Origin of the sequence: Hathewaya massiliensis, assembly GCF_902143515.1 — a bacterium.
GTDB lineage: Bacteria > Bacillota > Clostridia > Clostridiales > Clostridiaceae > Hathewaya > Hathewaya massiliensis.
The window spans coordinates 1-115,343 of record NZ_CABFVD010000006.1; the positions used below are offsets into that span (position 1 = coordinate 1).

The 115,343-nt window shown below is 29.9% G+C and carries 100 protein-coding genes, 2 tRNA genes, 3 rRNA genes, 2 pseudogenes, 3 riboswitches and 2 other annotated features (1 of these 112 running past the window's edge); of the genes and pseudogenes, 8 read left to right on the forward strand and 99 right to left on the reverse strand.

The features are described 5' to 3' along the window. Positions 1–567 precede the first annotated feature (567 nt). The 17 genes from hemL to FNZ64_RS11220 all read right to left on the reverse strand — a co-directional run bounded on the left by hemL (position 568) and on the right by FNZ64_RS11220 (position 18,568). Positions 568–1,872, reverse strand: coding sequence for a glutamate-1-semialdehyde 2,1-aminomutase (gene hemL / locus FNZ64_RS11145; RefSeq protein WP_142414910.1), 1,305 nt, complete (start codon positions 1,870–1,872; stop codon positions 568–570). Between the two features lie 12 nt (positions 1,873–1,884). Then, the gene (hemB, locus tag FNZ64_RS11150) at positions 1,885–2,850 is read right to left on the reverse strand and encodes a porphobilinogen synthase (RefSeq protein WP_142414912.1); all 966 of its coding nucleotides are present in this window, start codon (positions 2,848–2,850) and stop codon (positions 1,885–1,887) included. 205 nt (positions 2,851–3,055) lie between these two features. Then, on the reverse strand, positions 3,056–4,552 hold the full coding sequence (gene cobA / locus FNZ64_RS11155; protein WP_142414913.1) for a uroporphyrinogen-III C-methyltransferase: 1,497 nt from the start codon (positions 4,550–4,552) through the stop codon (positions 3,056–3,058). 1 nt (position 4,553) lies between these two features. Beyond that, the gene (gene hemC, locus FNZ64_RS11160; RefSeq protein WP_142414914.1) at positions 4,554–5,456 is read right to left on the reverse strand and encodes a hydroxymethylbilane synthase; all 903 of its coding nucleotides are present in this window, start codon (positions 5,454–5,456) and stop codon (positions 4,554–4,556) included. A gap of 18 nt (positions 5,457–5,474) precedes the next feature. Beyond that, entirely contained in the window at positions 5,475–6,077 is a 603-nt protein-coding gene (locus tag FNZ64_RS11165; protein ID WP_142414916.1) for a precorrin-2 dehydrogenase/sirohydrochlorin ferrochelatase family protein, read from the reverse strand. Between the two features lie 31 nt (positions 6,078–6,108). Next, a complete protein-coding gene (gene hemA / locus FNZ64_RS11170) occupies positions 6,109–7,353 on the reverse strand; it encodes a glutamyl-tRNA reductase (protein WP_142414918.1) in 1,245 nt (414 codons plus the stop codon). Beyond that, on the reverse strand, positions 7,322–8,152 hold the full coding sequence (locus tag FNZ64_RS11175) for an energy-coupling factor ABC transporter ATP-binding protein (protein WP_142414920.1): 831 nt from the start codon (positions 8,150–8,152) through the stop codon (positions 7,322–7,324). The genes hemA and FNZ64_RS11175 overlap by 32 nt, the downstream gene beginning before the upstream one ends. Before the next feature lie 32 nt (positions 8,153–8,184). Further along, a complete protein-coding gene (gene cbiQ / locus FNZ64_RS11180) occupies positions 8,185–8,868 on the reverse strand; it encodes a cobalt ECF transporter T component CbiQ (protein ID WP_185903754.1) in 684 nt (227 codons plus the stop codon). A 154-nt stretch (positions 8,869–9,022) separates the two neighbouring features. Continuing rightward, positions 9,023–9,206, reverse strand: a riboswitch (cobalamin riboswitch). A 154-nt stretch (positions 9,207–9,360) separates the two neighbouring features. Further along, positions 9,361–9,436 (reverse strand) — tRNA-Gly (locus tag FNZ64_RS11185). A gap of 12 nt (positions 9,437–9,448) precedes the next feature. Further along, positions 9,449–9,565, reverse strand: a 5S ribosomal RNA gene (gene rrf / locus FNZ64_RS11190). A 178-nt stretch (positions 9,566–9,743) separates the two neighbouring features. Beyond that, positions 9,744–12,650, reverse strand: a 23S ribosomal RNA gene (locus FNZ64_RS11195). 242 nt (positions 12,651–12,892) lie between these two features. After that, a 16S ribosomal RNA gene (locus FNZ64_RS11200) occupies positions 12,893–14,407 on the reverse strand. Together the 16S, 23S and 5S rRNA genes with 1 tRNA gene alongside form the textbook arrangement of a ribosomal RNA operon. 33 nt (positions 14,408–14,440) lie before the next feature. After that, positions 14,441–14,599 (reverse strand): hypothetical protein, encoded by a 159-nt coding sequence (locus FNZ64_RS14720; RefSeq protein WP_185903666.1) that lies wholly within the window; start codon positions 14,597–14,599, stop codon positions 14,441–14,443. 727 nt (positions 14,600–15,326) lie between these two features. Beyond that, positions 15,327–15,923 (reverse strand): type II toxin-antitoxin system PemK/MazF family toxin, encoded by a 597-nt coding sequence (locus FNZ64_RS11205; RefSeq protein WP_142414924.1) that lies wholly within the window; start codon positions 15,921–15,923, stop codon positions 15,327–15,329. A gap of 407 nt (positions 15,924–16,330) precedes the next feature. Next, positions 16,331–17,005, reverse strand: a complete 675-nt coding sequence (gene sdaAB, locus FNZ64_RS11210; RefSeq protein WP_142414926.1) for an L-serine ammonia-lyase, iron-sulfur-dependent subunit beta — start codon at positions 17,003–17,005, stop codon at positions 16,331–16,333. A gap of 34 nt (positions 17,006–17,039) precedes the next feature. Further along, a complete protein-coding gene (locus tag FNZ64_RS11215; protein ID WP_142414928.1) occupies positions 17,040–17,612 on the reverse strand; it encodes a rhomboid family intramembrane serine protease in 573 nt (190 codons plus the stop codon). Positions 17,613–17,926: 314 nt separating this feature from the next. Continuing rightward, positions 17,927–18,568, reverse strand: coding sequence for a hypothetical protein (locus FNZ64_RS11220; protein ID WP_142414930.1), 642 nt, complete (start codon positions 18,566–18,568; stop codon positions 17,927–17,929). Positions 18,569–18,908: 340 nt separating this feature from the next. Between FNZ64_RS11220 and FNZ64_RS11225 the strand changes: the two genes are divergently transcribed. After that, positions 18,909–18,995: transfer RNA gene (locus FNZ64_RS11225), tRNA-Leu, on the forward strand. A gap of 142 nt (positions 18,996–19,137) precedes the next feature. On the opposite strand, the gene FNZ64_RS11230 is transcribed toward FNZ64_RS11225, so the two are convergent. Then, entirely contained in the window at positions 19,138–20,328 is a 1,191-nt protein-coding gene (locus FNZ64_RS11230; protein ID WP_142414932.1) for an amidase domain-containing protein, read from the reverse strand. 136 nt (positions 20,329–20,464) lie between these two features. Further along, the gene (gene mgtA / locus FNZ64_RS11235; protein WP_142414934.1) at positions 20,465–22,972 is read right to left on the reverse strand and encodes a magnesium-translocating P-type ATPase; all 2,508 of its coding nucleotides are present in this window, start codon (positions 22,970–22,972) and stop codon (positions 20,465–20,467) included. A 541-nt stretch (positions 22,973–23,513) separates the two neighbouring features. Here mgtA and FNZ64_RS11240 point away from each other — a divergent pair. Next, positions 23,514–23,972, forward strand: a complete 459-nt coding sequence (locus FNZ64_RS11240) for a VOC family protein (protein WP_142414936.1) — start codon at positions 23,514–23,516, stop codon at positions 23,970–23,972. A 73-nt stretch (positions 23,973–24,045) separates the two neighbouring features. Here the strand turns inward: FNZ64_RS11240 and deoD are convergent, their stop codons facing one another. From deoD to FNZ64_RS11330, 19 genes are all read right to left on the reverse strand, one after another. Continuing rightward, positions 24,046–24,747, reverse strand: coding sequence for a purine-nucleoside phosphorylase (gene deoD, locus FNZ64_RS11245; protein ID WP_142414938.1), 702 nt, complete (start codon positions 24,745–24,747; stop codon positions 24,046–24,048). Between the two features lie 115 nt (positions 24,748–24,862). Further along, complete coding sequence (locus tag FNZ64_RS11250) at positions 24,863–26,800, reverse strand: sensor histidine kinase (RefSeq protein WP_142414940.1); 1,938 nt, start codon at positions 26,798–26,800, stop codon at positions 24,863–24,865. A 175-nt stretch (positions 26,801–26,975) separates the two neighbouring features. Then, positions 26,976–28,154 carry a 30S ribosomal protein S1 gene (gene rpsA, locus FNZ64_RS11255; RefSeq protein WP_142414941.1) on the reverse strand — a complete coding sequence of 393 codons (1,179 nt, stop codon included), beginning with the start codon at positions 28,152–28,154 and terminating at the stop codon, positions 26,976–26,978. Positions 28,155–28,543: 389 nt separating this feature from the next. After that, positions 28,544–29,179 carry a thiamine phosphate synthase gene (gene thiE, locus FNZ64_RS11260; protein WP_142414943.1) on the reverse strand — a complete coding sequence of 212 codons (636 nt, stop codon included), beginning with the start codon at positions 29,177–29,179 and terminating at the stop codon, positions 28,544–28,546. A 107-nt stretch (positions 29,180–29,286) separates the two neighbouring features. Then, positions 29,287–30,105, reverse strand: coding sequence for a hydroxyethylthiazole kinase (gene thiM / locus FNZ64_RS11265; protein ID WP_423244951.1), 819 nt, complete (start codon positions 30,103–30,105; stop codon positions 29,287–29,289). Beyond that, complete coding sequence (cytX, locus tag FNZ64_RS11270; RefSeq protein ID WP_142414947.1) at positions 30,087–31,304, reverse strand: putative hydroxymethylpyrimidine transporter CytX; 1,218 nt, start codon at positions 31,302–31,304, stop codon at positions 30,087–30,089. Before cytX ends, thiM begins: the two co-directional genes overlap by 19 nt. Positions 31,305–31,334: 30 nt before the next feature. Then, positions 31,335–32,141, reverse strand: coding sequence for a bifunctional hydroxymethylpyrimidine kinase/phosphomethylpyrimidine kinase (thiD, locus tag FNZ64_RS11275; protein WP_142414949.1), 807 nt, complete (start codon positions 32,139–32,141; stop codon positions 31,335–31,337). 188 nt (positions 32,142–32,329) lie between these two features. Continuing rightward, a riboswitch (TPP riboswitch) is annotated at positions 32,330–32,443 on the reverse strand. Between the two features lie 120 nt (positions 32,444–32,563). Beyond that, the gene (locus FNZ64_RS11280; protein ID WP_142414951.1) at positions 32,564–33,049 is read right to left on the reverse strand and encodes a hypothetical protein; all 486 of its coding nucleotides are present in this window, start codon (positions 33,047–33,049) and stop codon (positions 32,564–32,566) included. A 177-nt stretch (positions 33,050–33,226) separates the two neighbouring features. Next, positions 33,227–33,667, reverse strand: a complete 441-nt coding sequence (gene aroQ / locus FNZ64_RS11285) for a type II 3-dehydroquinate dehydratase (RefSeq protein WP_207705524.1) — start codon at positions 33,665–33,667, stop codon at positions 33,227–33,229. A 14-nt stretch (positions 33,668–33,681) separates the two neighbouring features. Beyond that, positions 33,682–34,188, reverse strand: a complete 507-nt coding sequence (locus FNZ64_RS11290; RefSeq protein ID WP_142414955.1) for a shikimate kinase — start codon at positions 34,186–34,188, stop codon at positions 33,682–33,684. After that, entirely contained in the window at positions 34,188–35,003 is an 816-nt protein-coding gene (aroE, locus tag FNZ64_RS11295) for a shikimate dehydrogenase (protein ID WP_142414957.1), read from the reverse strand. Before aroE ends, FNZ64_RS11290 begins: the two co-directional genes overlap by 1 nt. A gap of 11 nt (positions 35,004–35,014) precedes the next feature. Next, on the reverse strand, positions 35,015–35,290 hold the full coding sequence (locus tag FNZ64_RS11300; protein ID WP_142414959.1) for a chorismate mutase: 276 nt from the start codon (positions 35,288–35,290) through the stop codon (positions 35,015–35,017). Beyond that, positions 35,278–36,378 (reverse strand): chorismate synthase, encoded by a 1,101-nt coding sequence (aroC, locus tag FNZ64_RS11305; RefSeq protein ID WP_142414961.1) that lies wholly within the window; start codon positions 36,376–36,378, stop codon positions 35,278–35,280. Before aroC ends, FNZ64_RS11300 begins: the two co-directional genes overlap by 13 nt. A 140-nt stretch (positions 36,379–36,518) precedes the next feature. Beyond that, positions 36,519–37,760, reverse strand: coding sequence for a 3-phosphoshikimate 1-carboxyvinyltransferase (gene aroA / locus FNZ64_RS11310; protein ID WP_142414963.1), 1,242 nt, complete (start codon positions 37,758–37,760; stop codon positions 36,519–36,521). Positions 37,761–37,787: 27 nt separating this feature from the next. Further along, a complete protein-coding gene (gene aroB, locus FNZ64_RS11315; RefSeq protein ID WP_142414965.1) occupies positions 37,788–38,867 on the reverse strand; it encodes a 3-dehydroquinate synthase in 1,080 nt (359 codons plus the stop codon). Positions 38,868–38,871: 4 nt separating this feature from the next. Continuing rightward, positions 38,872–39,729: a prephenate dehydrogenase gene (locus tag FNZ64_RS11320; RefSeq protein ID WP_142414967.1), complete on the reverse strand. Its 858-nt coding sequence runs from the start codon at positions 39,727–39,729 to the stop codon at positions 38,872–38,874. A gap of 12 nt (positions 39,730–39,741) precedes the next feature. After that, positions 39,742–40,548 carry a 3-deoxy-7-phosphoheptulonate synthase gene (gene aroF / locus FNZ64_RS11325; protein ID WP_142414969.1) on the reverse strand — a complete coding sequence of 269 codons (807 nt, stop codon included), beginning with the start codon at positions 40,546–40,548 and terminating at the stop codon, positions 39,742–39,744. Positions 40,549–40,661: 113 nt separating this feature from the next. Further along, positions 40,662–40,838, reverse strand: coding sequence for a hypothetical protein (locus tag FNZ64_RS14725; protein WP_185903755.1), 177 nt, complete (start codon positions 40,836–40,838; stop codon positions 40,662–40,664). Positions 40,839–40,989: 151 nt separating this feature from the next. Beyond that, entirely contained in the window at positions 40,990–42,246 is a 1,257-nt protein-coding gene (locus FNZ64_RS11330) for a hypothetical protein (RefSeq protein WP_142414971.1), read from the reverse strand. A 227-nt stretch (positions 42,247–42,473) separates the two neighbouring features. Here FNZ64_RS11330 and FNZ64_RS11335 point away from each other — a divergent pair, with 227 nt between their 5' ends. Then, positions 42,474–43,418, forward strand: coding sequence for a phosphoglycerate dehydrogenase (locus FNZ64_RS11335; protein ID WP_142414973.1), 945 nt, complete (start codon positions 42,474–42,476; stop codon positions 43,416–43,418). Positions 43,419–43,852: 434 nt separating this feature from the next. Here the strand turns inward: FNZ64_RS11335 and FNZ64_RS11340 are convergent, their stop codons facing one another. The 21 genes from FNZ64_RS11340 to FNZ64_RS11440 all read right to left on the reverse strand — a co-directional run bounded on the left by FNZ64_RS11340 (position 43,853) and on the right by FNZ64_RS11440 (position 58,985). Beyond that, positions 43,853–44,095 carry a hypothetical protein gene (locus FNZ64_RS11340; RefSeq protein ID WP_142414975.1) on the reverse strand — a complete coding sequence of 81 codons (243 nt, stop codon included), beginning with the start codon at positions 44,093–44,095 and terminating at the stop codon, positions 43,853–43,855. Between the two features lie 2 nt (positions 44,096–44,097). After that, on the reverse strand, positions 44,098–44,577 hold the full coding sequence (locus FNZ64_RS11345) for a DUF3990 domain-containing protein (RefSeq protein ID WP_142414978.1): 480 nt from the start codon (positions 44,575–44,577) through the stop codon (positions 44,098–44,100). Continuing rightward, on the reverse strand, positions 44,574–44,792 hold the full coding sequence (locus FNZ64_RS11350; protein ID WP_142414980.1) for a DUF3791 domain-containing protein: 219 nt from the start codon (positions 44,790–44,792) through the stop codon (positions 44,574–44,576). Before FNZ64_RS11350 ends, FNZ64_RS11345 begins: the two co-directional genes overlap by 4 nt. A gap of 253 nt (positions 44,793–45,045) precedes the next feature. After that, complete coding sequence (locus tag FNZ64_RS11355) at positions 45,046–45,201, reverse strand: hypothetical protein (RefSeq protein ID WP_142414982.1); 156 nt, start codon at positions 45,199–45,201, stop codon at positions 45,046–45,048. Positions 45,202–45,322: 121 nt separating this feature from the next. Continuing rightward, positions 45,323–45,652 (reverse strand): HEPN domain-containing protein, encoded by a 330-nt coding sequence (locus tag FNZ64_RS11360; protein ID WP_142414984.1) that lies wholly within the window; start codon positions 45,650–45,652, stop codon positions 45,323–45,325. 46 nt (positions 45,653–45,698) lie between these two features. After that, positions 45,699–46,274, reverse strand: coding sequence for a thiamine phosphate synthase (locus tag FNZ64_RS11365; RefSeq protein WP_243129259.1), 576 nt, complete (start codon positions 46,272–46,274; stop codon positions 45,699–45,701). Further along, positions 46,271–47,374, reverse strand: a complete 1,104-nt coding sequence (gene thiH / locus FNZ64_RS11370) for a 2-iminoacetate synthase ThiH (RefSeq protein WP_142414986.1) — start codon at positions 47,372–47,374, stop codon at positions 46,271–46,273. The genes FNZ64_RS11365 and thiH overlap by 4 nt, the downstream gene beginning before the upstream one ends. Before the next feature lie 52 nt (positions 47,375–47,426). Then, positions 47,427–48,197, reverse strand: coding sequence for a thiazole synthase (locus FNZ64_RS11375; RefSeq protein ID WP_142414988.1), 771 nt, complete (start codon positions 48,195–48,197; stop codon positions 47,427–47,429). A 1-nt stretch (position 48,198) separates the two neighbouring features. Further along, a complete protein-coding gene (thiF, locus tag FNZ64_RS11380) occupies positions 48,199–49,005 on the reverse strand; it encodes a sulfur carrier protein ThiS adenylyltransferase ThiF (RefSeq protein WP_142415215.1) in 807 nt (268 codons plus the stop codon). 207 nt (positions 49,006–49,212) lie between these two features. Further along, positions 49,213–49,425, reverse strand: a complete 213-nt coding sequence (thiS, locus tag FNZ64_RS11385; protein WP_243129260.1) for a sulfur carrier protein ThiS — start codon at positions 49,423–49,425, stop codon at positions 49,213–49,215. Between the two features lie 176 nt (positions 49,426–49,601). Next, positions 49,602–49,713: riboswitch (TPP riboswitch) on the reverse strand. 100 nt (positions 49,714–49,813) lie between these two features. After that, positions 49,814–50,074 (reverse strand): hypothetical protein, encoded by a 261-nt coding sequence (locus FNZ64_RS11390; protein ID WP_142414990.1) that lies wholly within the window; start codon positions 50,072–50,074, stop codon positions 49,814–49,816. Positions 50,075–50,540: 466 nt separating this feature from the next. Next, complete coding sequence (locus FNZ64_RS11395; RefSeq protein WP_185903624.1) at positions 50,541–51,758, reverse strand: IS701 family transposase; 1,218 nt, start codon at positions 51,756–51,758, stop codon at positions 50,541–50,543. A gap of 568 nt (positions 51,759–52,326) precedes the next feature. Then, a complete protein-coding gene (locus tag FNZ64_RS11400; protein ID WP_142414992.1) occupies positions 52,327–52,989 on the reverse strand; it encodes a DUF6518 family protein in 663 nt (220 codons plus the stop codon). A gap of 217 nt (positions 52,990–53,206) precedes the next feature. After that, positions 53,207–53,458, reverse strand: a complete 252-nt coding sequence (locus FNZ64_RS11405) for a hypothetical protein (protein ID WP_142414995.1) — start codon at positions 53,456–53,458, stop codon at positions 53,207–53,209. Positions 53,459–53,574: 116 nt separating this feature from the next. Continuing rightward, positions 53,575–53,811 (reverse strand): hypothetical protein, encoded by a 237-nt coding sequence (locus FNZ64_RS11410; protein WP_142414996.1) that lies wholly within the window; start codon positions 53,809–53,811, stop codon positions 53,575–53,577. A gap of 128 nt (positions 53,812–53,939) precedes the next feature. Next, positions 53,940–54,371: a recombinase zinc ribbon domain-containing protein gene (locus FNZ64_RS11415; RefSeq protein WP_243129261.1), complete on the reverse strand. Its 432-nt coding sequence runs from the start codon at positions 54,369–54,371 to the stop codon at positions 53,940–53,942. A 61-nt stretch (positions 54,372–54,432) separates the two neighbouring features. Further along, positions 54,433–55,515: a hypothetical protein gene (locus FNZ64_RS11420; protein WP_142414998.1), complete on the reverse strand. Its 1,083-nt coding sequence runs from the start codon at positions 55,513–55,515 to the stop codon at positions 54,433–54,435. A 13-nt stretch (positions 55,516–55,528) separates the two neighbouring features. Then, positions 55,529–55,963: a MarR family winged helix-turn-helix transcriptional regulator gene (locus FNZ64_RS11425; protein WP_142415000.1), complete on the reverse strand. Its 435-nt coding sequence runs from the start codon at positions 55,961–55,963 to the stop codon at positions 55,529–55,531. Positions 55,964–56,436: 473 nt separating this feature from the next. Next, entirely contained in the window at positions 56,437–56,916 is a 480-nt protein-coding gene (locus FNZ64_RS11430) for an NUDIX hydrolase (protein ID WP_142415002.1), read from the reverse strand. A gap of 66 nt (positions 56,917–56,982) precedes the next feature. Then, positions 56,983–58,029, reverse strand: coding sequence for a GHKL domain-containing protein (locus tag FNZ64_RS11435; RefSeq protein ID WP_185903756.1), 1,047 nt, complete (start codon positions 58,027–58,029; stop codon positions 56,983–56,985). A gap of 215 nt (positions 58,030–58,244) precedes the next feature. Continuing rightward, complete coding sequence (locus FNZ64_RS11440; protein WP_243129265.1) at positions 58,245–58,985, reverse strand: LytR/AlgR family response regulator transcription factor; 741 nt, start codon at positions 58,983–58,985, stop codon at positions 58,245–58,247. A gap of 203 nt (positions 58,986–59,188) precedes the next feature. Between FNZ64_RS11440 and FNZ64_RS11445 the strand changes: the two genes are divergently transcribed. Continuing rightward, positions 59,189–60,310: an IS4 family transposase gene (locus tag FNZ64_RS11445; protein ID WP_142412845.1), complete on the forward strand. Its 1,122-nt coding sequence runs from the start codon at positions 59,189–59,191 to the stop codon at positions 60,308–60,310. A gap of 291 nt (positions 60,311–60,601) precedes the next feature. Here FNZ64_RS11445 and FNZ64_RS11450 read toward each other — a convergent pair whose 3' ends face one another. From FNZ64_RS11450 to FNZ64_RS11465, 4 genes are all read right to left on the reverse strand, one after another. After that, positions 60,602–61,981: a M20 family metallopeptidase gene (locus FNZ64_RS11450; protein WP_142415008.1), complete on the reverse strand. Its 1,380-nt coding sequence runs from the start codon at positions 61,979–61,981 to the stop codon at positions 60,602–60,604. 159 nt (positions 61,982–62,140) lie between these two features. Beyond that, positions 62,141–63,301 (reverse strand): amidohydrolase, encoded by a 1,161-nt coding sequence (locus FNZ64_RS11455; RefSeq protein ID WP_243129262.1) that lies wholly within the window; start codon positions 63,299–63,301, stop codon positions 62,141–62,143. A gap of 20 nt (positions 63,302–63,321) precedes the next feature. Beyond that, positions 63,322–64,611 (reverse strand): MFS transporter, encoded by a 1,290-nt coding sequence (locus FNZ64_RS11460; protein WP_142415009.1) that lies wholly within the window; start codon positions 64,609–64,611, stop codon positions 63,322–63,324. Positions 64,612–64,949: 338 nt separating this feature from the next. Further along, complete coding sequence (locus tag FNZ64_RS11465; RefSeq protein ID WP_142415011.1) at positions 64,950–66,194, reverse strand: RNA-guided endonuclease InsQ/TnpB family protein; 1,245 nt, start codon at positions 66,192–66,194, stop codon at positions 64,950–64,952. 102 nt (positions 66,195–66,296) lie between these two features. Between FNZ64_RS11465 and FNZ64_RS14730 the strand changes: the two genes are divergently transcribed. Then, complete coding sequence (locus FNZ64_RS14730; protein WP_185903690.1) at positions 66,297–66,455, forward strand: hypothetical protein; 159 nt, start codon at positions 66,297–66,299, stop codon at positions 66,453–66,455. After that, positions 66,412–66,645, forward strand: a pseudogene (locus FNZ64_RS11470) (transposase). Before FNZ64_RS14730 ends, FNZ64_RS11470 begins: the two are co-directional and overlap by 44 nt. Positions 66,646–66,668: 23 nt before the next feature. On the opposite strand, the gene FNZ64_RS15125 reads toward FNZ64_RS11470, so the two are convergent. The 6 genes from FNZ64_RS15125 to FNZ64_RS11495 all read right to left on the reverse strand — a co-directional run bounded on the left by FNZ64_RS15125 (position 66,669) and on the right by FNZ64_RS11495 (position 69,912). Continuing rightward, a complete protein-coding gene (locus tag FNZ64_RS15125; protein WP_423244952.1) occupies positions 66,669–66,848 on the reverse strand; it encodes a DUF2087 domain-containing protein in 180 nt (59 codons plus the stop codon). After that, a complete protein-coding gene (locus tag FNZ64_RS15130; protein ID WP_423244950.1) occupies positions 66,797–67,009 on the reverse strand; it encodes a LuxR C-terminal-related transcriptional regulator in 213 nt (70 codons plus the stop codon). Before FNZ64_RS15130 ends, FNZ64_RS15125 begins: the two co-directional genes overlap by 52 nt. 179 nt (positions 67,010–67,188) lie before the next feature. Beyond that, a complete protein-coding gene (locus tag FNZ64_RS11480; RefSeq protein ID WP_142415013.1) occupies positions 67,189–67,509 on the reverse strand; it encodes a hypothetical protein in 321 nt (106 codons plus the stop codon). Between the two features lie 90 nt (positions 67,510–67,599). Continuing rightward, a complete protein-coding gene (locus FNZ64_RS11485) occupies positions 67,600–68,454 on the reverse strand; it encodes an alkaline phosphatase family protein (protein ID WP_142415015.1) in 855 nt (284 codons plus the stop codon). A 54-nt stretch (positions 68,455–68,508) separates the two neighbouring features. Beyond that, the gene (locus FNZ64_RS11490) at positions 68,509–69,276 is read right to left on the reverse strand and encodes a pseudouridine synthase (RefSeq protein WP_142415017.1); all 768 of its coding nucleotides are present in this window, start codon (positions 69,274–69,276) and stop codon (positions 68,509–68,511) included. Between the two features lie 144 nt (positions 69,277–69,420). After that, a complete protein-coding gene (locus FNZ64_RS11495) occupies positions 69,421–69,912 on the reverse strand; it encodes an NUDIX hydrolase (protein ID WP_142415019.1) in 492 nt (163 codons plus the stop codon). A gap of 176 nt (positions 69,913–70,088) precedes the next feature. On the opposite strand from FNZ64_RS11495, the gene FNZ64_RS11500 reads away from it, so the two are divergent. After that, positions 70,089–70,718, forward strand: coding sequence for a DUF3267 domain-containing protein (locus FNZ64_RS11500; protein ID WP_142415021.1), 630 nt, complete (start codon positions 70,089–70,091; stop codon positions 70,716–70,718). 54 nt (positions 70,719–70,772) lie between these two features. Here the strand turns inward: FNZ64_RS11500 and FNZ64_RS11505 are convergent, their stop codons facing one another. From FNZ64_RS11505 to lepB (FNZ64_RS11650), 30 genes and pseudogenes are all read right to left on the reverse strand, one after another. Continuing rightward, positions 70,773–71,402 (reverse strand): C39 family peptidase, encoded by a 630-nt coding sequence (locus FNZ64_RS11505; RefSeq protein ID WP_142415023.1) that lies wholly within the window; start codon positions 71,400–71,402, stop codon positions 70,773–70,775. A 238-nt stretch (positions 71,403–71,640) separates the two neighbouring features. Continuing rightward, the gene (locus FNZ64_RS11510; protein WP_142415025.1) at positions 71,641–74,346 is read right to left on the reverse strand and encodes an ABC transporter permease; all 2,706 of its coding nucleotides are present in this window, start codon (positions 74,344–74,346) and stop codon (positions 71,641–71,643) included. Positions 74,347–74,348: 2 nt separating this feature from the next. Continuing rightward, positions 74,349–75,053, reverse strand: a complete 705-nt coding sequence (locus FNZ64_RS11515; protein WP_142415027.1) for an ABC transporter ATP-binding protein — start codon at positions 75,051–75,053, stop codon at positions 74,349–74,351. A gap of 185 nt (positions 75,054–75,238) precedes the next feature. Further along, complete coding sequence (locus FNZ64_RS11520; RefSeq protein ID WP_142415030.1) at positions 75,239–75,835, reverse strand: TetR/AcrR family transcriptional regulator; 597 nt, start codon at positions 75,833–75,835, stop codon at positions 75,239–75,241. Between the two features lie 242 nt (positions 75,836–76,077). After that, entirely contained in the window at positions 76,078–76,641 is a 564-nt protein-coding gene (locus tag FNZ64_RS11525) for a nitroreductase family protein (RefSeq protein WP_142415032.1), read from the reverse strand. A 755-nt stretch (positions 76,642–77,396) separates the two neighbouring features. Beyond that, on the reverse strand, positions 77,397–78,125 hold the full coding sequence (locus FNZ64_RS11530) for a DUF2812 domain-containing protein (protein ID WP_142415034.1): 729 nt from the start codon (positions 78,123–78,125) through the stop codon (positions 77,397–77,399). A gap of 16 nt (positions 78,126–78,141) precedes the next feature. Further along, positions 78,142–78,462, reverse strand: coding sequence for a PadR family transcriptional regulator (locus tag FNZ64_RS11535; protein WP_142415036.1), 321 nt, complete (start codon positions 78,460–78,462; stop codon positions 78,142–78,144). A gap of 122 nt (positions 78,463–78,584) precedes the next feature. Beyond that, positions 78,585–78,683, reverse strand: coding sequence for an IS3 family transposase (locus FNZ64_RS15135; RefSeq protein WP_142415038.1), 99 nt, complete (start codon positions 78,681–78,683; stop codon positions 78,585–78,587). A gap of 95 nt (positions 78,684–78,778) precedes the next feature. Continuing rightward, positions 78,779–79,036: an IS3 family transposase gene (locus FNZ64_RS15140; protein WP_142415219.1), complete on the reverse strand. Its 258-nt coding sequence runs from the start codon at positions 79,034–79,036 to the stop codon at positions 78,779–78,781. Between the two features lie 85 nt (positions 79,037–79,121). After that, positions 79,122–79,310, reverse strand: coding sequence for a hypothetical protein (locus tag FNZ64_RS11550; RefSeq protein WP_142415040.1), 189 nt, complete (start codon positions 79,308–79,310; stop codon positions 79,122–79,124). Between the two features lie 702 nt (positions 79,311–80,012). Continuing rightward, positions 80,013–81,449 (reverse strand): beta-barrel domain-containing protein, encoded by a 1,437-nt coding sequence (locus tag FNZ64_RS11555; RefSeq protein WP_142415042.1) that lies wholly within the window; start codon positions 81,447–81,449, stop codon positions 80,013–80,015. Continuing rightward, positions 81,439–83,661: a peptidase domain-containing ABC transporter gene (locus tag FNZ64_RS11560; RefSeq protein WP_142415044.1), complete on the reverse strand. Its 2,223-nt coding sequence runs from the start codon at positions 83,659–83,661 to the stop codon at positions 81,439–81,441. Before FNZ64_RS11560 ends, FNZ64_RS11555 begins: the two co-directional genes overlap by 11 nt. A gap of 237 nt (positions 83,662–83,898) precedes the next feature. Further along, on the reverse strand, positions 83,899–84,618 hold the full coding sequence (locus tag FNZ64_RS11565) for a flavodoxin family protein (RefSeq protein ID WP_185903757.1): 720 nt from the start codon (positions 84,616–84,618) through the stop codon (positions 83,899–83,901). A gap of 48 nt (positions 84,619–84,666) precedes the next feature. Further along, positions 84,667–87,768, reverse strand: a complete 3,102-nt coding sequence (locus FNZ64_RS11570; RefSeq protein ID WP_185903758.1) for a type 2 lanthipeptide synthetase LanM family protein — start codon at positions 87,766–87,768, stop codon at positions 84,667–84,669. Between the two features lie 138 nt (positions 87,769–87,906). Next, positions 87,907–88,352, reverse strand: a pseudogene (locus FNZ64_RS11575) (RNA-guided endonuclease TnpB family protein); the annotation flags it as partial. Positions 88,353–88,499: 147 nt separating this feature from the next. Beyond that, on the reverse strand, positions 88,500–88,751 hold the full coding sequence (locus tag FNZ64_RS11580) for a plantaricin C family lantibiotic (RefSeq protein ID WP_142415049.1): 252 nt from the start codon (positions 88,749–88,751) through the stop codon (positions 88,500–88,502). Positions 88,752–88,981: 230 nt separating this feature from the next. Beyond that, on the reverse strand, positions 88,982–89,272 hold the full coding sequence (locus tag FNZ64_RS11585; protein ID WP_142415051.1) for a plantaricin C family lantibiotic: 291 nt from the start codon (positions 89,270–89,272) through the stop codon (positions 88,982–88,984). Between the two features lie 677 nt (positions 89,273–89,949). After that, positions 89,950–90,924, reverse strand: a complete 975-nt coding sequence (locus tag FNZ64_RS11590; RefSeq protein ID WP_142415053.1) for a transposase — start codon at positions 90,922–90,924, stop codon at positions 89,950–89,952. A gap of 160 nt (positions 90,925–91,084) precedes the next feature. Continuing rightward, entirely contained in the window at positions 91,085–92,287 is a 1,203-nt protein-coding gene (tyrS, locus tag FNZ64_RS11595; RefSeq protein ID WP_142415054.1) for a tyrosine--tRNA ligase, read from the reverse strand. 701 nt (positions 92,288–92,988) lie between these two features. Next, complete coding sequence (locus tag FNZ64_RS11600; RefSeq protein WP_142415056.1) at positions 92,989–94,809, reverse strand: ABC transporter ATP-binding protein; 1,821 nt, start codon at positions 94,807–94,809, stop codon at positions 92,989–92,991. Further along, positions 94,809–96,605, reverse strand: a complete 1,797-nt coding sequence (locus FNZ64_RS11605) for an ABC transporter ATP-binding protein (RefSeq protein ID WP_142415058.1) — start codon at positions 96,603–96,605, stop codon at positions 94,809–94,811. The genes FNZ64_RS11600 and FNZ64_RS11605 overlap by 1 nt, the downstream gene beginning before the upstream one ends. Before the next feature lie 262 nt (positions 96,606–96,867). Continuing rightward, a complete protein-coding gene (proS, locus tag FNZ64_RS11610; RefSeq protein WP_142415060.1) occupies positions 96,868–98,304 on the reverse strand; it encodes a proline--tRNA ligase in 1,437 nt (478 codons plus the stop codon). A gap of 118 nt (positions 98,305–98,422) precedes the next feature. Then, positions 98,423–98,645, reverse strand: a binding site (T-box leader). Between the two features lie 164 nt (positions 98,646–98,809). Further along, positions 98,810–103,378, reverse strand: a complete 4,569-nt coding sequence (locus FNZ64_RS15040) for a S8 family serine peptidase (protein WP_142415062.1) — start codon at positions 103,376–103,378, stop codon at positions 98,810–98,812. 225 nt (positions 103,379–103,603) lie between these two features. Next, positions 103,604–104,944, reverse strand: coding sequence for a sodium-dependent transporter (locus FNZ64_RS11620; protein WP_142415064.1), 1,341 nt, complete (start codon positions 104,942–104,944; stop codon positions 103,604–103,606). A 196-nt stretch (positions 104,945–105,140) separates the two neighbouring features. Beyond that, positions 105,141–105,406, reverse strand: a binding site (T-box leader). Positions 105,407–105,561: 155 nt separating this feature from the next. Then, positions 105,562–106,434, reverse strand: a complete 873-nt coding sequence (locus FNZ64_RS11625; protein ID WP_142415066.1) for an SDR family oxidoreductase — start codon at positions 106,432–106,434, stop codon at positions 105,562–105,564. Between the two features lie 59 nt (positions 106,435–106,493). Continuing rightward, entirely contained in the window at positions 106,494–109,532 is a 3,039-nt protein-coding gene (locus tag FNZ64_RS11630; RefSeq protein WP_185903760.1) for an insulinase family protein, read from the reverse strand. A gap of 286 nt (positions 109,533–109,818) precedes the next feature. Continuing rightward, positions 109,819–110,370 (reverse strand): signal peptidase I, encoded by a 552-nt coding sequence (gene lepB / locus FNZ64_RS11635; RefSeq protein ID WP_142415069.1) that lies wholly within the window; start codon positions 110,368–110,370, stop codon positions 109,819–109,821. An 18-nt stretch (positions 110,371–110,388) separates the two neighbouring features. Further along, positions 110,389–111,765, reverse strand: a complete 1,377-nt coding sequence (locus FNZ64_RS11640) for an aldehyde dehydrogenase (protein WP_142415221.1) — start codon at positions 111,763–111,765, stop codon at positions 110,389–110,391. Between the two features lie 43 nt (positions 111,766–111,808). Further along, positions 111,809–112,582: a YcdB/YcdC domain-containing protein gene (locus FNZ64_RS11645; RefSeq protein ID WP_142415071.1), complete on the reverse strand. Its 774-nt coding sequence runs from the start codon at positions 112,580–112,582 to the stop codon at positions 111,809–111,811. A gap of 246 nt (positions 112,583–112,828) precedes the next feature. Then, complete coding sequence (gene lepB / locus FNZ64_RS11650) at positions 112,829–113,371, reverse strand: signal peptidase I (RefSeq protein WP_142415073.1); 543 nt, start codon at positions 113,369–113,371, stop codon at positions 112,829–112,831. Between the two features lie 495 nt (positions 113,372–113,866). Between lepB (FNZ64_RS11650) and FNZ64_RS11655 the strand changes: the two genes are divergently transcribed. Continuing rightward, positions 113,867–115,343: the 5' portion of a methyl-accepting chemotaxis protein gene (locus FNZ64_RS11655; protein ID WP_142415075.1), read on the forward strand. 221 nt of this gene lie beyond the right edge of the window; 1,477 of the gene's 1,698 nt are visible here — the first part of the coding sequence; it begins with the start codon at positions 113,867–113,869; the stop codon falls past the right edge of the window.

A 115,343-nucleotide genomic window follows, 5' to 3' on the forward strand; every position in this document is an offset into this window, starting at 1 on the left:
GAATGCGAGTTCTTTTATCTTACTCTGTTTAATTTTCAAAGACCAATTTCTTTAATTTTTGTCACTCTCTTCAAGCGACTTAATCAGTATATCAAACTGATTTTTATTTGTCAACAACTTTTTTTAAATTTTTTTCTTAGTTGTTATACTGCATTACCGCAGCGACAATTAATATAATATCACATATAAATCTGTATAGAAACTGAACATATCTCATTATACTAAATTAACTCCACATTTCTAATTTTTTTATGCTTTTTTAGGCATTTTTCTTTTATTGATACACTTGGTAAAGTTTAAGTCTAAAAATGGGATTATTAAAGTAATTTAACTTTCGCAGTTATAAAATTATAATTTAAAATAAGATATAATAAGTAAGAAATATTAAGTAAGAGGTAAGAGAAAATAAGTAAGAAGTAAGAATTAAGAGTTAGTAGTTTAAGTAAGAGTTAATAGTTCAAGATAAAAACTCCTTTGGAGTTTTTATAAAATATATTTTCTTTATAAAAAGAATAATAACACCGTCAATTCATTTATCCGATAAATTGACGGTGTTATACTTAGTTTTTATTTATTAAAAGCTACTTTTAAAGCCTTTTTAAATACTTCTAAAGTTTTATTTATATCTTCTTCTTTATGAGCTGCTGAAAGGAATAACCCCTCAAATTGAGCTGGTGGGAATAACACACCATTTTTTAACATCTCTCTAAAGAAAATCGCATATTTTTCAGTATCACATTTTGTTACATCATTATAGTTTTTAAATTCACCCTTAGCAAAGAATGTACATAACATAGCTTTAAATCTTATTACAGTAACATCTACACCTAATTCATCTATAATTTTATTCATGCCCTCTTCAAATTTAATAGCCATGTTCTCTAGATTTTCATATATTTCAGGTCTTTCTTTTAATATGTTTAAGTTTCTATATCCCATAAACATAGCAAGTGGATTTCCTGAAAGTGTACCTGCTTGATAAACTGGTCCTACTGGTGATACCATCTCCATTATTTCCTTCTTACCACCATAAGCTCCAACTGGAAGTCCTGCTCCTATGATTTTTCCAAAACAAGTCATATCTGGTTCTATTCCATAAACCTCTTGTGCTCCACCAAAAGCTACTCTAAAGCCTGTAATAACTTCATCAAAAATTAATACAGAACCGTATTTCTTAGTTATATCTCTTAAATATTGTAAGAATTCTTTAGTAGCTGGTACAACTCCCATGTTTCCACCTACAGGTTCAACTATAACAGCTGCTATATCTTCACCTTGCTCTTTAAATATCTTCTCTACAGATTCAATATCATTGTATGTACATACTAATGTATCTTTCACTGTATCTGCTGGAACACCTGGACTTGTAGGCACTCCAAAAGTTATAGTTCCAGAACCCGATTTTACAAGTAGTGCATCTGAATGTCCATGATAGCATCCTTCAAATTTAACTATTTTATTTCTCTTTGTATATCCTCTAGCTACTCTTAATGCACTCATAGTAGCTTCAGTTCCTGAGTTAACCATTCTAACCATATCTATAGATGAATATGCTTCTACTATAAACTTAGCCATTTTAACTTCTATTTCTGTTGGAACTCCATAACTTGTTCCTCTACTAACTATATCTTCAAAACCTTTTATTAACTCTTCATTGCTATGTCCTAGTATTAGTGGTCCCCATGAACATATGTAGTCTATATATTCATTACCATCTACATCATAAATTCTAGCTCCTTTAGCTCTATCTACAAAAATAGGATTTAATCCTACAGATTTGAATGCTCTAACAGGGCTATTTACTCCACCTGGAATATATTTTTTAGCCTCTTCAAATAATTCTTCCGATCTTTTAGTTTCTAAACCTTTCACTTAACATACCCCCTATTTTAGCTTTTTAGCTACTTCTTTTGCAAAGTAAGTTATTATAATATCTGCACCAGCTCTTTTTATGGATAAAAGTGATTCCATTATAGCAGATTCATTTAATAATCCTTTTTCTACTGCTAATTTTAGCATAGAATATTCTCCGCTTACATTATAAGCAGCTACTGGCATATTAAAATTATTTTTAACTTCTCTTATAACATCTAAATAAGATAGTGCAGGCTTAACCATTACTATGTCTGCCCCTTCTTCTATGTCTATTTCTACTTCTCTTAGACCCTCCATAATATTAGCAGGATCCATTTGGTATGATTTTCTATCTCCAAAAGAAGGTGCTGAATCTGCAGCATCCCTAAATGGTCCATAGAAGGCTGAAGCATATTTTGCACTATATGCCATAATAGGAAGATTAACAAATCCAGCCTCATCTAATGCATTTCTTATATAAGCTACTCTTCCATCCATCATATCAGAAGGAGCCACCATATCTGCACCTGCTTCTGCATGGCTTACAGCTATTTTACCTAAGTATTTTAAGGTTTCATCGTTATTTACATATCCTTCTTTTGTTAAGATACCACAGTGACCATGGGATGTATATTCGCACATACATATGTCAGTTATAACATACATTTCAGGATATTTTTCTTTTATTTCTTTTACAGCCTTTTGAACTATACCACAGGAACAATATGCATCACTACCATAAGGATCTTTTTCCTTTGGTATTCCAAATAATATAACATATTTTATTCCTAAATCTAATAATTCTTTTATCTCTTCATTTATTCTATCTACTGAAAAACGATAAACACCTTTCATTGAAGATATTTCTTCCTTTATATTTTCACCTTCTTCTATAAATAAAGGATAGATTAAATCCTCCACATGAAGTTTTGTCTCTCGTACCATATTTCTTATATTTTCATTTACTCTAAGTCTTCTAGTTCTCTTTATTGTCATTTCTATTCCCCTCCCTTAAGAATTACAACCTCTGCTCTTATTATAGTCCTTATTACTTTATCTTATCAATTTCTATTTTTATAATATATGACCTTCATGCAATCATATTATAAGCAGAGTTCTTAGCTTCATAGAGAGTTTTTTCTACACATAAAGCTTAGAACTCCTTATCCAGAGACATAGTACTCTTTTTTCACACTTTCATCTATTCTTGGATTATAGCCTCTACCACACCATCTATAGTATATTCTTTTGCTTCTTTATATACTGTTAATCCAAAACCTTCTATGGTTTTTGAAGTTACTGGTCCTATTGAAACTAATTTTGCTTTACCTTTTAATAAGGCTAAGTTTTCTTTTCCTATGATCTCTACAAAGTTTTTAACTGTAGAAGAACTAGTGAAGGTTATGAATAGTTCATTGTCTTTTTTTAATATATCAAAAATATCTTCTTTATTACTATCTTCTTTTAAAGTTTCGTAGATTTTAACTTCATCTACAAAGCATATTTCTTTTAATCCATCTACTAAAAGTTCCCTAGCTTCCTTAGCTCTTGGTATTAAAACCTTATCTTCCTTTGTAAGATTTTCTTTCAATAATTCTAATAAACTTTCAGCTACAAACTTTTCAGGTACAAAATCTGCAATAATTCCTTTTTCTTTTACAGCCTTTGCAGTTGCATTGCCTATACAAGCTATTTTTAAATTTGAAAGGCTTCTTATATCTTTATTTAAGCTAAATAGTTTATTAAAGAATATATCTACTGCATTTTCACTAGTAAAAACTAAAGTGGTATAATCCTTTATATTTTCTATAGCTTTATCTAATCCATTATTTTCAACTTCTTTTATTTTAATTGCAGGTACCTCTATTGCATTTCCTCCAAGATCATTTATAATATCTAAAAGCCTGCTACTTTGAGTTCTTGCCCTAGTTACTATAATGTTTTTCCCAAAAAGAGGTTTTTGCTCATAGAAGTTTAACTTATCTCTTAAGCTTACTACCCCTCCAACTACGATTAAGCTAGGTGGCTGAATATTAGCTTCCATAGCTATATCATATATATCCTCTAAAGTTCCTGAAACCACCTTTTGGTAAGGCCTTGCTGCCCAATTTACAATAGCAACAGGAGTTTTACTATCTTTACCTTCTTTTATAAGATTACTGCATATGCTTTGTAAGTTAGCTATGCCCATCAAGAATACTAAAGTTCCCTCTAACTTAGCTAATGCATTCCAGTTTAATTCCTTTTCTTCTTCCTTTAAATGTCCAGTTATGACATGAAATGAAGATGCAAAATCCCTGTGAGTTATTGGGATACCAGCATAACATAGCCCACCTATAGCTGAAGTTATTCCTGGAACTACCTCAAAATCTACTCCTTTTTGAAGTAAAAACTCTCCTTCTTCTCCACCTCTTCCAAAGACATAAGGATCTCCCCCTTTTAGTCTTGTTACAACTTTTCCACTTAAAGCTTCTTCTGCTATAATTTCATTTATCTCATCTTGAGTTTTTGTATGATATTTTGACTTCTTACCAACATAAATAAACTCACAATCTTCCCTTGCCCATTTTAAAATTTTATCATTAGCTAATCTATCGTAAACAATGACATCTGCATTTTTTACACATTCTAATCCTTTAAGTGTAAGTAATTTATAATCTCCAGGTCCTGCTCCAACTAAAAAAACTTTACCTTTCATCTTATGCCATCTCCTTTAGAACAATTTTAGCAAGTTCATAACCTAATTCTCTAGGGTTATCTAAAGTTCCTTTTACAGTCTTTTTAACTATTTTATTTCCTTCTTCATCGCCTAATAGACCTATAAGTTCTAATTCATCGCCTTGAATCGTTCCTATAGCTCCAACTGGAATATGGCAACTTCCATCTATGCCATGTAAAAATGCTCTTTCTGCTGCTACTGTAATTTCTGTTTCCCTATGTGATAAGCACTTTAATACTTCTTCAATATCATTTCTATCTTTTCTAATCTCTATAGCAAGAGCTCCTTGTGCTGGTGCTGGTAATATGATATCTGTAGAAATAGGAACAACCTTATATTTTAATTCTTTTTCTATATCTAATCTATTTATACCCGCTGCTGCTAAAATTACTCCATGAAGATTCTCTGTTTCAATTTTTTTAATTCTAGTATCCACATTTCCTCTGATTGGAACTATATCTAGGTCTTCCCTATATTTTAAAAGTTGATATTTTCTTCTCTTACTTCCAGAACCTATTTTTGCTCCTGATGGTAATTCCTCTAAAGAATTATAACCTTCCTTTAAGACTACTACATCTCTATAATCTTCTCTCTTTGGAATATAAGAAAATTTAAGTCCCTCAGGTAGTATAGATGGCATATCTTTCATACTGTGGATTGCCATATGTATATCTTCATTTAATAGTTCTTCCTCTATTTCCTTAACAAATAATCCTTTATCTCCTATTTTGTCCAAGGATATATTTTGTATCTTATCACCTTTAGTTTTTATAATTTTAAGTTCAAAATCTATTTCTGGATGATTCTCTTTTAATCTACTTATTACCCACTTTGTTTGAGTTAATGCAAGCTTACTGCCTCTTGAACCAACTATAATTTTCATATAAAATTCACCTCAATATTAAAGTTTTAAAGATTTTATATAGTCCTGTAGCTCTTCTTTTCCCATGTGAACCATAGAATTTAAAATCTCTTTTTTCTCTTTTTCATCTGTATATTTTTCTAATACTATTTTCCTGCCATATCCTAATAATTCTACATACTCCTCAAAGGACTTATCAAACTTTTCTTCTAGTTCTTTTCTTATCTTAGCACAAAGAGATGGACTATTTCCTAAAGTTGAAATAGCAATTTCTAAATCACCCCTCTTTATGGTAGAAGGAACTATAAAATCTGATAATTCTATGTTATCTACAATGTTGCAAATAATATTGTTCTCTTTGCAGTCTAGAGCAATTTTTTTATTTACTTCCTCTAAATTTGTAGCACCTATTACTAAAAAAGCATCTTTAATATGTTCTTTTTTATACTGTTCCCTTATTAAAATAAGGTTTTTATGCCACAATTCTTTAAGCTCATAAAATTCTTCTATGAATTGCTCACTTATTACAGTAACCTTAGCCTCATATTCAAGAAATTTTTTAGCCTTTCTTATAGCCACCTTTCCTCCACCTACAATATAAACTTCCTTTTGTTTCATATCTATCATTAATGGATAATACACTGGAGATCCTCCTATGCCACATAACTTCTGTCTAATTAAAATTAAACAATTGATTTATAACTTCTATATATTCATTTACTCTTTCTTCTTTATTTAGTTCTTTTAAGTTATTTATTGGTTCTCTTATTAACCTTTTTAAAGAAGACTTAATCATTTTCTCTATAATTTTCTTTTCCCTACAATCCAAGTCTAATTTTCTATCTATATATTCTAAGGTGTCATCTTCTATTTCTCTACACCTATCATTTAAAGATTTTATTACAGGATCAAACTTTATTCCATCCATCCATTTGTAAAACTCTTCTATACTTTCTTCTATTATAACCTTTCCTTTGTTACAAAGTTCTTCCCTTTTCTTTAAATTCTCATCAGATAGTCTTTTTAAATCATCTATATCATATATTGTGACAAATTCCAAGTCATTTACTTCTTTTTCTACATCCCTTGGTAAAGCTAGATCTATTATATATAATTCCTTATTTAGTTTTGGGATAAATTCTTTCTTAATTATAGTATGACTTGCCGAAGTTGCTGTAAATATAATATCAACCTTATCCATAACTTTATATCTATCTTTAAAATCTAAGGTTTTCATTTTTAATTCTTTGCAATCTTTGCATATATCTTGAAGTTTTATAACAGTCCTATTAGTCATATAAACTGTCTCTACTTTTTCTTCTTCAAAATATTTTAAAGCAAGGAGAGTCATTTTCCCTGCACCAATTAAAAGCACTTTTTTATCTTTTAATGTACCTAATTTTTCTTTTAGATTTTTTATAGCTATATAACTTGTAGATAGTGGTATATCTGAAATTCCTAAACTACTTTTTATTTCCTTTGAGGCAGTTATTGCCTCTCTAAATAATTTATTTAAGATTTTTTTACTACTCCCTATTTCCATAGAAGATTGTAGTGCATCTTTAACTTGCCCTAAAATTTGATCTTCTCCTAAAACTATAGAATCAAGCCCTGAAGCTACATTATATATGTGCCTTACTGCCTCTTTGTCTCTTTTTACAAAAAAATAGTCCTTAATTAAATTTATTTTAAAATACTCACAATAAAACTGCTTTACATTCTCTATACTTGTATTAATATCTTTAGATACAATATATATTTCACTTCTATTACAAGTTGATAATATGATAACCTCTTCCATTTCCATATCAAGAAGACAATTTATAGCCTCTATTTTTTTAGTTTCTGAAAAAGCTACCTTTTCTCTTATCTCAATAGGAGTATTATTATGATTGACTCCTATTACTGCTATCCTCATAATTATTCCTCCAATATTCATAAAGTTTATCCTCGCTTTGGAATAGAGGTAGATTCATATGTTTGTGAACTTTTAAAAGCCAAGGTTCATCTAGATTGGCCTTCTTTAAAAGTTCTCCTCTTTTAAATACATCTAGTACTTCCCCTTCTCCAATAACTTCTCCCTTGTTTAAAACATATATGTAATCACAACATTCATAAATCAAATCCATGTTATGACTAGTTATTACAATTTTCTTACCCTTTTTACTAAGAGAAGAAATAAGTTCTTTTACGGATTTGGTCATTTCGGGATCTAGCCCTGCAGTAGGCTCATCAAATAAAATAACCTTGCAATCCATAGCTAAAATTCCAGCCATAGCCACTCTCTTTTTTTGCCCATGACTTAAAAAATGAACAGGTTTATCCTTAAATTCCATAGCTCCTGCTTCCTTTAATGCTACTTCCACTTTTTCTTTTACAACCTCTTCATTCATACCTAAATTTCTTAGGGCAAAAGCTACATCATCGTAAACAGAAGAATAAAATATTTGTTTATCAGGGTCTTGAAATACAACACCAACCTCTTTTCTAAACTCATATAAAAAAGACTTCTTATATTTAATCTTCTCACCTTTAAAATACACTGTACCTTCCTTAGGCTTTAAGATTCCTACCATATTTAAAAATAATGTTGATTTTCCAGCACCATTAGAGCCTATTATGCCTATTATATTACCATTTTCTAAGTCCATGGATACATCTTTTAGAGCTACTGTATTATCTTCATACACATATCTCACTTTATCTAATCTTATCATAATATCACCTACACATTTGAATTGAACATCTACTATATATAAAATTCTCCATTATAAAGTTTGGTCTCTAGGGATATATTTAATTCCTCATACCTATTCATAACTCTAAAAAATAATAACTTTATAATTAAAGCTGTAGAATTATAGGATGTTTTGAGATTTATATATCCAAATCTTAAATCCTGAGCAACATACATCTCCTTACACTCTTCTAAAAATATAAATATAAATCGATAAATTAATATAGTCATTTCTATAAAAGTTTTAGGCAACCTTAAACATTTAAATACAGCTATTAATTGATTCATTGGTATGGTAAGTGCTAATAAATATGTAGCTGATATACTACATATGGCCCTAAAAAATAAAAGTACACCATTATTTATCCCTACTCTGGTAAGTCCAATATAGTAAGAATTACTAATTTTTATAGAAGCAATAAATAAGTCTTTGTTTGTGCCTGCCGAAAAGATAAGAGTAATTATACTAACTATAAGAAATGCTAATGGAACAGTTAAAAACCTTAAATACTGTGCTAAAGATATTCTAACCACATACATAGTAAATAAACCTAATAATAATATAAGTGCCCCAAATAAATATAAGTTCTTATTAATTAAACCGAAAATTAATATAAAAATACAACATGTGAACTTTATCATTGGATTAAAATCTTTTAACCTGTTTGTATAGGAATACTTATCTATTAAAAGCAATCTTATCCTTCTCCTTCCAAATATTTAGAAATAAAAAATCCTCAAACCTTCAAAATGGTTGAGGATAAAAGTCCAAATTTGTTAAAGTAAGAATAGTATTTCTATAAAATAAAGAAATAAATACTTACATTAAGTATTACACTTCCCTCCGAAGGTTACTTATAAAATCTAGGTAGGTCTCCTGACTTAAGAATCAACTTACTCCTCGGCCTTCCCATAACTTTAACGTTACAGTGGCATATTCGAGTTTCATCCTCTATTACAGTAGCGGGGGCTGTAGTGGTTTCTCACCACTTTTCCTATTAATCCACATTAGAACCTAAATCTATAAATATATTAAATTTATCATATCTTAATTTACAACTACCTAATATATTATCATAATAAAAATATTTCTGCAATAATAAATATATTAATCTGAATTTATATTTAAGCTTTGAATTTTGAAGATATGGCAAAAAATAAAAAAACACCTATAGGTGTTTTTACTTATGGAGCGGGAAACGGGGCTCAAACCCGCGACCTCCACCTTGGCAAGGTGGCGCTCTATCAGCTGAGCTATTCCCGCATCATATATATTACCTGGCGACGTCTTACTCTCCCACAGGGCTTCCCCTGCAGTACCATCAGCGCTATAAAGCTTAACTTGCCTGTTCGGTATGGGAAGGAGTGTTACCTTTATGCTATCGTCACCAGATTATAGTTGTTACTTTTAAATTTTATGAAACTTCTTAAGAGAATGATACTTAGGCAACCGGGGTAATTCTTAACGTAAATCACAGATTTACTAAATTACCCGTTAAATGTCATTTAGACATTTAACCCTTAACGCCATTGCCACCAGATGTTCTCTCAAAATTGCACAATGAATTTATTTGGTCAAGTCCTCGACTTATTAGTATGAGTCAGCTACACATGTTACCATGCTTCCACCTCTCACCTATCAACCTTGTGTTCTTCAAGGAGTCTTACTGACTTAAAGTCATGGGAAATCTTATCTTGAGGTAGGCTTCACACTTAGATGCTTTCAGTGTTTATCCTGTCCCGACATAGCTACCCAGCTGTGCCACTGGCGTGACAACTGGTGCACCAGAGGTCAGTCCATCCCGGTCCTCTCGTACTAAGGACAGCTCCTCTCAAATTTCCTGCGCCCGCAGCGGATAGGGACCGAACTGTCTCACGACGTTCTGAACCCAGCTCGCGTGCCGCTTTAATGGGCGAACAGCCCAACCCTTGGAACCGACTTCAGCTCCAGGATGCGACGAGCCGACATCGAGGTGCCAAACCTCCCCGTCGATGTGGACTCTTGGGGGAGATCAGCCTGTTATCCCCGAGGTAGCTTTTATCCGTTAAGCGATGGCCCTCCCACGAGGTACCACCGGATCACTAAGCCCGACTTTCGTCCCTGCTCCACCTGTATGTGTTGCAGTCAGGCTCCCTTCTGCCTTTGCACTCTTCGCGCGATTTCCGACCGCGCTGAGGGAACCTTTGGGCGCCTCCGTTACACTTTCGGAGGCGACCGCCCCAGTCAAACTGCCCACCTAACAATGTCCGACGACCAGTTTCATGGCCCTTCGTTAGAACTCCAGTACTGTCAGGGTGGTATCCCAAGGACGACTCCTTACCCCCTGACGAGGGTATCTCCAAGTCTCCCACCTATCCTGTACAGACAATACCGAAGTTCAATGTTAAGTTGCAGTAAAGCTCTACGGGGTCTTTCCGTCCAACTGCGGGTAGCAAGCATCTTCACTTGCACTACAATTTCACCGGATTTGTTGTTGAGACAGTGCCCAGATCATTACGCCATTCGTGCGGGTCGGAACTTACCCGACAAGGAATTTCGCTACCTTAGGACCGTTATAGTTACGGCCGCCGTTTACTGGGGCTTAAGTTCACTGCTTCGCTTGCGCTAACAGATCCCCTTAACCTTCCAGCACCGGGCAGGCGTCAGCCCCTATACATCAGCTTACGCTTTAGCAGAGACCTGTGTTTTTGTTAAACAGTTGCCTGGGCCTATTCACTGCGGCCTAGCTTTCGCTAGGCACCCCTTCTCCCGAAGTTACGGGGTCAATTTGCCGAGTTCCTTAACAACAATTCTTCCGTCGGCCTTAGGATTCTCTCCTCACCTACCTGTGTCGGTTTGCGGTACGGGCACCAAACTTCTCCATAGAGGCTTTTCTTGGCAGCGTGGAATCAGATACTTCGCGAATAAATTCGCTCCCCATCACACCTCAGCATTAACTAGACGGATTTGCCTATCTAGTCTGCCTAAATGCTTAGACATACAATCCAATAGTATGCACATCTTATCCTTCTGCGTCACCCCATTTGTCAAACGAAGTTTGGCGGTATCGGAATATCAACCGATTGTCCATCGCCTACGCTCTTCAGCCTGGGCTTAGGTCCCGACTAACCCTGAGAGGACGAGCCTTCCTCAGGAAACCTTAGGTATTCGGCCAATAGGATTCTCACCTATTTCTCGCTACTCATGCCAACATTCTCACTTCTGCACTGTCCACCGCTCCTTACGGTACAGCTTCAACCTGTGCAGAAAGCTCCTCTACCATGTACTACGTACATCCATAGCTTCGGTGGTAAGTTTTAGCCCCGAACATTTTCGGCGCGGGATCTCTTGACTAGTGAGCTATTACGCACTCTTTAAATGAGTGGCTGCTTCTAAGCCAACATCCTAGTTGTCTTAGAAATCCCACATCCTTTACCACTTAACTTACACTTTGGGACCTTAGCTGATGGTCTGGGCTCTTTCCCTTTTGACTACGGATCTTATCATTCGCAGTCTGACTGCCAGGATAAAAGTATATGGCATTCGGAGTTTGATAGAGTTCGGTAAGCGGTGAAGCCCCCTAGCTCATTCAGTGCTCTACCTCCATTACTCAATTACCTGACGCTAGCCCTAAAGCTATTTCGAGGAGAACCAGCTATCTCCGAGTTCGATTGGAATTTCTCCGCTATCCACAGCTCATCCCATGGTTTTTCAACACCAACGTGGTTCGGACCTCCACGGAATTTTACTTCCGCTTCATCCTGGCCATGGATAGGTCACCCGGTTTCGGGTCTACGACATGCAACTAAAGCGCCCTATTCAGACTTGGTTTCCCTTCGGCTCCACACCTTAAGTGCTTAACCTTGCTACATATCGTAACTCGTTGGCCCGTTCTACAAAAAGTACGCCGTCACACATATAAAGTGCTCCGACCGATTGTAGGCACACGGTTTCAGGTTCTATTTCACTCCCCTCCCGGGGTTCTTTTCACCTTTCCCTCACGGTACTTCTTCACTATCGGTCACCAGGTAGTATTTAGCCTTGGGAGGTGGTCCTCCCTGCTTCCCACAAGGTTTCACGTGTCTCGTGGTACTCTGGATCAGATCTGTGGTCTTCTTGTTTTGTCTACAGGACTATTACCTTCTGCGGTGAAGCTTTCCAGCTTACTTTGACTACAATAGCCTCCACGTTATGATCTGTCCGCAACCCCAGAAACAAGTTTCTGGTTTGGGCTCTTTCCCGTTCGCTCGCCGCTACTTAGGAAATCGATTTTTCTTTCTCTTCCTCCGGGTACTTAGATGTTTCAGTTCCCCGGGTTTACCTTTCTGAACCTATGTATTCAGTTCAGAATATACACTGTTTAGTGTATGAGTTTCCTCATTCGGAAATCTGTGGATCACAGCCTATGTGCGGCTACCCACAGCTTATCGCAGCTTATCACGTCCTTCATCGGCTCCTGGTGCCAAGGCATTCGCCATGCGCCCTTTCTAACTTGACCTATCATGAGTAACTAAAGTTTACATTTTTCAGTAAAATATAGTTATTATAATTATTATTCATTGTGCAATTTTCAAAGAACAAAGTAGTTAACTTAACATCCTTAGATTATTTTAATCTTTTAGACGTTAGTCTTTTCTCCCTTTGGAGATTCTACTTATTTGAAGGAATTTTGGTCCTTCAAAATTAAACAGAGTAAGTGCTCGCTACGAAAAGATCGTAATCTTTTCGAATTCTCCTTAGAAAGGAGGTGATCCAGCCGCAGGTTCTCCTACGGCTACCTTGTTACGACTTCACCCCAATCATCGATCCCACCTTCGGCCGCTGGCTCCAAAAGGTTACCTCACGGACTTCGGGTGTTACCAACTCTCATGGTGTGACGGGCGGTGTGTACAAGGCCCGGGAACGCATTCACCGCGACATTCTGATTCGCGATTACTAGTAACTCCAGCTTCATGTAGGCGAGTTGCAGCCTACAATCCGAACTGAGATCGGCTTTGTGAGATTTGCTCCACCTCACGATCTTGCATCTCTCTGTACCGACCATTGTAGCACGTGTGTAGCCCTGGACATAAGGGGCATGATGATTTGACGTCATCCCCACCTTCCTCCTGGTTACCCAGGCAGTCTTGCTAGAGTGCTCAACTTAATGGTAGCAACTAACAATAAGGGTTGCGCTCGTTGCGGGACTTAACCCAACATCTCACGACACGAGCTGACGACAACCATGCACCACCTGTCTCCAAGTTCCCCGAAGGGCACTCCCATGTTTCCACGGGATTCTTGGGATGTCAAGCCCAGGTAAGGTTCTTCGCGTTGCTTCGAATTAAACCACATGCTCCGCTACTTGTGCGGGCCCCCGTCAATTCCTTTGAGTTTTAATCTTGCGATCGTACTCCCCAGGCGGGGTACTTAATGTGTTAACTGCGGCACCGAGGTAACGAAACCCCGACACCTAGTACCCATCGTTTACGGCGTGGACTACCAGGGTATCTAATCCTGTTTGCTACCCACGCTTTCATGCCTCAGCGTCAGTTACAGTCCAGAAAGCCGCCTTCGCCACTGGTGTTCTTCCTAATCTCTACGCATTTCACCGCTACACTAGGAATTCCGCTTTCCTCTCCTGCACTCTAGATACCCAGTTTGGAATGCAGCACCGGGGTTAAGCCCCGGGATTTCACATCCCACTTAAGTATCCGCCTACGCATGCTTTACGCCCAGTAAATCCGGACAACGCTTGCCACCTACGTATTACCGCGGCTGCTGGCACGTAGTTAGCCGTGGCTTCCTCCTTAGGTACCGTCATTATCGTCCCTAAAGACAGAGCTTTACAATCCGAAGACCTTCATCACTCACGCGGCGTTGCTGCGTCAGAGTTTCCTCCATTGCGCAATATTCCCCACTGCTGCCTCCCGTAGGAGTCTGGGCCGTGTCTCAGTCCCAATGTGGCCGATCACCCTCTCAGGTCGGCTACGCATCGTCGCCTTGGTGAGCCGTTACCTCACCAACTAGCTAATGCGCCGCGGGTCCATCTCAAAGCGGATTGCTCCTTTAATCTTTCTATCATGCAATAAAAAGATATTATGCGGTATTAATCTTCCTTTCGGAAGGCTATCCCCCTCTTTGAGGCAGGTTACCCACGTGTTACTCACCCGTCCGCCGCTAATCCATTCCCCGAAGGGAATTTCATCGCTCGACTTGCATGTGTTAAGCACGCCGCCAGCGTTCGTCCTGAGCCAGGATCAAACTCTCAATTTAAGATGATACTAGAAACTTGTTTCGTGTAGCATCTTACTCATCAGCGCTAGCTGAGGAGTTTCCTTTTAGCTTATTTACATAAACTATAAAGGTTTTAGCTATACAAACCAGTTTTCTTAATTTGAGTTTATCCACTTGCTCAAGCATTTTACTGACTTGAACTTGTTTCTTTATTTCTTTTCTTTTTCTCAAAAGAATGCGAGTTCTTTTATCTTACTCTGTTTAATTTTCAAAGACCAATTTCTTTAATTTTTGTCACTCTCTTCAAGCGACTTAATCAGTATATCAAACTGATTTTTATTTGTCAACAACTTTTTTTAAGTTGTTATTTTGCTTTGCATTTGTTCTCTGTGGAACGTTTTTTATTATATCATCACTACACTATGAATTTAGACCATAAACTGCCGTTATGTGAAATTAAATTTAGTATAGTTTGACTTTCATGTTTTTTCATTGTTTTTCATAAACAGACACACTTGGTCTAGTTGAGTTCTAATTGATTATATTTCTTACCTTACCCTTAAGTCTTCTGTATAATCTATTATATTAACAATTACTCTTTTCATAGCTTTTAGAATATTATTTCTAGCTACAATTCTTTCGAGTACGTTATTAGTATCATCTATTACATTGTTTTATCTCTTTACTAACGCCTATATCACCTTCGACACTCGGCCCTTCCCCCCCTATAGATTGCACCCATGCTGGGCGCACAAAAAGAAAGAGACTGGTAATTAACCCAGTCTCTTTCATGTAAAATATGATATATTATCTCCTAGCCTATGCCAGGTATGCTAACTTTATTATTTTTAAGGTAAACTATGGAATAGAACCTCCTAGTCTTAACTAGGTATGTACGTAACACACAAATTCATTTTACCACCCCATTAGTAAAAAATCAAGGCTTTTTATGATATTTTTATAAATCTAAAGAATTTTTTAGTTTATTATCTAATAAGTTTATAAAATTTGAATCTAAGGTTGCAATATGTCTTCCTAATCTAGCTTTGGAAACAATTTTGATTTGTTCACACAAAACAGTACCAGTAACCTTTTGAGCTTCTCCTTGAACTAATTTATAATCAGTTTCTCTTAATTGGATATGTACTTTAATCTTTTTAGGTCTATTCGATATAGGAACTATTATAGTGGTAGGTCCTTTCTCATTTCCTGTATTGTTTTGAATTATTATTACTGGTCTTACCTTGTTTTCTTCTGATCCTATATTTTGACCTAACTCACAAGTCCAAATTTCCCCTCTTTTAGGCACTGTAGAAATTCTTTCTGATACAGATTCATTCATTTCAATTTTTCTATTAACCCATTCAGCATATTTATAAATATCCCTTATGTTAAAAGCTGTATCTCTTAGCTCCTTTAATGTATATGCATCTTCTATCTTTTTATTATTAATATCTGAATACTTTTCTACTAAATTATATATCTTTTCTTTTGTTTCTTTTATGTATATATTTAATTCCTTTTCGTCCATACTTCTAATATTTGACGTACCCATTAATCTTCCCCCTCACTTAAGGATATTTAAGAGAACCTATGTAAAATTATAATAAATTCTAAATTATAATTAATTATACCATTTTTTACTCCTAAATAATATAAAAATAATATACATTTTTTATATTTAAAAATTATTAATATATGATTTTAATTATTTTTAATCTTACATATATTTTAAACTTATTATATTTTATATTGCCCAAATTTAATATTTTATATTATATCTAAATTATAATCTCATTGGAATATTTTTATAAGACTTTAGTTAGGAATTTTGTCTCTTTTAAATTAAATCATTACATTATATTTAAAATTAATTTTATATTTAAAATTAATTTTCTATATTAATATAGAGGGTAATTTCCTCACCCTCTATATTAATAATATTGATTAAATTATTAATACCTAATCTAAAACTGGATTAATAATCTTTACTGAAATTACATTTTCAAGTTTTTCTATTTTCTCAGTTATTTTTGTTGGAACAATTCCATCACATTCTATTATGGTGAAAGCTTCCTTTCCCTTATTCCCTCTATTTACAGTCATAGTTGCTATATTTATATTATCCTCTGCAAGTGCCTTACTTATACCACTAATAACGCCTTTTCTATCATATTGTTTTACTATAATAGCTGGGTATTCTCCTGTTAAATCTACAGCATACCCATCTATACCATTTATCTTAATACTTCCTCCCCCTATAGAAGAACCTATAACTTCTACTATGCTTCCATTATTTTTATGGAATACAATTTTAGCTGTATTAGGATGTGCATTTTCTAGTTCTATAGGTAGAAATTCTATTTTCAATCCCTTTTCCTCTGCTATTTCCATAGCATTTCTTAAATCATCATCGTGTGGTTGCATGCCTAAAACACCAGCCACTAACGCCTTATCTGTTCCGTGCCCCCTATATGTATGAGCAAATGAACCATGAAGATAAAAAGTTACTGAATTGAACTCTTCTCCTGCTATGCTTCTTGCAACTCTACCTAGTCTTGCAGCACCTGCTGTATGTGAGCTAGAAGGTCCAATCATTATAGGTCCTATTATATCAAATGCCCCATATCTTTTCATTGAAATCATCCTTTCTTATATAGTATAAATTTGCTTACTTTTTATTAAATAAATACCCAAAATAACTCCCTGTAATACCCCCTATTATATGAGCAAATTGAGATATGTTGTCTTTTGCTGCAAAAGCATTTACAACTTCTCTGCCTATAAAAACTACCAGTATTATTATAAAAGTTAATGGGATTTTTCCATTTTCTACATTTGAAAAAGAACCTAACAGTATAAACATGAAAGCTATACCACTAGCCCCTAAAAGTGCCGTAGGAAAAATCAAGGTATTTAAAATTCCTGTTACAAAAGCCGTAATTAATATGATCTTTGTTAAATTTGCAGAACCATATTTCTCTTCAACCATAGGTCCAACTAATAAGATAATGCTAAAGTTCCCTGCAAAGTGTTGCCAATTAGCATGACCTAGTATGTGAGAAAATAGTCTAAAATATTGTAATGGATCTAATAAAGAGGTCCTATAGTTAGTAAATAAAAAATATGTAGTAAATCCTTTACTAATCCATCCTACAATATATACTAAAATGGCCAAAAGAGTAAAGGTTAATACTACAGGAGAATTATATTGTATCTTATCCCTAATATCTTTTATACTCATTTTAAACATCCTTTTCTTTTAATATTTTGATTTTATAAAGTGGAGTAATAGTATCCTAATAAAATATAAGCATCTTATTACTATTAAAATCAATTTTTAAAGTCTATCTATATTATAATAACATTATGCTAGTTTTATCAACAAATAAGTTGTAATATCTCAAAACATAATTGAATGTCTTGTCTATATTTCACATATAAATGTTCTATGTACCATAGGTGGAAATTATAATGTAAAAGTAAATTAACTTACCATAACTATATTACTTAATAGGGTTTCTTAGAATTCAGGTGGAATAAATATTCCACCTGAAACTAAGAATCCTGCCTATCTTCAATAGTGCATAACTTATCTAGTTTTTCTAATACTTTTCTAAATCCGTCCTTTATATATGCATTATTATATATTTGTTCATAAGATACTTTATCTACATCTATAGTTAAGATTTTTTTATAATTTGTTCCATATATACTTTTTAAAATATCTTCATATATTGGTATGAGCTTTTCTTTTGACTCTGTTGTTAAGAAGTTTGAATTTAAAATATCATAATTTAGTTTTTCAATAAATCCATATAATTGATATACATAGCTTATTTCCTTTAAGGCGTAGTGGCCACTTAAAATGGAAACTGAACAAGAATAGTCTTTGTTTATAGGAATAGGATATGGTCTATCTAGACTTCCTTCTCTAAATTCTTTTAAAGTCCTTATACTCTGAAAAATAGCAGTACAAATATCTAATCTAACACTGTTAGCATCTTTGCAAAGTTCCTTTCTCTTCCATCTCTCTTCATAGGCCCTATTCCTCTCTAAGATCTTATATTGTTCTTCTATGCTCTTTGATGTGTTTTTTTTAGATATAATCCAACTAAACCAAGCTCCAATCAAAGTTCCAATTATAATGGCAGAAGCGGAAATAACCGTCGTTATCAAATGTTCTGGTATACAAAACACGATTTTTTCCTCCTAAATTTATTTTAAATAAATTTTTAAAAACCATACATAGTTTTTATCTGTAATATTTGTTTTAAATAAGTTTATAAAACTACAAATAACTTCTTCTGTAAAATCACTGTATTTAATTATAGATAAGTTTTGCTAATTTTATATCCAAGATGTTTATTCCGTTTTATATGATCTCTTAACTATAGATGAGCTTATTTAATTTAACTTAACTAAACTATCGGACAAGAATATATTTTGCATTTTAAAGTTAAATATACTTGTATATAAAATTATTCTTGAATTTATATAGATTATATGTTAAAATTTTTGAGTAAGTTAAAATATACTTGCCGAAGTGGTGGAACTGGCAGACGCTCTGGACTCAAAATCCAGTGGTAGCGATACCGTGCGGGTTCGATTCCCGCCTCCGGCACCATTGAAATATAAGACTTAAAGGACTTTGGAATATAAAACCAAAGTCCTTTTTCTATTCAGAAAGTCAGGAAAATGTCAGTAGAATACAAATTACTTACAGATTCTTATTAATATTAGACTTTTAAAAATAGTGTTTAGATTTTTTAGTAACTATATGCCCCTTTAATCTTAATTCCAGTTTTACTGTAACTACTATTGGGCCATTCTAAAAGTAATCTTTCATTTAATCTGTCACTAGTATGACAAGCTATAAGAAAATCTACTAAGTTTCCATTCCTATAAACATTCTCGAGTATTACAGTGCCATGAAAGTCTTCTATTTGAATAATATCTCCTGGCAATAAAGTCTTTAAATCTGCCCCAACTTCAGCTCTAAGTCCAGAACCTTTAATGTTATTTTTAGCATAATTCCTAAAATATATCACCGCTGTCCATGAAGAAGATCTTCCAACTCTACTAGAAGATTCATTCCATTGACTTCCATAGTATTTCCATACATGAGGTCTTTCTATATCCATAGGAATTCCTCCTGCATGAACACATTGGGATACAAAATTAGTACAATCTCCTCCTAGATCTTCAAAGTCAAGATAGGCTGGATTTCTTCCTAATGCCCATTTCCTAGCATAATTAACAGCATTATCTCTATTGTAATTTAAGAAGTATAAATCTCTCATATCTCTATAGATAGGACTAATACTGTTTTTATATTGACTATAATTAATATTTTCTAAGTCTCTTGTTCGCTCTCTATGGTTTACCATAAATTCATTACTTTGTACATCACTATTAAAATCGACTAAGTTATCAATTATAATATCCCTCTCCATCTTGCATTTATATAAAAGTACCTCTCTAACTTCTTCTATATTATAAGGTTTATTTAATGCATAATAATAAGTATTTTGTATTTTACGAATAAAAGGGTCTCTGCTACTATGACTTAAAATCTTAAAATCTCCATTAAAGTTTATAAGTTTAATATAATGCTCAATGATACCTTTTGTATCCACTGAAAGGGAATTATATCTGTATCTAAACTCTTCCCTTACTACAAGTTTATAAATTTTATCTCTTTTTTCTATTCTTCTTATGGTAAGTTTAAAGTCATAATCCTTTAGAAAAGTTTCTAGTGGAAAATCCCTTCTATATTGAACTAAAGTATCTAAAACTAATTCGTTAACTTTACAAGAACTAAGGGAGTTTATGTCTCTATAAAAAAATTCATCATAGGTTTCACTTTTAAGGTTGCTTAAAGCTTCGTATCTTTTTTTTAAATATTTTTCTAGCATAAAAACTATGCTTTCCTTCTCCTCATTAATAACTTTATCCATAACATCATTCTCCCATAGAAATAAAATAATATTTATAAAAATCCAAGGCAGTTTATACTAAGCTACCTTGGATATAAGTTAATACATATTCTATGGTTTAAGTTTATATAATGTGAAATACTTTTAAATGCTTTTCTTATTCTATTTCATATTTTTTAACATAATATCTCTTAGCTATTTGAGTAAGGACAATATATCCCATAAGTATTAAAGCTAATATTGGATAATACATAAATGGAAGTTTTACAAATCCAAAGGCACTTCCTAAAGGTGAATTTACTAATATTATTCCTACAACTGCAACTAATAGAGTAGTTATGGTAAGGGGTCTACTAGCTCTACTTTGTATAAATGGTATTTTATTTGTTCTTATTACATGAATTATTAAGGTTTGAGTTAATAAAGATTCTAAAAACCACCCTGTTTGGAATAGAGCTGGGTTATTATGAGCTCTAAACACAAACCATAACACAAAATATGTGATATAATCAAAAATTGAACTTATAGGCCCTATATACATAATATACTTTTTAATATTGTCAACTTCCCATTTTCTAGGTTTTTTTATCCATTGTTGATCCACTGTATCAGTAGGGATTACACTTTGTGATATATCATAAAGTAAATTATTGGTTAATATTTGTATTGGAAGCATAGGTAAAAACGGAAGTAATATACTAGCTCCAAGTACACTAAACATATTTCCAAAATTAGAGCTTGCAGTCATTTTTATATATTTAGTAATATTACCAAAAATTCTTCGTCCTTCTAAAACTCCTTGTTCTAAGACCAACAAATTATTTTCAAGAAGTATTATATCTGAAGATTCTTTTGCAATATCTACAGCACCATCTACTGAGATACCTACATCAGCTGCCTTTAGAGCTGGTGCATCATTTATTCCATCTCCCATAAATCCAACTACATTGCCTTTTGACTTTAATGCTTTAATTATTCTTTCTTTGTCTAGTGGTGATAGTTTTGCAAATACTGTAGTTTTTTCAGCTTCTATTGCCAATTCTTCATCATTCATTTTTTCTATATCTCTACCTAGCAAAATTTTATCCACAGATAGATTTACTTCTTTGCATATTTTCTTAGTTACTATTTCATTATCACCAGTTAGAACTTTTACATCTACATTATATTCTTTAAATTTTTTAATAGCTTCTCCAGAAGTCTCCTTAGGTGGATCTAAAAATGCCATAAATCCAAGTAATGTTAGATTATTTTCATCTTCCACAGTATATTCATGTTTTATATTGCTATGTCTTTTATAGGCAACTGCAACAACTCTAAAACCTTCTTCATTTAATTTCTTAGACATATCGGAAATTATTTTTGTATTTTCTTCTGTAAACTCTTCTGTTCCTTCTTTTATTTCATAATTATCACACAGAGAAATTACCTCTTCTACAGCACCTTTACATATTAGTATATCTTCTTCTTCAAGTCTTCTTACTACAACCGACATTCTTTTTCTTTGAAAATCAAAAGGAAGTTCATCTATTTTCATATATTTTTTAGGCACATCGAATTCCTCTTGACCATTATCCTTATATTCTAAAATAGCATCATCCATAACATTTTTTAACCCTGTTTGATAATAACTATTTATATATGCATATTTTAATACCCTGTCACTTTCTTCTCCATATATATTAAGATGTTTTTCTAGAATTACTTTTCCACAGGTTATGGTTCCTGTTTTATCTGTACATAATATATTCATAGCTCCAAAGTTTTGTATAGCATTAAGTTTTTTTACTATTACTTTTTTCTTACTCATGGATATAGCACCCTTAGATAAGTTTGCTGTAACTATCATTGGAAGCATCTCAGGAGTTAGCCCCACAGCAATAGCTATAGCAAATAAAAATGCTGAACCCCAATCTCCTTTAGATAAACCGTTAGCAAAAAATACAATAGGTGCCATAACAAATATGAATTTTATCATTAATAAAGTAAATTTATTTATTCCTATATCAAAACTAGTAAGTTCTTTTTTTTCTAATAACTTATCACTTATCTTTCCAATATAAGTTCTACGGCCTGTATTTAAAACTTTTGCAAGAGCACTTCCACTCTCTACGTTAGTTCCCATAAAGCAAAGATTAGGATTTTGTAATGGTTCCTTAAATTCCTCTTCTACTACATTTTTTTCCACAGGAATAGATTCACCTGTTAAAGCAGATTGATTTACAAATAGGTCTTTTCCATCTATAAGTTTAAGATCTGCAGGAATCATATCTCCTGAAGATAAATGTACTATATCTCCTGGAACTAATTTTTCAAAAGGTATTTCCTTTTTCCTTCCTCCACGTATAACTGTGCAATTTGTAGTTACCATGGATTTTAATTTTTCTGCTGATTCATCTGCTTTGCTTTCTTGAGTAAACTTTAAAAATACACCTAAAGCAACCATAGCAAGCATTACAACTGTTGCCTTCTTATCTCCTGTTAAATAAGAAACCAAAGCAAGAATACTTAATAAAATAACTAAAGGATTTTTTATATTGTCTATAAACCTTTTAAATTTGGTTTGTTTTTTTTCTCCTACAATGCTATTAGATCCAAATTTATTTAATCTAGAACTAGCTTCTTGTTCTGTTAGACCTAAAAGCTTTGATTTTTTTATTGTCATAACAATGCCTCCTTTAATTGCATTGCTATTTACGGCTTTGCATGAAAGAAACTTCCATGAAATAGCCACAATTAGCAAACCTATTATTAAATTGTAAAAATATCAAGTTACTCGGAAGACCATCTTCCATGCAAAATTCACCTCCTAAAAAATAAAAACCTAAGTGAAAACTATTTAATTTCTACATTATATGTCAGTATTTTAAAATAGTAAATACATTTAATGAAACTTTAACCTAAACTTTAACTAGTAATTTAATTATGAGGCTGTTGCACTAAGGAATTTACATACAATATATGGATTTTCAAATTTAAAGTTAGCACAGTATATTGTTGTATTTATTCTTAATGCAACAGCCCAATTTTAAATAAGTAAGTAAGTTTTTTCTGTATAGGAGGCATACATAAATTAAAATAAAATCTATTGTTTAAAATTTTTTATATTCTTTTATTTAAGTACTATCTAAAATAGCTTTTACTAAATTATAATAATATATTATAATTTAGTAAGTATTTATATTTTAAATCTAAGGAGAAATATTATGATTGGAAAAATTGCACATGTAGGCATAACTGTTAGTAATATGGATAATGCTATAAAATTTTATGGTGATATATTAGGACTTAAATTAACTAGTAGCATGATAATGGAAGGTCATAATGTAGAGGTTTTAACTGGTATTAAAGATGCAAAATTAAAAGTTGTGTATTTTAATAGTTCGGATGATTTACAATCACCACCTATAGAACTTTTAGAATTTATTGGTTGTAATAACTATGGTAAGACTTATGATAGATTAAGTAACGTTGGAATTTCAGAGGTTTGTTTTTTTGTTAAAGATATTGATGAAACTTATAAAAAGCTTAAAGAAAAAGGTGTTCAATTCTTATCAGAACCACAATTTTTCGATTTAACTTCTCAAAGCTGTGGAATGAGTAAGGCTGTGTACTTCAAAGATAATGATGGAACTATTCTAGAATTAATACAACCTATTAAATAAAAAAATTGCTTACAAAAATTTGTCAGCAATTTTTTAAAACTTTAAATATTATTTGTATATAGATACTCTAATTTTATTCTGCTAAACCTAAAGCAACTTCAATCATTTGTGTAAATGTCTTTTGACGTTCTTCAGAAGTTGTTTCTTCACCTGTCAACACATTATCACTAACTGTTAATAATGCTAGAGCATTTACTCCATATTTAGCTGCTAGAGTATAAAGTCCTGCAGTTTCCATTTCTAATGCAAGAACTCCAAACTTAGCCCAAAGTTTCCATGATTCTGGATCATCATGATAGAAAGTATCTGATGTTAATACATTACCAACATGAGTGCTTATTCCTAATTCTTGTGCTCCATCATAAGCTTTCTTTAAAAGTTCAAAACTTGCAGTTGGAGCATAATCTCTTCCACTAAATCTTATTTTATTTATGCTTGAATCTGTAGATGCACTCATAGCAATTATTACGTCTCTAACGTGAACATCTGGTTGAATTGTTCCACAAGTTCCTATTCTAACTAGGTTTTTAACACCATAACTATTTATTAATTCATCTGCATAAATTGAAATAGATGGTATGCCCATACCTGTTCCTTGAACAGAAACTTTCTTTCCTTTATAAGTTCCTGTAAAACCATACATTCCTCTAACTTCTGTATAACAAACTGGATTTTCAAGAAAAGTCTCTGCTATAAATTTAGCTCTTAAAGGATCTCCTGGTAATAATACTGTACTTGCTATTTCTCCTGGTTTTGCTGAAATATGTATGCTCATATTTTAACCCTCCATTCATATTTTGTAATTAATATTATAGCATAAATAAAGTTTTTGTAAAAAAAAATTGATACTAATCGACAAAATCTCCCTCTAAATTAAAGAACTTCACTTATTAATTATATATATCTGAAAATTCAATTCTCACTTTTATTTCTTTAGATTCTTTAAATATTCTTTGCTCCCTAATATTTCCTTCTAAGCTCTTAATAGGCAAGGTTACTATAACTTCTGTCCCTTCACCTAAATTACTATTTAATTTAATTTCTCCACCATGCATTTCAATTAGTGATCTTACAATAGAAAGCCCTATACCGCTTCCCTCATGATTTCTTATATAAAGTTCATCTGCCTGTCTAAACCTTTCAAAAATTAATTCTTGCTTTTCCTTTGCAATTCCCTTTCCAGTATCCTTAACCACTATCTCAACTTTATCCAACTTATTTAAAACTTCTACCTTTATAGTGTCTCCCTTTTCTGTGGATTTTATAGCATTTGAAATTAAATTTAAAACAATTCTCTCTATTTTATCTTGGTCTACAGCTGTAATAATATCTTCCTTATTTGTATCAAATATAATATTACGGTCTATTTTGTCCATATATTTAGCTGCAACTAAAGTTATATCCTCAACAATCTCTACTATATTATTATTGTTTAACTCAATTTCCATACTTCCCGAATCAATTCTTGTCACATCTATTAGATTATCAACAAGCCTTATTAGTCTATAAGTATTTTGTTCAATTATATCCACATAGGATTCGATCTTAGTTACATCTAAACTTATCCTAGATTCATCCTTTCCTATATCCCCCAATTCATTTCCACTTATACTTCTCACTGATTCCTCATATATTTTATTTCCTGTAGTCTCATTAATTTTTTCAAAATATAAATTTAACATTTGAACAGTAGAAAAAATTAAATTTAAAGGTGTCTTTAATTCATGGGAAATATTAGAAAAAAATTCAACCTTTAACTTATCATACTCTATAGCTTCATCTAAAAGTCTTTTATTCTCATTTATAAGAGTATTTAAGCTTTTAGCAAGATCCCCCAATTCATCTTCTCTATTCACATGGCATTGAACGGATAGATCTCCCTCTGTAGCAATCTTAATAGATTCCTTTATCTCCTCTATAGGAGTAGTAACTGATTTTATTAATAGGTATAAAGCGCCTAAAATTGAGGTAATAATTAAAAAACCAGTTGAAAACATGAAATTTCTAAGAGCCTCTATATCCTTAGCAATTTCCTTATAATTTGCAGTCATACCAACAGACCATGGTGCTTTTTTTATAGGTCTATATGCTATTATTTTATTTTCACCTTTATAAATGTATTCTCCAACCCCTGCAATGCCACTGACCATATTGTTGCAAATATTGGAAAGTCCCTTATTCTCTTCAGTTATCATATTATTTTTTAATATAAGTTTCTTATTTGGATATGCCATAAGTTGTCCTGTAGAGTCCAACATAAAAGCATAGCCCTCTTTACCTATCTTTTCTAAATTTATTAGATCTGTAAGACGGGATAAGCTTATATTTACAGAAATTACACCCTTTATTTTTTCTCCCTGTTTAATGGGAGAAGCTATAACTATGCAAGCTTCTCCTGTACTCTTAGAGATTATTGGATCTGATATTACAGTTTTTCCTTTAAGTACCTCAACAAAATATTTTCTATCCTTTATATTTCCTTTTCCCCATCTATGTGAAACATAATCACCATTTAAATTGCTTATAATAACTGACTGAAAATTGTCAGTATACTCCTTGTTTTCTTTTATAATACTAAAAAATTCTCCATGCTTGAAATTCTTAACAGAATCATATTGAGAAAAAAATTCTACAGTAGAAATCCACTTTTCTAATTTATTGTCTATGCTTGTTACTAGCTTTTCCACCTTATCTTCTGTTCTTTTTTCTATATAATTACTTAATAATTTTTTAGCTTGATAATAAGAAGTGAAGCATAATATAAACAGCCCAAAAGTAGCCACCATAAAAACTGGTATCATAAATCGTCTTTTTAAATCTTTTTTCATATATTCCCCCCCGCCCCCTTTAAACCCTAAGAATTACCTTGTATTGTTATCCTAAGATACCTATCATAAGCGCCTTACATATTACCTATAAAATTCCACATAATCCCCTAAAATCCCTTTAAATTTATTAAATATTTGAAAAAAAGGTGAGAGTTTCCTCCCACCTTCTATATTCCTACTTTAAATTTAAGCTTTTAAACTTATCACCTAATAAATCCCCAAGAGTGTTTGAAGACTCCTCATTATCCACATACTTTGAAAAATCCTCTACAACCCTTTCCTTAGCTTCTTTTATACTTAAAGATATTCTCTTATTTTCCTTATCAATATTTAAAATCTTCACCTTAACCTTATCTAAAGGTTTAAGTATGTTAGAAGGATTTCCTATGTTTTCATCAGATATTTCACTTACATGAACAAGTCCTTCTAAGCCCTCTGAAATCTCTACAAAAGCCCCAAACTCTAAAACCCTTGTAACAGTTCCTTCTAAAACATTTCCTTCTTTAAACTCACCTGAAATATTATCCCAAGGGTTTTCTCCTAAGGCCTTTAAACTTAGGGATATTCTCTTCTTTTCCCTATCTACCTCTAGCACATAAACCTCTACAGCCTGCCCAATAGTAACTACCTCATTGGCATTTTTAACTTTTCTAAATGAAAGCTCTGATATGTGAATTAGTCCTTCTTCTTCACCTAAGTCCACAAAAGCTCCAAAATTCATTATCTTACTTACAGTACCACGTCTAATTTCTCCTTGTTTAATCTCATTCCAGAACTTCTCTTTTTTATTTTTTATCTCTTCTTGTTCAATAACCTTTCTTGATAAGATTATCTTAGAATCTCTTTTATCAACCTCTATAACCTTTGCCTCTAATTCTCTTCCAGTATAAACAGTAAAATCTTCAACAAAATGAGCAGATACCATGGACATAGGCATAAAAGCTTTTAAGCCTTTAACCTCTCCTCTAAGCCCACCTTTAACTGCCTCTTTAACCTTAAATTCTACTGTTTCATTATTTTTCTTAGCTTCATATAAAGCATCCCATAATTTTACCTCGTCAGCTCTTTTCTTAGAAAGAAGTACATTACCCTCTCCGTCATCTCTTTTCACTATGTAAACGTAGATTTCTTCTTCCTCTTTAACTATATTAGAAGGCTCCACCTCTTCTTCAAAAGAAAGTTCTGATAAAGGAATTACCCCATCTTTCATATATCCTATATTAACTAAAACTTCTTTTTCCAATATGGATATTACCTTTCCTTTTACTACATCGCCAACTCTTATATTTTTCATAGAACTATCAATGGCCTCCATAGCCTCTTCCATGGTTAATTCTTCATTATTAAAATCCATATTATACACCAATCCTTCCATTTAAAAATATAGTAATAAAAACTTACCACTTTTGAAAGCATAATATATTTGTACAAAACAATTTTACATTTGTAAAAAAGACATCATAACTCACTCAAATTTATAGTATATATTATAACTATTCCTCATAATATTATATACTATTTTGGATATATTTGAAAATAGAAAAAACCATATTATCTCACTTATATAGTCTGAGAATGATATGGTAGTTTTTAATAGTGTATTTACTTATTATTTAATTCATCTAATATATAAAATCAATTGTCCTTATATTTTCTATAAATAAGAAAACTCACAATTATAAGTTTTAAATTTATAATCATGAGTTTTTTTAAAGTATTATAATTCTAGTCTTTTTGTTTTTCCTATAATCTATTTTTCAAACTCTCCGTAGCTTTCTTTATGTTTTCCTTACCTAAAATACAAGAAACTACAGCAACTCCTTGAACTCCTGTTTCCATAACACTTCTAGCATTACTATGATCTATACCACCGATGCCTACTATAGGTATTCTTACCTTTTCCTTTATTTCACTTAACAATTTTAACCCCATTTCCTGTTTTGCATCTTTCTTAGTAGATGTTTTGAATATTGCTCCAACTCCTAAGTAATCAGCTCCTTCACTTTCTGCCTTTAGTGCTTGTTCTAAGTTTTGAGCTGAAACTCCTATAAGTTTTTCTTCACCTAAAATTTTTCTTGCAACTAAAAGAGGTATATCTTCTTGTCCAATATGAACTCCTTCTGCATCTATGGCTAAAGCTATGTCTAGTCTATCATTTATTATTAAAGGAATTTCATATTTTGAGGTTATTTCTTTTATTTCTAAAGCTACATTATAAAATTCAAGACTTGATAAGTTTTTTTCTCTCAATTGAATCAATGTGGCTCCCCCTAATATAGCTTGTTCTACAGCTTCTTTTAAGCTTCTATTTCCTAAGACTTCTCTATCTGTAACTAAGTACACTCTATAATCTACTTTATCCTTACAAAACTTCTTCAATTCTTCCCCCTCTTTCTAGAATAAATTATAACTATTTATAGCTATTCATAAATCTTCTGTCTATAATCTTATAAAAATATGTTTACTCATAGTTATTACTTTAAAAATTATATTGAAAATACTTTTGCATATTTTATAAAATCCTCTTCTTTTAAATTATATATATTGTCAAAGATTCTAACTCTAAAAGTTCCTATGCCCTCTTCTTTATTTAAACTTTCAAAGGATCTTTCTCCTGCGATTCCCATGGAAGCAATTCCTGCAATAGCGCCTATAAATCCATCTTTATTTATAGCTGTATAGGAGCCGACTAAAGAAGAAGTCATACATCCTGTCCCCGTTACCCTAGATAAAGCAGGATGTCCATTTTTTATTAAAACCGTTCTTTTACCATCTGATATACAATCTATTGCTCCAGTTATAGCAACTACTGAATTTAATTTTAAAGCTAAATTTTTAGCTATATGTTCTAAACCCTCTAAATCTTCATTAGAGTCTACTCCCTTAATTTCACTTTTTAATCCTGATAAGATTTTAATCTCTGCCATATTTCCCCTAACTACAGTAAAATGCACCTTGTCCAAAAGTTCCCTTGCAACTTCTGTTCTGTACTCCGTTGCACCTACTCCAACTGGATCTAATATAACCGGAATATTTAGTTCATTTGCTTTTTTCCCTGCACTTATCATAGATTGAACAGTTCTAGAATTTAAGGTTCCAATATTTATAACTAATGCAGATGCTATGGAAACCATATGATTAACCTCATTTATATCATCAGCCATAACAGGCGATGCCCCTATAGCCAAAGTTATATTAGCACAATCATTTACAGTTACATAATTTGTTATATGGTGAATTAAAGGTTTTTCTTCTCTAAGTTTTAAAAGAGTTTCACTACATTCTTTTAAGATTTCCTTATTAATTTCCATTTTACAGTCCACCTCCAAGTAATAGTATAAACTATTGAAATAATTATCATAACCGGTACTGTAGTTCCTAATATTAAATCATATTTTATTAATATGTAATAGAGCATTACTCCTAGTGCCCAAACTATAGTAGCACCCCAATTTATTAAAACATTTTCTTCTATTTCTCTATTCTTTTTAATTATAAAATAATCTGTATATAGTACTGCAAACAATGGTGCAAACACAGAACCGATGGCATATAAAAAGTTTTCATATTGTTCTATTGGGAACACTAAAGCTATAATTGTACCTATGATTCCCATAAATACTGCTGCCTTCTTTTCATTAAGTTTTGGTAGAATATTTAAAGTAGTTATTCCAGCTGAATATGCATCTAAAAAAGTTGTAGTAACTGTAGATAATGCTAAGATTCCTAAAGCTAAAAAGCCTAAATTTGCTGCTATCATTATAGCCCCAATATCTGTATTTCCTGATACTATAGCTGAACCTAAGCCTATAATGTACATCCAAGAACTTCCTACAAAATATCCAATCCAACTTCCTAAAATAGAACTCTTCTTACTCTTTCCCTGCCTTGTATAATCTGCTATTAAGGGAAGCCATGAAAGTGGCATTATAACATTTAATTCCATAGCCCCTCCAAAGCTTATAGTACCTTGTACCTCTTTAGAGAATAAGGAAGATTCTTTAAATATAACAAAACTTAAAACTAAGGTAAGTCCAAATAAAAGTGAAGCTGCAATTACATTTAATTTTTCTAAGCCCACAGTTCCAAGATAAATCCAAAGACAAATTAATATACCTATTAATATACTCCAAAAACTAATACTATCAAAATTCCAAAGGGTCTTACTTACTATATTCAATGAACGTCCCCCTGATATTATCATAACAGCAGTCCAACCTATTAATTGAAGTATATTTAATATGGAAAACATATGAGAACCATAAAGTCCAAAGGATATTCGTGTAGATTCCATAGCTGGTACCTTTTTCTCATAACCTATAATTCCACCTAAAACCAAAATAGTAGTTCCTACAATATGTCCTAAAAGTATAATAAGTAATCCTTTTTTAAATCCAAGAGGTGCTAAAAGTCCCCCAGTCATTATTTCTGCTATAGATATAGCAGCTCCAAACCAAAGGGCTAAAAAACTATAAAACCCTAATCCTTTATCCTCTTTTGTCATTTCTAAAACCACCTTTAGTTATTTTTATATTTATTTTTCTATAATTCCTGCATCCTTATATAATTTATAAAAATGGTGAGTAGGTCCAACCCCATGTCCTATGGAAAAAGAATGTTCTATAGCCATAGTTATATAAGCTTTAGCCCTCTCCACAGCCTCTTTTACCTCATATCCTAGAGCTAAATTAGAAGCTATAGCAGAAGATAAGGTGCATCCTGTTCCATGAGTGTTCTTAGTTTCTATTCTCTCTCCCTTTAAAAAATAAATCTCCTTGCCATCATACAAAACATCTGTAGCATCATCTGCTAAGTGTCCTCCCTTAACTAAAACATTAGAAGGTCCCATATTATATATTTCCTTTGCGGCACTTACCATTTCCTCTAGGCTTTTAATTTCTCTTCCCAAAATAACCTCTGCCTCTGGTAAATTTGGTGTAACAATAGTTGCTATAGGAATTAATTTTTTTATTAAGGCTTCTTTTGATTCTGGTTTTAATAAATCATATCCGCTTTTAGAAATCATTACAGGATCCACCACAATATTTTTAGCCTTATATTTTAGAAGCCCCTCTGATATAGCTTCTATAGTTTCGATTTTAGATACCATACCTATTTTAACTGCTTCTACCTTAATATCTTCATATATGCAACTAATTTGTTTTTCTATAATTTCTCTATCTATATCTTGTACTGCAAAAACCCCCATGGTATTTTGGGCTGTAATAGCTGTAATAACCGACATTCCATAAACTCCATGGGCTGAGAAAGTTTTTAAATCTGCTTGTATACCAGCACCTCCACAACTATCTGAACCTGCTATAGTTAATACATTTTTCATAATAAGTCCCCACTTTCTATTTTAATTGTTAAATTTAAATAATATATAAGTTAAAACACTTAAATCTATAGTATTAAATAAAAAAGATTATAAAAAAAATACAAACCCAGTTTCGGATTTGCATTATAGTAAATAGGCTTCCTATGCTTTAAAAAGAAACTTAGAATTTCCTTTTAAAAAATAGTCCTTAAAATTACAATTATGTTTCCTACGCTGGCATTACCCAGATCAGGTTAAAAGGGTCAAAGACTTCATAGGGTCTTTATCTCAGCCAGCCTAACCTAGCCCCCCTGTTTTTATTGCTTAAATTATGTTTATAAAATTATTCAAAGATTTTTTACAACTCAATTCTAACACAGTATAAATAATAACTCAATTATTATTCATTCTAGATATTCCCTTTAAAATCCTTCACTATATACCTACACTATTTTTTCCTGCTTATTCTGTCCATATAGGATTTTTTTCTCCTCTTCCTCTAAATAAGTACATAAATCCTTAAAATCTTGTAGCCAATGAATTTTAGATAATTCCCTTAAATCTATAATAATTCCTGTACTCCTATGTTTGATATATTCCATATCGTAAAGTTCTGTTTCTACAAAGCCTTCTCTACATTTGTAAATGCATGGTATAAATTTATCCCAATTGTTTTCAAAATACTTAGTCTTTGCAAAACATAATCTATATATATGAAAAACCATTCCAAGAGCTGAACTTTTTATGGCAAACTTATGGCTAAAGTATTCTTGAGTAGGATATTTCTCCTGAATTCTTTCCCAATAAATCCTATGGTTTGGATGTAAATTATACTTATCTAAAATCTTACACTTTTCTTCTCCTAATTCTTCTCTCATAAGCTTTTCTCTAAATTTAGGATCTAAATTTTTTAATCTATCCTTATCCAAAAAAACTCCCCCTTAAGTTTATTCTTATATTACTATATTAAACTTAAGAAGGCCTATGTTTCTAATATAGATTATAGATAGAACTAATAGATTCTATTTGCATTTGAAATAACTTAATTCCATTGAATTTTTAGTTTATAGAAATGAATAGATATCACATCTGAATACTCTAAATTATTACCCACTTATTAAAGCTTCTAAAGCTAATTTATATCCTAAAAATCCAAAGCCTGATATCTGTCCTATACAAGCTGCTGCTGTAACAGATTTATGTCTAAATTCTTCTCTTTTATGAATATTACTTAAATGAACTTCCACAGTATCTATAGAAACAGACTTTAAAGCATCATAAATAGCAATGCTATAATGAGTGTAAGCCCCAGGATTTATAACTATTCCATCATATTTCTTATAGGCATCTTGTATAAAATTTATAATTTCTCCCTCTATGTTACTTTGTTTTATTGTAAGATTTAAATTTAATTTTTCTCCCTGTTCTCTTATGTAATTACAAAGATCTTCATAGGTTTTAGCTCCATAAACTGCCTTTTCTCTTATGCCTAGAAAATTTAAGTTAGGTCCATTTATAACTAATATGTCACTAAGTTTTTTCTCCATAATCATAGCCCCTTTTAAATTATATTTTCTTTTTCTAATAAGTTTAAAATTTCATTTAAAGCCTCTTCTAAGGAACCTTCATTTAAAATTCTATAATCTGCATACTTTTTATATAAATCATATCTCTCTTTATATAAATTATATAAATTATCTTTTTTATATTTAAGTAAAGGTCTATTTTCAGTATCTATATCCTCTAAAATCTTCTCTAAAGGCCTATCAATAAAAATTAATTTTCCATTATGTTTTAAGTTTTTTATATTTTCTTCCCTTTTTATTACTCCTCCACCTGTGGATATTATAATAGAATTGTATTCACTAACTTCCTCCACAGATTTTGCTTCTAAATCCCTAAAATAATCCTCTCCCTTTTGAAAAATTTCAGGAATTTTTTTATTTTCTTTTGTTTCTATGTAAACATCTAAATCTATAAAATCTAACCCTAGTTTTTTAGATAAAAAGAAGCCTAAGGTGCTTTTTCCACACCCTGGCATACCTATTAAAACAATATTTTTATGCATTATAAATCACCTGAATTAATTATTTCATGAATTTTATCTACTATATCATAAGAAATCTTCATATTATTCCAAATCTCCTGCGCCTTTACAGCTTGAGCAACTAACATATACATTCCATTTACACTTTTTAATCCTTCTTCTCTAGCCTCTTTTAAAAACCTTGTCTCCAAAGGATTATATATAATATCTACAGCTGCTTTAAACTTTTTAAAGTGTTTTCTATCTATTGGAGTAAAATCACATTTTGGATACATCCCAACCGGAGTACAATTTACAATTAAAGCACCCTCTTTTATGGAATCTAATTCTTCATAGTTTATAACTTTATATTGTGGATACTTTTCTTTTCCCTGCTCCTTATTTCTAGTTACAAAAGTGATTTCCTTAGCTCCATTATCTGCTAGGAATTGAACTACAGCTCTCGATGCTCCACCTGTTCCTAAAATAAGTACATTTTCATTTTTAAAATCTATATCATAATGCTCTAAGGTCATTCCAAATCCATAATAATCTGTATTATATCCTATAGCTTTTCCATCTTGAATTTTAACTACATTTACAGCACCTATTTTCTCAGCCTCTTCACTTAGGCCATCTAGAGATTTTATAATATCCACTTTATAAGGTATGGTTACAGTTATCCCCTTATAATCTAAGGCTTTAAGCCCAGGAATTACATCACATAAAAGCTCTTTTTTAACCTGAAATACTCCAAAATGCCCTTCTACATTTATATTTTCTAAAATCATTGAATGAATCTTAGGCGAATAAGTATGCCCTAGTTTTTCCCCTATAATGCCATATAAATTTTCCACAAAACCATCTCCTATTTATTCTTACTATTATGATACTGCAGTTTTTTGCTGATTTCCATAATATCTGTGAAAAACTCTTCTAAATAAATTTCAAATTGTGGATTATTTAATCTGCTTTTAGCCTTATTTATAACTTCAGTTTCTCTATTACTATCAAAAATAGGTAAGGATTTTTCCTTTTTATATTCACTAACTTTAAGTGCTAGTTCTAGTCTTTTTTCAAAAAGTTTAACTAATTCCTCATCTATTAAATCAATTTCTCTTCTTATGTTATTTATATTTTCCATAGTTCCCCTTCCCTCTCTAATATAAAATCCAAAAGTGTAAGTGCAGTAACACTTTCAATTACTGGCACTGCCCTTTTTACAATACAAGGATCATGCCTTCCTGTTATATTTAATTCTACCCCCTTCATATTTTCTATATCCACTGTATTTTGTGATACTCCAATAGAAGGAGTTGGTTTTACAGCTACCCTAAAAACTAGTGGCATGCCATTTGTAATTCCACCTAATATTCCACCATTATTATTTTTAGTAGTTATAACTTTTCCATGCTCTAGATCATAAGGGTCATTAGCTTCAGATCCTTTTAATTTACTAATATTAAATCCTTCCCCAAATTCAACTCCCTTTATACTAGGCACAGAAAATAACATATGCGAAAGCCTACTCTCTACAGAATCAAAGAAAGGAGCTCCAAGACCTACAGGAAGATTTATTACTGCAGCTTCTATAATACCACCAACAGAATCTCCCTGTTCCCTTGCCTTTAATATCTCTTCTTTCATAAGTTCACCCTTATTTTCATCCATAACAGGGAATTCCTTATTTCTTAAATTTAAAAATAATTCCTCGCTTAATTCTTGAAAATCAAAATTTTCTTCTTCTATATTATATATGCTTTTTATATGACTTCCTATATATATACCTTTGCTCTCTAAAAGTTTTATCGCAATGGCCCCTGCAAACACTAGAGGAGCAGTTATTCTTCCTGAGAAATGTCCTCCCCCTCTATAGTCATTAAAACCTAAATACTTTTCCCTAGCTGGATAATCAGCATGGCTAGGTCTCATTTTAGACTTTAATTCTCCATAGTCCTTTGATTTAGTATCCTTATTAAAAATCACAGCACATAAGGGTGCTCCCGTAGTTTTTCCTTCAAAAACTCCACTTAAAATATTAAATATATCCTTTTCATTTCTAGATGTTGAAAGCTTACTGCCCCCAGGTGCTCTTCTTTTCATTTGAAATTTTATAAAGTCTAAATCCAACTCCACACCTGGTGGAAGTCCATCTATAACTATGCCAAGTCCCTCTCCATGAGATTCTCCAAAAATGCTTAGTTTTAATTTATTACCAATTACCGCACTCATAAGTCCCCTCCTAAACTTTAATTATTCATACAACTTTCCCTCATACTTTTCAGCTTCTTAATTAAATGAATAAAGAAAATACAGCTATAATTATGAATTTCCAACTTTCAACCCTTACTTATTATCTATTACTTATTCACTTATTCACTGATTAATCCGCCTAAACTTTTATAATGCTCCCAAAAATGTGGATAAGATTTATTTACTGACTCGCTCTCTTCTAATATTAAAGGTTTTTTACACTTAGTTGCAGCTATGGCAAGAGACATGGCTATTCTATGGTCATTCCAAGAATGAACTGTGGCTCCACCTTCTAGTTCTTCTTTTCCATAGATTATAAGCCCATCACCCTTTTCTTCTATATTAGCACCTAATTTTTTAAGCTCCTTGCATATGGCTTTTAATCTATCAGATTCTTTTATTCTAAGCCTTCCTGCATTTATAATAGAAGTCTTTCCTAATTTTAATGAAGCTAATACCGCCATAATAGGTACTAAATCAGGAATCTCTGAGGCATCTATTATAGTTTCTCTTCTAGGGTCCTTTGTTATAACTTTTATAATTCCAGCAATTTCCTTATCCCCTTGAAGAGAGTTATAATCAAGTCCTTGAACCTGAATTTCATTTCCTAAAGCCTCTGCCACTAGGAAGAAAGCCCCTTGAGAAAAATCCCCCTCTACTTTATAGTTAAAAGCTTTATATTCTTGAGACCCCTTAATATAAAACTCTTTATACTCTCTATTTTCTATATTAACTCCAAATTTTTTCATTATATTAATGGTAAGATCTACATATGCCTTTGACTCCATATGATTTTTAATTTTTATTTTTGAATCACTCTCTAGAATTGGAAGAGCAAATAATAGTCCTGAAATAAACTGAGAACTTACATCTCCATTAACCAAAAACTCTCCAGATTCTAATCCCTGTTTTAATATAAGAGGAAGTTTTCCCTTATTATTTTCATAATAAATTCCCTTTTCTTGAAACATATTATAATAAGTATTTAAAGGTCTCTCCACTAATTTTCCACTACCTAAAAACTCACTCTTAGAAGATTTAACTAAAGCTAATGGAATTAAAAATCTTAGAGTAGAGCCTGATTCTCTGCAATTTATAACAGCCTTTTCTACTATTTCTCTCTCCTTTCTTATATATAAATCATTCATTCCATAGTTTCCCTCTTCTATTCTAATGCTAGTACCTAAAACCCTCATTCCCTCTATGGTAGCTTTTATATCCTCTGACAAAAGTACATTGGAAATCCTACTCTCTTCCTCACATAAACTAGCACAAATTATAGCTCTATGACTTAAACTTTTAGAAGGAGGTATATTTACTTCTCCTTTTAACTTTCTAGGTTCTATATTTAACGTAGCCATAAGCCCACCCTTTCAGTATATAAGACTTTATTTTTTATTATTTTTAATAAAAACTTCTGCCAAATTCTCTAATTCCATCTTTTCTATAAAAGCTTCTCCTATTTCCTTAAGAAGGATTAGATTTATACCTTTATGAAGATTTTTTTTATCTAAGGCTATAATATCTAAAACCTCCTCCATATTCATAGAAGGAATATTATAATCTATTTCATATTTTTTTAGAATATCTAATATTTTATCTGAAGTTCCTCTTTTTGTATAACCTAAACTTTCACTGACCTTAGTAATATAATGCATTCCGATGCTTACAGCCTCTCCATGAGTATATTTTTCATAATTAAAATACTTTTCTATAGCATGACCTAGGGTGTGGCCAAAGTTCAATATCATTCTAAGCCCTAAATCCTTTTCATCTTCTTCAACTATTTCCTTTTTTATATAACAACAAGTATATATTATATATTCCATATTATCCTTTAATTCTTCTATGGAATTATAGTTTAAAATATTATAGAATAATTCACTATGCTTAATACAGCCATATTTAATAACTTCTCCAAGTCCATCTTTAAATACTTTATCATCTAAGGTATTTAAAACCTCAGGGTCTATGATTACCTTTTTAGGATGATAAAAACTTCCCACAAGATTTTTTCCTTCACTTAAATTTATCCCCACTTTTCCCCCAATACTACTGTCAACTTGAGAAAGTAGGGTAGTTGGAATCTGAATATAAGGAACCCCTCTTAAATAAGTAGAAGCAACAAAGCCTGTTAAATCTCCAACAACTCCACCACCTAAGGAAATAATCAAATTAGAACGGCATATCTTGGCTTTCAAAAATTCTTTATAAACTTCTGTAGCAGTGCCTAGGGATTTACTCTCCTCCCCTGGTTTAACCTTAAGTAAAAAAACCTTATACCCAGATTTCTCTAAGTCTTCTTTTAGACTCTCACCATAAAATTTATACACATTATAATCTGTAACTACAAAAATCTTCTCTTCCTCGTAAATCTCACTAATCAAGGAAGGTATTTTTCTAAAAATCCCTTTTTCTATATGAATCCTATAAGTGTTTTCCTTTAAATTTACTTCTATTTCTCTCATCTATTTATATTTTCTCCTTATTTATATTCTCTAAAAAGCAACTTAAAGCTTCTCTATCCTTATTTTTAAGCATATGTTCTATATACTTAATATTCTTTTGAAATTCACCTAACTCCTCTAAAACATTAGAACTATTCTCCATGATAATATCTGTCCAAAGTTCTGGACTTGAAAAAGCTACCCTAGTAGCATCTTTAAAACTTCCACCAAAACAAAAGTTTTCTTTCTTAACCTTTCTATTACTAACCAAAATAAAAGCTAGTATATGCGGTAAGTGACTTGCAAAAGCAACCATTTTATCATGCTCATCAGGAGACATACTTAAAACCTTTTTAAACCCAGTAAGTGTAGATAATTCACTTAACTTCTCTATGGATTCTTCCTTATTAAATCTTGTAGGAGTTAGAATATAAGTGGCATTTTTAAATATATTTTCACTGGAAAATTTAAATCCACACTTTTCTCCTCCTGCCATAGGGTGTCCCCCTAAAAACTCTAAATCCCTTCTAATAATTTGAAGAAATTTTTGAGACTTATAAACCACTTTTCCTTTTACACTGGTGCAATCCGTTATAATTGCCCCCTTTTTAAAATTATACACATTTTCATATATAAATTTCAAAACTTCCTTTGGATATATAGAAAGTATTACTAAATCAGATTCCATAAGAGGTTCTTTTGCATATTTAAACCCCTTATCAATTATACCCTCTTCCTCAGCTTTTTTTAAAGATTCTTCATTTAAATCTATCGCCCAAAGATTTTTAGGATTTAATTTTTTTATTCCCCTTGCTAAAGAACCACCAATAAGTCCAAGTCCCACAATAGTTATATTAAAATTTTCTAGCCAATGATTTTCCATGATACTCTCACCCTAAATAAACTTTTTTTCAATTTTTATAATTTCCTTTAAATCCCTCATTAAGCTTGAAAACTTCTTAGGTTTTAAGGATTGATTCCCATCACATAGAGCATTTTCAGGGTCATTATGCACTTCTATAATAAGCCCATCGGCACCTACAGCCACAGCAGCCTTAGATAGTGGCTCTACCATCCACCATAAACCCGCCCCATGACTTGGATCCACTATAACTGGAAGGTGAGTTAAGCTTTTCAAGGCTACTACAGCACTTAAATCTAAAGTATTTCTTGTGAAATTCTCAAAAGTTCTAATTCCCCTTTCACATAAAATAACATTTTCATTTCCTCCAGCTAAAATATATTCAGAAGCCATTAAAAGTTCTTCTATGGTAGCAGAAGATCCTCTCTTTAAAAGTATTGGTTTTCTTGTTTTTCCTAAAGCCTTTAAGAGCTCAAAATTTTGCATGTTTCTTGCCCCGACTTGAATTACGTCAACCTTCTCTTCGAAAATATCTATATAATCCGTGGACATAATTTCTGTCACTATGGGGAGCCCTGTTTCTTTCTTAGCTTCTAATAAAAGTTCTAATCCATCACAACCAAGTCCTTGAAAACTATAAGGTGAAGTCCTTGGTTTAAAAGCTCCTCCTCTTAAAAATCCTGCCCCACTTTCCTTTACTTCCTTTGCAATAGCTACAATCTGTTCCCTACTCTCCACAGAACATGGTCCTGCTATAACCCCAAAATTAGAACCACCTATTTTGCTTTCCCCCACTAGAACCTCTGTGCCTTGACACTTTTCACATTTTTCATACCTCATAATAATAATCCCCTTTCATATTTTAAGTAAAAAAAAATAGAGACCCCTTTTTAAGAGATCTCTTTCTATACAAAGTTTGTATTTAAAAATCATATTTTATGCCTACTGAAAACTTACATACTAAAACATACTGGCATAGTTTTTATGAATTTTATAAGAGGCCTATGAAAAATCTCATTAAAAAGGCTAGAACATATTTTCTTGTAAGACAAAAAACCATTACTAAGATAGTAATAGCACCAATATAGATACTTAACTTGTCCTACAAATGCCTTTTTAATATTTTCCATGATCTTTCCTCCTTCACATAAATTTTAACATGTTTAGTATTAATATAAAAACCAACTAATTAATTCTTTTTAAATTATTATAATTATATTATAGAGGTAAGTTGAAAGTCAATATAATTTTTTAAATTTTTCAAACTTTTCGAATTTATAATTAAAACAAATATTCTATTGCTTCTTTAAATCTTTCATTACCTAGCTTTCTTTTAACCTTCTTTAACTTCTTATTTAAATTTTTATTTAATTTTTCTATATACTTTAAGGTGTATGGCAAATATTTTTCAAAGTCTATAATAAACTCATTGCTATACAGTTTCTTATTTTTAGCTATGGCAAAATAAATAAAGTTCATAGATTTTTTAATTATAAATCTCTCTAAAACTTCATTTTTATCCTTATTTACCTTTTCTAAATCTTTTAAACCCTCTAAGGTAAAATTTAATAAATTACACGCAAGATTATCTAAGTCCCACCTATAGGCGATTTTTGTAGCTAATGTATTATGATTATTTTTTATATCTTCTCTAATATCTTGAATATCATCTGCTATTTGAAGGGATACCCCAAAAGAAAATAAAAAATATATTTCTTCTATGCTTAATTCTCCAGAAACAAGATAACCATCAGCTAAAACCGATGCTCCTCCCTTTTCAATAGAAACCTCTAAAAGTTCTTTTTCATATAAGGAACTTTTATTACCATGCTGACTTAGGCTCTTCTCCTGAGCCTCTTGAATTAAAATAAGACTTTTATACACCTCTTTATACTCTTCCCTATTAAACTGATTTTCTATTTTAGAAATAAGCTGAACTACCTTTTCAGAAGTATAATCTAAGGGTTCTACCTCTTCCCCCTTTAATTTTTTCTTAATTAAATTATTAAAATTCTTTTTATCCTTAGGTGATAACTCCTTATTATCTAGATAATTATCCGTATATGGATATAACAAACTATAACTTAATATTGATTGGGTTAAGCCAATCTCTTTTTTAAACATAATTTGAAGCAATACCATGGCCCAAACATTTCTCATACCTTGCCATATTTCTAAATAAGAAAGTTTATTATCAAATTCCCTGGATTCTCTTGAAAAGTCCTCCATTACAGAAAAAAAATGAGCTATATAAGGTTCTAATTCACTTTTTTCATAGGCAGAATATTCCCTTAAGGCAAACTCTTTAACAGCGCCTTTAACCCTAGTCTTCCAAGCCCTCTTATGGATTTCCTCCTTTGGAAATCGCCCAATTAAATCCATTATTTTATCTATACCTCTATCTGTATCTTCCTCAGCTTTTTTCTTTTCAATATAAGTAATTTCAACACCTAGCTCTGGAAAATCACTGCTAGTATTCATCCATTTTTCATAAAAATGTTTATTTAAGTCCTTTATATCTATACCCTGTCCTAGCATATCAATTTCCTCCATGATTATTTGTGTAAAAACAATACCCTAACTATACAACAACTATGAAACATTTATATATTTATATTATACAATAACATATAAGAGTTTTTATAATTTTATCTTTTGACTCTGAAATCTAATACTTCCTATAAATCCAAAAACTTTATTTGTATAAATTTATCCTTTAAAAAACCTAAGAAAAATGAGACAATTAAATAAATGGAGGTGTTAAAATGAAAAAATTATTAATAACCTTTGGCTTTTTAAAAGAAAGAGAAGAAGAGCTTAAAAATTTAGGCTATGAGGTCTTTGTTGAAAGAGAAAACTCTTTAGAATTTAAAGATTATATGAAGGATATAGAAGTAGTAATCGGATATGACACCTTTAGCAAGGTTGATGTGGATAAATTCCCAAGCTTAAAATGGATACAGCTTAGCAGTGTAGGTTTTGAACATCTTCCAAAACATAAAATAAAAAATAAAAATATCCTAGTTACCAATAATAAAAATAGTTACTCTATACCCATTGGTGAATGGATTATATGTAGTCTTTTAGAACTTACCAAAAGAAGACCTTCTGCCTATAAAAATAAACTAGATAAAAAATGGCACTTAGATTTTAAAGTTGAAGAACTCTACGGAAAAACCATAGGATTTATAGGAACTGGAGATATAGCAATAGAAACAGCTAAAAGGCTTCAACCCTTTGGAGTTAAAATTCTTGGAGTTAACACAACTGGAAGAGAGGTTAATTACTTCGATAAATGCTATGCCTTAGAAAATATAGATGAGGTCATAAGTGAAAGTCATGCTGTAATTTTAACCATCCCTCATACAGAAAAAACTCATAAATTAATGAACAAAGAAAGACTAGAAAAACTACGTAAAGACGCAATCTTTATAAATGTATCTAGGGGAAATATTGTAGATGAAAATTCCTTAATCAATATTCTTAAAGAAAACAAAATTAAAGGGGCAGCCCTAGATGTATTTGAGGAAGAACCCCTTCCTTTGAATAATCCACTTTGGGAATTAGAAAATGTAATTTTAACTTGCCACAACTCTTGGATAAGCGAAAACATAAGCGAAAGACGCTGGATATTATTTATAGAAAACTTAAGAAGGTATAAAGAAGGCGAAGAATTATTAAATATAGTTGATATAAATAAAGGATATTAGTTCTTATTTTCTAAAGTACAACGAAGAGTTTCTATTACAAGGCATAAGTAGCTTCTAAATTTTATTAGGAGTAAAAAACTCCACTTAAACAAAAGTATCTGTTTATTAATTCTATTAAAAAACCATGAATAAAGGAAGATTCTATTTATTCATGGTTTTTATTCAAGACTGCTATTCATATACTCTCTCTACATTTATTCTTTGTTTTTACTTACAAATTATATTTATCCTTGATTTTATTATTTAATTTATATTTATTAAACTTCTCTTAAATTTAACTTTTAATCTCCTACTCCAAAATCTGTATTTTCAAATAGTACTTCTATATTATCCCTGGTTTAAGAAAATTATATTCCTCTAAACAAATTGATAAGCTCGAAATCCCTTTTAAATCCTGTAGAATTTTCAGTCCAAACGTGCTTTTTTAAGTAGATTTAATGCACAAAATCTTTTGGATAACTTTTATGTTTCATAATTCCATACTCTAGCATTAGCTCCTGTGCTAAATATTTAAAACCCCTACAATGTAAATCTCCTACTCCTTCACTAATTAATTCATAAGTTTGGGATTTATAAAAATAATCCATACTTTCATCTAACCCCTTGCCGGTTTCCTTTGAAAATTCAAGTATTATATCTTTATACAACGATTGTAATAATGTTTTATTTGCTTTCATTCTTACACTTCCTTACTTTTTTCATACTTTAAATATCTATCTATAATTTCTTGGTTAATAATACAAATTTGATGATTAGGTTTACAATATTGTAATCTTCTTAACGCCTCTTCTTTACCAATTAATTGGTCTTTATACAGTTCTATTGTGTTATATACTCTATCATCAGCTATACCGCCTATAATCATATCATATTTAAAATATATATCGCTTCCACTTCTGCAATCTAATATAAAATCTAACCATTCAATACTATACGTTGAAAATTCTTTAACTCTATAATTCATTTTAATTTTCTCTATTGGTAGTGTGTATATATTTAAATATCCAGTTTTACCTCTTATCTTAAACTTACTTGTCCAATTAATTGCTTGCTCTTCTATTCCTGTTACATAAAATCCTTTTCCGAAATCTAAAGCATCTCTTGAAAAAGATACATGAGGATTATTAACTATACAATAAGAACCATGATATACTATCATTTTAATACCCCTCTCTCTTTAAGTACCTCTATCAAATCTTTTACTATATAATCTTTACTTTGAGAATGTAGTGGTTCATAACAAGGAATAATATAACTTTTCAAAATATCTGTATCAATATTGATTAATTTATAGATATCTTTTGCACTTACTCCCAATTCCACAGCTAAACTTTCAATGCAAAATATAGTAAATTCTAATACCTTTTCATCCATTAAAACACCTCCCACAGTACTCATACTAATATTATATCTTATTATTTATATCATCCATAGTAATAAAAGTTTTATCCCTTTTATTTTCATAATAAGATTTCTTAGAAAACTTCATTGATATGACTGTTACGTAATCATCTATGAACAAATTTTTAGAATTTCATTATTTCTGTAATATAAATATTTAAAGAGGAACAACTGGTCCCTCTTTAAATATTTTATAAATTAAACAATTATTTAGTTGTAGCTTAATTTAAAAACCCTTTTTCTTTATTTCTATTCCACTTTCATTTATTCCTGGCTTTTCTATAGTTGTATCTAGTTTATTTTTCGCCCATTGATTTTGAGTTTTGCTTCCATTTGCTAAATAATTCTCTTTTGTCCATTCTCTTTTATCTTTTTTCTTCATAATTACACCTCCATTAATGAAAATCTCATTAATAGTATTTGTAATTTTCCTATAAATAAACTCAGCAAACTTCAAAATCACTTTTAAAGTTTGCTGAGTTTTTAATACTATATACCAAAATTTATAACTGGGAACTAATACTCATCTCTATGAATTTTATTATTTCTTCTACAAACTTTAACCCTTCTTCAACATCTACAGCTTCTGCAATTAATGGATCTTCAGCTGGATATCTTGTTTCAATATAATATGCATTTAAAAATGCACAATCCTTTATGAACTTCCTAAAACCCTCATTATAAGTTGATGCTTTTTTGCACAATTTTATTAAACTATGTCCTTCTTGCAAAATTCCAGTTTTATATATCAAATACCCTTTTAGGTATTTTTCAACTGACTGTTGAAGATGAAATAATACTAATCCATAATCTCCTTCATACTCATAAAGGATTTTAGCTCCATATTATATCCCAATTCATATAATATTTGAACGTTTATTAATCTATTTTCCTAACTAGGTCATAAACATTATCACATTGGAAAAATCCTGACATTAATGCTACTCCATCCGCTCCTGCTTTTCTTACATCCCTAGCATTATGTTCTGTAATTCCACCTAAAGCAATTATGGGACAACTTACTTTTTCTCTTAGTTCCTTTATAAAGTTAAGACCTTTAGGTTCTAATCCGTCTTTGCATTTAGTAGGAAAGATATGGGATGCTAATATATAACTACATCCCAAATGATCTGCCCTAATTCCTTCTTCTATGGTATGAACTGATACGCCTATATTTTTTATGGATTTATCTTTTAGATTTATAAAATCCTTGAAGGAAAGATGGAGAGTTTTTTCTTGTACTTCTTTAAATACCTCTGTTTTAGAGTTTATTATTATATTAGTAGCAGGGTTTACTATTTCTTTTACTTTGTAATATAATTTTTTAAAGTCTTCATTTTGCATATCTTTTTCTCTTAAGATTATGCTGTGAACTCCAGCTAGTGAAGCTTCTTTTAAGACCTTAAAATATTTTTCTTCACTAGCTAAGTTTCTATTAGTTATTAAATAAATCAAAATCTTTCCCAATCCTTAAATATTGGTTGGAACCCTGCTTCTATTATCATGTTTCTTACTTCTTCAACTGTTCCTTCATCATTTATAGTAAACTGTGAGGTTCCTTTTGAATTTAAAGCATGTCCACCTACTTCTGTAGATACTCCTGCACTCATTTTTGTTATTCCTAATGGAATTAAATTTCTTCTCATTTCATGATCTTCTCTAGTTGATATATTTATTCCACTTTGCTCTGCAAATATTTTATAGGCAAGCATAATTTGAACTGTTCTCTTATCATCTACTGTATTTAATTCTCTTAATCCTCCAGCACAAGGTCTTATTCTTGGAACGGAGTAAGTTACATCTACATGAGGATATTTTTTTCTTAAATATTCTCCATGAAGTGCTGTGAAAAAAGCATCTTTTCTAAAATCTGAAAGTCCTAAAAGTGCACCAATGCTTAAACTTCTCATGCCAGCTCGCGCCCCTCTTTCTGGTGCATCTAGTCTAAATTTATAATTCTTTTTAGGTCCTGCCAAATGAACTCTATCATAAACTTCTTCATCATAAGCTTCTTGATATACGGTAAGTCCATCTGCACCTGCTTCCACTGCTTTTTTATAATCCTCTTCACTTAAAGGTTGTACTTCTAAGGTAATTGAAGGAAAATACTCCCTCATTATTTTTATTGCCTCTACTATATAGTCAGTAGGTGAATGCACTGGACTTTCACCTGTTAATAAAATAATGTGCTTAAAACCTTCCTTTGAAACTGCCTCTGATTCCATTTTAATTTCTTCCATAGTAAGCTTTTTTCTACATATGGAATTTTCATGATTATACCCACAATAAGCACACTTATTTATACAATAATTTGCTATATAAATTGGAGTATAAAGTAGTACAGTTCTTCCAAAATGTTTTAAAGACAACTCTCTAGCTTTTACTGCCATTTCTTCTAAAGCCTCTTCTGCCTTAGGTGATAATAAATTTAATAAATCCTCATAGCTTGGAGTTCTTTCATTAATACTTCTTAATACATCATCTAACTCTACATTTCCCCAGTATCTATTAAAATCAAAATCTTTAAATTCCTTTATAGTATTATAAAAACTCATTTTTATCCCCTCGATTTTTTCTATGTTAATCCCATATATAAATTAGAAATAGTTATTTCCCTAAAAATCCTGTTAATGGTGATGAAGCATTTCCTTTATTTGATACTCCTCCAAACTTAGATAAATAGGCAAGCCTTCCCCCTTCTACAGCTAGACTAAAAGCTTTAGCCATATTAACAGGATCTTTTGAAGATGCTATAGCTGTGTTAACTAAACAGGCAGCCGCCCCCATCTCCATGGCTTCCATAGCTTGTGATGGTTTTCCTATTCCTGCATCAACTATAATTGGAATATCTAGTTCATCTATCATAATTTGAATAAGTTCCTTAGTCATCAACCCCTTATTACTTCCTATTGGTGCTCCAAGAGGCATAACTGCAGCAGCTCCAGCTTCCATTAATCTTCTTCCTGCATATAAATCTGGACACATATATGGGAATACTTGAAAACCTTCCTTTGCTAAAATCTCAGTAGCCTTTATAGTTTCCTCATTATCCGGAAGTAAATATTTAGAATCCGATATAACCTCTATTTTAATCCAATTTCCACATCCCATGGCCTTAGCTATTCTTGCTATTCTTACAGCTTCCTCTGCATTAGTTGCACCTGAAGTGTTTGGAAGTAAAATTACATCCTTAGGAATATTAGATAAAATATCCTCTTCTTTATTGTCTAAATCTATTCTTCTTATTGCTAAAGTTATAACCTGTGAACTACTTTTATCTAAAACATCTTTTATAAGTTTATTTGAAGGATATTTTCCTGTACCTACAAATAATCTACTATTTAATTCTCTTCCACCGATTTTTAAAGTATCTCCCATTTTAAATCTCCCCTTCTCCTAAAATTATTCTTAATGCCATATTTGCCATATGATTTGCACATATAGAAACCCTTGGTGCCATAAGCCCTGATCCTTCCCTAGCCTCATTTATTCCATCACCACAAATATAAAATTTATTTGTTATTTTCTTAGTAGTTATATCATTAGAAGAATAAAATCCAGCCATACCAGATGAAGCTATTACTATTTTATCTTTCATATTAGTTAAAACTTCATTACATAGTTCTGCCTTATACTTTGCATTATCAAAAGCTTCAATAATTATATCTACATCCTTAAATATTTCTTTTATATTCTCCTTTTCTATTTTTTCTACTAAGTCTCCTACATCAATAAAAGGATTAATATTAAAAATATGCTTTTTTAAAGCCTTAACTTTATATTCACCAATATCTTCAATAAAATATTGTTGCCTATTTAAATTTGAAGGCTCCACCACATCAAAATCCACAATTTTAATATATCCTACCCCAAGTCTTGCAAGCGATATGGCTATATTAGAACCAATTCCTCCAACTCCTGCAATGCCAATTCTAGCCTTGTTCACCTTTTCAAATACTCCTGGTGTATGCCTTGCCATGATTATTCCTTGCAATTCTTCTTTACTTGGAACTTCCCCCTTTTTTATAAATACAATCCTATCTCCTTTTTTTAACTCCTTGTCCTCTTCTAAAGGAAACCCATTTAAAATAACCAAATCACTATTAGGCTTAATTTTTTCTTTAAGTTTAAAACAAGTTTCCCCACTTTCAACTTCTGTATGCTTTTCATTAACCTTAATTACAATTTTCCCCTCCAACTATAACTCCCCTTCTGTATAGGCACCTGTTATCATCTAAGCTGAATATGTAAATTCATCTAAGCTCATTGCGTGTCACTCTCATGTAAACATATACTTTTATCTAATTTCTAAATCAGATATGTAGTCTATGCCTAGTTAACATATAATTTATATCCAATAAAACAAATTTATAAACTTAATATAATGAAATTTTTAGCCTCCACCTACAAAGGATACAACTTCTATGGTGTCATCATCTTTTAAATTCACTTTTGAATAATCTTCTTTTGATACTATTTTCTTATTAAGCTCTACCACAACCCTAGATTCATTTACGTTTAACTTTTTTAATAAATCACTAATATTATTAATACCTTCTATTGAAAAATCTCTTCCATTAACCTTCATATTTTCACCTTCTTTCAAAAATAAAAACACCTAGCGGGTTAATGCTAGGTGTTAATTTACATTCTTTGAAATTCAACTTTTAATTAATTAGTATTTTATAAAAATACTTACTAATTTAATATAAAATCAAAGCAATAAATATTAATAAAAAAAGCTTGCAAAAAGCAAGCTAATTAATTCATAAAATATTATAATTATTTATTAATTTGCTTCCCTCCGATGGTATTAACCATATCAGGTTCTTAGAGTTAGGACTTTATACGATAACTATCCCTCTCAGCCAAAATGGCACCCCTAGCTATTTATTCAATTTATTAAATTAATTACATTATATCACTATATATTTACATATTCAATGTTTTGATAAAACTAATACACTTACTTATATAAAAAGTTTTACTACTATTTATTCTGCATCAAAGTCAATAAAGTACTTTCTCTCTGGTGTATGTATGGTAAGGGTCGCCAAATTGATATTGTCTGCTAAAATATCCACTCTGTATTCGAACATGATGTCGTCATTTTGCTTTTTCAAGAATAAGTAACTTCCCTCTTCTTGTTCCTCGGCCTCATTACTTATTTCATCGTAAATTTTTTTGCCACTAACTTCTCCAGAATATCCTGATTTTATTATCTTTTCTTCTATTGCTTTAAAAAACTGTTCCATCTCTTTTTCGCTCTCTTTCTTTTTTATATAAGTATATCATGTTTCTAAATAAAAGTAGTCCTAACCATTATTAATGATCAAATCCAAAATCGCATTTACTTGTGATACGGTTCTCCGTAACTAGTGTAAATGAGGTTTTTCCATTTTATTCTTGTGTATATATTCTACATAAATATGGTATAATTCTAAAGTAATATTTTGAAATCCGTAGTAGGATGGCTACGGGGGTTTTGAACGTTTTATCCTCCTTATGGGCTATTGGTGAATTATTTCACTATAGCTTAGGAGGTGGTATTGGATATGTTTGATACTTTTATAAAGTGTATATCAGTTATTTATGTACTTTAGTTAGGCAATTTTAAAATCTAAATTAACTATTGTAGATAAAATATGCTTGTTAGCATATTTTATCCAAACTGAATAATAACACTTATCCAATTTAAATTTATGCATTTTTTAAAACTTCTTAAGCAATTTTTAGTTCTGATAAAATATCTTCTAGTTTAGTATTTTGTTTTAATTTTTCGTATATAAAGCATACAAGTGCTTTTGCCGTGAGGCTGTTTAGATACTTCTGGGTTTCACCTATAGTATTAAAATCTTTGTATTTGTAACTAACTCTAAATAATTCTAAAAAATTATAGATTAGGAATACTATAAGAAAATATCGTTCTATAGATAAAATGCTACGCATTCTATATTTATCAAAGGCTAAATTGCTTTTTAAATACTTATATGAAGTTTCTATACTCCATCTGTGTGAATAATATTTAATTATAGTTTCTGCATTTAATAAAATGTCGGTAGACAGCAAATATACTGGATTCTTGAATCCATCATCGGTAACTTCATAGCAAATAAGTACTTTAGCATAAGGGAATTTAGCAATATTACCTTCATAGGTATATACCCTATAGTCCTTACCTTCAACTGTAACGAGGTCTAAGGTGTTAGGACTAATAAATTTTTCAAATTCTGATAATTGTAGCGAAATTCCTAATGGAGATATTTTTCTGTTAGATTTAATTGCTCCTATTAGGTGGTAGCCCTTTGCTAAAGAAGCTTCTATTAATTTGTTATTTGTATACCATGAATCCATAAGACAATATATTTTTTCACACTTAGATGGAGTTTTAAAAGAAGTTATAAAATCTTTTGCAATATCAACCTTAGATTTAAAATTTTTCTTTAAATCTTCGCAAAATTCCTTTTTATAGTAAGGTTTATATTGTAAAGGAATGGATTTGTCATTTACAACAAAATTTGAAGTAACCACACAATGTGACCAAATATTTTTGCCTTCCGTATGAGAGTAATTATAAGATAGTCCTTGTATTTTCTTCGCAGATTCCTTGGAATTTACAGTATCATCTATAATCAAGAATCCTACGGATTTAGGTTTAATATTATGTTCAAGGAAAAAGTTTAAATAATTGATTCGATTGTTGTTTAAAAGACTATCGTCCCATTTAGAATGGCTTAAAAACCTGTAAATACAACTTTTGTCTTTTGAAGACAATACATTTTTAGCAATTTCAGATAAAGTTTTAGTGCCAGGTAAATTAATTAATCCATTGGCAATAGTGGTTAAATGATTAAATTGAGGCTTAGACATTCCATAGTTTACATCATTTAAGTAATTGTAAAGTTCATCATTAATGGATACAATATTAGTACTTGGCATACTTCTTACCTCCCGTGTTTGTATTTGTGTGGTAACTTTTATATAACACGGCAAGAGAAAGTATGCCATATTTATTTTTTGGTAGTATTACCAATTTAGATTTTTATTTTGCATAACTAAAGTTATGTAATTAGATTAATTCTGAAACATAATCTTTTTATACATCATTTAAAAATTAAGATTAAATTTCTTGGTCTTGATATAGAAGTTAAAAGCAAAGAAAAAAGTGCCCCATCCTGCAAAGAGTAGCACTTTTCTTAATTAATTTTCAATTAATTTCATCCAATAGCCCTAAAACAAAATAAATGTTCTAAGGATTGCTTAGTGTTGACGCACTAAGCTTTTCTTACTAGAATTCTTAGAAACTTGTTTCTTTAGAATTCTGTACTCCTCAGCTTGCCTGAGTGAGTTTCCTTATTTATATTATATCAAATTTTTATAAAAAATAAACCTATATAATTTTTTATTTTAAAAATTTTAATCTCAATAATATAAATTACTATTTTTAGTTTACATATTGGAATTTGGCGAAATGAAGAGCTGTTCATTTCACACAACATCCCTTACTTTATAACATTCCTCCAAGCAAGTGTAATTGTGATGTTATAAAAAACAAGATTATTCCAATACTTAAAACTGTTAAAATCTGTTTTGATTTCTCGTATAAAACAAATATAGTTGCTCCCCATAGAAGTAATTCTAAAAAATAACTTATATCAAGATACCAAAAACCAAAATTGAATGCTTGTCGTGTCATCACCATAAAAATAATTGCCGAAATACAAATTGATATAATATGCGTTCCTTTAGCATACCAACATATTGCTCCTAAGAAAGGCGATACTACGGTCATTGCAAACCAAATCATCATATATGACTTGGGATAAAATCCTACAATCATAATAGTATAGGCATAATAACTGCTTACCATCCCGACAAAGAATAAAAAGCTATTCAAGGCTGCTCGTTTGAAGGATTTAGAGTACATAGCAATACAGATTCCACTAAAGAGCCAAACACCCATGCGTGAAAAGAAGTTTCTCAAATCCAACATCTGAAGGACATATGGCAATGAATTACTGGCTGTTTCATCTAATATCTTTGATACTATGCCAAGTGCTATTCCAACTGCAAATATTAGAACAGAATATAATATTTTTTTAGTGATTGATATTGTAACTGGTTGTCTGATTTCATTGAAAAATTTCCGCATTATTACCTCACAAAACATAAATAATCTCTCCTACAAATTCCTATTTATCTATCATTTGAAAATTATTTTTCCCTTTTATTATAACATATTTTGTTAATTTATCATTACTCATGATACGGTTTTTTTAATGAAACTCCTTATCACATTATAAGTTCTGCTAGCCAAAGCAAAGGTTTGTAGCATCACTTATGGTAGGCTTCTCCATATCACTCACAAGTGAGGTTTTTACTTATAATTACATCTCTTCTATATCTACTATATAACTTATACCTATACTAAATTGCTTTTCATTATCTAATAATATATATAGCATATCATCCTCTTCCTCATCTTTAGCCAACTCTAAAAACAGTACTCTACCTTCTACTATCTTACCTTCATCATCTGTAACTCTTATCTTAGAACCTAAATCAATATACATATCCATCCCACTCATATTATTCTCTTTTGTAACCTTTATACATGGCATAATATTTGTAACTACCATTTTATTCACACTCCTTAACTTTACATATTTTATTTAAATCTATTTATATTCTCTATTACTCTACCATGATAAGCTGGGTCTTCTTCCTCTGCATCAAATATAACTGTTCTATCTATTCAAAATTCATCTAACCAACTATAATCATATGAATCAGTCAACGAAACTATAAATACTTTATGAACTGTATTTATTATTAGGTCATCCAATATTTCTTTACGTTGTTCATCTTTATTTCTACATATTGAATCTACTGGATACATTATAGAAACATTATATCTTTCATTTCTCCATGACTTTTTATTTATTGTATCTATATACATTCTCAAGTTTTCCACTTTAATTCTTGTATTCAATTTTGCTGATTTAAGACTATGTTGAAAAATACTTTCAATATTATCTTTTCCATAATACTCTTTATAAACTCATATGGTATTTCCTCACTTACATCATCTGATACTGTAACTAATAATGGAGATTTCTGTTATTCAAGAGCTTTAACCTTACTATTCAGCTCTTCTTTTCTTGTTAAAAATTCATCTCTAGTTATTATTTCATCCTCATAAGCTTCAAATATTTTTTTCTTCTTTTTATCTAATTTTTCTAGTTCATTATCAATCTTTTCTAGCTCCTTCTTAACTGGATTTATTTTTTTAGTTCTTTCCCTATTAACATTATTTACTATAGCGTTAATCATTTTTTCATTGGAGAATAGTTCTGAAATCTTACCAAAAACATACTTATTAGCTTTATCAACCATTATAGTATTAGAATTACATACTTCTGTACCTTTATTCTTCCAACTACCACAAGCATAGTATACTATTCTTTTCTTAGTTCCATCCGCTAATTTATTTGTAGTTCTCATTATCACAATTCCTGCACTACACTTAGGACATTTAAGTATTCCTGTCAATGGAAATCCCCCATCATGTACTCTTGAAGATTTTCCCTTCTTAGAATTATATCTTGCATTCTCATTTTATTCTCTCCCATTTGGATTGAATTTTTGGATTTTCATTATCTCTTATATCTATATTGGCTATCCATTTATAAGTTTTAGGCCACATTTTAAATATTCTAGCTACAAAATAAATAAATCTAAGTATGATTCTCTTCTCATTTGGAATCCATCCTCTATTTGGGATTGCTGTTATTCTGATAAGTTTTTCTTTACAGTATAAGCTATACATACCTTCTATTATACCAACTGACTTATCTCCACTTATAATAAAACTACCTTCTATCTTTTCTCCATCTTCTATATATCTTATATCCTTAATTGAAGGTGAAAACTTTACATTAACTCCTCCTCTTTTACCATCTAATTTCATACTTTTTATATAATAATCATCTTTAACACTTTCTAATTTATACTCAACGCCATTTCTACTAATACATCTGTTATTTTCAACTTTCATTCCTTCTATAAAGCTATTTGTAGCTTTATTCCATTCACAAATAACAGCTTCCTTTGAATACCGTGCAAAATACATTTTAGCGCCATCTATTCTTATAAATTTATCTAAGTTATGAATTTTATCTTCAATTTGTATATTAACTTCTGTATTATTCTGTCTTATAAAATAGAATCCATATAAAAAAAATACAGGTAATGCTACAGGATTAGCTGATGAAACACCAACTGGAGCTAAAAGACTAAATGGATTTATCTTCTTATTATCATTTTCTTTTATTTTTAGTACTATTCTTCTTTTTAATTTATCTATGAATATTAACTCTAAATCCATCCCATGTTCATCCATAATAAATTTATTTTTCTCCATATTTAAATATCTAAAATCTCCTAACCCTTTTCCAGCAACTTCAATCTTATCATTTTCATCTCTAGGTAGTTTTTTCTCCTGATAAACATCAACATAACCATCATTTCTATAGCCTAATATCCTTAATCCTAATCCAAATTCCTTATTATTTATAGATTGAGGTTCAAACCCTTTATACACTTTATCTGGATCTTTTTCAATGTTTATTAATGCAAGACTTTCCACCTCAGATATTTCTAAGTTAAATGGTGAATAAATAATATTTTTGTCCACTCCCTCACCCCTATTATTTATAATTTTCTGCTTCTTTAATAAGCAATTCAATAGACTCAGCCATATTATTAAGGTGCTGTGAATCTACATTTCTAAACAATCTATCTAAAAACTCATTTCCTTGTTTTTCTGTTGTTTCTAAATACCTCATACATTTTTCAGTTATCTGAACCATAATAGCTCTACCATCATCTAAAGATTTCTTTGTTATAATAAATCCTTTTTTCTCTAAAGATGATATCATTTGCTTTACATTCTGTCTTGTACTACCAGTAAACTTCGCTACCTCTTTAATGGTTGGGTTCTTATTCTCCATATTTAGAATCATAATAATCAAAAACCATTGTTTAATAGTAAGTTCCTCTAAAGTATTATCACCTAGTGTTTGTAGCCTGTTGGCTAGCAATAAAATCCCCCCAAAAATAAATTGTTCCTTTAATTTTCTCATCTAATCTATCACCTCGTGCATTTATGCAATATATTGCCTAATTACATTGTAACAACTTTGCCTCATTAATACAATACAAAGCTTAATTTTTATACCTCCTAATAAAGTAAGTTTATATGATGTAAATTAAATTTATAATTCTAGCAAATTCCTATTTACTTTGTACTTGAAAATCAAATTAACATTTATTTGAACTCTTCAAGTATAATATATTTTGTAAATATTCACTGTTAAACTTATAATAGTGAATTAGGTATGATATGGCATTTTTATATATAAAAATAACCTTAGGCAAATTATATACTGACTAAGGCTAAAGAACTGATTTATTTATGATATGCTCCCCCCTAAATAATACTAAAGTCCTAAATACCTTAGTATTATATGGAACTTATAGGTAGCAGAAAATATTCTAAATTATAATGATACACTTTATAATTAAATAACAGTAATTTTTAAATAGACTTATAAATTTATTGCTCTTCCGTAACAATATGTTCTACGTAATTAGGCATATTAGATAGTTTCTCAATAAAGAAATTAGGAAATGCTTTATAATTTGATAAGTCATTTATTGGCAACCAATGCATAGATTCCTTAAAACCATCTGAAAAACTATTGCTGTTAAGTTTTTGTGTTCCCCTTGACTTCATTAAAAAATAAAAAGCAATTTCATGGCAATTATACCCTTCAAGACTCCCACTACCAAGAAAGAAATTCTCATGTATAAATGCTAATCTATCAATTTCATAATGTACCCCTGTTTCTTCATATACTTCTCTTAAAACAGCTTCTTCGGCTTTTTCACCAATATGTACTCCACCACCAATTGAATAATAGTAATCATTGCTATCATTTTTAGCAAATAGTACAGATCCATTTTCAATAATTATTGCAGCTGCTCTGTATCTGAACCATCCATTTTCTTTTGTAAACCCACAATCATATTCCATAGCTCTATCCTCCATAAACAGGTTAATTTATATTCTTTCAAATTCAACTTTTTATTAATTAGTATTTTATAAGAATAAATCCTGAATAAAATATTCTTCATTTATATATGTCTCAAGCTTCAAGCTAGGATTTTTATCAATTATGCTTTTTAAAATATGAAGCCCTATTCCTCGGTTTTCGCCTTTTGTGGAAAAGCCTTTCTTAGATAAGTCTTTAAGATTTTCAATCTTATCTTTGAATGTGTTTCCAATTGCTATGTTAACTTTTCCATTTAATTCTTCTATATAAATATCTATTTTTTTCTCATGAGAATCAATTGCAGCTTCAGTGGCATTTTCAAATATTATGCCTAAAACTCTAGAAAATTCTAAATCCGACATGGCAATATTCTCTATAGTGCCTAATACAGTTAGTTTTACTTCAATTTCTTGTTTCAGAGCATTCATTATATAGTAGTAAAGAAGTGACTTTAAAGAGGAGTATTTTATATCCTTTAAGCTTAAAAAAATATTATAGTTTGTACTGCTTTTTACTTCTTCATCAACTTTATCAACTAGCTCATCAATTTTTGAATTATCAAGACCAACACCTAAGAGCATATTTTTGCAATCATGCCTGAATTCTTTAAACTTATCAACCAATTCTTCTATTGTTTCAATGTAAAGGCTCAGTTCTTCTATTACCTTTTCTTTTTCTCTTAGCTCCTTCCTCCCCCTTACACGTTCCACACTAAGTTGCCTGTTTTTAACATAAAAAATTATTACAAATATATTGATCCCTACAAACAAAATAAACTTAATTCCATAATTCAGGTTTATATTATACATGGTTTTAATAATCAAATTAATTGCCAAAATAACAAATAACCCGCTAAGATCATTATCTTCTTCATTGTCGTTTAAAAACTTTAAGGGTATATATCTCCTAAATATTCCAAAGGATAAAAGAATTGATGTTGTAATTATTATGTGTGGAATATAGTGCATATCTAGAGCTAATTTGAAATTCATTATATCTTTTGCATTAAATTCTTGTGTGGTAATAAGCACTATTCCTCCACTTATGTAGTAAGCCAATACATTAATTAATTCAATTAAAAATGAAAGTTCCAAGTTCCTCTTAGTATTCTTTCCTATTAAAACTTGAGCTAAGATAAATATTATTAGCCATGCAAATATAAAAGTGGCAAAAGGTTCATTTAAAAGTTTAAATACTCTAACCTTTAAAATAATTATTAGAAATATTAATACCACATTTAAAATATTAATATTTATCTTCTTTTCACAGTAAACTCTTATTAAATATATATGTATTAATGTTGTAATTGTTAGGTAATACATTTTCTTATTTCCTTTTCTTTTCTCTTTGAAATACTTTTTTTAATATCACCTGTCAAAACTACATATAAGTCATTACCTATTTCCTCAAGTTTTTTTACATGATTTTTGTTTACTATTGAAGATCTATGAACTTGAATAAAATCACTTGTTAGTTTTTCCTGAACTTCTTTCAAAGTCTGCCTTGTGCTTATTTCCTCTTTTACAGTATGAATAATAAGCTTTTTAGTCTGTTTATCCGTTTCTATCCACACAATATCCTGGGGTTTTACAAGGAAAACATCTGTACCTTCCTTAAATACTAAGGACCCGGTTTGAATCTTCTCCTTATATATCTTTAAATATACCTTAAGAGCTTCCTTAAGGTCCTCTTCCAATTTAAATCCTTTGTCAATAAAATCTAGTATTCTAAGTTTGTATTTAAATACATTACTTACCTGATGAATATAGGCAGTAATATATATCATCTCACCCTTATAATCATCAATTTTCCTTATTTCTCTTCCTAGCATAAGTCCGTTTTTATCTTCCTTCAGCCCAATATCTAAAATATAAAGGCAGTCTTCATAGGAGCCCAAGTTTTTAATATAGTTTATTGTTTCCTCATATTTATTAAAGGATTTAATATTGCCTTCAATATCTTCATCTGCAAAAAAATCCTTTACTATTCTTGTAATCTCTTTTATGTATTCTGCTTTATCTTCACATATTATTATGTTCAAAAGAATCACCACTCTACATTTTAATTAAGCCTGAATTAGTATAAACTATAGATTAATTCACTAGTGTTTAATTAATGGATTGAAAATCCTATTGACAATAATAACTTGTAATAAATTTCTATGTGTACCAGCAATATATAAATGAAAATAGTCAGCACCTTTGCTTTAATATAATTACCACAATCATATCGCAAAGGAGTTGCTGACTATCTATGAATAATTATATCACTATTTTTGAAAAATTATTAGATATTGTTAACTGGAACACTTTGAAAAAATCTACGTATAAGTTAGATGTTGACTATAATATAGCATCAAATCATTTGAAAACTCACCTTTACTTTCATTTAGCGAAGCTAGATAGCTTAAGGGATGTTGATGATTTTATGCAATCTGATTCTAAGCTAAAGGAGTCAATAAAAAGCGTTAGCTTGGGAACGTTGTCTAATTATAATAACTATATGGATTATAATGTTTACATTCCAATATTAAACGAACTAATTGATACTGCTTTAAAACAATTACCTGTAAATGAGAAACTTAAAAAGTTTGGAACCATAAAACTAATAGATTCTTCAACTATAAGTATGGCCAAGACTTATTTTCAGTGGGCAGAATTTCGCTCTACAAAAGCAGGAATAAAGCTTCATACAAAATTCAACTTAAGCAAAGGAGTTCCTGAGCTTATAATTGTGTCTAATGCTAAACCACATGATAGAACTAAGATGAAAGAACTTATTACAGAAAACAACTGTATATATGTCTTTGACAAAGGCTATGTTGACTATAAAAAGTTTGATGAGTTTAGCAATAAAGGAATACGCTTTATTACCCGATTAAAAGATAATGCTGCTATAACTGAAGTAAGTAAGCTTGAAATAACTTACTCTGACGTTACTCTACTAGATGATTCTATAAATATCATTGAAGATATTATTTGCTATCTTGGTACAGAAGATATTAATATGACAAAAAATCAGTATAGGGTTATCACTGTAGTTGATTCTGAAGGTCAAATACTAACCTTTGTAACTAACATATTACAATATACTAGTGAAGATATAGCATGGTTATATAAAAAACGTTGGGATATCGAGCTATTCTTCAAATGGATTAAGCAAAATTTAAAAATTAAAAGATTCATAGGACATAGCCTTAATGCAGTTATGATGCAAATTGTTTCGGCAATAATAACATTCATTATAATAAAACTAATACAAGACGTAGCCAAAACAGCCTACGGCTTATTAAAAATAAAGAGATTAATAAAACATTCAATTACAAAATTAATAGATAATATCTTGTTTTCTTGGGAGAAGTGGTTAGGTGGCTAACTGCAACTATAAAACCATATACTTCCATACAAGCTATCACTATGCGGGCAAGTCTGCCCTTTGTTATAGGAATATTATTCTATATTAGCTTAATTTAAGAATTTTACTATAAAGAATGATTATAATACAAATGTCAATGAAAATATTTTCTAAAAATTAAACACTAGTGAGATTAATTATAATATATAGTTTAACATAATCAGGCTTAATAAACCATGGTACTTTTTAAATCCAAGCAAATTACATATATTGTATTTTAAATTAAAGTTTCTCTAAAACACATAAAATTTTCTAGATTTCAATTAAGCTTTTATACTCTTTTTCATCTGTATTTTTTCTGTGTTCATTCCATGCTGATTCAAGAATCTTACTATCAATTAAAACGTCACAAGCTGTTAAAGCCATTACCTTAGCTGCCATTATCATTGCCTTAAATCCCATACCTCCTCCTGATGCTGCACATGACTGCCATGTATGTGCTGGTGTTCCAAGTGGCCAAGCTGCTGCTGAAAGCTGTGCAGTAGGTACTATATAGCTTACATCCCCAATGTCCAAGCTTCCACCTGATGTAAGATTACTTTGATTTACATTACCTAACTCATCATGTAATGCTTTTTCTACAAGGCTAGCTTCTCCACCAAAACCTTTAATAACGCTGACTCTTTGTTCCTTTGACATGGTTGATACTATTTTTTCTGCAAATTCATAGTCTTCCTTTTCATACTTTGGTGCTCCCACCAACTCCATATTTTTTTCTATTAATTTAGTTAGCTCAATATTTGCCATAAAGTCGTATGTCCCAGATAAAACTTCGTACTCTGCCTTTGTTCCTGTCATAAGTGCAGCACCCTTTGCAATGTCTATAAGCCTTTCAAGTGCATCCTTAATATCAGCTGCTTTAGGCCCACGAACAAAATACCAGCTCTCTGCAAATGGCGGAACTATATTCGGCCTTTCCCCACCATGAGTTATTACATAATGGATTCTCATTGAAGTTTTAACATGTTCTCTTAAATAATTTGCTCCAACATTCATTATTTCTATCGCATCCAATGCACTTCTTCCATTATGAGGTGCTTGAGCTGCATGAGCTGAAGTCCCATGAAATCTGAATTTCACAGAATAATTTGCATTTGTACATGCATAAAAAGGAAAATTCATATCGAATGGGTGCCAGCTAAATGCACAGGAAATGTCATTAAAAACTCCTTTTTGTGCCATGAATACCTTGCCTGAAAGCTCTTCTTCTGCAGGACAACCATAGTATCTTACTGTTCCCACAAGTCCTTCCTTTTCAATTAGCTCTTTAACTGCAAGAGCCGCTCCAAGACTCCCTACCCCTAAAAGATTATGTCCACATGCATGTCCTGCAGCGCCTTCATTTACAGGCTTTTTTTCTGAAGATACTGTTTGAGATAAGCCTGAAAGAGCATCGTACTCTCCCATAAATCCAATAACAGGTTCTCCCTTCCCATATTCTGCAATAAAGGCTGTGTCAAGACCTTCAATAGACTTTATAACAAAGCCCTTTGCTTGAAGATATTCGCTCTGAAGACTTGATGCAAACTTTTCCTTATATGCAATCTCTGGGTTATCCCATATTTTTTTAGCTAGTCCAATAAGTTCATTTTCGTATTTATCAATTATTTGAAAAATCCTATCCTTTGCCATAAACAACACTCCTCGTATAATAAATTTATAGCAGTTATTTAGCTGCCTTTATTTTTCTTAAGCTTTATCTATCCTCTTCTGTTACCTCATTCATAATATTAAAATTGAAGCACTACAATGAGGGGACTTCACGTAGTGCTTTAAAAATACTAAATTATATTATTTATTGTTTAAAAAATCTAAAGCAAATTGTACATGAAGTGCTGCACCATACTTAAGGTAATCTTCATCTATCTTAAATTTCTCATGATGCGGGAAGTATATACAGCCTTTTTCCTCATTTCCAAATCCTATATTTGCATAAACTCCTTTAGCATGTTGGAAATAATAAGGCATATCCTCTGATGCCATAAGTTTTGGTATAGAGATATTTTTATCTTCACCAAAAACTTTCGTTGCAGACTCAATTGCAAGTTCTGATAACTCTTCATCGTTATAAAGGCTAAGAGTACTTTCCTCTATAACTACATCTACCTTAATCTCATATGCATCAGCAATTGCCTTTGCATGTCTTTTTATAGCTTTGTGAACAGTTTCTCTAGTCTTTGGATTAAAGTATCTCATTGAAATATCAAGCTCTGTATATTTTGAAATTATATTTGCCTTTGTACCTCCATGGAATCTTCCAACAGAAACTACAATAGGCTCCTGTGGATCAATGTTTTTATTAACTATTCCCTGAAGCTCTGTAACAAATAAACTTGCAGGATAAACCGTATCCTTTGCAAGATGTGGCGCTGAGCCGTGGCCTGATACCCCTTCAAATTTAATGTAAATGGTATCACATCCAGACAATCTATATCCTGATGAGATATTGTACTCTCCTGTTTTTATAGTTGGCACACCATGCATTGCAAAACATCCATCTACTCCATCCATGCCACCTGCTTCAACTATTTTCTTTGCTCCCGTAAAGGTTTCTTCACCTTCCTGGAAGAAGAACCTTACTTCACCATTAATATCATCCTTCATTTCAGATAATACTCTTGCTGCCCCAAGAAGCATAGCAGTATGAGCATCATGTCCACAGGCATGCATTACTCCAGGGTTTTGTGATGAAAACTCAACCCCTGATTGTTCAATAATAGGAAGAGCATCAATTTCAGCCCTTAAAGCAACTGTTTTTCCGGCTTTAGCGCCTTTTAAAATTCCAATTAATGAAGTGCCTGATGCTTCTTTTACCTCTATTCCAAGCTTATTAAGCTCCTCAATAAGGAATTTTTTTGTGTTAACCTCTTCCCCACTAAGCTCCGGATGCATATGCAAATGTCTTCTAATATCAATCATATATTGTTCATATTTCTTAGTTCTATCAAGCACAGTAATCCCTCCTAAAAAAATTATTTTTCATATACATTTTCAGCCTGTGTTTCAGTTGTAAAGAATGAAGCAACAACGCTTACAGCAACTAATATTATTAAAACAAGATATGCTTTTTGATATCCAACTGCTGGTGTATTCTTATTAGCATCTAGTATTTTACCCATAACTACTGGTATAATAGCAGCTCCAAAGAATCCTATGCAGTTAACAACCCCAGTAGCAATTCCAGAAAATCTTCTATCATTTACTTCATTGCCTACTGTCCAGCACATAGTGAAAACTGTCATTACTAATCCAAAAATAAATAAGAAAGGTACAAGAAGAGCAACAGGCATTCTAGCATATATAAGCACTATCCATCCTAATAAAGTTAAAACACTACAAGAAGTTAATATAATTTTTCTCTTTTTTATACGGTCTGAAATATAGCCAATTAAAATACCGCCTACTGCTGAACCAATAACAGCTACTATAACATAATTTGCAGCTTGTACTTTAGTAATATCATATTTTTGCATTAAGAATGAAACTCCAAAGGTTCCTAAAAATACAACATATCCTGTATAAATTCCTATATATGCAAGTGAAATAATCCATGTTCTCTTGTTTGTAATTACTGATTTCAATGCATCAATTGTATTTATTTTTCCAGAACTCACAGGTCTATTTTCTAATTCATCCATACTTGGAAGTCCCATATCACTTGGATCATCTTTTACAAATATAGCAGTCAGTACTGCAAAGAATACCATTGCAAGTCCCATAAAAACAAAGGTTTTTCTCCATCCAAACTGTTGGCTTGCAAAAACAAGTGGTGTTTGTGCTAGTATTGCACCTGCATTTGCTGCTAATCCAGCAACTCCTATCATTAACCCAAAGTTTTTTGAATAAAACCAACGTGATTGAATTTTTATTAAGCATACAAATACTACAGATACTCCAATTCCTACAAGGAATCTACCTATATAAGCAATTATTATATTAGGTGCTAGTCCAAAAATTACTGAACCTACAGCAGCTAATAAGGAAAACATAGTTACTGTTTTTTTAGGTCCAATTTTATCTGCAAGTATTCCTGATGGTATCTGCATGATAAAATACGCATAAAAATACATTGAGCCTATATTAGCAAACTGAGCGTCTCCAATTGAAAAGGCCTCTTGCAGTTCATTCCTAACAACTCCAACACCCATACGATGAAAGGTTACAAAAACGTATACAGCTGCTAAGATTGTCCATACAACCCATCTGTAACTCTCGACTTGTTTAACCTTATCCTTATCTTGTATCATTTTTTTTGTCTGCATATATTTCTCTCCCTTAAATTAATTTATTAAAATTAATTATAACTCACCTTTTTTATAATGAAGTATAAGTAGCCCTAATGACTATTTTTTATATTTTGAATATTTAAAAAAATACGCTTAGTAACATTTTTTATTACTAAGCGTCATTAATATTTTACTGTATCTATCCCATCCATTTTCTTTAGTAAATCAACAATCATACTCCATAGCTCTATCCTCTACTATTTCTCATCTATTCCTTTACCCAATAACTATTACAATCATTTGTTCTTTCAGTGAACTACCACCGTGACAAGCAACAGTGGATTCGTGAGAGGTTTGATATTTAAGTTTCCACCTTAACAGGCAACCCTTACTCTCAACGGGGAGGACACTCTCCCTTTATCCCTCATAGTTTTCACTATTTCAGGAATACATTTTCCTTCTTTACGAAGTATATTAAGTGAGCCATTCACATCACTATTAACTAACCCAAAATTGGATTTAAACAACCCTCTAACTACTCTACGAGTTTTGTCATAGTATTTTTTATCTATTGGTTCTAAATCAAAAGCACTACAACCACTTGTATAACTTTCTTCTTTGAATTTAACTTCAATACCTTTTAATTCTGCCTTATATTTAATTTGCTCTGCAAGTCTTTGAATTGGTATTTGAACAAAAGATTTATTATAATTCATATCTTGTTTGATACCTTTAATTTTGCCTATAACTATCTTCTTTACTTTATGCTCTATTACCTTATCTATAATATTTTTACTTGTTTTATGAAGGTAATCATTAACATAGTTATTTCTATATCTTCTTAATGAATTAATCATTTTAGTATTCTTGAACTTATCAGAACCTACTTTCTTCATTTCAATGCTTTGATAATAAGCAATTTTTTTATTTACAAAAGCATTAATACCTTTAAGTTTTTTACCACAAAAAAGATAAGTTTCATTTCCATCTTTAAAAGTTAGTGTAGCAAGATTATCCAAACCTAAATCAATAGCCATAATATTAGTATTGTTTACTGGCCCTAATTCTTGTTTATTGTAGATTACAATTAAGTACCATTGCTTTAAAGAGTTATCCCACTTTATTCTAACTTGTTGCAATGCATTCCAATTTATAAGGCTTTGAAGTTTACCTGAAGCCTCAAAATTTAAAGTATTTACCTCAAATATTTTTTGCATTGCTTTAGAAAGAGATAATATTAATTTATTGTTTTTGAACCTAATAGCCAAATTAGTAAATATAATTTCATTTTTTCTATCTTCCATATTCTTAAATTTAGGTGGTTTGGGTAATCCATTATACTTATGTGCATTTACTTTAAAATCTTTAATACTTGCAAAATATGATTTCCAATTTTGCTCTAATACTTTAAAAGTGTGTTGTCTTGTATGACTATGAAGAAAATCACAATGCCAATTAGCTTTAAACATATTTTCTGTCTCTACATAAGATTTAAAACCATTTTCTCTCAATTCATAGTTAACAATGTTGTAAAGTTTTGTTGTATGGAAAGATAATTCTTCTATGATATTTAATTGTTCTACAGTAAGACTTGGTTTGAATTTAAAAGATAATTTCATTTTTTCACCTCCTTTGCATTGCTATCTATGTATTTATTTTAACATTTCATTGATACATAGTCAACTATGTGGTAAAATTAACTTGTATAGGAGGTGCTTAAAATGGCAAGAAAAAATATTAATACTACAATAGACGAAGATTTATATACTGAAATCAAAATATTGGCTATCAAACAAAAAACCAATGCTAATGACTTAATTGAAGAAGGCATGAAATATGTCATTGAAAAATACACAAACCAAGAAAACAAGCCACAGTAAATATAATATCAATTACCACATTGTTTTCTGTCCCAAATATTGCCATAATATTTTTAAAGATAAATTGGAATATGAGTTATCTAAATTTGGGGGTAGTGGTTTATGGAGTAGATGATATTATATTAGTACTGCTGGAACTGTATCTTCTGAAACCATTCAAAAGTATATACAAAACCAAAAGAACATTTAATTTTTAGGCATTTAACCTAAAAATTAAGGGCACAATTCATCCTCCGAGATAAACAACGGAGGTTTTCTTGTGCCAAATGTTATAAATCCATATTCTATTAATGCTCTTCTAATAGTTGCATAATCTTCGTATACTATTTGTAAAATTCTGTTTACTTCTTTTTCGTGTTTGATGCTATTAGTTCCATTATTGCTAAAAATAATCTTGCTTGCTTTTCTTTTTCACGTAATTTATAGCGATGATTTCTTACAGTAGACTGTGCCACTCCTTGCCTTTTAGCAATTTCTTTATCAGTTAAACCTGATGCCATAAGTACTAAGAGCTCCCTTTGAATTTGTGATATTCCTATAAATGCTGGGTTCATCCCAAGCAAATATTCTAAAATAGAACCATGCTTTTCTAATATAAGTTAATATCCTTATTTTCCAATTAAATTGCCTCCTTCACAAAACATCTATAGAAATATTATATACAAAACTCTCTAGATTATAAACCTACTCCCTTTTAACTTTGTTTCTCCATATATATGCTTCAATTAATATATTATTTAAACATATAAAATAAAAATGGTATTTCCATTTCTCCTTTACTCGCCCCACCATGCATTCCTAGAAATTTAATTTCAAATATATCTTTTTCATACCACCAAACAGTATTATTTTCTTTAGGTAGTATAACTAAATTTCCAACTCTCTCTAATAATTTTTCATTTGGCAATCCAAATAAGCCTTTATCTTTTAATTCTTCAAAGAGATATACTTCTGCTATTTCTTTTAACTCTTTTTGGAGAATCTCTTTTAACTCTATTAAATATTTCTCCTCTACATGTAAAAATAAATCTCTACAATATCCTGCTGGTGACATAATATCATTGTTTTTATTTTTCTTTAAATATTTTTCTATGTTAGGAATTAGTTTATTTATATAATATAAATTTTTAAAATCAATATCAATTTAACCGTGATCTGCAGAAATTATAATAGCGGTATTCCTAAACTTATCTTTTCCTTCCTCATAAAATCTGTCTAGATCTTTAAATAAATTATTTATAACTGACCTAAATTCTTCTGACTGATTTCCTTTTTCATGGGCTATGGAATCGATGTCATGTAAATAAACATAAAAATATTCTTTATCATCATTCTTTAATAAATCATTTGACAATGATTTAAATAAATCTTCATTTGTTTCATAATCTTTTAAATTAGCATGCCTACATGTAAATTTAGTATAGGTACTATTGTTTATATAACTAGGTTGATAAACAGTACTTTTTATACCATTATCTAATAATTCTTTAAAAAAGCTTCTTTCTGGTATAAAATCATTAGGTTTTATATTTTTATTTTTTAAAGTTTCATTTCCTTTATTTCTTGCTTCCTTAAATAAAAATGCTGTTATTATATCATCAGCTTTAGGTTCATAATAAAACCACTCATAAAGTCCATGTTCACAAACTGGTTTACCAGTTAATGCTGTTGTTACATGTGCTGTTGTAGTAGATGGAAATTGTGATGTTAATTTTGAAACTACACCCCTGTTTTCTAATTCACATAAAAATTTAGAGTTCTCTTTGTATTTATCATAAAAACACCATCCAAAGGCATCCAATAAAAAAAATACTATTTTATTAGGTCTTGGACTACTATTTCCAACAACATCACTAGGGAGTCTTTTATCTGAATTAATATTAAATAAATCTTTTATAGTTCCACAAATATTAGAAAAACAATAACTATCATACAAAGGAATTGTCATCCCATCAATGTGATTTTTATTAACTTGATTTATTGAATTTGTATTTATCATCTACTCACCCCTTAACTTTAAGTTTATTTTTAGTTTATAAAAGTTCTATTTATTTTACAGTAATACTTCAATTTCACTTTCTGTAAGTGCTCTGTAATTTCCCATTTCTAGTGTTTCATCTAATTTTAAATTTCCAACTGCTACTCTTTTTAGATATATGACATGACACCCTACTGTTTTTAACATTCGTTTTACTTGATGTTTCTGTCCTTCTGAAATAGTAAGATACCCCGATACAACTGGTTGGTTATACTTACTTTTATCTACATTAGATGAATAAAGTTCATGCTTAAAATCCTTATATAATCCTGATTTTTGAACCTTTACTTTTGCGGGCTTAGTTAATATTTCTCCTTTGTTTATATAAACCCCTTCTTCTAAAGCATTTATATCTTCCTCACTTAAAGAACCTAGTGCCCAAAAGAAATATGTTTTATCAATATGCTTTTTAGGATGCATTAATTTATGTTCAAACTCTCCATCATTGGTGAATAATAATAACCCTTCTGTATCCTTATCTAATCTCCCAACATGAAATACTCCATCCATATTAACATCTCTAAAAAAATCAAATACTGTTTTGTGAATCTTGTCTTTTTTTGCTGTAATACATCCTGCAGGTTTATTAAACATATAGTATACTTTTTCATTATAGTCTACTACTTTATCAAGATACCTGACAACATCTAATGCTTCATCAATCTCTGTGGATGGTATAACTACCACTTCCTCATTAACTCTAACTTTTCCTTCCTTAATATAAATTCTAACATCTTTACGTTTTCCTATAGCTGATTGCGCTAAAAATTTATCTAATCTCATGTTTATTTATCTTTCTCCTAAAAGTTTATAATTAATTTTTCCTTAGTTTAATGAAAATATTAGACTATGTTTAACAATAATATTTATAATAACATATTTTAAAGGAAGCTTGTTACAACTTCCTTTAGCTAATTTTTTATTTTATTACCTTTTAAACTTATATTCTTCGTGAACTTCAATTTCATTTGCTGGGTTTACTTCAAAACCTACGCAGGAAAATGAGTCCTTATAATTCAATAGATTTTTAAATCTAAATTGTTGTTTTAGATTTACTATTTTTAGTGCTTCTTCTTTTGTAAACCACTTAACTTCAAGACTTTCATCACTTGTTCTTAACTCTCCACCTTTGTATTTGCAAATAAAATCTATATTTACTATTGTAGGTATTTCTTTAACTCCGTTGTATCCTTTTTTCTTTTTTGTATTAGAATATATACCTACAATGTTAATTATCTCTACATCAACACCTGCTTCTTCCTTTATTTCTCTAATTAAAGCCTCTGGTACAGTTTCCCCTTCTTCTACAATACCTCCTGGGAATTCCCATCCTTTACGAGGATTTTTTACAAGCAAGATCTCCTCCTTATTGTTCTTAACTAAGCCCCCTGTAGCAACTATATGCGTTGGTAAAACCATGCATTTATCCCCCTTTATTAATTTTCTAATTATTGTATATTTAAACATACTACTTAAGTTATAGTTTAACTTTAAGTAAATATATAAATTTAAAGTCTCATGAACCTTTGATATTTAACTTATGTTATACTTTAATAAACATTTTTAAAATAAGCATAAGGAGTGTGTATTAAGAAATGAAATTCACAAGAAAAATTCCAAATACAGATAAAGAACTAAGTACCTATTTTCATATGAATAACTGGAAAAAACTTAAAGAACCTTCAAATATAGCTTGGGCTATTATTTTCTCATTTCCAATAGCTTATTTACTAGGTGCTTTTTCTCTATGGTTTATACATCATATTAATCCAACATTATTTACTCCACTTATACATATTCTAAAAAAAAGTAATAATTTGTCCTTTTCAATTAATTTTAATATAAGATTATTATTTAAGATCTTATATATTTTAGCGTTTATGATTATTCATGAATTAATTCATGCTATATTTATTCCAAATATTTTAGAATCTAAAAAAACTTTTATAGGAATTAATGGTGTCTTTGCTTTTGTATATACAAGTGAGCCTATTAAAAAAGCGCGTTTTATTATTATTTCTATTATGCCTTTTATTGTTTTATCTATAGTCTTTCCTTTTATGGTAAACATATTGGGATTAATGAATAACTTTATAATTTTTCTTGTCTTATTAAATGCCATGGGATCTTGTGTAGACTTTTTGAATATATTTCTTATTATGTTTCAAGTTCCAAATGGTTCAACTATTATTAATAATGGAAACGAGACTTACTTTAAAAATTAATACTATTTATAAGGCATATGACTCTAACAAAATCTTATGCCTTATATAGTATATCTATTTTTTATCAAATACCCAAAATGGACTTCCATTTTCCCCAGCATTTTTAGAACTTTCATTAAAAATCACCTTAGAATCCCATTCTTTTTTAGAATTAGGAACACTATCGGGATCATAAATTAATATTTTTCCCTCCTTTGTTATTCCTCTAAGAACTATGAAATGTCCTCCTGATGCAATTTCACCTTTATCTAAACTAACAATAATAACTTTTCCTTCTTGTAATGCTTGTAAAATTTCTTTTGTTTTATTTCTACTTATTTGTTCTGCCTTTAAACCAAAAGCATCTGCACCACTTGTCATTAAAGACCAATAAGACCCATTTCCTTCTGCTCTATGTCCATTTTCCACTGACCAATCTGCAATAACTTTAGGTGTTATGTCCTTTTGCCCTGTTAACCCTGATATAACCATAGCTAAACATGTAGGTCCACATCCTGCTCTTTTTATGGTATCAGTCTTACCGTATAATTCATTTGCCCAACGCTTATCCCTTTGACTATAATAAGGAATTTTATCATTACCAATAGGATATTCCTTAAAATAAAATGCTTTTATAAAAATAATAATGCTTATTAATAAACATAATAAAAACACTTTAAATAACTTTGAAGAAAATTTTTTCATGGTTTTATACCCCTTCTTTCTATTGTTACGCTTATAAATATTATAATCTTAATTCTAAAATTATAACAGATTTAAATTCCAAATATTTTAAATAATAGAAGTTATTAAGGTAGTAAACTTATGAAGAGACTTTCATATTAATATTTTCATCTAACATAGCCTATTTAAAAATGGGAACCTCTTAGTGAGATTCCCATTTAATACCTTTGCACCTAAATAAAATTTTGAATTTTATTTCTTACTCCATACTCTTAAGTGATTCTATCATATCTATTTCATCAAACTTCTTATACATTGCAAGGTTTACAATTATGGAAAACCCTATGGTTAACATAACTGAGTATAAAAAATATATAGGCTCTACTCTTCTTAAAAACATTAATATGTTGGTTTCTGCTGTGATTATTACAAAGTTGTTCAGCAGTATTCCTAAGACTATGCCCACTAAACTTCCTATAATTGTTAATATAATATTTTCCCTATATATATAACCTGCAAGTTCATGATTGTAAAATCCTAAAAGTTTGATTGTGGCAAGCTCTCTTTTTCTTTCATTGATATTTATATTTGTAAGGTTATAAATTACAACAAAGGCTAGAACCCCTGCTGATATTATAAGTATTAATACTACAGAATTTATACTATCAATGCTTTTATCGTAATCAAATTGAATATTGTTTTTAAAAACTACGGAGTTTATTCCTTTAATATTTGTTAAAATCTTTGAAGTATGTTCTTGGGAATTATCTGAAACACTTTTTAATAGTCCATAAAAACTATTAAACTTTAAATTTTCTCCTGTTAGTTTTTTATAATAATTAGGACTCATATATACATAATGCTGAACATAATGTTCTGTTATATCAGATATTTTAACCTTTACAATTTTATCATTAATATTAAGATTAAAATCCTCTCCTACTTTTTTATCCATTAGTTTAGAAAGTTTTTCGGTTATAATTACTCCCTCATCATTTAAATTTAATTTTTCTTCTTTCATTGTAAGGTTTATATAAGTATTAATATCTTTTTTATCTTCTGGAACTACTACATAAACATCTTCCTTAGCAGAATTTTTTATTTTAAGGGAAGCATTTTTTAAATAAGCAAATAGTGTAGATTTTATATTAGAATCACTAGCTACTTTACTTTTTATATTATTCTTTTCAGTAGAGTCTACTTCTTTACTAAGATTAGCTTGCATATTGTATTTATAAATATAATTAAATTGCTTTTCTGTAGAACCTATTACCCCACCTTTTATACCAAAGCCTGTTATCATTAGGGCTGTACAAGATGCAATGCCTATTACTGTCATAAAAAGTCTTTGTTTATATCTAAATATATTCCTTGCTGTAACCTTTCTTGTAAATCTTAGGTTTTTCCATATAAAAGGTATCTTTTCAAGTAATATAACCTTTCCAGACTTAGGGCTCTTTGGTCTCATTAAAGAAGCTGGAACTTCTTTTAATTCTTCTAAGGTCGCAATTACTGTGGACATCCCTGTAAGTAATATGACTATTATAGAAGATTGTAGTGCAAGATAAATATTAAATGGCGCTACTATAGTAGGAATAGTATAAAGGGTGCTATAAGCTTTCATTATAAGTGGTGGAAATAATCTAAATCCAATAGATATACCAATAACACTTCCTATAATACTTGCCAAAAGGGAATATATAAGGTAATGAGAAACTATAGCCATTCTTGAATATCCTAAGGCTTTAAAAGTTCCTATTTCCATTCTTTTTTCTTGAACCATTCTCGTCATAGTTGTAAGGCTAACTAAAGCCGCTACTAAAAAGAACATAATAGGAAATACTGTACCAATATTATCTATCCTATTACTATCTTCTCTATAGGTTTCATAACCCACATTCAAATTTCTCCCCATTATATACCACTTTGGTTTTTCTAAGGATTTAAGCTTCTCTCTATTTCTCTTTATTTCTTCTTCTCTATCTTTAAACTGAGCATCTATCTGTGCTTTATTTTTCTGAAGCTCTGCTTCCTTATTTTTTAACTGAACCTCATTATTTCTAAGCTGAGAATCTAACTTATCTTTATTTTTATCCTTATTCATAAGGCTTAAATTACTAATTAATTGTTCCTTAGCTTTATTTAGCTCTTCTTCAGCCTTATTTATTTTATCAGTTCCCTCTTTTAAAATATTATTGTATCTTATGTCACTTCTTTTAACTCCGAGAGTTTTTAAATCTTTTTCTATGTTTTCAATACCCTCTTTATAATTATCATTATTTAAAAGACTATTTTCCCCTTCTGTACCATGGTTTTTTACATATATTTCTGTATACACATCACTTTTAAATACTTCAGGCAATATATATACAAAGCCTTTTACAGAGCCATTTCCTATGGAACTTAATTCTCTTTGTGTTGATATATAAAGAGGAGAGTTTGCAGTTCCAACTATTTTAAATTCACTATTTTTTAAATGATTTTTTATATTACTATTATTTCCGGACTGAAGCCTTATTTTATCATTTAATTTTAAATTGTTTTCCTTAAAAAATCTTTCTTCAATAATAGCTTCCATATTATTTTCTGGTCTTCTGCCTCTTACAACATTTATCTTATTTATTCCTTCTTTATTAGGTAAGGAATTTATGTTCATAACCAGTGAATGTTTATCTTTTTCAATTATGGCATCTAAAGAATATGACCCTTCAGCAAGCTCCACTCCCTTAGTTTTTCTTATTTCTGTTAAATCATCTTTAGTAAGTCCCGCTGTTGAAACTATTTTAAAATCCATAAGATTATTATTCTTAAAATAAAGATCACCGGACTTTTTCATATCAGGGCTAGTAGCTCTAACCCCTGCATAAAAAGACACACCTACTGCTATAATAATTACTATAGATAAAAATCTAGAAAAAGTATTTTTTATATCTCTAAATAAATTTTTTAAAAATGTCTTTTTCATAATTACCACTCTATACTTTCTATTGAAACTTTATTCTCATTCTTTTTAATACTCTCTACTTTTCCATTTTTTATAGTAATTATCTTATCAGCAATTGGTGCTATAGCAGAGTTATGAGTTATAATTACAACAGTCATATTATATTTTTTAGAAGTGTCATCTAGTAATTTTAATATGGATTTTCCTGTGTTATAATCTAAAGCCCCCGTAGGTTCATCACAAAGAAGTAATTTAGGATTCTTTGCAAGAGCTCTTGCAATAGATACCCTTTGCTGCTCCCCTCCTGAAAGCTGGGAACAAAAATTATGTACTCTTCCTTCTAAGCCTACATCCTTAAGAACTTCCATAGGATCCATAGGATTTTTACAAATCTCTACTGCTAATTCTACGTTTTCTATAGCATTTAAATTTTGAACTAAATTATAGAACTGAAATACAAAGCCTATATCTTCTCTTCTATACTTTGTAAGCTGTTTTTTATTATATTTACTTATATCCCTTCCATCTACATAAATACTTCCTGAAGTTACATGATCCATTCCCCCTAGAAGATTTAATATTGTAGATTTTCCTGCTCCACTAGGCCCTAAAATAATAACTACTTCTCCTCTATCTATGGAAAAAGAAACATCATCCACAGCCTTAATCTCAACTTCACCCATGTTATAACTCTTTTTTACATTTTTTAATTCTATAAAGTCACCCATTTATAATTCCTCCCGTTTTTTCTAAGGCACATATAAGTCTATTAAAAAGCAACTCAGTATTCCCTCCAAGACTATTGCAATATATGCCCTGTGAACCCAAGTTCTCTTTTAGTTTTTTTTAATACCGTTACCTTTAAAGTAACAGTACTTTCATATCAACATTTGCCCCTATCACAGTCTTAAATCTACTCAATATCTAGTTTATTTATAATATCATCATAAAAAATACTAATCATATTAAGTATAAGTTTTTTAACCTCTTCCCCATCTTCCTTTTCCTCTAATATTATAGAGATACTTTCAACAAGACTATGTGAAACCAAATATATAATAAAATTATCCTTAAGCCTTAGCCCTTTCAAGGATAGTTCATATTTCATGGTTTCCGTAACTATTCTAGTTATAAAATCTACAAAAACACTTTTACAGTTCTCATATTTAGAACCTTGACTTTTATTAAGAAGAATAGAAAGCTCTGTACTATTTTCCATAAATATTTCCATAATATTATCTAAAAGTCCATAAAATATTTCCTCTGCTTTATGATTTATCTCAACCTTATGAAATTGACTAATATAATCCATAAGCCTATTATAAAAAGAACCTATAATATTTTCATAAAGAGCCTCTTTATTATCAAAATACTTATATAAATTTCCTACTGATGTATTAGAATTCTTAGCAATAACCCTTATAGAAGCCCCCTTGTATCCCTTTTCTTTAAATTCTTTTAAAGCTTCTTTTATTATATTATTTCTAACCTCTTCCTTTAAATATTGCATTAGAAAACCTCCGTTCTCTTTTAAGTTTATGACACTTTATTAAGCTTGTCAACAAAACATATACATATAATCAAATAATTTTGTATTGTTGGATATATCATCGGCTATGCCAGCATTTTTTACAAATTGAAATGATAGATTACATTTTCCTAATTTTTAAAAAGCTCCTTATTAAAAACAATCCTTCAAAGCAACATTTTACATTGGTTTGAAGGATTGAGCACTCTTATTAGTATTACCTTTTAATTTATTCTATTTTCTATATTTTCTTTTTCTTTTTCTTCTGGTTCACTGACTATTCCCCCAAACGGCATTTGAGCCACTAGTTTATAATTTTCAGGGATATCAAATATCTCCTTTATTTTTGAGTCTATAGCAGGATTATAGTGCTGTAATGAAGCTCCTATGTTTAAATCTCTAAACATGCTCCATATATAAAGTTGTAACATTCCATTTGCTTGGTTTGCCCAAATTGGGAAGTTATCAGCATATATTTCAAATTTGTTTTGCATTAATCTAATAGTATCTTCATCATATAAAAATAACACTGTACCAGCTCCTGCTTTAAATGAGTTTGTTTTTTCTCTAGGTACTTTCCCTTTAAACACATTGTAAATTTCATCCCATAAAAGATCATGTTTATCTCCAAAAACAAGAACTACTCTAGCACTCTTCATATTAAATGCATCTGGTACTAGTTCTGTAACTTCCTTAATATTTTTTTCAACTTTTTCTTTTGAAACCGGCAAATTCTTGTCAATCTCATAATAGCTTCTTCTTTTCTTTAATGACTCTATAATACTCACGATTCCCCCCTAATATTTTTAAAGTATTATTTATACTCCACAATAACTAACCAAATTATTTACTCTTAAAAAGACTGTACCTACAGTTTTATATAAAAGTCACCACATAAATACTCGCACGCGAGGTAAAAGGTATGTCAAATACTAATATCATTTCCATTAATGATGAATTTTATAACTACTAAAATTATGTAAACTATGTAAAATTACTTACTAAAGTATCTTATTATTATGTTATATTCTATTAATTCTTTCTATTTTTAAGTCAGACTCTAAATTAAATTTTCTATAGATTTATAGTTTTCAGTTTAATATTAAAAATCTATCATCAGGTTAATTCTGTTGTAATATATTCTTAATTATTTAACATAGCCATCTTATCCTTTTCTATAAGTTGTTTGGGAAACTCAACTTATTTTAAGGGCTGGCTATGTTTTTTTCTATACTTTTTTATTGGTAATTTACTATTTGGTTAATATATCCTTTTTACTGTCCGTAGGTCAGATATTATAATATCTTTTCATTACAATTTGTAAATTATTTAGAAAGTTATTTTAACCATGCAAAAAGTAATAACATTTCTCAAATAATGGAATCATATTCCCCCTTATGGAGTGAGTAAATAAAAAAAGAGCAACTGCATATATAACAATTTTCACCTGTCACTTTTACAATCGCCCTATTTCTTTATTTGTGATAAAATATAAATTAATTCTAAGTAGACATTTTATTTATATTTTAAATTGACATAAAATTTACAAAGACTTTTTATATTTCTTATAACAAGATAAACTTGAAAAAAGATTAGAAATACCAAAAATAAGAAGAAATATTGCTGAAGGATATTTTCTTTCAATTAATTCCACTATTCCCATAGGTATTAATAGAATCCCTCCAACTCCATATATCTTCCACAAGAATTTATTGCTCATCGTCTCACTTTTACACTTGCCCTCTTTTTTTATCTGCTTAATTTTTGAGGAATATGATAAATAGGGAAGAAAATTAAACACAAAAATAATTAAATCAATTATTAATAATCCAACGACACCTAAAAATATAGGCTTCATTACTATTGAAGAAACAGGTAGTAACCCCATCAGTACTATCCCTATTATGAGAGAATAAAGTGTTCCCCTTTTGGTTTGATTCTTTATACTTATATATTTATCTACTTCTGATCTTAAATCACTATAAATAGGTTTAGTTCCCACTGATGCTGAAAAAATGTGCATTTGGTTTTCTACAGAAACAACAAGGTTCCATCCTGCTTCTTTAAATATGGCAAAGTACTCTTCATCTGCCTCCCCTTGATAGTCTAAGCTATATATTATGTTTTGAGGCTTATCCTTTTTTAATTTATAGAAAAACCCCCCTACTATATCCTCTAGTATCCAACCTTCACTAGCATAATTTTCAAGTTTTTCCATATCACTTTTTTCACTAAAGGCAAGTCCACTAATCATTACATATTTACTTTTCATGAATACCCCTCCTTCTTTACTCCAAGAACCTTTCGGCAAATTTAACCATCTGTTTTTTACGCTGAATTTCTTTTATGAGCCTCTCTCGTCCTTTATTTGTTATTTTGTATACTTTTTTATTTTCATCTTTAGTAGAAATTAACTCCACTAAATCTGTTGCTAAAAGCTTTTTCAGTGTCGTATAAAGGGATCCTGGACCAATACTAACTTCATTATTAGTAACCTTTTCAATGGTTTTCATAATTAAATATCCGTGCTTTTCCTCAATAACACTAGATAAAATGTAAAAACCAGCATCTGTTAATTCTCCAATATCAATGGAATCCTTTCTCGGCATAAAATTCACCTTCCTATTGCTAATATATCATTTAATAATATATCATTAAATGATATATTTGTCAATTGTTTTCCCAATATATTACACTACTCATTTTATAGATCAACAAGGATAAGAAATTTTTATATAACTTTTATTCGGTCATTTTTTGCTAGCCGATATTCTACTGAAGTCATATAATTCAGAGCACTATGAATACGTTTATTGTTATACCATAACATTAAAAGCTTCTAAAACTTCGTCTATTATCTTATTTTTAAATTCATTTCCCCTATCAATGTGGAATATTTTACTTTAGTTAAATTTATATCGGAACTCATAAATTATTTACTATATTATCTATCTTTTCCTCGTTACACTTGGTCTTATGAACCTTATATTGTTTTACAGTGTAATTATAAACCAATCTGTACTTGTCCATAATTTGCCTTATTTTTCTTCTTGATGCTAATATGTTTTGCTTTTTCAATTCTATTTTTATCTTTCTTGAACCATAATTATTCTTGCTATCTATAAATATTGATATAACTGCATTTTCAAGTTCAGTGTTATACTCTAGTTTTTTTGTTATAATACACTAGGCTCCTTGGAATATTTAGTATTCTACTCATTGTACCGATACTGTACTTTTCAATGTTTGCTAAAATTATTTTCCCCACTTAACTATTGTAGACTTGACCATTAGATATGTCTCTTAGGTACTTAATTTTCTTTTTTCTTCTATTTTTACTAGCATATCGTTGGTGCATCTTATACCATAGAGGGATTGCTATTTTTCCTACCTTTAAAGAAAACTTTAATATTAAAAATCTATCATCAAGTGTTGTATGATCAAATATTATAATCACTTTTTTGTTGTTACTTCGCTTTACATACTTTTTATAACTTCTTCAATGAAGAAACTATAAATGTAATCTGGATTTATTGTTGAAGTTTTAAAAAATCTTAATATCATATAGTATTTTTTGTAATTCTGTTGTAATATATTTTTGATTATTTAACATAGCCATCTTCTCCTTTTCTATAAGTTGTTTGGGAAATTCAACTTATTTTAAGGGCTGGCTATGTTTTTTCTATACTTTTTTATTGGTAATTTACTATTAGGAAACAAAAATTGGGAAAACCTCAGTAAAATTATTTGCCGAAATTTCTCCAAAAGTACTTGCTAGTAATAGCATTTCCTAGTGATGCAAATAATACCATACCAACAATTTCATTGATTGAATATTTAACTTTATTATTCTGTCTTGGGTCATTAATATTTTTTTGTTAAATTTATTACGTTTGTAATTTTCTTCATTAATTTTCACCTTCCTTATCTATGATTTTAACATAGATAAGGAAGTAAATTGTAGTAAAATTTATTCATGCGTTTGTCCTGAGTTTTTATCTTAGCAATAATATGATTATTAAAAATGCATTTAAGTTCTAGATAATTATTATAGTTATAGTTATAGCTATAATTTGACTTAGAATTGCAGTTTTCAGAAGCTAAATTTTGACGTCCTACAAAAGGATTATTGTTGAACTAAATTAACTTATACTAAAGATCAAGAAGCACTTTTAAAATTTAGTTTTTCAAAAAAGTAATATAGCATTCTTGTCTTTCTTACGATTACTCTCGCTTCACAAGTGATACCAACTTTTATTTCTGATTTTTCTCCATTACTTCTATATAAAGCATTCTTTTCTAGTGAACCTTCTCCAGTATAAAAGATATCACCATTTTGATTATTTAGTTTTGAATTTATACTCAAGTTTTTTATTTCACCCTTTAAAAATCCATACTCATTATATGGTAATGAATTAAAGCTATACTTTATTTCTTGTCCTTCTTTGAGATGCATTATATCTTTTTCTGCAATGAGCAATTCGATTTTATATTCATTGCTCTTTGGTAATATATATGCTATGATTGCTCCCGCTTCTACCATTACCCCGGATTGCAAATTAGTTTTAATGTCTATTTTTCCATCACTTTCAGATTTGACTTGACAGGTTTCAATATTTTTATTAATTTCTTTCAATTTGAAATCGATTTGTTGTATTTCTCCATTAACTAAGGTTCTTTGTGCTTCTATATCCGCTAAGAAAGCCACTTTATTTTTCTCTTTTGATAAATATGCATTCTCATTAAATTTATTTATGCTATTATCAATATCTTTCATTTGCATATTCAATTCATCAAGTGAGGTATATATTTGTAGCTTAAGATCACTCCTTAATTTTGTTAATTGTTTTTTATAACTTTCGATTTCTGCTTCTATCTGAAGTATTTGCTCATTTGGTACATTCTGTTCTTTAAAATTTTCTTTGCTTTTTTCTAATTGACTTATTTTGTTTTCTATTTCTTTTTTTGAAATTTGAAAATTATCAAATTGAATACTATAGATACTCTCTTGATTATTATGATTTTTATTCTCCTCTATAGACTTATCTAGTATTTTTAGACTCTGTATTTTGTTATTTAAATTTATTTTAGATGTAAGTAACCTATCTTTTTCTTGAACTACTACCATATTCCCCGGCTCATAAGTTTTATACTTATAGTAATATTCTTTTTCCTCCTCATGATCAGTAAAATAATTTTTATTAGCTTCTATGCTTTTTTTTAGTTTTTCTAAGTTTTTTAACTTTTTATTTAAGTTTATTTTTTGTTTATCTAAATTTTTTTTTTGGTTTTGTAACCTAGTATCATCTATTGTATATAGTAGGTCACCTTTTTTTACATCTTGTCCATTCTTTAAATATATCTCTTTTACAGTCCCTGGAATGGGATTAGAAGCCGTAAAACTTTTCTCCTTAGTGGTCACAAATCCTGATACTTTAATGACAACTTCCTTCTCACTAAACCAAGCCCATAATAAAAAAGAAAATATTGCGAATAATAAAATATATATAAACATACTTACAAATTTATTAGGTTTCATCTCCATTAGTTCTCTACTATCACTAAGTTCTTCAATGTTTTCTATTTTATACTTCACAGTATTCTACCTCCTTAGCTATTAATTCCTTATCTTCATAACTTTCAGGAGCTTGTTGTTTCCATAGATTATAATATCTACCTTTCAGGCTTATAAGTTCTTTATTAGAACCACTCTCTATTATTTTTCCTTCCTCTAAAACATAAATAGTATCACATTTAATGATAGTACTTAGTCTATGTGCAATGGTTATGGTTGTTATATCATTACTAAGTTCAAGTATTGTATTTTCAATAGCTTTCTCTGTTATTGAATCTAAATTACTTGTTGCCTCATCCATAATTAGTATTTCAGGCTCTCTTAATATGGCTCTTGCTATGGATAATCTTTGTTTTTGTCCACCCGAGAAATTTGAACCATTTTCTTCAATTAAGGTATTATATCTTAAAGGTAAACTATTTATAAAATCATGTATTTGTGCTTTCTTGCAAGCTTCTATAATTTCCTCATATGTTAAATAAGGATTCCCAAGTGTCAAATTCTCCATTATTGTTCCTACAAATAAAAAGGTTTCCTGGGATATATATGCTATTTTATCTCTTAACGCCTCAATATTAATCTCCTTAATATTATATCCATTTATAAGCAATTCACCTTTTTCACATTGATAGAAATTCATTAATAACTTAGCTAAAGTTGTTTTTCCTGAACCACTTTCCCCAACCAAAGCAACTTTTTGTCCTTGTTTAATTTTCAAATTTATATTTTTTAATACAAGATTTCTCGAACCATATCTGAAATCTATATCCTTAAACTCTATTGTACCTTTTAATGTTTTAGGCTTTATCTTTTTATTTTCGTCAACTGATTTTTCTAAATTTAAATCTAATATTTCTGAAAGTCTTTCTGCTGCAACTACTGCTGTTTGTATAGCTGGCTGGAGACCTATTATATTTTCTATTGGATTTAAAAAGTATATTAATAAGGAATTAAAGGTTAATAATTCACCTAAACTTATTCTACCCTTTAATACTTGTGTTGTACCAATCCAAAGTATAACAATTGCAAATATCCCCTTAACTAAACTTTTTAACGAGTTTTGCCAATTATTTATAAAGCCATTACTAAGGGAATTTTTCATTAATTTTATAAACCTTTTTTCTGTTTCAAAATTAATCTCTGTCTCAGCATTAAATGCTTTTATTGTTTCTATCCCATTTAAAGATCCAACTAAATATGAGGTTAACCTTGCATTACTTTCCATAGTAGCCCTATTAATTTTTTCAATTCTGTTCTTGAATGCGAAAACGATTATTCCGTATAAAAATAGTGGTACTAAAGTAATCGTAAATAATAATGGACTCTGAGAATACAATATTGAGCCACCTATAATAACCATAAAAACATCTATCATCATAGTAAGGGTTACCCCTGAAATAGCATTTCGTATACTAGATGCATCATTAAATCTCGAAATAATTTCACCAACTTCTCTTGTTGCAAAGAAATTCATTGGTAAATTAATTACATGCTCATAGTATCCTAGCATCAATGGAATATCCAGTTTAGGACCTAAATGAATCAATAACTTTGTTCTAAATGCTTCCGTAATGACTTTGAATATAAGCAGTATAATAAAACCTATTGAAATAGTATGTAATGATTGAGCCAAGTTATTAGGTACTATGCTATCGATTAATAATTGATAATAAAATGAACCTAAAATTCCAAATATAGTTATTATTATAGAAGATAGAAATATATTAATCAATAAGTTTTTTTGTGGCTTTAGTAAACTAAAAAATCTCGAAAACATACTATTGACTTCATTTCCTTGTTTAAATTTAGAAGTTGGAACCATTACAAATAGTATGCCTGTCCAAATATCAAAAAAATCTTTTGGTTTATATTTTACTATTCCACTTGCTGGATCTGCAATTAGTATTTCTGTTTTGCTTATTTTATGTATAACCACATAATGTAAGGTGGATTTATTTATAACTACATGCGCCATTGCCGGTAGGGGTACCCCTTTAAATAAATCTTCATAATTATTTACCTTAATTGCTTTTGCAGATAACCCAAGTTGTTTTGCTGACTTAATTATTCCTAAAGCGCTTGTTCCTATTTTATCAGTGCCAGCCATTTCCCTTAGTTTTGATATAGGGTACTTTAACCCATATTGCCTACATATTGTTGCTAAACAAGCACATCCACAATCTTTATAATCATGTTGTTTAACACAATAATACTTCTTGAATATATCTCTCATTTTTCACCTCATCATATTTAAAATAGCACACTAAAATTTCTGTTAGGATTGGAAATTTTATATTCACTTTTTAGTAAAATCACTATTACCTTAGTATTTCGAAGTTTATATAACTATAAGGCAATAACCTAAATAATTGGTATTCTTTATGATTATTTAAAAACACCGTTAAAATGAAAGTAGACACGGAAAATTACCACTATGCCTACTTTTATTTTATAATTATTTATACCATACCTACTTTACTTTTTGAACAATATTAAGCACTTCTTCGAAATTATTACATTTAATCAATCCAGATTCGTTCCAGTATTTATATTCTGCAAATTCGTTACTCCCTTGTGCTTCTACCGCAATTTTATTCGCTTTAAATATTAATTCTAGTGACGGATCCGTTTCAACCTTTTTACCATTTACATATTCTGTTAGTATGCTAGAACATTTTTCTATTGAGTTAATAATTTTTTCATTCTCCTCATATGGAACTACACCAAACTCACCAACAACTTTAATCCCCATATAAGTCATTACTTTATGAAGATATTTTGCTGTTAAATCTAATCCATTTCCAGATGAAGTTGCAATTACAATACCTGCTTTTCCAGACAATATTAATAAATGTGTCCAATAACTAATTCTATCTATAAAGACTTTCATATCTCCAGTTACATTATGTAAATAAACTGGACTAGCTAAAATTATAAAATCAGCACTTAACATTTTTGATTTAATTATTTCCATATCATCATTTTTGTCTTGAGGACATTTCCCATTGAAAAAACATTTGTTACACCCCATGCAATTATTGATTTTAGAAGAATTAGCTGTATACAAATCTACCTTAACATTTTCTTTTCCTACTGTTTCAATTGTTTTATTAATTACTTCACATACATATTTAAACGTATTTGATTTTCTTCCCACTCTACTTCCTACATAAGCAAATATTCTTTTCATAATAACCTCCATTTTCCGCTAAAAAGTTATCCATATTCCCCACTTCTTCTACTCTAATCCTAATATATTAGGCATTTCCTTTTCTCTTCCTACCCTTAATATTTCATAAGCTATACCAGATAATCCTACCATAAATCCATTATATTCATTTTCTTTAAATGCTTCTGTTTTCATTAATTCTGCTACGAAATCTACTATTTCTTCTATGGTAGCGACTGCTTGATTGTAAAGTTCTTCATCCTTTAAAACAACAGCAGCTTCTTTTAAAATAACCATATTTCCCATATCTCCATGACATAAAGAAATATCACTATTTAAACCATTTTCAATTATTTTCTGTATTGCTATCCTTATTTCAGTACTTATTTTTTGATCTTCATATCCTAAACTTTTAATCTGTATCTTACTTAATAAAATTCCTGGAGCACCATGGCACCATCCACATGTAAAATGCTGTTCATGAATAGATCTACGCCAATCCTTATCTTTCTCTGAATACATTGATCTTTCATATAGTAGCGCTTCTTCAATTAACTTAAGCACCCTCGTATTATTGGTAGCACTATGCCATCTATATAATTGAGCAATTATGCCTGCATTTCCGTGTGAGTATCCTACATATCCTTTTTCACTCCACGAAATTCCTGGTTTTCCTTCTACTTCAACCTTTATATTGTTTAGTTTTTCAAATATTTTTTCACCTATAGCTAGCACCTTACTTTTTATGGACTCATTCTTTGTTTTTTCATATATAGAAATCATAACTCCTAAATTTCCAGATCCATTAATTATATCTTCAGTTTCAACATTATTTATGTTGTAATCTATCATGTCTAAAATATTCAAAATTTTATTTACATAGGTATTAGACTGATTAGACTCATCAATATAAAATAACGCATAGGCTGTTCCCCCTAATCCATTAAATGCACCTGTTTTTAGTTTGGTTATGCGTTTAAATTCTTCTTCTTTAGGTATTGTTTCTAGTATCGATGCAACAATTTCTCCCGTTACTTCTTTATATTTTGAAATCTTTGAGACTTTCCATAAATAATTATAGAATAATGCGATCCCAGATAATCCAGAATAAATATCTCCACATGCATTATCAAATATGTTAAAGCCTAAACCAATATCTTGTGACTCTAACCATGTCCTGCTTACAATTCCTGATTTTTCACCTGTTATGCTGCGTTGTAACATATAATCTGCTATTTTTATTGCTGCTTTTACTAGATAGTCTTCCTCATATTTTCTTTTAGCATTATGGTGAAACTTTACAGGTGTTTTTATATGTCCTTTATACCCTTCTTCCCTAAAAGATGTATTGATGGCTGCTATTTGCCTATACATCCTTATGTCGCTCATCTCTTCTATTTTATTTAGTACTTTCTCCATGGTGCTTTCTTTAAATTTTGTATCTATATTACGTAAGTAAGCATTATGTATTTGCTTTCCATCTACATCTATTGTAAAGTAAGGAATATCTCCTTGCAACATTTCCTTAATTTCTAATCCTACCATTTTATGATTTTTGTCTTGATACCCTGTTGCAATTCTGTGTAAAAAAATGTATCTCTCTGCATAGCTAGTTAATAAATCTGGATGATAACTACTAAATAAAAGTTGTGCATACACATTTGTTGCCCTATATAATACTCTGATTTCGCAATCTCCAAAAAGAGATTGTACTTTATTTCTATACACATCTTTATTTTCTAATATCCATGTGTACATTTCTTTAAACCCACATATTATTTCTTCTTTATATCCTCTAGCATCCACTACTTTTTCACCGTATACTGGATTATTACTTTTAGGATTTATTTTTCCATATCGTTTTACAACTCTTACTTCATCTGTTCCATAATTTTCAATGTATTTACCTTTGAAAGGAGACTCTTGTTCTTCCGTAGCTCCTAAACCACCTATCTCTAAAATTTTATCATTTTTAAGATTTATGATCTTTGAAGGCAATAAGTGCGTACTAGTAACAGATCCTCTAACTTCTCTTAGGGCTACTTCTATAGCCGATTGTACAGAAGTATCATTGTGTATGTCTGGATGCATAAGTGTTTCTAAATCTATTAACACAGGCATATCTTTATGTGCTATAATGTTTTCATAATGCATGTCATTTCCATTTAATGTATGTAATAAACATAACATTCTTCCTATTTTATAATAAAAACATCCTAACTCTTCTTCATTCTCACATTCTATATGCTCAATAAACTCTGCCCATCCTGCATCCTCAATGGTATATACTTTACCAGCCAAGAGCGTTTCTCTTGAATTACCCGTTATTTTTAAATCATTTACCCATTGTATAAGATCATAGTATTTTTTATCTATATCTAAATTATGTGGTTTATATATAAAAATTTTATTCGTATCAAAAACAAGCTTGACTACAGATTTACCCTTATTATGCGTATCTCCTTCACCCATATGTATTTCTTTGATTTTTCCGACTTTTTCATTATTATTCAAACAAGCTTCAATATTAGGAAGCTCCCTTTGGGTATCATGTATAATTTTAATAGCAAAATCTACGGCATATTTTGCTTTTAGATCTAGTATTCTTGTAAGTTCCGGATAATTCAAATATATTTCCCTTCTGTAATTATTATCTTTTAATAATACATCTGAAAAATACTTTCCTCTCGCTTCTTTTGAATCACCTTTTAATAAATTCTCTTGTTTTGCATAGTAAAGTTCTACTATTATAGTTTGATACGCTATTTGATTTAACTGACCTAATATGGATGATATTGTTTGTAGTAAAAACACCTCTACGTCATATATTATAGGGCAATTCTTAACTTCTTCTATGAGTTTATCTATGTATTTTTTTAAAATAGGTTCAAAAAAATGTACCCAATGATTATTATCTTTTATGATTTCAAATACTTTTTTAAAATCAGTTTCATTTTTTATTTCATCCCATACCAGTGCATCTACTATCTTAGTATCAATATTTTTATTTTCGTCTATAATTCTATTGAAATTTGTATCTGATATTGTTTCTAACATTTTATTAATATCTTCTGTAGTTACTTTTTCGTCAAAAAAAGTTCTCCAATAACTTATCAACTCTTCGTTAGATATCTTTTCTACATACTCACTCATATATCTTCTGCTACTCAAAATATGAACAAATATACCCATATAGAGATTATTACTGCTCCACCGTACTCTGCCTTGCCTATGATACTACAGTTTATATAGTACTCCACAGTAGTTCATTCCCCAAATAGCTTTGGATACATATATACATTCGCTTGTCTATGCGATTTTGTATATTTTTACATTTTCTAAATTTATAGTAGCATTGTAATCTCTATCAAAAATAGAATTATGATCATTAATTCATTTCCATTTAGTTTACACTTGTATTCAAGTTTAATTCTAAAATCATAGAGTTTTTGTCCAGCTACTACCTTAGACAAATGTTTATTCTTCATCATTCCTCTAATCTTTAAATTTTCAATAGTTATATAACTTGGTTTTTGCTTCACTATTTCATTAATTGTTTTATTAATATAATTAGTTCTTATGTTAGATAATTTTTGATGAACTTCCTGTACCTTTACTATTTGTTTTTGGATATTTTGCCTAGTAGATTCTCCTTTCTCTTTTTTGTTTTTTACTTCCAACCTCTCATATTTCCTTGAGAGTCTTCTTTGTTCACGTTTTAATTTCTTTTCTAACTTTTTTACACTTGTAGTTTTAGTAAAAATTCTACTATGAAAGTTTGTATATTTTTCTTCGTTATAGGCATAATATTATATACAATGGTAGTATATCTAGAGTTTTTACCCTAAATATACTACCTAAGCTAATTTCTTGTTATGTTAAAATTTTTTATATAGTTTTTTCTAACCACATAAGCATTCTACAGTAACAGTTGCAACTCCACCACAATTATATTTAGCTGTAGCTTTTTCATTTACCCATGTTAAACCAGCAGTAATCATTCCTGAAATCTTTATTGAAGCACAAATTTGAGATGAGCCTCCATCGATATTTTCAAGGTTTTGCTCTTCAATTTCTTCACCAAGACTTCCGATTACATCATTAAACTCTTCCATATTATTTCTCAATAACGGATTTCTTTTTGAAAAATTCAATTTTTTCCCTTCTCTCTTTCATATTTTAAAAAGCGAATGATTGTTAATACCAATCACAGAATTAATAACATTATTTCAGATTATTTATATTGCCATGATTATTATTACAAGATTAAAGCGTTTTCTTGATTGCATTTTGAATAGTAAATTTAAACTACTTGCAAAGTAGTGTTAAAAATACTTAGCACTAAACTACTGCTTGTATGCTTTTTCATATACAAATAAAGATTCTAGCATAAACACTCTAAAGTAACTGTTGCAACGCCACCGCATTTGTAATAAGCTGTAACCTTATCATTTACCCAAGCTGTACCTGCACTAATGATTGATGCTGTTTCTACGCAACCCATAGATGATGCTGTTGCAACTATTGTTGCGTTCACTGATAGACAAGGTAAGCTAGTTCCCCCATCTATGTCGCCAAGATTTTGCTCTTGAATTTCTTCTCCTAAGCTCCCTATTACTTCGTTAAACTGATCCATTTTGTTTCTTAATAATGGATTTCTTTTTGAAAAATTCATTTTCTTTTCCTCCCTTAATTTTATAATTTATCTAGAAACTTTTAGGTCTCTAGTTCTTCAAATCTTAGAGGAGTTTACATTATCTCCTCTAGAATTTAAATTGCAAGATCATTTTTTGTATCATTCTGCACGTATGTAGCTTGTCCATTTCTTATCTTAATTTTGTTTAGGTGCTTACACCAAGCCTATCATAGCACATCATTTATAAGAAAATCCTGTCTATTGACTATAGTAAAAGTCATTCTATTTATTTTTTTCATTTGCCTTTTCACGTATTTTTCACGTTTATCTGAACTGTTATTATTATGCATTTATGTATACAATTATATTTGATTAGCATCATCTTGTAAAGAAAAAAAATTAGCCAAAATCCAACAGCCTTTTTCGACATTTTTACTTATTGTTTATTTTTTATATGTCGCTACATGCAAATACCTATCCATAAATGTTAATTTTTATATCTATTTACATGTATTATAATCTGACTTACGGACAGTAATTTACATAAATTATGGGTAATTTCATTAATAATCATGTTATAGTTAATATTTGAACTGGGATTTGATGAAATACTAGCTTTAAAATGATAAATATAAATTTATATGAAATTTTTGTAAAAGAAAAAGAATAGAGTAACCTTATTTTCCAGAAATAATTCCCAATAAACACCATCAATGCTATATGTCATATAGTACAAAATTAAATTTAAGCTTGTACTTCTTTATATTAGCATCATAACATCTATTGAACCATTTTAGTCCACAAGTAAATAAGCTATATATTCTAACCATTTTGTTTTTTAATTTCTTCGTAGCTCCTACAATTTTGCTTTTCTTATTCTTAGAGCAATCTGCTCCTAATATTATCATCCATATATAGGCTATACTTAAGCATAAATATAGGTTTTGAAAATATACAATATCTTTTGTCCATGTGCCTTCCATATCAAACCCATTTGATTTTAAGTCCCTAAACATTTCTTCTATGATGAATCTTTTTTTATATTCATTAACAGCTTTTTTAGTATCTATATTAGTTGCTAAATACCAAGTATCTTCTGAGTCTTCAGCTCTACACACTGCTAAGTTACATCTATATTCTTCAACACTTAATAAAACTCCATTGAACTTTTTTACACCCTTTTTTATAGTAGCTATGTCTCTTAGGTACTTAATTTTCTTTTTTTCTTCTATTTTTACTAGAATATAGTTGGTGCATCTTATGCAATATTTCCAACCAATTTTATTTATAAACTTAAATAAATCTATACTCTTAAATTCTCTATCTGCCAACAATATAACTTCATAATTATAGACAGTAAAAATATCATTAAGTTCTTTTATTCCTTCCTTTATGTGATCAAAGTTTTTATTTCCTTTTTCATTGTACTCAAATATTTTATACCATAGAGGGATTGCTCTTTTTTCTACCTTTAAAGAAAACTTTAATATTAAAAATCTATCATCAAGTGTTGTATGATCAAATATTATAATCACTTTTTTGTTGTTACTTCGCTTTACATACTTTTTCATAACTTCTTCAATGAAGAAACTATAGATGTAATCTGAATTTATTGTTGAAGTTTTAAAAAATCTTAATATCATATAGTATTTTTGTAATTCTGTTGTAATATATTCTTGATTATTTAACATAGCCATCTTATCCTTTTCTATAAGTTGTTTGGGAAACTCAACTTATTTTAAGGGCTGGCTATGTTTTTTTCTATACTTTTTTATTGGTAATTTACTATTTGGTTAATATATCCTTTTTACTGTCCGTAGGTCAGAATATCCATCTTCCATATTTTTTTACCTATTTTAAAACAATCTTTACAAAAGTTTTTTTACCTATTTTAACTATAAATTCTTCTTCTAGTTTTACTTCTGATAAGTCCTCTACCTTTTTTTCATTTATTTTTATTCCACCTTGCGATGCTAGTCTTCTAACTTCACTTTTGCTTTTTACTATATTGTTCTTAACTAGAATTTCTGCAAGGTCAAAGTCTACTTTAGATGTTTCTATGGTTTTTATATCTTCTGGAATTTGATTTTGGCTAAATACTTTTATAAATCTATCTTCTGCTACTTTTGCCTTTTCTTCTCCATGATATAATCTTACTATTTCTCTTGATAACTCCATTTTAATATTTCTTGGATTTTCTCCATTTCTAAGTCTTTCTTCTATTTTAGCAATGTGATCTGGGTGAATATCTGTTACAAGGTTGTAGTATTTTATAATTAATTCATCGGGAATTGTCATAGACTTTTCAAACATAATCTCTGGTGATTCGTCTATACCAATGTAATTTCCAAGGCTTTTGCTCATTTTATCTACACCATCTGTTCCTTCTAGTAGTGGCATAAAAATAGTTGCTTGACTTTCATGTCCAAATTCTTTTTGAAGCATTCTTCCCATAAGCACGTTAAATCTTTGATCTGTTCCACCAAGTTCAATATCTGCTTTAATTTCTATGGAATCATAGCCCTGCATAAGTGGGTAGAAAAATTCATGAATGGAAATAGGCTGATGATTTTCATATCTCTTTTTAAAATCTTCTCTTTCAAGCATTCTAGCAACCGTCATAGTTGAAGCTAAATTAATTACATTTTCAAGGTTTAGTTTAGATAACCACTGACTATTAAATTTAACCTCTGTTTTTTCTCTATCTAAGATTTTAAAAATTTGTGTTTCATAGGTTTTAGCATTTTCCATAACTTTTTCCTTTGTTAGAGGTTTTCTTGCCTTTGATTTTCCTGTGGGGTCTCCAATCATCCCTGTAAAATCACCTATTATAATTACTGCTTTATGCCCTAAGTCTTGTAGTTGTTTAATTTTTCTTAAGACTACAGTATGACCTAAATGTATATCCGGTGCACTTGGGTCTAAGCCTAATTTTACAGTTAATTGTCTCTTTTCTTTTTCCGCTTTTTCAAGTTTATGCTTTAAATCCTCAAGGCCTATGATTTCATCTGCTCCTTTTTCAATTATTTTAATTTGTTCTTCTAATGTTTTCATTTGTCATGCCTCCTAAAATTTATTTTTATAGCTATGTTAGATGAAAATGTCTACCATAGCTATTTTTAAATATAAAAAAACTCCCATCCTAATAAAAGGACGAGAGTATTATTCCCGTGTTACCACCTTAATTCATTGATATTTCACAATAACAACCTTATCAAGTACGCCAAAAGCTAAAATTCTACATTAACCTTAAAATTTAATACTTATATTAAGCTTTGTTAAACAGCTTTGTTGATATGATGGTTACGTAGCGAATCAGTGATGAAGTGACTTTCATATCCATATTCTTATCTAACATAGCTTTATAATAAGCTTCTAGTTATACTCTAGCACTATAACGGGTGCAGGAACCGACATCTGCCTACTGGTTGTTATCTTTCGGAGTGCTGCTCAGAGATGTATTCAAATTAATTTAACTTTGCCCCTCTCATCACCCGGGAACTTTCTGTAAAGTTCTTAATTAATTCTACTTCTTCTCTTCAAAGCTTTCTTTATTTTATTAACAATACCCTATCATAATAAATTCTCTTTGTCAAATTATTTTTAATTTTTTTGTTTTACTTAAACTTCTAATAATTAAGTCGTCTTTGTTATTGAAGATTACATTTAATAGTTGATTTTTTCTGTTCTTTTCTATGATTATTCTAGAATCTCTTCATTAAACATATCTCTATATATAATATATATTTTTTATCTTACACTTGTGCTATGATTTCTTTATTAAGATACCATTTACTTTGAGCTTCATACATTTCTGCATATTTTCCTTTATTATTTATAAGTTCCTCATGAGTACCTATTTCAACTACTTCTCCCTTATCCATAACAACTATCCTATCTGCTATTTTTGCAGAACCTAGTCTATGAGTAACAATTATAGCTGTGTTCCCCTTTGACATTTCCTTAAACTTTGCATATATTCTACTCTCTTCTACTGGATCTATGGCTGCTGTTGGTTCATCTAAAACTATCATATTATGTGCTCTATAAAATCCTCTTGCAATGGCTAAACGCTGCCATTGTCCACCTGATAAATCCACACCTTCAAATTCACGAGATAACATTGTATCATAGCCCTTAGGAAATTTTTCTTTAGTTATCTCTAATTCTGATTTTTTAATAGCCTTTTCTAAATTCTCTTTAATATTATTTAAGTTTTCTTCTTTCATATAACTTATGGAAACATTATCTTTAAGGCGCATTTTATATCTTTGATATTTTTGAAATACTGCTGAAATCCCATTATACATTGCTTTTGGTGAAAGTCTAGCCGTGTCAATTCCTTCTAAAAATACTTGTCCCTTTGTTGGTAAATATAAACCAGTAATAAGCTTCACTAAGGAGGTTTTTCCTGCTCCATTTTCACCTACTATAGCAATAGTCTCTCCACTTCCAATTTTTAAAGATACATTGGATATTGAACTTTTATTTGTTCCTGGATAGGTAAAAGTAACATTGTCTATAAAAACTTCTGGCACCCCTTTAATTTCTATATCTTCCCCTTCTCTTTCAGGGATTTCAAGAAATCTAACAAAGTTTGTTATGGTTCCAAGGTCTCTAGTAAGATCTCCAATATGCCTACATATTATCTCTTCCATTATAGAAAACATTGTTCCTATGGAGGCAAAAACTGCCCCAAAAGCTCCTACGGATATTTCACCTTTAATTAAGGAATGAACTAATAAATATAAAACACCTATATGTCCTACCACTGTTAACATTTTCATAGAAAGTTCCATAAGTCCTGATTTTTTTTCTGCATGCCATATTTTCTGATTAAGTAAATTTAAAGAAGATAAATATAAGTCCTTAAAATATGAAAAAACTCCCAAAATTCTAGTTTCCTTATAATATTCCCTATCTACTATACATCTTTCATAATATTCATATTCTCTTCTTATAGGAGCTGACTCATATGCAAGGTCTGCAAAAATTTTAGTCCTAATAAATTGAGTTAAAGCTACTGGTATAAATATTAATACTAAGGATATAGCAAGAGTTGGCTTTAATTTATAAAGATATACTCCCATAAAAATAAAATAAGGCAAATAAAAAGTTAAAAGTATTGAAATCACTGTTATTAATCCCATACTATTTTTCATGCCATCATTTGCTTTGCTAATATCATCTAAAAAGAGAGGATTTTCAAAATTAATAGGATCAATTTTACCGGCTTTTTCATTTATTATTTTTCCTAGATGTCCAAGTTCCTTTTGAATAAGATTACTTGCCATAAAATTATGAATTCCATTTAAAACCTCTGAAGCTATAAAAGCTCCCCCTAGGGCACATGCCACTAAAATCATACTTTTTAGGGAATCACTTTTACCTACTCCCTTTGCTACAGTATCGAAAAATTTTTGAGTCATAAAAGTGTTAAACCCTGTAGACATACCATGTAATATCCCCATAATGCTAACTAAAATGATGTAAACTGGACACGCCTTAAAAACTATAGGAGCAATTTTTCTTACTACCTTAAAAAGAGAAATTTCATTCTTTTCATTATTACTCATTATAAATACCAGCTCCTTTGACTTTCATACATTTTTGCATAAACTCCATTCATATCCATAAGCTCCTCATGAGAACCATTCTCTATAATAGTTCCATTACCTATAACAAAAATTTCATCTGCTAATTTAGTAGAACCAAGTCTATGACTTATAAAAATAGTGGTTCCCCCTTTGCTTATTTCCTTAAATTTTTCATATAAATTACTTTCGCTTATAGGATCAAGAGCAGCTGTAGGTTCATCTAATATTCTAAGTGGAGCTGGACTTACAATAGATCTTGCCATAGCCAGACGTTGCCACTGTCCTCCTGATATATCTAAACCACCACTTTTTATTTTGCCTAATAGGGTTTTTACCCCCTGTGGCAATTCACTAACTAAATCCCCTAGTCCTATAGTATTTATAGCCTTATTTATAACTACTTCATTTTTTTCCTCTTCCATGCTTAAAATATTGCCCAAGGCAACATTACCTTCAAGAGAAATAAAGTACTTAGCAAAATCTTGATATACAACAGAACTTAAGGCTTTTAAATCACTATGGCTATACTCTTTTATACTAACTCCATTAATTAATATTTCTCCTTCAAATTCTTCATAGAGTCCAGTAATAAGCTTAGTTATAGTAGTTTTTCCTGCACCATTAACCCCTACAAAAGAATAATGTTTTCCTTCTTCTATGGTGAAGGAAATATTCTTTAGTATATAGTTTTCTGTACCTGGATATTTAAAAGATACATTTATAAACTCTAAATTTTTTAATTTTAATATATCTTTTGAAGGCTTATCTGTAGCCCCTTCTCTCTCTTCTAAGGAAGCAAACTTACTTAGATCCTTTAAATACTCCCTATTTTTTGCTAGTTGTTGCATATAATAAGTTATCTGCCAAGACATCATATGAATAATTACAAAGATACCATTTACAATGGAAATAAACATTCCTACACTAAGCAAACCTGACTGCACTGGCTTTATAAGAACTAATACTATTAACACAGATATAATTGCAGTAACAACGCTACTTCCCTTCATTTTTAAAAAAGTTTTTAAGGTTGCCTTATACTCAATTTTTCTTGCAATCTCATACTGCTTATACCATTTTTTATTTATTTCATCAGTATAGGAAAAAAGAGTTCTCTCCTCTACCCCTTCTCTTCCTAAAAGTACCTCTGAAAGATAAGAAACTTTTCTCTTATATTTTTCAACTTCTCTTTTTGCTTCATAAACTGATTTACCACCTTTTATTGATAGATAAAAAAGTGGTATAGAAAAAACTAATATAACAAAAGCAGACCACCATATATTAGTGATTAAGACAAAAAATAATCCTAATACTATAATGAACATAGAAATCATAGATAAAAAGTCACTATATGCTTCTCCAATCTGTACCTCTGGTTTTTCTGCAACCCTTGATATTAAATCCCAAGTTTCCTGATTTTCAATATACTTATATTTAAGCTTAGCTCTTTTTTCTGTAATTCTAACCCTAAATATCTCACTAAGTTTAAGTTCTAATTTTTTCTCAATAAGCTTTATACATTGTTCTGAAAACCATCCATAGGCAATAAGTAATACTACTAAAATTAAGGGTGTAAAAATTTCCTTTATATCTCTATTTTCTTTAATTACCATAGTTGCAGCATCTAAAAATTTAGCTGTTACAATTATCTCCAAAGTAGGTATTATACCTTGAAGGATTTTTTGAAGTGCTATAACCACAGCATATAATGGCGAACACTTAAATGGAATTCTTATAATATCAATGACCCCATAATTTTTTTCTTCTAAATTCATCTACAATTCTCCCCATAATTATTCATAATTTTCTTAATATTTTAAGCGATATTTTATTAAATAGTAGCTTAATTTAAGTTCTCCCCCCTTTTTAAGAAAAGTTCCTTAGTTTCAAATAACATTTTACGTACTATTTTTCTATTGTAATACTTCACTCCTCCTTTTTTTAAAAAAGCTTCTTAGTTTCAGATAAATATAAAATATCTGCTGAAACTAAGAAGCTTATATAAACAAGTTTGCTACTCTTTGTTAAAATTAGAAATTAATATGCTCTACCCCAGTATAACATTTTTTCTGCTTTCTTTCCACAACATGCACAAGTATCTGAAATTTTTTCTTGCTCAAATGGTATACATCTTGAAGTTATTCCTGTTTCTTCTTTTATCTTTTCCTCACAAGCTTTATCTCCACACCACATTGCCTTTATAAATCCTGGATTATTATCAGCTATATGAACCATTTCCTCTAATGTGTGAGCAATTCTTGTATTTTCATCCCTGTGTTTTCTTGCAGTTTCTAGCATATTCTTTTGAATATCTTCTAGTAACTCTACTACTTTATTCTCTAGTTCATCTAAGGATACAGTTATCTTTTCTCTAGTATCTCTTCTAACTAATACTGCTTGATTTGCTTCTATATCCTTTGGTCCTATTTCAACACGTACTGGAATTCCTTTCATTTCACATTCACTGAACTTCCAGCCTGGCATCTTATCGCTACTATCTAATTTAACTCTAACTACCTTAGCTAAATTTTCTTTTAACTCATTAGCTTTTTCTAGTACACCCTCTTTATGCTGAGCTATTGGTACTATCATAACTTCAGTTGGAGCTATTCTTGGTGGTAAAACTAAACCATCATCATCTCCATGAACCATTATAATTGCTCCAATTAATCTTGTTGTAACACCCCAAGAAGTTTCATTTACATATTGAAGCTTTCCTTCTTTATCATTATATTTTATATCAAAAGCTTTAGCAAAATTATCACCAAAATTATGTGATGTACCTGCTTGAAGTGCTTTACCATCATGCATTAAACTCTCTATAGTATAAGTTGCTTCTGCTCCTGCAAACTTTTCTTTTTCAGTTTTTCTTCCCTTTATAACTGGTATTGCAAGAACATTTTCACAGAAATCAGCATAAAGATTTAAAATGTCTATGGTCTCTTTTTCAGATTCTTCTAAAGTTGCGTGAATTGTATGACCTTCTTGCCATAAAAACTCAGTAGTTCTTAAGAATGGACGTGTTGTTTTTTCCCATCTTACAACTGAACACCATTGGTTATATAGTTTTGGAAGATCTTTATAAGACTGAACTATCTTAGCATAGTGTTCACAGAAAAGTGTTTCAGAAGTTGGACGAACACATAATCTCTCTGTTAGTTCCTCATCTCCTCCATGAGTTACCCATGCAACCTCTGGCGCAAATCCTTCTATATGATCCTTTTCCTTTTGAAGTAAACTCTCTGGAATAAACATTGGCATATATACATTTTCATGACCTGTAGCCTTAAACTTAGCATCTAAATCTTTTTGTATTAACTCCCAAATTGCATATCCGTATGGTCTTATGATCATACATCCTCTAACACTTGAGTAATCAACTAATTCTGCTTTTTTTACTATATCAGTGTACCACTGTGCAAAGTCTACATCTCTTGCTGTAATATCTTTTACAAGCTTTTTATCTTTACCCATTTTTCTCTCTCCTTTTATCTTAGTTAATATTTTATTAGTTCTTAATTCAACTTTCGCCCATAGTTTTCAAGTTATAAATTAGATTAATAAATGAAATATAAAAAAGCTCAGTCCCCAAAAAAGGGACCGAGCTGTAATCGGCGATGCCACCCTAGTTAATGTATTTTAATCTATAAAATACATTCTCTCGTATATTTAACGGTTCTCCCGCTGTAGCCTACTAATATTTCGGTACAGGACTCCAAGGCTGGTTCGAAATTTTCTTTTTAAGAATCTCACACCCTATGATTCTCTCTCTGAAAAAAGCTTGAATTTCTACTATTCCTCTTCTTTGTCTTTAATTATTAATCTTTGTATTCATATATATTAGTATATGTATTATCATAATACATTATTTATATTAATACATTATATGACTTAACTAAGGCTATGTCAATTACTCTTAAGATAAAATTTCTTTTTTTCTTTATTATCTTCAGAGGATAGCTTTTCACCATATTTATTATTACCTATAACCCCATTTTCTTATAACAAATGAAATCACTTTAGATGTTTCATTTCCAGCTAAGTCCCTAACTTTTATTAATAATCTATGATTTCCTGGGGTAGTTATAGATTGTCCATTATAAATTTCTCTACTTCCATCTAGGTAAGTTTCTATAGTTGCATCTTTCTTATCTGTAGTTATTATAGGAGTTATCTTACTACCTTTTTTATATTTTTTTCCTTCCTCTACTCCTTCTACTTTGATCTGTGGTTTAACCTTATCAACTACTACTTTATAAAAATCTGAAGTTTCATTCATACATATATCTCTTGCATATAGTTCTATAATATCTCCATTTTGAACTTTAATAGTTTTTTCAAATTTTCTCCTACTATTCTCCAAACTAAAATTACTATTTTGTTCTATATTTAATACCTGTTCTCTATTTATATAAAATCTATATCCTAATGTGTTATCTGCTACATCACCTTCTAAGGTTATATAATCTTTGTTTGTATAAATCTTATTATCAACTATTTTAGGTGATCTTACTCTTATTATAGGACTTTCAGTATCATAATAAACATAAGTAGCATAGTCTACTATCGCTTTTCCCGCTTTATTTTCAATATATAAGCATATTTTATTTAAACCTTGTTTTAATTTTATTTCCTTAATATACTCCATTGTATTTTCTTTTTTCATTTCTTCCCCATTGATTTTCACTGCTTTTGTATCGTTATTTGTAGTTACTTTTAATATTAACCCATTATCATTTTCATACTTTTTATCTTTTGCCTTTCCAAAGAAAGTATTTGGGGATAGAACTTCATATTGTTCTTTTACTATATCAAAGTTTTCTAGTTTATATCTAAAATTTTGCTCTTTATAATCTGCTATAATTTTTAATATTTTTTTATTTATAGCACCCTTATTATCCTTAGCTATAACTTTTATTTCGTTTATTCCTTGTTCTAAATCTACTTCCCTTTCAAAGTTACCCTTATCATCTAATTCCACATCATCAGAATTTATTTGTACATTTTCTATGTTGTTATCTAGATTAACCTTACCTTTTATCTTTACCTTATCATTTTCTGTACTTATTACTCCAAATACATGTTTATCATAGTCTTTTGATATTTTCTCTTCTGTAAAGATTTCTAATTCTGGTGGAGTTATATATGCTGTTATATTAAAATTGTCTGAAAAGATCTCCTTATTATCTTTGTCATAAGCTTTTATGTCTATTTTATTTTTTCCTTCTTTTAAATCTATTTTAGCTTCAAATCTCTTCTCTGCCTTAATAACCTCTCCTTCTACCCCATTAACAACTAGCCTATTAACCTCAAGATCTATAGCGCCTGTAACAACATACTTATTATCTACCATATTTTCATTTGTAACTTCTGAACCCTCTTTTATTTCTAATGAAACTGGTTGTAATTTTTTAGGCTTTTCACCTGCACCTACAGCTACTACTTTTTTTACTATGCTAACATTTAAAATTTCATCATTAACCATTAGGCTGATAATCCTTGAACCCTTTTCTTCTCCTAAATCTAATTCTATACTAAATACTCCATTTCCCTCTTCTTTTAATTGATCTTTTTCAATATCAATAGGCATATTATCAACATAGATTTCAGTTGAACCAATTAAAACATCCTTTTCTGGTTTTTTAATACCTACTCCATTATCTTTCGCCTTCCACCTTAATGTATATTTACCTGTTTCTGTAGTATCTCCTGATAAAATTTCCACCTTTGGTTTTGTTACATCAACTTTTATAGGCATATCAAAGCTTTGTGGCTTTGCATTTTCTCCTAGAACCTTACTTGTAACTCTCATATAATATTGCCCATCTGGTGCTGTCATAGTTTTTCCTGTATTTTTATCGTATATTTTACCATCCCAAGCTAAATCTCTAAATTTAGTACGTCCATTTTTACCTTGTTCAGCAGTCTTTGTGACGAATTCCTTAATTCCTGAGGTTAATAGATAATTTTTGTTTTTATCTAATATATCAACTTTTAACTCTGCTAAATTTCTAAGAACACATAAGGCTGGAATAGCATAATCACAATATCCATCATTATCTGGTGAAAAAGCTATATCATTAGGCACTATAAACTTTTTATCTTCTGTACTACGAGATTTATCTTCACCCATTTCAGAATCAAGAAAAAATATATTACTAGCTACTGCAGACCCATTAAATCTATGCTCTTCCCAAATAGGTTTATCAACATTTTCAAGCTCAGTCCAATCACCATAAAAGCCCATATAAGGTACAGATAAAGAAGGTACCCCTTCTACCTTAGATTTAAAATTTATAAATCCCTCTACAAAATTATTTCTTTTAAAGTTTTTAGGAATTTTTAATGTTACTTTTATCTTTTCTGTTCCATGGGCTCTAACTTTCACTTTTGTTTTATTGGATTTTAATTTTGAATCCTTTATTTTTTCTTCCACTGGCTTATCATTTTTTTCTGTATAGACTTGCCCTTCCTCTAATTCATAAATAACATCCTTATTTCCATAGTTCCTTAATGTTAGCTCAAATTTTTTTATATTTCCTATTTCCTTTAAAGCAACAGCACTTTTACCTGTATTATCTGTTATTATAACTCTATTATTAATAGCTTTTTCAATTTGAATTAATCCGCCACCTTGTACCCTTGGGGAATAAGGCACCTCTCCATTCTTTAAAACCTTAGCTGTATTTATCATATTATTTTTTATAAAGCTTGAAAGCTCTTCACTTTCTATCCTAATCTTAGAATCATTCATAGATTGTTTTATAAGAGCTACTGCCCCTGAAATATAAGGTGTTGCCATGGATGTTCCACTATTATTTCCATACTTGTTATTATTTAAAGTTGAATAAATTTTCCCTCCAGGAGCTGTAATTTCAGGTTTAAATTCTAGGTCTGGAGTTGGACCCCATGATGAAAAACTAGACATTTTTCCTTTTTCAAGATTTTGTAATTGCATGATTTTATCTAAAAATTTAATTCTTGTATCCGATGATAAATCTTTTAAAATTTGTTTTCCATAACTATTACTAGTAAATACACAAGGTATCTTTATACTCTCAACTGGAAGCATTGGGACGAAACTCTCATCCCCCTCTGAATTATAAACTATAACAGCTATTGCCCCTAACCTTTCAGCATTCTTCTTTTTTACGCTAAAATCAATCTTTCCTCTTTCAATAAGAGCTACTTTTCCCTTTAAATTCTTTCCTTTAAAATCATCAGCCTCTTTATCTTCATTATCATTATTACGTCTTCTGCCATACCCACAATTAACGACTTCTAATTCTTTACTGCTATCTAATTTGGTTAATGGATCTATTTCTGATATTATGTACGGAATATTTACATCTTGTCCATCTTTTCTATACTGAAAAACATGCATAATGTTAGTTTCATTTTCGCAAGAGGCTACTTGTATTGCCTCCTTTGATAAACCAGGATTATCTAAAAACCCTGTATCTACAGCCCCTTCAGCCTTTTTGTCCTCATCCTTTTTAGAAGAAAAAGATGCATTGCCTGCAGCTGCAACCACAATAACTCCATTCTCCGTAGCTTTTTTTATGGCTTTTTGCTCTGGATCATTTTCATCAACAAAGCCACCATCTATACCTAAGCTTAAATTTATAATATCTGCATCAAGTTCTACTGATTCCTCTATAGCTGCTACTATATCATCACTAAATGCTCCTTCTGCCTCCTTTGATGGATTATTAGAAAATACCTTCATTGCAAGTAGTTGTGCTTCTGGTGCTATTCCTTTTATAGCTTCATTATTAGCTAATTTTTCTTCATCTCCATTAGCCGCAGATATACCTGCCACATGTATACCATGCATCCCCTCTGTCCTATCTATAACCTCTGTGTTTTTATCTGCAAAATTATATCCATAGGGAACCTTGTCCGTAAAATATTTTCCTTTATGTTCTCCTTTTTTCTTTTCTAAATCTCCCTTTTTCATCCTTGCCTTACTAGGATCACTTAATTTCATATCCTTATGGGTATAGTCAATTCCTGTATCTACAATAGAAATTACCATTCCTTCACCTTTATAATGATGGTTTTCCCAAACTTTAACCGCTTCACCTAATTCTCTTGCGCTATTCATACAAGGCTTGTACATTTTAGCTTCTTTAACTTCTTTCACTCCCGGAATCTTTTTTATCTTTTCTAAATCACTTTTTTTAACCTCTATACTAAAACCTTTTATTAATTTTCCGAACTTGTGCTTAACTTCTCCATTAGTATCTTTTTTAACCTTTTTCTCTATGGTTGTACTATCATTAAGAAGTCCATCATAAGTTTCAACGGTTATTCTTACCTTATTTTCTTTATCTAAAAAAGCTTTTTCTTTTTCAACATCAGTTAATTCTTCAGCTACCTTTTTTTTTAGCTTTTCCCTACTTTGCTTTAGTAAAACCTTTTCTTTTACATTATCTTCCTTCTTTTGTGCTGTGTTTTCATAAGCTAATATAGGACTAACTGTATTAGTAGTTAAAAAAATAGTCACTAAGGATCCTATAATGGCACCCTTTAAATTTTTATTCATATGTTTCCCCCCATATAAGAATTATTAATATTCTGTAAATAAATTATCACCTTTTCTTTCCTTAAACAACAATAATAGAATTTATTAATACTTCTTGGCTATTCTATAGATTTTTATAATAATTACTTAGCAATAATAAAACCCATTATAAATGAAAAATAAAATTTCGTTTATAATGGGCTTATTTATAATAGATTAATAAATATTTTTAAGTACTTCTTAAATTTATATTTTAATTACTCCAGTAAAATATAAAAATATTATTATTATAGCTATTGGCGCAAAATATTTTATGATTACATTATATATATTTATTAATAAAGAACTTTTACCTTGAAAAACTTCCTCTTTAACCTTATTTGTACCCCATGCATATGCAACGAAGATGCAGATCATAAGACCACCTATTGGAAGGAAAACATTTGAAGCTATAAAATCAAATAAATCAAAGAATCCTTTTCCAAATACTTTTATATGGCTCCATGGCCCAAAGGATAAAATACTAGGAATTGAGAGTAAAAATAAACCTAAAGTGATTAAAATAGTTGCCTTCTTTCTCTCTAATTTAAATTCCTCTGTAACTACTGCAACTACAACTTCTAATAGAGATATAGTGGATGTTATGGCTGCAATGGCTATAAGTATAAAAAATAAGGTTTCAAATAAACTTCCAAAGGGCATGGACTTAAATACTGCTGGTAACGTTATAAATATTAACTTTGGTCCTGCTGCTGGCTCAAAGCCATAGGCAAAAACTGCTGGAAATATAACTACACCTGCCATTAAGGCAACAAGAGTATCTGTTATAGTAACACTTATAGATAGGTTTACTATATCTTGATCCTTATCTATATAACTTCCGAATGTAACTAGTATCCCCATAGCTATACTTAAGGAATAAAAAGAGTGTCCAAGAGCTTCTAAAATACCCTTTGTAGTTAATTTAGAAAAATCAGGTTTAAATAAAAACTCTAATCCCTTAGATGCCCCTTCTAGTGTCAAAGATCTAATCATAAGGACAATTAATATTACAAATAATAAGGGCATTAAAATCTTACTATATTTTTCTATACCATCTTTTACACCTGAAACAACTATAAATGCCGTAATAAATAAGACTAAAAATGTACAAATAATAGGTACTATAGGCTGTGATATTAAAGAATTAAAATAGTTAGGCAGTTCTTCTGATGGAACTTTTGATAGTTGTGCTGTAGCTGCTTTATAAATATAGGCTATTACCCATCCTGCAATCATAGAGTAAAAAGATAAAATTATAAAAGTAGTTACAGTTGATAAAACTCCTGTTAACCCCCAAAACTTTTTAGGCACTAAATTTCTAAAACTTCTAACTACATTAGCTTTTCCAGCTCTACCTATGCTAAATTCTGATATTACAATAGGCATACCTATTAAAAATACACAAAGTAAATAAACTAGTAGAAAAGCTGCTCCACCATTTTGCCCAGTTATATAAGGAAACTTCCATATGTTCCCCAAGCCTACTGCAGATCCTGCAGTAGCCGCAATTACTCCTATTTTACTTCCAAAACCTTCTCTTTTCATAAGCTTCACCATCCATTTATAATTTTAAGTAATTTGATGGAATTCCAATTTTGACATAATATAAGCTTATATTTTTAAATTTACCATGGTTTAATTAATTCAAAATTAACGCGTTATAAAATTAATGAACTATATTTTTAAATAAATTACTAGAAAAAATAAAAAAACTTCCGTTCCTATAAATGTTTAAAACACTTATAGGGACGAAAGTTGAATTCGCGGTACCACCCTAATTGCAATAATTAAATTATTACCACCTTTAGTCAGATCAAAGATAAAACTATTATAAAAGTTTTCTTGAATCCTAGCCATATATCGGTGGCTACCGTCTAGGCTTACTAAAATTTCAGCATAGCAGCTCAGGAGTGATTATTATATACTAGCTTTAACACTAACTTTCACCAAATGTTAGCTCTCTGTTGTTAAATCTATAAGTATTTTTCTCTCCATCATCACTTTTAATTTTGCAATTTTTATTCTTTGTAAATTCATTTTTCTAATATTTAGTTTATATTATATATAATCTTTTTTATGATGTCAACAAAAATTTAATATTATTTCTATCCTCAAGTTTTAGTAGAAGTAAATACTCCCTCTAAAGCTTAGAACCCTATTTATTATCCGTTTACTATTTTTCCTCCGTTTACATGAATAACCTGACCTGTCATAAAGGATGCACTATTGCTAGCTAAAAACACATAGGCTCCTGATAATTCTACTGGTTGAGCAGCTCTTTGCATAGGAACATTAGTCCCAAATTTTTGTACATCCACTTCTGTAAAAGTAGATGGTATAAGTGGAGTCCAAACTGGTCCTGGTGCCACAGCATTTACTCTTATTTTATCCTTTCCAAGGGATAAAGATAATGAGCGAGTAAAACTTACCACCGCGCCCTTAGAGGAAGAATAATCTATTAAAGTTTCATTTCCAGCATAGGCTGTAACAGAGGCTGTATTTATTATGGAAGCCCCTTCTTTTAGATGTGGCAAAACTGCCTTTGTCATAAAAAACATAGAAAATATATTAGTCTTAAAAGTATTTTCTAATTGTTCTTTAGAAATATCTATAATACTTTGTTGCTCATATTGTTCTCCTGCATTATTTACTAATATATCTATTTTTCCAAAGTCCTCTATAATTTTTTTTACTGAGGAATAGCAAAACTCTTCATTTCCTACATCGCCACTTATTAAAACACATTTTCTTCCTATATCTTCTACTAATTTTTTAGTTTCCTTAGCATCATCATGCTCATTTAAATATATTATGCATATATCAGCACCTTCTTTAGCATAGGCTATAGCAACTGCTCTTCCTATACCACTATCTCCACCAGTTATTACTGCAACTTTTCCACTTAAGTCACCAAAGTTTTCATATGCATCATGGCAGTACACAGGCTTAGGATTCATTAATCCCTCTATTCCTGGTTTTTGATTTTGATGCTGTGGTGGAAAAGCATTAGGAAAATTTATATTACTACTTGCCATGTTATCCTCTCCTTACAGTGTACTTCTCATTACTTCTTAGTACTTCTTATTACTTCTTATTACTTCATATTATTAAATATCTTCTTTTCCTTTTCAACTTCCCTCTTATTTCCTATTACTGTAATGTTATTTTTCTTTAACCCTTCCCTAAACATTTTTTCATAGGCTTTAATATCTTTTAATTTTGCATTTTTTATTTCTTTTAATTCTCTTTCTAAATCTTCTCTTTTGATATCTGAAAAATACATAGAATCTGCAAAGTAAACCCTTTCCTCAATGGTTTTAGTGTGACAATATGGAGCCAAAGCACTTATTTTATAGCTCTCCAATTCCTTATCTGTAAAATTTAAATTCTTTAAATAATCAGGAATTCCCTTGTATACCTCAAAAGTTTCTTTTAAATTAGGATCCCTATAAGAAACTATTCCAACATTGCCCTTTGAATTTAATAAAAGATTTATGCCGTAAGCTCCACCCTTTACTCTTACTTTAGGCCATAGATAATCTAAATCCAATATATTTTTAAGAACCATCATGTTTCCATTATATTCTTCCTTTGAATCCCTAAAATTAAATCCTTGAACATTATATAAAACTCCTATGTTTTTAGGAAAAGCCTCGCTTTTACTTTTTGGAGTAAACTTTATTTCTCTCTTATTAATCTTTTCATCACTTAAATTTTCTACAAACTCACCAAAGTTATTTTGAAATGTTTCATAACCCTTATTATCTGTAGTTATACTAAGTGTTAAATTATGTCTATTAAATATATCTCTTTGAACTTCCTTTAAATTTTTAACAATAATATCATGCTTTTTATCGAAATTCTTATCTAAATCCTCTATAAACTCTATATAAGATATACCCTTTAATTTTTCCTTATAATTATCCCCTTTGGAAATGTTAGAAAAATTCCTGTTTAATGCCATTATATGAGGAGAGTTGGCCGCCTCTTCTTCTAGGGACTCCTTTATACTCTTTAAAGCTACCTTCAATATTCTCTTATCATCTATCTTACTATTTTTTATTTCTTCCCCTATCAAATTTAAGGTCTCCTCTGTATTTTCAGAAAGAGTTACAGCCGATACAGTAAATTGTGTGCTAACTTTATTCACATCTTTTATAGAAGTATAGGTATTAACACCATAATTTATACCTGTAGTATAAGCTCTCTCCTTATTATAAATCTCTCCTACCTTATAGTTTTTGCTTGGTATATTTCCTAATAAAGTTGATAAAAGTTGTATATATGGAATTTGCTCTTCCTTTACTCCACTAGTATCAAAATACATATTTAAAAAACTAGTATCGTTGGTTTCCCAAGGATGATATAAAATTTGTACCCCATTTTCTTTTTTTCTATTTAAAGGCATTAATTCTATTTTAGGATCTACATCTTTTAATTCTAGTTTTGGAATCTTTCTTAAATCTTCATTAGAGCTTGGAGTATTAAGCCAAGTATTAAGTTCCCTTGTTTCTGTGATCAATTTTTCTAACTGCTCTTTACTTAAAGAATTTTTATAAGTTTCTAGCTTTTTTTTCTCATTAAATATTTCCTTTTCCATTAACCCTCTCTGAGGTCTAAGTACCATTATGCTACTATGGGTATTTTTTATTAAGTGTTTTTGAATAAGTTTTTCAAAATAATCCGTTTTAGTAGAGTTTATTATTTTTTTATATTCTGCTTCACCATTAAAAGCATTCATAGGATTTTCATTATACATCCATTTATTAAGCACCATATAATTGTAATTTGCTCCAGAATCCTTACTATAAGAGCTATTAAAACGGGAGCTTATATTTATATAATTTAGGGTAGTTCTTATAATTTCCTTATCTAAACCACTACTACAAATCTCCCTTAAGGTTTCATCTATAATCTTCTCAAACTGTACTGCCTCATCAGAATTACAATTAGCTGCCATTATGGTGAAAAAAGGTTGTTTTTGCTGGTTTACATAACCTCCACTTATATTGGTAAACCCATGCTTTTTTAAATTTCTGACTAAAGGAGAGTTAGGATTATTTATTAGCATATGATTTAACATTGAAAGGGAAGGATCTATATCTTTAGTTTTTTCATTAATTGTGAAATTATAAGTTAAAAAACTCTTATGCTCTTCATTTTCATCTTTAGCTATAGGATAAGTAAAATTAGAGTACTTTTTCTCTTTAAAAGGTTTTTCACTTTTTATATTTGAATCTACTTCTCTTTTCTTATACTTACTAAAGTAATTTTCATCTAAAAATTTTAATCTCTCTAATATATTAATATCACCATATAAAAAGCTATAACTATTAGATGGGTGATAATACTTTCTATGAAAATTCTTTAATTCTGCAAAAGTTAAATTAGTTATTTCTTTAGGATCTCCCCCAGAAATATTTGAATATATAGTATTAGGATATAGACTTTTGCAGATAGCACCATATATATGCCCTGTAGGTGAAGATAAAGCCCCCTTCATTTCATTATAAACAACACCATTATATTTTAGATTTTCTCCCTTTTCATCTAGATGATAATACCATCCTTCTTCTTTAAATATATTCTCATGATCAGAAAAGGAAGGATTAAATACCATATCTAAATATATATCCATTATGTTAGAAAACTCTTTATTATTTGTGCTACTAAAAGGATAAATTGTACTATCAGGAGTTGTAAGTCCATTTAAATCCTTAGTAATAGAGTTCTCCATAACTTCCTTTAAAAGTTGTTTTACAGGATACTTTTTAGAACCTCCTACAAGAACACAATGTTCTAGTACATGAGCAGTACCTTTATTATCATAAGATGGGGTTCTAAAACCAATAGAAAAATATTTATTTTTATCTTGATTCTGCAGTGCAAATAATTTTGCCCCACTTTTTTCATGATAAAAAACCCGTCCAATACCTTTTGCATCTTCTAATTTTTTCTCCTCCACTAATTTAAATCCGTGATAAACCTCTCCAACTTTTAACTCACTTTTAGCGAACTTATTAATAGTATAAGCATTTGCTTCAAGTACTAATACAGGAGAAAACACATTTAACATCAAGGAAAGAGTTAAGATCAATGATATATAAATTCTTTTACTTCCTTTGTTCCTCATAAAATTCCGTCCCTTCATCTTAAGATTACTAGCTTAACCTAGCTAATTATTTTATCTTATGTATTTTTAAATATTTATATACAATAAATACTTTAAACCCCTTATCCATGTAGTCTATGGATAAGCATAACTTTAACCTCCATTTATTTTTAAAACAAAAAAGGACTACTAAGTTTTACTCATAATAAATCTTAAGTCTTCTAAATCCCCCCATAAGGTTCTCTTAGAAAACTTTATTTTTCACTATGTTTGTAAAACAAGTAATCCTAATTTTTTTATTATATTTTTAATGAAGTCTTCCAAATCTTTTAAATGGATATAATACGATTTTAGCTTTTCCTTTTATATCATCTTTTGATATGTATGGATTTTGCCAATACCTACTATCTTCAGAACTAATTCTGTTATCTCCTAGAAAAAAATATTTGTCCTTAGGAACTGTAAATATTCCAAGGTTCATTCCTTCATAATTTTGAAGTGGATCTATTTGATTCTTTACATAAGGCTCTCTATAAAGTTTATTGTTTATATATAAAGTTCCATCCTTTTCTATTTGAATAACATCCCCCGGAAGTCCTATAAGTCTTTTTACAAGAGGCTTTCCAATTTCTTTAGAATCAAAAACCACTATATCTTCTCGTTTTAACTTATCCTTATTGTGAACCACAGAAGTTAGTATTCTATCTCCAGAAACTATAGTAGGATACATTGAACCTGTAGGAACATATATAATGTAAAAGAAAAGCTTTGATACTATAGTAGATAATAAAAAAGCTATGCCTATTGGCAATATCCAATTTTTCCAAAGGCTCGAAATCTTTTTTGAAGATAAATCCATATTAAATTCTCCTAAGCTTTATTTTAATATTTTCTTTAATAGTTTAAGTTTTTCTTTATAAGGAGCATATCTCACTTTTATATCAAAAAAAGTAGTCTTTTTTAATATAGGTTTTCTATGAGTGAAAAGTTCAAAACTTTCCCTACCATGATAGGCTCCCATTCCACTATTTCCTACTCCCCCAAAGGGAACATAAGGGGATGCTACATGAATTACTGTATCGTTTACACATCCACCACCAAAGGATATATTATCTAAAACTTTTTTTTCAACTTCCTTACTTTCTGTAAATAAATATAAGGCAAGAGGTTTAGGTCTTCCACTTAATAGTTTTACCATAGAGTTTATGTCTTTATACTCCATAATAGGAAATATAGGTCCGAAAATCTCCTCCTGCATAATAGGATATGCCCATGAAAGTGTATCCATTAAAGTAGGACTTATATATCTTTCTTTACTATTTTGATTTCCACCATAAATAACATGTCCTCTATCTAAATAGCTAACTAATCTATTAAATTGCCTTTCATTTATTATTCTTCCAAAGTCATCACTTAATCTAGGATCCTCACCAAAAAATTCTTCAATATCTTTTTTTATATAATAAATTAGTTCTTCCTTTATATCCTCATGAACCATTAAATAATCTGGTGCTACACAGGTTTGCCCAGCATTTAAAAATTTCCCCCATACTATCCTCTTAGATGCCTTTTTAACATCAGCATCTTTATGTACAATACAAGGACTCTTACCACCTAGCTCTAAGGTTACAGGAGTTAAATTCTCAGCTGCCTTTGCCATAACGACTTTCCCCACCTTAGGACTTCCTGTAAAAAATATATAGTCAAATTTATGATTTAAAAGCTCATTTATTTCATCTTTTCCTCCATCCTTTGCAACTACAGCCACATACTCTTCTTTAAATGTTTCCTTAATTAACCTTTCTAAAACCTCTGAGGTAGCTTTAGAATACTTAGAAGGTTTTAATATGGCACAGTTTCCAGCACTTAAAGCTCCTATTATAGGGCTTAAAGCAAGCTGAAAAGGATAGTTCCAAGGAGATATATTTAAAACTATGCCATAGGGTTCCTTATAAATATAACTTTTTGTGCCAAAATGCATAAGTGGAGTTCTAACCTTTTCTATTTTAGACCACTTTTTAGTCTTTCTTATTGCCATATTTATCTCTTCTAATACCATTCCTACTTCAGTTTCATAAGCTTCAAATTCAGATTTATTTAAATCCTGTTTTAAAGCTTTTAATATATCTCTCTCATTTTTTATTATATTAGTTTTTAACTTTTTTAGTTTTTTAACTCTATATTCCACATCCCTTGTTCTACCACTTTGAAAAAACTCTCTTTGTCTTTTTAAAATACCGTCTACATCTTCCACCTTTATCTTCACCTACATTCTAATCTATATAAATATATTAATCCTAATTCCATAGATCTGTAAAGGAGTTTACTGTACCAGAGTAAGGATTAACTGCTACAATCATAATATCTTTATTTTCTGAACCTTTTCCATTCTTTTTCGGAAATATAACCTTATAACCGTCCTTTGAATTCTTTACTATTTTACTGTCCCCAATAAATTCTACCTTTTCTTTATTAACCTTATTTACAAAATCTAAAGCTATTTTTTTAGCCTCATCATCCATAATAGTATTATCTGACTCCTGCTCTGAATAATCATATTTATCTATTTTCTTAATCCTTCCATCTTTTTTATTTATTAAGATATTAAGATAAATATCCTTTCCTTCATAAGTACCCATCCAGCTACAAAACCAAAGTTTTTCTGAAGTTTCATCTAAAGTTTTTTCTTCAACATCAAATCGAAAACTTTCATCCTTTGTAAAGTCCATAGAAAAATAATCTTTATATGCTTTTTTAGCAAAATTATTTACTTCTTCTATATTGTTTAGCTCTATTTTTTCTTTATTAAAGTCTTTATTATTTGTGGTGCCCTTTTCATTTTCTCCACCTATCTTGTCTTTGTCTACATTTTCATTTTGATTTTTACTTTTATTTTGATTTTTATCTTTTCCTTGTTTTTCATCTTTTTTATTTATGTTAATTTCTTTTTTTGAATTATTATCTATATTAAGGATTGATGTATTATTTTTAGCCATAATACTTCCCCCTACTATTGTTACAAATAGAAGAGAAGTAGCTATAGAAACTGCTATCTTAGTCTTTTTTTTCAATATATTCACCTTCTCATCCACTAAATTACTTTCTATACTAATGTATTCAATTTTTTTAAAATAATTAATATAATCACTAAAAAAATAATTAATATAATATCTTAATTATATTATACATTAACCCTACTGCAATAATAGTTACAGAATTATTAAGGTTACCTTAATTATATGTTCAAAAAATAATAAAAACCATATGAATTTTAAAAATTCATATGGTTTTTATGTGGATACAGACCCATATTTTTCTTACTTTAGTTTTCCTGTTCTTTTAAATGGGGTTATTATAAATTGAGCTTTTCCCATAATCTTTTCCTTGCTTATATAAGGGTTTTTCCAGTACCTACTATCTAAAGAATTGGCTCTATTATCACCCATAAACAAAAAACTGTCCTTAGGTACTACAAACTCCTTCTCTTTTTCCCCTTGATTTACTACATAACTCTCTTCTCTCTTTTCTCCATTTATATATAAAGAACCATCCTTTTTTACCTGAACCTTATCACCAGGTAGGCCAATTAATCTTTTAATCAAGTCCTCTCCCAATTCATCAGAATGAAATACTATAATGTCTCCCCTATTTAAATTCTCTTTTTTGTATATCCTAGTAACTAATATTCTATCTCCTGGTACAATTGCAGGATACATTGACTCTGTGGGCACTTTAATATTAAAAAACCAAAATTTATTTATTAAGGTTGCTATTATAAAAGCCACAACTATTGGCAATATCCATTCTTTTATATAATATGCAAATCCTTTATCTTGATTTTCTCTTCTTTTACTCTCCATGTTATCACTCCTCATAAATCTAACTCAATATCTAACCATCACCTTAGTATACATCATAATATAATTATTTCCAATATTCTTAAACACTAATATCATATGGTTTTTACAATATATTTACAAATAAAATCTCCCCTATATTGTTTTATTTAAACTTATCCATTGACTATCCGCTCTAATACTCCCGCCTCACTCTGTGAAAGCACTTCCCGCCAAATCCAAGAACTTTGTTTATTATATCCTTCTTAGAATATACTATATTACAAATAGTATGTATTTAAAGATGATTTTAGCTTTTATATTCTTATATACCATAGTATAATATTTTAACTTCTTTGAAAATACCTAAAAACATTTAATGCCTATATACTAATTCTATAAGTAGATAAATATTATACTTATAACTATAAAAAATTATCAATTGACTATTAAGTAATAACTAATATTATACGATAGTATATATGCGCCCAAAATTATATTAATAGAGGTGGTACTAAAATGTTTAAAAACACTAAAAAAATTAAATTAACACAGAGCATATTTATTTTAACTTCTCTTGCACTGATTTTTACTTTATGCATAGGTTTTCTTGGGTATATGGATATCAAAAAAATAAATAAAAATGTTGATAATTTATACAATGAAAGAGTGATTCCTCTAGGATTAGCTGCTGGTATTAGAGGTGAATTTTTAAATATGAGAATTGAATTTCATAAGGCTATGCTAAACAATGATATAAAAGAGTTTTCTTCCATAGAAAAACATGATGAAAAGATAAAAAAATACTTACAAGAATACTCTTCTATAAATTTAGATGAAAAAGACAAGGCTTATATAACTGAATTTAACACTAACTATAAAGCTTATATGGATAGTTTACTTAAAATAAAACAAAGTTTATCTAATAAATCTAACTTTCCTAAGGCTGAATATGACAATATCTCTTCATATGCAAATAAATTAGAAAATTTATTATTTGAACTTAAGGAGCATAACTTAAAGGAATCTAAAGATCTTGAAATCCAAAGTGAAGATATATTTGATTCTACTGTTAAGTTATTTGCTTTAATTACTGTTTTAGCTGTAATCATATTTTCTCTAGTTGCATACTTAATAATGAAATTTATAAAGAATTCTTCCAATAATATGATTAAAAATCTTAAAATTTTATCAACTGGAGATTTTTCTATAAACTTAGATAGTGATGGAACCAATGAATTTGCACTTATGAATAAGGAACTTTCTAATATGGTAACTGATATTTCTGATATGATAAACTCAATTAAAAATACTTCTAACATAATAAATGAGAGGGCTCAAAATCTATCCTCTGTTTCATATGAAATGGCTGCTTCTTCTGAAAATGTAACAAATGCCATTACTGATGTTTCTCAAGGTGCTACTACTGAAAGTGAAGACCTTATGGACATGACAAATATATTAAACAGCTTTGGTTCTGAGATTGATGACATTGTAAATTCAATTTCAGATATAAAAGAAGGCTCCACACAAATTGAATACATGGCTAAGGACAGCAATACAAATTTACAATCTCTTATGGATTCTATTAATGGCTTAAATACTTCTTTTAATGAGGTATTACAAAAGGTTACCAATTTTGATGAAAATATAAATAAAATTAATGAAATAACAACTATAATTAATAATATTGCAAATCAAACTAATCTTTTAGCACTAAATGCTTCTATAGAAGCAGCTAGAGCTGGTGAGCATGGAAGAGGATTTTCTGTAGTCGCTGAGGAAATTAGAAAGCTAGCAGAGCAGTCTAAAGACTCCTCTGAAAATATTTCAAAACTTATCTCAAGTACATCTAAGGATAAGGATGTTATGATGGAAACTACCAATAACATGAAAGAAGAACTAGTAAAACAAATTTCTGTAGTAGATGTTTCTATTAAATCCTTTAAGAGTATATTAGAAGCTGTAGCAAATTCTATACCTAAAATAGATTCTG

What these genes read in the sequence shown, in the direction of transcription:
- FNZ64_RS11320 (WP_142414967.1), bottom strand. Translation starts at nt 39,729, where the DNA reads ATGGAAAATCATTGGCTAGAAAATTTTAATATAACTATTGTGGGACTT.
- FNZ64_RS11600 (WP_142415056.1), bottom strand. Translation starts at nt 94,809, where the DNA reads ATGAGTAATAATGAAAAGAATGAAATTTCTCTTTTTAAGGTAGTAAGA.
- FNZ64_RS11340 (WP_142414975.1), bottom strand. Translation starts at nt 44,095, where the DNA reads ATGAAAGCAAATAAAACATTATTACAATCGTTGTATAAAGATATAATA.
- FNZ64_RS11585 (WP_142415051.1), bottom strand. Translation starts at nt 89,272, where the DNA reads ATGAATTTTTCAAAAAGAAATCCATTATTAAGAAACAAAATGGATCAG.
- lepB (WP_142415073.1), bottom strand. Translation starts at nt 113,371, where the DNA reads ATGGAGAGTAAAAGAAGAGAAAATCAAGATAAAGGATTTGCATATTAT.
- FNZ64_RS11605 (WP_142415058.1), bottom strand. Translation starts at nt 96,605, where the DNA reads ATGAATTTAGAAGAAAAAAATTATGGGGTCATTGATATTATAAGAATT.
- hemC (WP_142414914.1), bottom strand. Translation starts at nt 5,456, where the DNA reads ATGAAAATTATAGTTGGTTCAAGAGGCAGTAAGCTTGCATTAACTCAA.
- FNZ64_RS15130 (WP_423244950.1), bottom strand. Translation starts at nt 67,009, where the DNA reads ATGAACCCAGCATTTATAGGAATATCACAAATTCAAAGGGAGCTCTTA.
- FNZ64_RS15135 (WP_142415038.1), bottom strand. Translation starts at nt 78,683, where the DNA reads ATGTTATGGTATAACAATAAACGTATTCATAGTGCTCTGAATTATATG.
- FNZ64_RS11205 (WP_142414924.1), bottom strand. Translation starts at nt 15,923, where the DNA reads ATGGGTACGTCAAATATTAGAAGTATGGACGAAAAGGAATTAAATATA.
- lepB (WP_142415069.1), bottom strand. Translation starts at nt 110,370, where the DNA reads ATGGATTTATCTTCAAAAAAGATTTCGAGCCTTTGGAAAAATTGGATA.
- aroQ (WP_207705524.1), bottom strand. Translation starts at nt 33,667, where the DNA reads ATGGAGAAAAAACTTAGTGACATATTAGTTATAAATGGACCTAACTTA.
- FNZ64_RS11430 (WP_142415002.1), bottom strand. Translation starts at nt 56,916, where the DNA reads ATGGAATATGATTGTGGGTTTACAAAAGAAAATGGATGGTTCAGATAC.
- FNZ64_RS11590 (WP_142415053.1), bottom strand. Translation starts at nt 90,924, where the DNA reads ATGTTAAATAATCAAGAATATATTACAACAGAATTACAAAAATACTAT.
- FNZ64_RS11175 (WP_142414920.1), bottom strand. Translation starts at nt 8,152, where the DNA reads ATGATAAGATTAGATAAAGTGAGATATGTGTATGAAGATAATACAGTA.
- thiH (WP_142414986.1), bottom strand. Translation starts at nt 47,374, where the DNA reads ATGAGTTTTTATAATACTATAAAGGAATTTAAAGATTTTGATTTTAAT.
- aroF (WP_142414969.1), bottom strand. Translation starts at nt 40,548, where the DNA reads ATGAGGTATGAAAAATGTGAAAAGTGTCAAGGCACAGAGGTTCTAGTG.
- FNZ64_RS11250 (WP_142414940.1), bottom strand. Translation starts at nt 26,800, where the DNA reads ATGAAAAAAGATTTAAAAAGACGATTTATGATACCAGTTTTTATGGTG.
- deoD (WP_142414938.1), bottom strand. Translation starts at nt 24,747, where the DNA reads ATGAGCATACATATTTCAGCAAAACCAGGAGAAATAGCAAGTACAGTA.
- FNZ64_RS14730 (WP_185903690.1), top strand. Translation starts at nt 66,297, where the DNA reads ATGGCAAGAAAAAATATTAATACTACAATAGACGAAGATTTATATACT.
- FNZ64_RS11395 (WP_185903624.1), bottom strand. Translation starts at nt 51,758, where the DNA reads ATGCCAAGTACTAATATTGTATCCATTAATGATGAACTTTACAATTAC.
- FNZ64_RS11465 (WP_142415011.1), bottom strand. Translation starts at nt 66,194, where the DNA reads ATGAAATTATCTTTTAAATTCAAACCAAGTCTTACTGTAGAACAATTA.
- FNZ64_RS11240 (WP_142414936.1), top strand. Translation starts at nt 23,514, where the DNA reads ATGATTGGAAAAATTGCACATGTAGGCATAACTGTTAGTAATATGGAT.
- FNZ64_RS11445 (WP_142412845.1), top strand. Translation starts at nt 59,189, where the DNA reads ATGAATAATTATATCACTATTTTTGAAAAATTATTAGATATTGTTAAC.
- FNZ64_RS11215 (WP_142414928.1), bottom strand. Translation starts at nt 17,612, where the DNA reads ATGAGTATAAAAGATATTAGGGATAAGATACAATATAATTCTCCTGTA.
- FNZ64_RS11350 (WP_142414980.1), bottom strand. Translation starts at nt 44,792, where the DNA reads ATGGATGAAAAGGTATTAGAATTTACTATATTTTGCATTGAAAGTTTA.
- FNZ64_RS11300 (WP_142414959.1), bottom strand. Translation starts at nt 35,290, where the DNA reads ATGGAAAATATAAATAACATAAGAAGAGAAATTGATTTAATAGATGAG.
- FNZ64_RS11530 (WP_142415034.1), bottom strand. Translation starts at nt 78,125, where the DNA reads ATGAAAAGTAAATATGTAATGATTAGTGGACTTGCCTTTAGTGAAAAA.
- hemB (WP_142414912.1), bottom strand. Translation starts at nt 2,850, where the DNA reads ATGACAATAAAGAGAACTAGAAGACTTAGAGTAAATGAAAATATAAGA.
- FNZ64_RS11625 (WP_142415066.1), bottom strand. Translation starts at nt 106,434, where the DNA reads ATGGCAAGTAGTAATATAAATTTTCCTAATGCTTTTCCACCACAGCAT.
- aroC (WP_142414961.1), bottom strand. Translation starts at nt 36,378, where the DNA reads ATGAGTGCGGTAATTGGTAATAAATTAAAACTAAGCATTTTTGGAGAA.
- FNZ64_RS11400 (WP_142414992.1), bottom strand. Translation starts at nt 52,989, where the DNA reads ATGTTTTGTGAGGTAATAATGCGGAAATTTTTCAATGAAATCAGACAA.
- FNZ64_RS11375 (WP_142414988.1), bottom strand. Translation starts at nt 48,197, where the DNA reads ATGGGAGATACTTTAAAAATCGGTGGAAGAGAATTAAATAGTAGATTA.
- sdaAB (WP_142414926.1), bottom strand. Translation starts at nt 17,005, where the DNA reads ATGAAAAGATATGGGGCATTTGATATAATAGGACCTATAATGATTGGA.
- FNZ64_RS11520 (WP_142415030.1), bottom strand. Translation starts at nt 75,835, where the DNA reads ATGCAATATTTAAAGGAAGAGGTTAGAAATAATATAATAAAAGAAGCT.
- hemA (WP_142414918.1), bottom strand. Translation starts at nt 7,353, where the DNA reads ATGAGGATAGCAGTAATAGGAGTCAATCATAATAATACTCCTATTGAG.
- FNZ64_RS11390 (WP_142414990.1), bottom strand. Translation starts at nt 50,074, where the DNA reads ATGGAACAGTTTTTTAAAGCAATAGAAGAAAAGATAATAAAATCAGGA.
- FNZ64_RS11505 (WP_142415023.1), bottom strand. Translation starts at nt 71,402, where the DNA reads ATGAAAAAATTTTCTTCAAAGTTATTTAAAGTGTTTTTATTATGTTTA.
- FNZ64_RS11460 (WP_142415009.1), bottom strand. Translation starts at nt 64,611, where the DNA reads ATGCAGACAAAAAAAATGATACAAGATAAGGATAAGGTTAAACAAGTC.
- FNZ64_RS11495 (WP_142415019.1), bottom strand. Translation starts at nt 69,912, where the DNA reads ATGGTTTTACCAACGCATATAGTTGCTACAGGGGGCTTAGTTAAGAAC.
- mgtA (WP_142414934.1), bottom strand. Translation starts at nt 22,972, where the DNA reads ATGACAATAAAAAAATCAAAGCTTTTAGGTCTAACAGAACAAGAAGCT.
- FNZ64_RS11405 (WP_142414995.1), bottom strand. Translation starts at nt 53,458, where the DNA reads ATGGTAGTTACAAATATTATGCCATGTATAAAGGTTACAAAAGAGAAT.
- FNZ64_RS11335 (WP_142414973.1), top strand. Translation starts at nt 42,474, where the DNA reads ATGAAAAAATTATTAATAACCTTTGGCTTTTTAAAAGAAAGAGAAGAA.
- FNZ64_RS11290 (WP_142414955.1), bottom strand. Translation starts at nt 34,188, where the DNA reads ATGCATAAAAATATTGTTTTAATAGGTATGCCAGGGTGTGGAAAAAGC.
- FNZ64_RS11515 (WP_142415027.1), bottom strand. Translation starts at nt 75,053, where the DNA reads ATGGGTGACTTTATAGAATTAAAAAATGTAAAAAAGAGTTATAACATG.
- tyrS (WP_142415054.1), bottom strand. Translation starts at nt 92,287, where the DNA reads ATGAAAACATTAGAAGAACAAATTAAAATAATTGAAAAAGGAGCAGAT.
- FNZ64_RS11480 (WP_142415013.1), bottom strand. Translation starts at nt 67,509, where the DNA reads ATGTCACCAGCAGGATATTGTAGAGATTTATTTTTACATGTAGAGGAG.
- FNZ64_RS11620 (WP_142415064.1), bottom strand. Translation starts at nt 104,944, where the DNA reads ATGAAAAGAGAAGGTTTTGGAAGTAAAATAGGAGTAATTGCGGCTACT.
- aroA (WP_142414963.1), bottom strand. Translation starts at nt 37,760, where the DNA reads ATGGCTACGTTAAATATAGAACCTAGAAAGTTAAAAGGAGAAGTAAAT.
- FNZ64_RS11630 (WP_185903760.1), bottom strand. Translation starts at nt 109,532, where the DNA reads ATGAGGAACAAAGGAAGTAAAAGAATTTATATATCATTGATCTTAACT.
- thiD (WP_142414949.1), bottom strand. Translation starts at nt 32,141, where the DNA reads ATGAAAAATGTATTAACTATAGCAGGTTCAGATAGTTGTGGAGGTGCT.
- FNZ64_RS11345 (WP_142414978.1), bottom strand. Translation starts at nt 44,577, where the DNA reads ATGATAGTATATCATGGTTCTTATTGTATAGTTAATAATCCTCATGTA.
- FNZ64_RS14725 (WP_185903755.1), bottom strand. Translation starts at nt 40,838, where the DNA reads ATGGAAAATATTAAAAAGGCATTTGTAGGACAAGTTAAGTATCTATAT.
- cobA (WP_142414913.1), bottom strand. Translation starts at nt 4,552, where the DNA reads ATGAAAGGTAAAGTTTTTTTAGTTGGAGCAGGACCTGGAGATTATAAA.
- FNZ64_RS11490 (WP_142415017.1), bottom strand. Translation starts at nt 69,276, where the DNA reads ATGAGATTAGATAAATTTTTAGCGCAATCAGCTATAGGAAAACGTAAA.
- FNZ64_RS11355 (WP_142414982.1), bottom strand. Translation starts at nt 45,201, where the DNA reads ATGAAGAAAAAAGATAAAAGAGAATGGACAAAAGAGAATTATTTAGCA.
- FNZ64_RS15040 (WP_142415062.1), bottom strand. Translation starts at nt 103,378, where the DNA reads ATGAATAAAAATTTAAAGGGTGCCATTATAGGATCCTTAGTGACTATT.
- rpsA (WP_142414941.1), bottom strand. Translation starts at nt 28,154, where the DNA reads ATGGATTTTAATAATGAAGAATTAACCATGGAAGAGGCTATGGAGGCC.
- FNZ64_RS11500 (WP_142415021.1), top strand. Translation starts at nt 70,089, where the DNA reads ATGAAATTCACAAGAAAAATTCCAAATACAGATAAAGAACTAAGTACC.
- FNZ64_RS11425 (WP_142415000.1), bottom strand. Translation starts at nt 55,963, where the DNA reads ATGAGAAAATTAAAGGAACAATTTATTTTTGGGGGGATTTTATTGCTA.
- FNZ64_RS11535 (WP_142415036.1), bottom strand. Translation starts at nt 78,462, where the DNA reads ATGCCGAGAAAGGATTCCATTGATATTGGAGAATTAACAGATGCTGGT.
- FNZ64_RS11450 (WP_142415008.1), bottom strand. Translation starts at nt 61,981, where the DNA reads ATGGCAAAGGATAGGATTTTTCAAATAATTGATAAATACGAAAATGAA.
- FNZ64_RS11510 (WP_142415025.1), bottom strand. Translation starts at nt 74,346, where the DNA reads ATGAAAAAGACATTTTTAAAAAATTTATTTAGAGATATAAAAAATACT.
- FNZ64_RS11485 (WP_142415015.1), bottom strand. Translation starts at nt 68,454, where the DNA reads ATGATAAATACAAATTCAATAAATCAAGTTAATAAAAATCACATTGAT.
- FNZ64_RS11230 (WP_142414932.1), bottom strand. Translation starts at nt 20,328, where the DNA reads ATGGATAAAGTTATTAATGAGGAGAAGGAAAGCATAGTTTTTATGCTA.
- FNZ64_RS11330 (WP_142414971.1), bottom strand. Translation starts at nt 42,246, where the DNA reads ATGCTAGGACAGGGTATAGATATAAAGGACTTAAATAAACATTTTTAT.
- proS (WP_142415060.1), bottom strand. Translation starts at nt 98,304, where the DNA reads ATGGGTAAAGATAAAAAGCTTGTAAAAGATATTACAGCAAGAGATGTA.
- FNZ64_RS11565 (WP_185903757.1), bottom strand. Translation starts at nt 84,618, where the DNA reads ATGAAAAGAATATTTGCTTATGTAGGAAGTAGAGTGGGAAGAAAATCA.
- cytX (WP_142414947.1), bottom strand. Translation starts at nt 31,304, where the DNA reads ATGACAAAAGAGGATAAAGGATTAGGGTTTTATAGTTTTTTAGCCCTT.
- aroB (WP_142414965.1), bottom strand. Translation starts at nt 38,867, where the DNA reads ATGAGAGAAATAGAAGTAAATTTAAAGGAAAACACTTATAGGATTCAT.
- FNZ64_RS11560 (WP_142415044.1), bottom strand. Translation starts at nt 83,661, where the DNA reads ATGAGAGATATATTCAAGAAGTATTATTGTGTTAAACAACATGATTAT.